This window comes from Enterobacter sp. JBIWA008 (assembly GCF_019968765.1).
Taxonomy (GTDB): domain Bacteria; phylum Pseudomonadota; class Gammaproteobacteria; order Enterobacterales; family Enterobacteriaceae; genus Enterobacter.
Window position 1 is genome coordinate 3,431,528 of record NZ_CP074149.1, and the last position, 115,343, is coordinate 3,546,870.

Annotated in this window: 98 protein-coding genes and 4 tRNA genes (2 of these 102 running past the window's edge); 40 read left to right on the forward strand and 62 right to left on the reverse strand. The window is 57.6% G+C overall.

What is annotated here, in order from left to right; translation table 11 throughout:
- A protein-coding gene (gltX, locus tag KGP24_RS16445; protein WP_223561151.1) for a glutamate--tRNA ligase crosses the window boundary here: on the reverse strand, nucleotides 1-230 show its beginning. The gene continues 1,186 nt to the left of window position 1, outside the view; the window shows 230 of its 1,416 coding nt (coding positions 1-230); the start codon lies at nucleotides 228-230; the stop codon falls past the left edge of the window.
- A 257-nt stretch (nucleotides 231-487) separates the two neighbouring features.
- On the opposite strand from gltX, the gene KGP24_RS16450 reads away from it, so the two are divergent.
- The 4 genes from KGP24_RS16450 (at nucleotide 488) to KGP24_RS16465 (ending at nucleotide 865) form a co-directional block, all read left to right on the forward strand.
- Nucleotides 488-563: transfer RNA gene (locus KGP24_RS16450), tRNA-Val, on the forward strand.
- A gap of 41 nt (nucleotides 564-604) precedes the next feature.
- Nucleotides 605-680, forward strand: a tRNA-Val gene (locus KGP24_RS16455).
- A 29-nt stretch (nucleotides 681-709) separates the two neighbouring features.
- A tRNA-Val gene (locus KGP24_RS16460) sits at nucleotides 710-785 on the forward strand.
- A 4-nt stretch (nucleotides 786-789) separates the two neighbouring features.
- Nucleotides 790-865: transfer RNA gene (locus KGP24_RS16465), tRNA-Lys, on the forward strand.
- A gap of 47 nt (nucleotides 866-912) precedes the next feature.
- On the opposite strand, the gene KGP24_RS16470 is transcribed toward KGP24_RS16465, so the two are convergent.
- The 3 genes from KGP24_RS16470 to xapA form a co-directional block, all read right to left on the reverse strand.
- Nucleotides 913-1,803 (reverse strand): LysR family transcriptional regulator, encoded by an 891-nt coding sequence (locus KGP24_RS16470; RefSeq protein ID WP_223561152.1) that lies wholly within the window; start codon nucleotides 1,801-1,803, stop codon nucleotides 913-915.
- A gap of 67 nt (nucleotides 1,804-1,870) precedes the next feature.
- Nucleotides 1,871-3,127 (reverse strand): nucleoside permease, encoded by a 1,257-nt coding sequence (locus KGP24_RS16475; RefSeq protein WP_223561153.1) that lies wholly within the window; start codon nucleotides 3,125-3,127, stop codon nucleotides 1,871-1,873.
- A 51-nt stretch (nucleotides 3,128-3,178) separates the two neighbouring features.
- Nucleotides 3,179-4,003, reverse strand: coding sequence for a xanthosine phosphorylase (xapA, locus tag KGP24_RS16480; RefSeq protein WP_223561154.1), 825 nt, complete (start codon nucleotides 4,001-4,003; stop codon nucleotides 3,179-3,181).
- A 207-nt stretch (nucleotides 4,004-4,210) separates the two neighbouring features.
- Between xapA and KGP24_RS16485 the strand changes: the two genes are divergently transcribed.
- Nucleotides 4,211-4,549: a FlxA-like family protein gene (locus tag KGP24_RS16485; protein ID WP_223561155.1), complete on the forward strand. Its 339-nt coding sequence runs from the start codon at nucleotides 4,211-4,213 to the stop codon at nucleotides 4,547-4,549.
- On the opposite strand, the gene KGP24_RS16490 is transcribed toward KGP24_RS16485, so the two are convergent.
- Entirely contained in the window at nucleotides 4,540-5,481 is a 942-nt protein-coding gene (locus KGP24_RS16490; protein WP_223561156.1) for a LysR family transcriptional regulator, read from the reverse strand. The two genes, KGP24_RS16485 and KGP24_RS16490, sit on opposite strands and share 10 nt — an antisense overlap.
- 89 nt (nucleotides 5,482-5,570) lie before the next feature.
- Between KGP24_RS16490 and KGP24_RS16495 the strand changes: the two genes are divergently transcribed.
- A complete protein-coding gene (locus tag KGP24_RS16495) occupies nucleotides 5,571-6,566 on the forward strand; it encodes a bile acid:sodium symporter family protein (protein ID WP_111965206.1) in 996 nt (331 codons plus the stop codon).
- Here KGP24_RS16495 and KGP24_RS16500 read toward each other — a convergent pair.
- The 3 genes from KGP24_RS16500 to zipA all read right to left on the reverse strand — a co-directional run bounded on the left by KGP24_RS16500 (nucleotide 6,563) and on the right by zipA (nucleotide 9,842).
- Nucleotides 6,563-6,778, reverse strand: a complete 216-nt coding sequence (locus tag KGP24_RS16500; protein WP_003861328.1) for a DUF3820 family protein — start codon at nucleotides 6,776-6,778, stop codon at nucleotides 6,563-6,565. The two genes, KGP24_RS16495 and KGP24_RS16500, sit on opposite strands and share 4 nt — an antisense overlap.
- A gap of 1 nt (nucleotide 6,779) precedes the next feature.
- Nucleotides 6,780-8,795 carry an NAD-dependent DNA ligase LigA gene (gene ligA / locus KGP24_RS16505; protein ID WP_223561157.1) on the reverse strand — a complete coding sequence of 672 codons (2,016 nt, stop codon included), beginning with the start codon at nucleotides 8,793-8,795 and terminating at the stop codon, nucleotides 6,780-6,782.
- A 69-nt stretch (nucleotides 8,796-8,864) separates the two neighbouring features.
- A complete protein-coding gene (zipA, locus tag KGP24_RS16510; protein WP_223561158.1) occupies nucleotides 8,865-9,842 on the reverse strand; it encodes a cell division protein ZipA in 978 nt (325 codons plus the stop codon).
- Nucleotides 9,843-10,072: 230 nt separating this feature from the next.
- On the opposite strand from zipA, the gene cysZ reads away from it, so the two are divergent.
- The 5 genes from cysZ (at nucleotide 10,073) to crr (ending at nucleotide 14,866) form a co-directional block, all read left to right on the forward strand.
- Entirely contained in the window at nucleotides 10,073-10,834 is a 762-nt protein-coding gene (cysZ, locus tag KGP24_RS16515; protein ID WP_223561159.1) for a sulfate transporter CysZ, read from the forward strand.
- 163 nt (nucleotides 10,835-10,997) lie between these two features.
- On the forward strand, nucleotides 10,998-11,969 hold the full coding sequence (cysK, locus tag KGP24_RS16520; RefSeq protein ID WP_014884739.1) for a cysteine synthase A: 972 nt from the start codon (nucleotides 10,998-11,000) through the stop codon (nucleotides 11,967-11,969).
- Between the two features lie 317 nt (nucleotides 11,970-12,286).
- Nucleotides 12,287-12,544 (forward strand): phosphocarrier protein Hpr, encoded by a 258-nt coding sequence (gene ptsH, locus KGP24_RS16525; RefSeq protein ID WP_000487600.1) that lies wholly within the window; start codon nucleotides 12,287-12,289, stop codon nucleotides 12,542-12,544.
- A gap of 44 nt (nucleotides 12,545-12,588) precedes the next feature.
- Complete coding sequence (gene ptsI / locus KGP24_RS16530) at nucleotides 12,589-14,316, forward strand: phosphoenolpyruvate-protein phosphotransferase PtsI (protein WP_223561160.1); 1,728 nt, start codon at nucleotides 12,589-12,591, stop codon at nucleotides 14,314-14,316.
- A 40-nt stretch (nucleotides 14,317-14,356) separates the two neighbouring features.
- Nucleotides 14,357-14,866: a PTS glucose transporter subunit IIA gene (gene crr / locus KGP24_RS16535; RefSeq protein ID WP_003861316.1), complete on the forward strand. Its 510-nt coding sequence runs from the start codon at nucleotides 14,357-14,359 to the stop codon at nucleotides 14,864-14,866.
- 44 nt (nucleotides 14,867-14,910) lie between these two features.
- On the opposite strand, the gene pdxK is transcribed toward crr, so the two are convergent.
- The 10 genes from pdxK to KGP24_RS16585 all read right to left on the reverse strand — a co-directional run bounded on the left by pdxK (nucleotide 14,911) and on the right by KGP24_RS16585 (nucleotide 23,243).
- Nucleotides 14,911-15,747, reverse strand: a complete 837-nt coding sequence (gene pdxK / locus KGP24_RS16540) for a pyridoxine/pyridoxal/pyridoxamine kinase (RefSeq protein ID WP_223561161.1) — start codon at nucleotides 15,745-15,747, stop codon at nucleotides 14,911-14,913.
- Between the two features lie 5 nt (nucleotides 15,748-15,752).
- Nucleotides 15,753-16,664, reverse strand: a complete 912-nt coding sequence (cysM, locus tag KGP24_RS16545; protein WP_223561162.1) for a cysteine synthase CysM — start codon at nucleotides 16,662-16,664, stop codon at nucleotides 15,753-15,755.
- 118 nt (nucleotides 16,665-16,782) lie between these two features.
- The gene (gene cysA / locus KGP24_RS16550; RefSeq protein ID WP_223561163.1) at nucleotides 16,783-17,877 is read right to left on the reverse strand and encodes a sulfate/thiosulfate ABC transporter ATP-binding protein CysA; all 1,095 of its coding nucleotides are present in this window, start codon (nucleotides 17,875-17,877) and stop codon (nucleotides 16,783-16,785) included.
- The gene (cysW, locus tag KGP24_RS16555) at nucleotides 17,867-18,742 is read right to left on the reverse strand and encodes a sulfate/thiosulfate ABC transporter permease CysW (RefSeq protein WP_028016163.1); all 876 of its coding nucleotides are present in this window, start codon (nucleotides 18,740-18,742) and stop codon (nucleotides 17,867-17,869) included. The genes cysA and cysW overlap by 11 nt, the downstream gene beginning before the upstream one ends.
- On the reverse strand, nucleotides 18,742-19,575 hold the full coding sequence (gene cysT, locus KGP24_RS16560; protein ID WP_223561164.1) for a sulfate/thiosulfate ABC transporter permease CysT: 834 nt from the start codon (nucleotides 19,573-19,575) through the stop codon (nucleotides 18,742-18,744). Before cysT ends, cysW begins: the two co-directional genes overlap by 1 nt.
- Nucleotides 19,575-20,588, reverse strand: a complete 1,014-nt coding sequence (locus KGP24_RS16565; protein WP_223561165.1) for a sulfate ABC transporter substrate-binding protein — start codon at nucleotides 20,586-20,588, stop codon at nucleotides 19,575-19,577. Before KGP24_RS16565 ends, cysT begins: the two co-directional genes overlap by 1 nt.
- A gap of 162 nt (nucleotides 20,589-20,750) precedes the next feature.
- Nucleotides 20,751-21,650, reverse strand: a complete 900-nt coding sequence (locus KGP24_RS16570) for a Dyp-type peroxidase (RefSeq protein WP_045355354.1) — start codon at nucleotides 21,648-21,650, stop codon at nucleotides 20,751-20,753.
- Between the two features lie 92 nt (nucleotides 21,651-21,742).
- Nucleotides 21,743-22,318 carry an RpoE-regulated lipoprotein gene (locus KGP24_RS16575; RefSeq protein ID WP_223561166.1) on the reverse strand — a complete coding sequence of 192 codons (576 nt, stop codon included), beginning with the start codon at nucleotides 22,316-22,318 and terminating at the stop codon, nucleotides 21,743-21,745.
- A gap of 63 nt (nucleotides 22,319-22,381) precedes the next feature.
- Nucleotides 22,382-22,831: a DUF2919 domain-containing protein gene (locus KGP24_RS16580; RefSeq protein WP_223561167.1), complete on the reverse strand. Its 450-nt coding sequence runs from the start codon at nucleotides 22,829-22,831 to the stop codon at nucleotides 22,382-22,384.
- A complete protein-coding gene (locus KGP24_RS16585) occupies nucleotides 22,818-23,243 on the reverse strand; it encodes a GNAT family acetyltransferase (RefSeq protein ID WP_014884750.1) in 426 nt (141 codons plus the stop codon). The genes KGP24_RS16580 and KGP24_RS16585 overlap by 14 nt, the downstream gene beginning before the upstream one ends.
- A gap of 212 nt (nucleotides 23,244-23,455) precedes the next feature.
- Here KGP24_RS16585 and amiA point away from each other — a divergent pair, with 212 nt between their 5' ends.
- Together amiA and hemF are read left to right on the forward strand one after the other, a co-directional pair.
- A complete protein-coding gene (gene amiA, locus KGP24_RS16590) occupies nucleotides 23,456-24,331 on the forward strand; it encodes an N-acetylmuramoyl-L-alanine amidase AmiA (protein ID WP_023308739.1) in 876 nt (291 codons plus the stop codon).
- Entirely contained in the window at nucleotides 24,331-25,230 is a 900-nt protein-coding gene (gene hemF / locus KGP24_RS16595) for an oxygen-dependent coproporphyrinogen oxidase (RefSeq protein ID WP_223561168.1), read from the forward strand. Before amiA ends, hemF begins: the two co-directional genes overlap by 1 nt.
- A gap of 58 nt (nucleotides 25,231-25,288) precedes the next feature.
- On the opposite strand, the gene maeB is transcribed toward hemF, so the two are convergent.
- A complete protein-coding gene (maeB, locus tag KGP24_RS16600) occupies nucleotides 25,289-27,568 on the reverse strand; it encodes an NADP-dependent oxaloacetate-decarboxylating malate dehydrogenase (protein ID WP_223561169.1) in 2,280 nt (759 codons plus the stop codon).
- 289 nt (nucleotides 27,569-27,857) lie between these two features.
- Between maeB and tal the strand changes: the two genes are divergently transcribed.
- Both tal and tkt read left to right on the forward strand, forming a co-directional pair.
- Nucleotides 27,858-28,808, forward strand: a complete 951-nt coding sequence (gene tal, locus KGP24_RS16605; RefSeq protein WP_223561170.1) for a transaldolase — start codon at nucleotides 27,858-27,860, stop codon at nucleotides 28,806-28,808.
- 19 nt (nucleotides 28,809-28,827) lie between these two features.
- Nucleotides 28,828-30,816, forward strand: coding sequence for a transketolase (gene tkt, locus KGP24_RS16610; protein ID WP_223561171.1), 1,989 nt, complete (start codon nucleotides 28,828-28,830; stop codon nucleotides 30,814-30,816).
- 40 nt (nucleotides 30,817-30,856) lie between these two features.
- Here tkt and KGP24_RS16615 read toward each other — a convergent pair whose 3' ends face one another.
- From KGP24_RS16615 to aegA, 3 genes are all read right to left on the reverse strand, one after another.
- Nucleotides 30,857-31,903 carry a DUF1176 domain-containing protein gene (locus tag KGP24_RS16615; RefSeq protein ID WP_223561172.1) on the reverse strand — a complete coding sequence of 349 codons (1,047 nt, stop codon included), beginning with the start codon at nucleotides 31,901-31,903 and terminating at the stop codon, nucleotides 30,857-30,859.
- Nucleotides 31,904-32,004: 101 nt separating this feature from the next.
- Nucleotides 32,005-32,598, reverse strand: coding sequence for a GDP-mannose pyrophosphatase NudK (nudK, locus tag KGP24_RS16620; RefSeq protein ID WP_223561173.1), 594 nt, complete (start codon nucleotides 32,596-32,598; stop codon nucleotides 32,005-32,007).
- A 66-nt stretch (nucleotides 32,599-32,664) separates the two neighbouring features.
- The gene (aegA, locus tag KGP24_RS16625; RefSeq protein ID WP_223561174.1) at nucleotides 32,665-34,641 is read right to left on the reverse strand and encodes a formate-dependent uric acid utilization protein AegA; all 1,977 of its coding nucleotides are present in this window, start codon (nucleotides 34,639-34,641) and stop codon (nucleotides 32,665-32,667) included.
- A gap of 152 nt (nucleotides 34,642-34,793) precedes the next feature.
- Here aegA and narQ point away from each other — a divergent pair, with 152 nt between their 5' ends.
- Together narQ and acrD are read left to right on the forward strand one after the other, a co-directional pair.
- Nucleotides 34,794-36,488, forward strand: coding sequence for a nitrate/nitrite two-component system sensor histidine kinase NarQ (gene narQ / locus KGP24_RS16630; protein ID WP_223561175.1), 1,695 nt, complete (start codon nucleotides 34,794-34,796; stop codon nucleotides 36,486-36,488).
- Between the two features lie 142 nt (nucleotides 36,489-36,630).
- Complete coding sequence (gene acrD, locus KGP24_RS16635; protein WP_223561176.1) at nucleotides 36,631-39,744, forward strand: multidrug efflux RND transporter permease AcrD; 3,114 nt, start codon at nucleotides 36,631-36,633, stop codon at nucleotides 39,742-39,744.
- Nucleotides 39,745-39,853: 109 nt separating this feature from the next.
- Here the strand turns inward: acrD and ypfM are convergent, their stop codons facing one another.
- Nucleotides 39,854-39,913 (reverse strand): protein YpfM, encoded by a 60-nt coding sequence (gene ypfM / locus KGP24_RS16640; RefSeq protein ID WP_015572204.1) that lies wholly within the window; start codon nucleotides 39,911-39,913, stop codon nucleotides 39,854-39,856.
- A gap of 387 nt (nucleotides 39,914-40,300) precedes the next feature.
- Here ypfM and KGP24_RS16645 point away from each other — a divergent pair, with 387 nt between their 5' ends.
- The 3 genes from KGP24_RS16645 to KGP24_RS16655 are packed head-to-tail and all read left to right on the forward strand — an operon-like array spanning nucleotide 40,301 to nucleotide 42,011.
- Nucleotides 40,301-40,651 carry an ArsC family reductase gene (locus KGP24_RS16645; protein WP_223561177.1) on the forward strand — a complete coding sequence of 117 codons (351 nt, stop codon included), beginning with the start codon at nucleotides 40,301-40,303 and terminating at the stop codon, nucleotides 40,649-40,651.
- Nucleotides 40,652-40,661: 10 nt separating this feature from the next.
- Complete coding sequence (gene dapE, locus KGP24_RS16650; RefSeq protein ID WP_047060712.1) at nucleotides 40,662-41,789, forward strand: succinyl-diaminopimelate desuccinylase; 1,128 nt, start codon at nucleotides 40,662-40,664, stop codon at nucleotides 41,787-41,789.
- Between the two features lie 24 nt (nucleotides 41,790-41,813).
- Nucleotides 41,814-42,011: a YpfN family protein gene (locus KGP24_RS16655; protein ID WP_014171111.1), complete on the forward strand. Its 198-nt coding sequence runs from the start codon at nucleotides 41,814-41,816 to the stop codon at nucleotides 42,009-42,011.
- A 38-nt stretch (nucleotides 42,012-42,049) separates the two neighbouring features.
- Here the strand turns inward: KGP24_RS16655 and ypfH are convergent, their stop codons facing one another.
- From ypfH to dapA, 6 genes are all read right to left on the reverse strand, one after another.
- Entirely contained in the window at nucleotides 42,050-42,745 is a 696-nt protein-coding gene (ypfH, locus tag KGP24_RS16660) for an esterase (protein ID WP_223561178.1), read from the reverse strand.
- A gap of 73 nt (nucleotides 42,746-42,818) precedes the next feature.
- A complete protein-coding gene (locus tag KGP24_RS16665) occupies nucleotides 42,819-44,765 on the reverse strand; it encodes a GNAT family N-acetyltransferase (protein ID WP_223561179.1) in 1,947 nt (648 codons plus the stop codon).
- Entirely contained in the window at nucleotides 44,765-45,634 is an 870-nt protein-coding gene (locus tag KGP24_RS16670; RefSeq protein ID WP_008501630.1) for a neutral zinc metallopeptidase, read from the reverse strand. Before KGP24_RS16670 ends, KGP24_RS16665 begins: the two co-directional genes overlap by 1 nt.
- Nucleotides 45,635-45,754: 120 nt before the next feature.
- A complete protein-coding gene (purC, locus tag KGP24_RS16675) occupies nucleotides 45,755-46,468 on the reverse strand; it encodes a phosphoribosylaminoimidazolesuccinocarboxamide synthase (RefSeq protein WP_032659350.1) in 714 nt (237 codons plus the stop codon).
- Between the two features lie 109 nt (nucleotides 46,469-46,577).
- The gene (bamC, locus tag KGP24_RS16680) at nucleotides 46,578-47,612 is read right to left on the reverse strand and encodes an outer membrane protein assembly factor BamC (protein WP_223561180.1); all 1,035 of its coding nucleotides are present in this window, start codon (nucleotides 47,610-47,612) and stop codon (nucleotides 46,578-46,580) included.
- Between the two features lie 16 nt (nucleotides 47,613-47,628).
- Nucleotides 47,629-48,507 (reverse strand): 4-hydroxy-tetrahydrodipicolinate synthase, encoded by an 879-nt coding sequence (dapA, locus tag KGP24_RS16685; protein WP_223561181.1) that lies wholly within the window; start codon nucleotides 48,505-48,507, stop codon nucleotides 47,629-47,631.
- A gap of 145 nt (nucleotides 48,508-48,652) precedes the next feature.
- On the opposite strand from dapA, the gene KGP24_RS16690 reads away from it, so the two are divergent.
- A complete protein-coding gene (locus tag KGP24_RS16690) occupies nucleotides 48,653-49,222 on the forward strand; it encodes a glycine cleavage system transcriptional repressor (RefSeq protein WP_023308758.1) in 570 nt (189 codons plus the stop codon).
- On the forward strand, nucleotides 49,222-49,692 hold the full coding sequence (gene bcp / locus KGP24_RS16695; RefSeq protein ID WP_032659360.1) for a thioredoxin-dependent thiol peroxidase: 471 nt from the start codon (nucleotides 49,222-49,224) through the stop codon (nucleotides 49,690-49,692). Before KGP24_RS16690 ends, bcp begins: the two co-directional genes overlap by 1 nt.
- Before the next feature lie 99 nt (nucleotides 49,693-49,791).
- Here bcp and KGP24_RS16700 read toward each other — a convergent pair whose 3' ends face one another.
- Nucleotides 49,792-50,856 (reverse strand): AI-2E family transporter, encoded by a 1,065-nt coding sequence (locus tag KGP24_RS16700; RefSeq protein WP_223561182.1) that lies wholly within the window; start codon nucleotides 50,854-50,856, stop codon nucleotides 49,792-49,794.
- A gap of 221 nt (nucleotides 50,857-51,077) precedes the next feature.
- On the opposite strand from KGP24_RS16700, the gene bepA reads away from it, so the two are divergent.
- Nucleotides 51,078-52,541: a beta-barrel assembly-enhancing protease gene (gene bepA, locus KGP24_RS16705; protein ID WP_223561183.1), complete on the forward strand. Its 1,464-nt coding sequence runs from the start codon at nucleotides 51,078-51,080 to the stop codon at nucleotides 52,539-52,541.
- 18 nt (nucleotides 52,542-52,559) lie between these two features.
- A complete protein-coding gene (arsC, locus tag KGP24_RS16710) occupies nucleotides 52,560-52,916 on the forward strand; it encodes an arsenate reductase (glutaredoxin) (protein WP_223561184.1) in 357 nt (118 codons plus the stop codon).
- Nucleotides 52,917-52,981: 65 nt separating this feature from the next.
- On the opposite strand, the gene KGP24_RS16715 is transcribed toward arsC, so the two are convergent.
- The 4 genes from KGP24_RS16715 to KGP24_RS16730 all read right to left on the reverse strand — a co-directional run bounded on the left by KGP24_RS16715 (nucleotide 52,982) and on the right by KGP24_RS16730 (nucleotide 57,436).
- Nucleotides 52,982-53,683 (reverse strand): DnaA inactivator Hda, encoded by a 702-nt coding sequence (locus tag KGP24_RS16715; protein ID WP_211438414.1) that lies wholly within the window; start codon nucleotides 53,681-53,683, stop codon nucleotides 52,982-52,984.
- A gap of 94 nt (nucleotides 53,684-53,777) precedes the next feature.
- Nucleotides 53,778-55,067 carry a uracil permease gene (gene uraA / locus KGP24_RS16720; RefSeq protein ID WP_223561185.1) on the reverse strand — a complete coding sequence of 430 codons (1,290 nt, stop codon included), beginning with the start codon at nucleotides 55,065-55,067 and terminating at the stop codon, nucleotides 53,778-53,780.
- An 86-nt stretch (nucleotides 55,068-55,153) separates the two neighbouring features.
- Entirely contained in the window at nucleotides 55,154-55,780 is a 627-nt protein-coding gene (gene upp, locus KGP24_RS16725) for a uracil phosphoribosyltransferase (protein ID WP_023308769.1), read from the reverse strand.
- 225 nt (nucleotides 55,781-56,005) lie between these two features.
- Nucleotides 56,006-57,436, reverse strand: a complete 1,431-nt coding sequence (locus KGP24_RS16730) for a 6-phospho-beta-glucosidase (protein WP_223561186.1) — start codon at nucleotides 57,434-57,436, stop codon at nucleotides 56,006-56,008.
- 266 nt (nucleotides 57,437-57,702) lie between these two features.
- Between KGP24_RS16730 and purM the strand changes: the two genes are divergently transcribed.
- From purM to ppx, 4 genes are all read left to right on the forward strand, one after another.
- Complete coding sequence (purM, locus tag KGP24_RS16735; RefSeq protein ID WP_032643593.1) at nucleotides 57,703-58,740, forward strand: phosphoribosylformylglycinamidine cyclo-ligase; 1,038 nt, start codon at nucleotides 57,703-57,705, stop codon at nucleotides 58,738-58,740.
- Nucleotides 58,737-59,378 (forward strand): phosphoribosylglycinamide formyltransferase, encoded by a 642-nt coding sequence (purN, locus tag KGP24_RS16740; RefSeq protein WP_223561187.1) that lies wholly within the window; start codon nucleotides 58,737-58,739, stop codon nucleotides 59,376-59,378. The genes purM and purN overlap by 4 nt, the downstream gene beginning before the upstream one ends.
- 207 nt (nucleotides 59,379-59,585) lie before the next feature.
- The gene (gene ppk1 / locus KGP24_RS16745) at nucleotides 59,586-61,646 is read left to right on the forward strand and encodes a polyphosphate kinase 1 (protein WP_033146179.1); all 2,061 of its coding nucleotides are present in this window, start codon (nucleotides 59,586-59,588) and stop codon (nucleotides 61,644-61,646) included.
- A gap of 3 nt (nucleotides 61,647-61,649) precedes the next feature.
- On the forward strand, nucleotides 61,650-63,188 hold the full coding sequence (gene ppx / locus KGP24_RS16750) for an exopolyphosphatase (protein ID WP_223561188.1): 1,539 nt from the start codon (nucleotides 61,650-61,652) through the stop codon (nucleotides 63,186-63,188).
- A 4-nt stretch (nucleotides 63,189-63,192) separates the two neighbouring features.
- On the opposite strand, the gene KGP24_RS16755 is transcribed toward ppx, so the two are convergent.
- Nucleotides 63,193-65,433, reverse strand: a complete 2,241-nt coding sequence (locus tag KGP24_RS16755) for an EAL domain-containing protein (RefSeq protein ID WP_223561189.1) — start codon at nucleotides 65,431-65,433, stop codon at nucleotides 63,193-63,195.
- 352 nt (nucleotides 65,434-65,785) lie between these two features.
- On the opposite strand from KGP24_RS16755, the gene KGP24_RS16760 reads away from it, so the two are divergent.
- Nucleotides 65,786-65,974, forward strand: coding sequence for a YfgG family protein (locus tag KGP24_RS16760; RefSeq protein ID WP_021241815.1), 189 nt, complete (start codon nucleotides 65,786-65,788; stop codon nucleotides 65,972-65,974).
- Here KGP24_RS16760 and KGP24_RS16765 read toward each other — a convergent pair.
- Nucleotides 65,971-66,861, reverse strand: coding sequence for a LysR family transcriptional regulator (locus KGP24_RS16765; RefSeq protein ID WP_223561190.1), 891 nt, complete (start codon nucleotides 66,859-66,861; stop codon nucleotides 65,971-65,973). The genes KGP24_RS16760 and KGP24_RS16765 overlap by 4 nt on opposite strands.
- Before the next feature lie 97 nt (nucleotides 66,862-66,958).
- Between KGP24_RS16765 and KGP24_RS16770 the strand changes: the two genes are divergently transcribed.
- The 3 genes from KGP24_RS16770 to KGP24_RS16780 are packed head-to-tail and all read left to right on the forward strand — an operon-like array spanning nucleotide 66,959 to nucleotide 69,462.
- A complete protein-coding gene (locus tag KGP24_RS16770; protein ID WP_223561191.1) occupies nucleotides 66,959-68,188 on the forward strand; it encodes an MFS transporter in 1,230 nt (409 codons plus the stop codon).
- Nucleotides 68,189-68,239: 51 nt separating this feature from the next.
- Nucleotides 68,240-68,707, forward strand: a complete 468-nt coding sequence (locus KGP24_RS16775; RefSeq protein ID WP_223561192.1) for a DUF6130 family protein — start codon at nucleotides 68,240-68,242, stop codon at nucleotides 68,705-68,707.
- Nucleotides 68,708-68,718: 11 nt separating this feature from the next.
- Entirely contained in the window at nucleotides 68,719-69,462 is a 744-nt protein-coding gene (locus tag KGP24_RS16780) for an alpha/beta hydrolase (RefSeq protein WP_223561193.1), read from the forward strand.
- 54 nt (nucleotides 69,463-69,516) lie between these two features.
- On the opposite strand, the gene iolB is transcribed toward KGP24_RS16780, so the two are convergent.
- The 10 genes from iolB to KGP24_RS16830 form a co-directional block, all read right to left on the reverse strand.
- On the reverse strand, nucleotides 69,517-70,341 hold the full coding sequence (gene iolB / locus KGP24_RS16785) for a 5-deoxy-glucuronate isomerase (protein ID WP_223561194.1): 825 nt from the start codon (nucleotides 70,339-70,341) through the stop codon (nucleotides 69,517-69,519).
- A 9-nt stretch (nucleotides 70,342-70,350) separates the two neighbouring features.
- On the reverse strand, nucleotides 70,351-71,241 hold the full coding sequence (iolE, locus tag KGP24_RS16790; RefSeq protein WP_223561195.1) for a myo-inosose-2 dehydratase: 891 nt from the start codon (nucleotides 71,239-71,241) through the stop codon (nucleotides 70,351-70,353).
- Between the two features lie 11 nt (nucleotides 71,242-71,252).
- On the reverse strand, nucleotides 71,253-73,157 hold the full coding sequence (gene iolC / locus KGP24_RS16795) for a 5-dehydro-2-deoxygluconokinase (protein ID WP_223561196.1): 1,905 nt from the start codon (nucleotides 73,155-73,157) through the stop codon (nucleotides 71,253-71,255).
- A gap of 12 nt (nucleotides 73,158-73,169) precedes the next feature.
- Nucleotides 73,170-74,303 carry a Gfo/Idh/MocA family oxidoreductase gene (locus KGP24_RS16800; protein WP_223561197.1) on the reverse strand — a complete coding sequence of 378 codons (1,134 nt, stop codon included), beginning with the start codon at nucleotides 74,301-74,303 and terminating at the stop codon, nucleotides 73,170-73,172.
- An 8-nt stretch (nucleotides 74,304-74,311) separates the two neighbouring features.
- Complete coding sequence (locus KGP24_RS16805; RefSeq protein WP_008502116.1) at nucleotides 74,312-75,340, reverse strand: ABC transporter permease; 1,029 nt, start codon at nucleotides 75,338-75,340, stop codon at nucleotides 74,312-74,314.
- 11 nt (nucleotides 75,341-75,351) lie between these two features.
- Entirely contained in the window at nucleotides 75,352-76,899 is a 1,548-nt protein-coding gene (locus KGP24_RS16810) for a sugar ABC transporter ATP-binding protein (RefSeq protein WP_223561198.1), read from the reverse strand.
- Nucleotides 76,900-76,947: 48 nt separating this feature from the next.
- Nucleotides 76,948-77,877: a substrate-binding domain-containing protein gene (locus tag KGP24_RS16815; RefSeq protein ID WP_223561199.1), complete on the reverse strand. Its 930-nt coding sequence runs from the start codon at nucleotides 77,875-77,877 to the stop codon at nucleotides 76,948-76,950.
- 31 nt (nucleotides 77,878-77,908) lie between these two features.
- A complete protein-coding gene (gene iolG / locus KGP24_RS16820) occupies nucleotides 77,909-78,895 on the reverse strand; it encodes an inositol 2-dehydrogenase (protein ID WP_223561200.1) in 987 nt (328 codons plus the stop codon).
- Between the two features lie 289 nt (nucleotides 78,896-79,184).
- Complete coding sequence (gene iolD, locus KGP24_RS16825) at nucleotides 79,185-81,110, reverse strand: 3D-(3,5/4)-trihydroxycyclohexane-1,2-dione acylhydrolase (decyclizing) (protein WP_223561201.1); 1,926 nt, start codon at nucleotides 81,108-81,110, stop codon at nucleotides 79,185-79,187.
- 11 nt (nucleotides 81,111-81,121) lie between these two features.
- Complete coding sequence (locus KGP24_RS16830; RefSeq protein WP_223561202.1) at nucleotides 81,122-82,627, reverse strand: CoA-acylating methylmalonate-semialdehyde dehydrogenase; 1,506 nt, start codon at nucleotides 82,625-82,627, stop codon at nucleotides 81,122-81,124.
- A gap of 292 nt (nucleotides 82,628-82,919) precedes the next feature.
- On the opposite strand from KGP24_RS16830, the gene KGP24_RS16835 reads away from it, so the two are divergent.
- Nucleotides 82,920-83,750, forward strand: coding sequence for a MurR/RpiR family transcriptional regulator (locus KGP24_RS16835; RefSeq protein WP_008502123.1), 831 nt, complete (start codon nucleotides 82,920-82,922; stop codon nucleotides 83,748-83,750).
- Between the two features lie 57 nt (nucleotides 83,751-83,807).
- Here KGP24_RS16835 and guaA read toward each other — a convergent pair whose 3' ends face one another.
- The gene (gene guaA, locus KGP24_RS16840; RefSeq protein WP_006811514.1) at nucleotides 83,808-85,385 is read right to left on the reverse strand and encodes a glutamine-hydrolyzing GMP synthase; all 1,578 of its coding nucleotides are present in this window, start codon (nucleotides 85,383-85,385) and stop codon (nucleotides 83,808-83,810) included.
- A gap of 67 nt (nucleotides 85,386-85,452) precedes the next feature.
- Nucleotides 85,453-86,919 (reverse strand): IMP dehydrogenase, encoded by a 1,467-nt coding sequence (guaB, locus tag KGP24_RS16845; protein WP_023333022.1) that lies wholly within the window; start codon nucleotides 86,917-86,919, stop codon nucleotides 85,453-85,455.
- 158 nt (nucleotides 86,920-87,077) lie between these two features.
- Between guaB and xseA the strand changes: the two genes are divergently transcribed.
- From xseA to KGP24_RS16860, 3 genes are read left to right on the forward strand one after another with little or no spacing between them, the layout of a single operon-like run.
- The gene (gene xseA, locus KGP24_RS16850) at nucleotides 87,078-88,451 is read left to right on the forward strand and encodes an exodeoxyribonuclease VII large subunit (protein ID WP_223561203.1); all 1,374 of its coding nucleotides are present in this window, start codon (nucleotides 87,078-87,080) and stop codon (nucleotides 88,449-88,451) included.
- 58 nt (nucleotides 88,452-88,509) lie between these two features.
- A complete protein-coding gene (locus KGP24_RS16855; RefSeq protein WP_223561204.1) occupies nucleotides 88,510-89,529 on the forward strand; it encodes a M4 family metallopeptidase in 1,020 nt (339 codons plus the stop codon).
- Entirely contained in the window at nucleotides 89,530-89,880 is a 351-nt protein-coding gene (locus KGP24_RS16860; protein ID WP_223561205.1) for a protealysin inhibitor emfourin, read from the forward strand.
- On the opposite strand, the gene KGP24_RS16865 is transcribed toward KGP24_RS16860, so the two are convergent.
- The 12 genes from KGP24_RS16865 to KGP24_RS16920 all read right to left on the reverse strand — a co-directional run bounded on the left by KGP24_RS16865 (nucleotide 89,877) and on the right by KGP24_RS16920 (nucleotide 108,419).
- Nucleotides 89,877-90,098 carry a zinc ribbon domain-containing protein gene (locus tag KGP24_RS16865; RefSeq protein ID WP_223561206.1) on the reverse strand — a complete coding sequence of 74 codons (222 nt, stop codon included), beginning with the start codon at nucleotides 90,096-90,098 and terminating at the stop codon, nucleotides 89,877-89,879. The genes KGP24_RS16860 and KGP24_RS16865 overlap by 4 nt on opposite strands.
- Before the next feature lie 58 nt (nucleotides 90,099-90,156).
- On the reverse strand, nucleotides 90,157-91,698 hold the full coding sequence (locus KGP24_RS16870) for a peptide MFS transporter (protein ID WP_223561207.1): 1,542 nt from the start codon (nucleotides 91,696-91,698) through the stop codon (nucleotides 90,157-90,159).
- A 298-nt stretch (nucleotides 91,699-91,996) separates the two neighbouring features.
- Nucleotides 91,997-93,469 carry a ribosome biogenesis GTPase Der gene (gene der, locus KGP24_RS16875; protein WP_126329988.1) on the reverse strand — a complete coding sequence of 491 codons (1,473 nt, stop codon included), beginning with the start codon at nucleotides 93,467-93,469 and terminating at the stop codon, nucleotides 91,997-91,999.
- A 112-nt stretch (nucleotides 93,470-93,581) separates the two neighbouring features.
- Nucleotides 93,582-94,760, reverse strand: coding sequence for an outer membrane protein assembly factor BamB (gene bamB, locus KGP24_RS16880; protein ID WP_223561208.1), 1,179 nt, complete (start codon nucleotides 94,758-94,760; stop codon nucleotides 93,582-93,584).
- Nucleotides 94,761-94,770: 10 nt separating this feature from the next.
- Entirely contained in the window at nucleotides 94,771-95,391 is a 621-nt protein-coding gene (locus tag KGP24_RS16885) for a YfgM family protein (RefSeq protein ID WP_112779903.1), read from the reverse strand.
- Nucleotides 95,392-95,404: 13 nt separating this feature from the next.
- Nucleotides 95,405-96,679: a histidine--tRNA ligase gene (gene hisS / locus KGP24_RS16890; RefSeq protein WP_032622984.1), complete on the reverse strand. Its 1,275-nt coding sequence runs from the start codon at nucleotides 96,677-96,679 to the stop codon at nucleotides 95,405-95,407.
- An 80-nt stretch (nucleotides 96,680-96,759) separates the two neighbouring features.
- Nucleotides 96,760-97,878 carry a flavodoxin-dependent (E)-4-hydroxy-3-methylbut-2-enyl-diphosphate synthase gene (gene ispG / locus KGP24_RS16895; protein ID WP_023337626.1) on the reverse strand — a complete coding sequence of 373 codons (1,119 nt, stop codon included), beginning with the start codon at nucleotides 97,876-97,878 and terminating at the stop codon, nucleotides 96,760-96,762.
- A 26-nt stretch (nucleotides 97,879-97,904) separates the two neighbouring features.
- Nucleotides 97,905-98,924: a cytoskeleton protein RodZ gene (gene rodZ / locus KGP24_RS16900; protein WP_223561209.1), complete on the reverse strand. Its 1,020-nt coding sequence runs from the start codon at nucleotides 98,922-98,924 to the stop codon at nucleotides 97,905-97,907.
- A gap of 292 nt (nucleotides 98,925-99,216) precedes the next feature.
- Nucleotides 99,217-100,383: a bifunctional tRNA (adenosine(37)-C2)-methyltransferase TrmG/ribosomal RNA large subunit methyltransferase RlmN gene (locus KGP24_RS16905; RefSeq protein ID WP_014171168.1), complete on the reverse strand. Its 1,167-nt coding sequence runs from the start codon at nucleotides 100,381-100,383 to the stop codon at nucleotides 99,217-99,219.
- A gap of 169 nt (nucleotides 100,384-100,552) precedes the next feature.
- On the reverse strand, nucleotides 100,553-100,984 hold the full coding sequence (gene ndk, locus KGP24_RS16910; RefSeq protein WP_223561210.1) for a nucleoside-diphosphate kinase: 432 nt from the start codon (nucleotides 100,982-100,984) through the stop codon (nucleotides 100,553-100,555).
- A 156-nt stretch (nucleotides 100,985-101,140) separates the two neighbouring features.
- On the reverse strand, nucleotides 101,141-103,465 hold the full coding sequence (gene pbpC, locus KGP24_RS16915; RefSeq protein WP_223561211.1) for a peptidoglycan glycosyltransferase PbpC: 2,325 nt from the start codon (nucleotides 103,463-103,465) through the stop codon (nucleotides 101,141-101,143).
- A 1-nt stretch (nucleotide 103,466) separates the two neighbouring features.
- Nucleotides 103,467-108,419: an alpha-2-macroglobulin gene (locus tag KGP24_RS16920; protein ID WP_223561212.1), complete on the reverse strand. Its 4,953-nt coding sequence runs from the start codon at nucleotides 108,417-108,419 to the stop codon at nucleotides 103,467-103,469.
- A 286-nt stretch (nucleotides 108,420-108,705) separates the two neighbouring features.
- Here KGP24_RS16920 and KGP24_RS16925 point away from each other — a divergent pair, with 286 nt between their 5' ends.
- The 4 genes from KGP24_RS16925 to KGP24_RS16940 all read left to right on the forward strand — a co-directional run bounded on the left by KGP24_RS16925 (nucleotide 108,706) and on the right by KGP24_RS16940 (nucleotide 113,336).
- Nucleotides 108,706-110,250, forward strand: a complete 1,545-nt coding sequence (locus KGP24_RS16925) for a PTS transporter subunit EIIC (RefSeq protein WP_223561213.1) — start codon at nucleotides 108,706-108,708, stop codon at nucleotides 110,248-110,250.
- 12 nt (nucleotides 110,251-110,262) lie between these two features.
- Nucleotides 110,263-111,630 carry a 6-phospho-alpha-glucosidase gene (locus KGP24_RS16930; RefSeq protein WP_223561214.1) on the forward strand — a complete coding sequence of 456 codons (1,368 nt, stop codon included), beginning with the start codon at nucleotides 110,263-110,265 and terminating at the stop codon, nucleotides 111,628-111,630.
- Nucleotides 111,631-111,720: 90 nt separating this feature from the next.
- On the forward strand, nucleotides 111,721-112,566 hold the full coding sequence (sseA, locus tag KGP24_RS16935; RefSeq protein ID WP_223561215.1) for a 3-mercaptopyruvate sulfurtransferase: 846 nt from the start codon (nucleotides 111,721-111,723) through the stop codon (nucleotides 112,564-112,566).
- The gene (locus KGP24_RS16940; RefSeq protein WP_223561216.1) at nucleotides 112,566-113,336 is read left to right on the forward strand and encodes a MurR/RpiR family transcriptional regulator; all 771 of its coding nucleotides are present in this window, start codon (nucleotides 112,566-112,568) and stop codon (nucleotides 113,334-113,336) included. The genes sseA and KGP24_RS16940 overlap by 1 nt, the downstream gene beginning before the upstream one ends.
- Nucleotides 113,337-113,353: 17 nt before the next feature.
- Here KGP24_RS16940 and sseB read toward each other — a convergent pair whose 3' ends face one another.
- Nucleotides 113,354-114,130, reverse strand: coding sequence for an enhanced serine sensitivity protein SseB (sseB, locus tag KGP24_RS16945; protein ID WP_223561217.1), 777 nt, complete (start codon nucleotides 114,128-114,130; stop codon nucleotides 113,354-113,356).
- 77 nt (nucleotides 114,131-114,207) lie between these two features.
- Nucleotides 114,208-115,343 carry the 3' portion of an aminopeptidase PepB gene (gene pepB / locus KGP24_RS16950; RefSeq protein ID WP_223561218.1) on the reverse strand. 151 nt of this gene lie beyond the right edge of the window, so the window shows 1,136 of its 1,287 coding nt (coding positions 152-1,287); its start codon lies beyond the right edge, outside the window; it ends in the stop codon at nucleotides 114,208-114,210.

Genomic DNA, 115,343 nt, shown 5'->3' on the forward strand with positions numbered 1-115,343 from the left:
TTGGTCTGGAAGTAAGGACCTTCATCCCATTCCAGATTCAGCCAGTTCATCCCATCCATAATGGCTTCAATTGCTTCTGGCGTGGAGCGCTCAAGATCGGTGTCTTCAATACGCAGCACGAACTCACCTTTGTTGTGGCGTGCGAAAAGCCAGGAATAGAGAGCGGTACGTGCACCACCGACGTGCAGATAGCCTGTCGGGCTCGGCGCGAAGCGAGTTTTGATTTTCATGAAATGGCCTTACGTTATAAAGATGCCGGCAATCGGCAAATCCTGGGAAAAAACGATGGGCAATATTCTATCACTGTGGGGGGATTCCTCAATGTTGATCCCTTTATCGTGGCCGAGTTTGCGATTTTTGTTTAGAAATCATGCGTCATTGCCCGTTTCGCGATCGTTTTGTTTAATTTTACGACGAACGAATAAAAACTTTAGAAAATGCGTTGACTCATTTTCAACTCTCCCTATAATGCGACTCCACACAGCGGGGGTGATTAGCTCAGTTGGTAGAGCATCTCCTTTACACGGAGGGGGTCGGCGGTTCGAGCCCGTCATCACCCACCATCTACTTTGGTAGACCCGCAGTGCAGATAAGAATTGAGATTGGGCGATTAGCTCAGTTGGTAGAGCATCTCCTTTACACGGAGGGGGTCGGCGGTTCGAGCCCGTCATCGCCCACCATTCTCACCTTATCGTAGCAGTTCCGAAATGGGCGATTAGCTCAGTTGGTAGAGCATCTCCTTTACACGGAGGGGGTCGGCGGTTCGAGCCCGTCATCGCCCACCATTTCGGGTCGTTAGCTCAGTTGGTAGAGCAGTTGACTTTTAATCAATTGGTCGCAGGTTCGAATCCTGCACGACCCACCAATGTAAAAAAGCGCCCTAAAGGCGCTTTTTTACTATCTGCAGTTTGTCTACTTCCTTGCCGTCAACGTTGCAATCAACGTCTTCACCGCTGGAGTCGCCTGCTTCTCGTCATACACCACATACAAATCTGCCGGTATACGCTCTTTCAGCGGACGGAAAACCACGCCCGGCCACTGCATTTGCGCGTAGCTGTCTGCGGCGAGCGTAATCCCCATCCCCATGCTGATCATCGCCAACACCGTTTGCGGTTCAACGGCTTCGCGCACAATCATCGGCGATAAACCGGCCTGCTGGCAGACGCGATGTAAAAATGCCCAGTCAGAATGGGCCGACGGCATCGTGACAAAATACTCGTCCTGCAATTCTGCGAGCGAAATGGAAGATTCCCTGACCAGCCGATGATCTTCCGGCATCGCCACCAGAAAAGCCGCTTCACGCAACCGCAGGCTGGTAAACCCCGCTGTAGGTTCCGTGGCCATTCGCCAGATCCCGACATCCAGTTCCCGGCGCTCAAGCAGCGCCATCTGCATTACCGGTGATTTTTCGCGAAAAACGACATCAACATTCGGATGCTCTTTCAAAAAAATGCGCATGACCGTGCGCACTTCACTCCACATGGCGGTGCCCACAATCCCCAGCTCAATGCGCCCTGCCTCACCCCGGCCAATTTGCTCGACGCGAGCCAGAGCCTGGTTTGCACTGGCAAGCAGCCGGCGGGATTCTTCCATCAGCACTTTACCGGCATGCGTCAACGCGACGCTCCGCGAGTGACGAATAAACAGTAACGTGCCCAGCTGACTTTCCAGCTCTTTAATATGCAGGCTTAACGGCGGCTGAGACATATTGAGACGGGTCGCAGCCCGTCCAAAATGCAGTTCCTCCGCCACGGCCAGAAAATAGCGCAGCAGCTTGAGATCGGTCCGATAGACGCGTTCCATCAAAACATATCCTGGCGATAACACTTATGCGCTTACCTTAAAGCCTTTCAGCGTCCGAGGGGGAAATTTAGTGCGCAACTGTGCGCATCTCGCTGTTTTTACTGGTGTGGTGGTAGTTAAAGCTGAAGTAAAAGACTACCGCGAGCACCAGGGCATAGGCCGCAAACACCAGCCAGATCGTCTGCCAGTCTTTCATTCCGTCGACCGAGAAATAATCGACTGCCATACCGCTCAATACCGAACCGAAATACGCGCCGATACCATTAACGGTCGTCATAAACAACCCTTGTGCGCTGGCACGGATATCGGTGCTGACTTTCTGTTCAACAAATACCGAGCCCGAAATGTTGAAGAAGTCGAACGCGCAGCCGTAGACAATCATTGAGAACATGAGCAGCACAAATCCCGTCGCGGACGGATCGCCAAAGGCAAATAGCCCAAATCGTAGCATCCAGGCCACCATGCTCATCAGCATGACGGCTTTAATGCCAAATCGTCCGAGAAAGTACGGAATGGTCAGAATGAAGAACACCTCAGACATTTGCGAAACGGAGAGCAGAATGGACGGATATTTGACGATAAAGCTATCTGCATACGCCGGATTACGCGCAAAATCATGCAGGAAGGGGCTGCCAAATGTGTTGGTTATCTGCAGCACCGCGCCCAGCAGCATCGCGAATAAAAAGAATACCGCCATCCGGGGCTGTTTAAACAGAATAAACGCATTGAGGCCCAGCTTGCTTGCCAGAGACGGAGACGTTTTTGTCTTCGCAACCGGAATTGCCGGCAACGTCAGAGAATAGAGCGACAGCAGCAGGGAGGCGGCAGCCGCAATATAGAGCTGCACGTTGCTCAGCTCCGCCCCCATCAGGCTTATGGCCCACATCGCGGCAATAAAGCCCACGGTGCCATACACCCGCACTCGCGGAAAATGGCTCACCGTATCCAGCCCTGCCTGTTCAAGGCAGGAGTAGGAAATGGTGTTCGACAGCGCAATCGTGGGCATAAAGGCCATCGCATTCACCAGCATAACCCAGAACATCAGCCCGGGCTCATTGACCTGCGCGGCATAGCAGAGCGCGACGGCGCAGACGAGGTGGCAAATCACGTAGGCGCGGTCGGCCCGCAGCCACTTGTCGGCAATAATCCCCACCAGCGAAGGCATAACGATCGCGGCAAGTCCTTTGGAGCTGAACACCATGCCCACGTCGGAGCCGGTAAAGTGTAGGGTGTTAATCATGTAAGCGCCGAGGGTAACCAGCCAGCACCCCCAGATAAAATATTGCATAAAGGACATCAGCTTTAAGCGAGTCGTGATGTTCATAACCCATTCCTTATAGCAGCGTGGCCCTCACGGGCCACTTTATTGTTCTACTCAGGCAATATGGCGAAGAAAACCGCAGATAAGATTGATAAAGTTCTGGCGGGAAAGCTCAGCGGCAGCGAGGGTTTGTTCATGCGAGAGTTTGACATCGCCCAGACCTTCCGCGAGATTGGTGATTGCAGAAACGGCCACGACCTTCAGGCCGCAGTGACGCGCGGTAATCACTTCCGGCACCACGGACATCCCCACCACATCGCCGCCTATAATCTGCATCATGCGGATCTCGGCCGCCGTCTCGAAGTTCGGGCCGGGATAAGAGACAAAAACCCCTTCATGCAGCGGGAAGCCTTCTTTCGTTGCCACGGTTTGCAGAACGGCACGGTAATCCGCGTCGTAAGCATTGGCCAGAGAGAAGAAACGATCGCCAAAGCGCTCATCGTTCAGCCCCACCATCGGCGTGCCCGGCATGGTGTTGATATGGTCGCTCAGGGCAACCAGGCTTCCTGGCTGAACATCCGGACGCAGTGAGCCCGCCGCATTGGTGCTAAACAGCAGCTCGCACCCCAGCAGCTTAAAGGTGCGGATCGCATCGGTCATAATGGTCATCCCGCGCCCTTCATAGAAGTGGCCGCGCCCTTTCATACAGGCCACGGGAACACCAGCAAGATGACCCAACACCAGCTCACCAGCATGCCCGTGCACGGTGCTTACCGGAAAACCCGGCAGCTTTTCATAGCTGAGAGAGATAGCATCCTCAATTTGGTCGGCAAGTGCACCAAGGCCAGAACCGAGAATGAACGCAACGCGGGGAGTGAAATTGGGTTTGAACGCACGGATAATATCGGCACAGTATACTGGGTTATTCGAGACGGACATAAAGGCTCCTTGAGAACAAAGATTGCGATATCACAGATCGCATGACCTTAGTCTTATATCCGGTGCCTGCGGGTTATCACCAATACACTTTCACCACGCCAGCAATACTGATTTCATATCAATGTAACCCCCTGCCGGACATAGCAGTTTTCCTCAAGCTCCTACCGTTGGTGCCGATACCACTGTTTTATGGTAAGAGGAAAATCTATGTCGACGATTCAGGTAACAACCCCCTCAGTCCAAACCAGCAATAGCGGCAGTCACTCCGGCGGCAACGATATTGCTGCGCAAATCAGCCGCATTACGGAGCAGATCGCTAAGCTGACTCAGCAGCTAAAAGAGCTGCCAGAGAGTGCCGGTAGTCCAGAGGAGAAGAAAAAACAACAGGAGCTCATTCAGACGCAGCTTAAAGTACTGCAGACACAGCTTGCGCAGTTATTGCGCCAGCAAGCTGAAGAAGCCCAGAAGAAACAAGACCAGAAGCAGGGCAAAGTAGAAGGGGTGAACAACCCGTCAGATGAAAATCAGATCGATATCTACATCTGATAGTCTGTTGCGCTAAACAGTGGGTCGCGTATACGGGCTTCGGTTAATCTTTGCGCCTGGATACGCACCACTTCCCAGATAGCCTGTGCCGCACCCGAGAGTGAACGATTTTTTCGCCGCACCAGCATCAGCTTTCGCTCGACAACGGGCATCAATCGCTTAACGACCAGTCGATTTCCCTGCGGCAGGGGAAGCGCCAGGGCGGGCAACACGCTGATGCCAATGCCGGCTTCCACCATGGGAAACAGCGTCGCCGGGTGACCAATCTCCTGCACGATTGTTGCCTTTACGCCCTGATTCACCAGCGCGGAATCAATCAGCGGACGGCTGCCCGAGGCATAATCCTGTAAAACAAGGTTCGCGCCCTGCAGGGACTGCCAGCTGACCTCCGGCAACGTGGCTAGCGGATCGTCGTCACGACAGAGCAGCAAAAACGGCTCAGAAAGTACGCTTTCGCACGCCAGATCGCTCGCCTGGCCGGGATCGATAACAATACCAAAATCGACATCCCCCTGGCGGATGCTCTCCAGCACCCACTGTTGCGGCCTGTCATGCAGCACAAAATCAATGTCCGGGTAGAGATGGCTTCCCTCGGCAATACACTGAGGGATAAGGTGTGCGGATATCGTCTGGCTGGCCGCGACCCGCACGGTACCCGAAAGCTGCTGACCCAGCCTACCCACGTCTCTGAGCGTGCTGTTGAGCTCATCCAGCAACCGTTCAAGGCGCATAGCCAGCTGTTGTCCCGCTTCGGTCAGCACTACTTCACGCGTGGTGCGGTCAAGTAACCGGACGCCAGTCTGATTTTCCAGCTCTTTCACGCTGTGGCTGACCGCCGACTGGCTCAGGCCAATCATCTCTCCTGCCCGGCTAAAGCTGCGAGCCTGCGCGACAGTGACAAAAACACGAAGCTGACGTAATGAATAATTCATCTTTTTAATTCATGAATGGATGCAATAAATCAATTTTATTTCTCAAACGGAAAAAAGCACAATAGCGACATCTGTTTTCAGGAGTCATTATGAAACTATTTCGTATTGTTGATCCGTTTACGCTCACCCTGGTAGTTACCGTTTTACTGGCCTCTTTCTTCCCCGCTCGCGGCGGTTTCGTACCGTTTTTTGAAGGGCTGACGACGGCCGCTATCGCACTGCTGTTCTTTATGCACGGCGCAAAGCTCTCCCGTGAAGCCATTATCGCGGGCGGAAGCCACTGGCGACTGCACCTCTGGGTGATGTGCAGCACGTTCATTCTTTTCCCGATCCTCGGGGTGCTGTTTGCCTGGTGGGCACCGGTTAACGTCGACCCGGCCCTCTACACCGGTTTCCTGTATCTCTGTATTCTTCCGGCTACCGTACAGTCCGCCATTGCCTTTACCTCACTTGCGGGAGGAAACGTCGCAGCCGCGGTCTGCTCGGCATCGGCATCCAGCCTGCTGGGAATTTTCGTTTCCCCGCTGCTGGTGGGCCTGCTGATGAACATGCACGGCGCGGAAGGTAACCTTGAGCAGGTGGGCAAAATCTGTCTGCAGCTGCTGCTGCCGTTTGTGCTGGGGCATCTTTCCCGACCGTGGACCGGCGCGTTTGTGGCGAAGCATAAAAAATGGATTTCAAAAACCGACCAGACCTCGATTCTGCTGGTGGTTTACTCCGCCTTCAGTGAAGCAGTGGTAAATGGCATCTGGCACAAGGTGGGCGCAGGCTCGCTGCTGTTTATCGTGGTAGTCAGCATTGTCCTGCTGGCGATTGTAATAGCGGTAAACGTCTTTGTGGCACGCAAATGCGGCTTCAACAAAGCGGATGAAATTACGATTGTCTTCTGCGGTTCGAAGAAGAGCCTGGCGAACGGCATCCCGATGGCCAACATTCTGTTCCCGACCTCGGTGATTGGGATGATGGTGCTGCCGCTGATGATTTTCCATCAGATCCAGCTGATGGTCTGCGCAGTGCTGGCGCGTCGCTACAAGCGCCAGACCGAAAAGCTGGCGCAGGAAGAAACCCGCGCCGCGAAGGCTTAAGGACGTTTCAGGGGCTGCACCAGCTGGGTCAGCCCCTCGGTTTTGATCAGTAACGTGATAGCCATCAGCTCGCCCAGCCGCCCGGCCGGGAATTCATCCTTGCGGGCAAACCACAGCAGATACTCCTCCGGCAAATCAATCAGCCTGCGGCCCTTGTATTTACCGAACGGCATCTCCGTATTGGCGATCTCAACGAGCTGCTCTTTCTCCACGTTACTCTCCTAACAGGCGCATCATTTCCGCTTCGTCGATAACCGCAATGCCGAGCTCCTGGGCTTTTGCCAGCTTCGAACCCGCCGCTTCCCCGGCGATAACCAGGTCGGTTTTCTTCGACACGCTGCCCGCCACTTTTGCCCCCAGCGCCACCAGACGCGCTTTAGCATCGTCGCGTGAAAGCTGGCTCAGGCTACCGGTCAGGACTACCGTTTTACCGGCGAACGGGCTGTCGATCTCTTCGGCGTTAACCACCACCGGCGCGGACCACCTGATGCCCTCTTCCAGCAGCTTGCCAATGACTTCACGGTTGCTCTCTTCGGCGAAGAAGTTAAAGACGTGCGTGGCGACGACAATGCCGACATCCGGGACTTTCTGCAGTTCGTCGATGCTTGCCTTTTCCAGCGCCTCCAGCGTACCAAAATACGCCGCCAGGCCCGCGGCCGTCGCCTCACCCACTTCACGAATGCCCAGGGCGTAGAGGAAGCGGGCGAAGGTGGTCTCTTTGGCGGCTTCCAGCGCGTTAACCACATTCTGGGCCGACTTTGGCCCCATGCGATCCAGGCCGGTCAGTTTACCTGCCGTCAGCCTGAAGAGATCCGCTGGCGTGTGGACATACTCTTTCTCAACCAGCTGATCGATAATCTTGTCGCCCATGCCGTCGACGTCCATCGCCCGACGGGAGACGAAGTGCTTCAGCGACTCTTTGCGCTGCGCGCCACAGATTAAGCCCCCCGTACAGCGGGCCACCGCTTCACCTTCCACACGCTCAACGTCAGAGCCGCACACCGGGCAGTGGGTCGGGAAGACGATCTCGCACGTATCGGCAGGACGTTCTGACTCTACGACGTTAACCACCTGCGGAATAACGTCGCCCGCGCGGCGAATCACCACTTTGTCACCAATGCGCAGGCCCAGGCGTTCGATTTCATCGGCGTTATGCAGCGTGGCGTTACTCACCAGGACGCCCGCAACCTGCACTGGCTCCAGACGGGCGACCGGGGTGATAGCCCCCGTTCGCCCGACCTGGAACTCGACGTCGCGAACGAAGGTCATCTGCTCCTGAGCAGGGAACTTAAACGCCACTGCCCAGCGCGGCGCGCGCGCCACAAAGCCCAGTTGCTCCTGCAGCGCCAGTGAATTCACCTTGATGACGACGCCATCAATATCAAACCCGAGCGTTGGACGGTCCTCTTCCACCTTGTGGTAGAACGCCAGCACCGCTTCCGGCGAGTCGCAGAGCTGAACGCGGTTGCTCACCGGCAGGCCCCACGCTTTAAACTGCAGCAGACGCCCGAGGTGCGTGTCCGGCAGCTCGCCGCCCTCAAGAATACCGACACCGTAGCAGAAGAAAGTCAGCGGTCGCTTCGCGGTGATACGCGGATCAAGCTGGCGCAGAGAGCCTGCCGCCGCATTACGCGGGTTAGCAAATACCTTCCCGCCGGTGCGACGCGCCTCTTCGTTGATTTTCTCGAAGCCCGCCTGAGGCAGGAACACCTCGCCGCGCACTTCCAGACGCGCGGGAATGTTGTCACCCTGCAACTTCAGCGGGATCGCGCGGATGGTACGCACGTTGGTGGTGATGTCTTCTCCCGTCGTACCGTCGCCACGCGTCGCGGCACGCACCAGCACGCCATTTTCGTAGAGAAGACTGACCGCCAGGCCATCCAGCTTGAGCTCGCAGCACCAGGTGAGGGAGTCGCTGCTTTTCAGGCGATCCTGCACGCGCTTGTTAAACGCAAGAAAGCTCTCTTCATCGAAGACGTTATCCAGCGACAGCATCGGCACCTCATGGCGCACCTGGCTGAAAGCCCCCAAAGGCTCAGCGCCGACGCGCTGGGTAGGGGAATCCGGCGTGATGAGCTCCGGATGCTGCGCCTCTATTTCGCGCAGCTCGCGCATCAGGCGGTCATATTCCGCATCCGGTACTTCCGGCGCGTCCATAACATGATAGAGGTATTCATGATGGCGAAGCGTGGTTCGCAGTTCAGTGAGTTGTTGTTCGATTGAGTCCATATCACACCATCAATGAGAAAAAACCCCCGACAGGCGGGGGTTGAGGAGGAGTCGAAGTAAACGCGAGGATTACGCGTTCGCTTCCTTAACTTCGCGGATGCGGTCCTGATACTCACGCAGCTTCTGCGGGGTCATCATTCGACGCTGATCGTCGAGCACCACGCCACCGACTTCGTCAGCGATGTGCTGAGCGGACTGCAGCATCAGCTTAAAGTTTTGCAGTTCGTCGCCATAGGACGGCACCTGCATAAAGATAGTCACGCCTGGGGTCACGAAATCACCGGTCATTTCCGGATCAAAGGTGCCAGGATTAACCATGTTGGCCAGGCTGAACAACGCCGGACCGCTACCGTCAGGGCTCAGGTGGCGATGGAAGATGTTCATATCGCCAAACTTGAAGCCTGCCTGTTGAATACTGTTAAGCAGTACGTCACCGTTGAGATGGCTACCGTGATGCGCGGCCACGTTCATGATGATCACCGCTTCTTTGCGCTGCGGTTTTTCAACAACCGGCTCTGGCTCTACAACGGGCTCAGGCTCAACGTGCGGTGCCGGAGCGGGCTGAGGCGCAGGCTGCACGTGAACAGGCTGCTGCGGCTGTTGTACCGGCTGAGCAGGCTGTTGTTGCACGGGCTGCTGCACCGGTTGCTGTTGAACCGGCTGGGCAGGCTGCTGATAGACAGGCTGTTGCGGCGGCTGGCGCACCGGCTCTTCCACAGGCTGCGGCGCTGGCTGGCGCGGCTGTGCAGAAGCATACGGCGGTTGATACTGGTGCTGCGAAGGACGAGGCGCTTCATGCTCCCCATGGCCTGCGCCGGGCGCAGTATTGACCCGATGAACACGAACTTCACCCACGCCGTCGTCGTCGCTGCCGTCGATGTCAACTTCACCGTCATCGTCGTCACGACTGGACTTCATGCGCTTCAGTGGGCGATCGCGGAACATCGAGGAACGCTCTTTACGGCTGGTCCAAAAACCATGTACCAGTAAAGCGATTATGGCGATCGCGCCAACAATGATTAATATCAGACGCAAATCCTGCATCATTATATTCTCTGTTGTTCTAACACCTTGCCACCACGGCAAACATTTACTCACTAAGAGTATTTGCCGTTTACGTCAAGTGCAAGTGTGTGCAGAGCATTCACAGCATAAAGATGAAGGAAATCGTGCTTTTTGCTGGTTTTTCGAACATTTCCGAACTGGTCATTGCTACGTAAGTGGATAATATAGGCGGGCAATTCCACTGGTTGTGTAAAAAGGAGTACAGCCTGGCTATGGTTTCAACATCTTCTTCTCCCTCGCGTAGCGGCGTCTGGTATTTTTCACAGGGCTGGAAACTGGTCTCCCTGCCGGGGATTCGACGCTTCGTGATTCTGCCGCTGTTGATCAACATTATTCTGATGGGTGGCGCGTTCTGGTGGCTGTTCACAAAGCTGGAGAGCTGGATACCGTCGCTGATGAGCTACGTGCCGGACTGGCTGCAGTGGCTTAACTACCTGCTCTGGCCGTTGGCGGTGATCTCCGTACTGCTGGTGTTTGGGTATTTCTTTTCGACGATTGCCAACTGGATAGCCGCACCGTTTAACGGCCTGCTGGCGGAACAGCTGGAAGCGCGACTTACCGGCGCAACACCGCCCGACACGGGAGTGCTGGGGATCATGAAAGACCTGCCACGCATCATGAAGCGGGAGTGGCAGAAGTTTGCCTGGTACCTGCCCCGCGCGATTGTGCTGCTTATCCTCTATTTTGTGCCAGGCATTGGCCAGACGGTGGCACCTGTGCTGTGGTTCCTGTTCAGCGCCTGGATGCTGGCCATCCAGTACTGCGATTACCCGTTCGATAACCACAAGGTGCCGTTTAAAGAGATGCGTACGGCCCTGCGCAGCCAGAAGGTCGCCAATATGCAGTTTGGCGCGCTGACCAGCCTGTTCACCATGATTCCCTTCCTGAATCTGTTCATCATGCCCGTCGCCGTCTGCGGCGCGACGGCAATGTGGGTCGACTGCTACCGTGCTAAGCACGCGTTATGGAAATAATGCAAAAATGTGTAAAGCAGGGGTGGCTTATGCTGCCCCTTATTCCATACTGATCCCCATTATTTCCTTGCAGTATATAGATATGCGAATTCCTTACTTCCCCCTACCTGCTCAACAGGTATGCTGGGTCGGTATCCCAATTTCATACAGTTAAGGACAGGCCATGAGTAAGATTTATGAAGACAACTCGCTGACTATCGGTCATACGCCCCTGGTTCGACTGAACCGTATCGGTAATGGACGCATTCTGGCGAAGGTCGAATCACGTAACCCGAGCTTCAGCGTAAAATGCCGCATCGGTGCAAACATGATTTGGGATGCTGAAAAACGTGGCGTACTGAAGCCTGGCGTTGAGCTGGTGGAACCGACCAGCGGTAACACCGGTATCGCTCTGGCCTATGTTGCCGCCGCGCGTGGCTACAAGCTGACGCTGACTATGCCAGAAACCATGAGCATCGAGCGTCGTAAGCTGCTCAAAGCGCTGGGCGCAAACCTGGTGCTGACCGAAGGCGCGAAGGGCATGAAGGGTGCCATTCAGAAAGCCGAAGAGATTGTGGCCAGCGATCCGGCGAAATATCTGCTGCTGCAGCAGTTCAGCAACCCTGCTAACCCGGAAATTCACGAGAAGACCACCGGTCCGGAAATCTGGGAAGATACCGACGGCCAGGTTGACGTCTTCATCTCCGGCGTGGGTACCGGCGGTACGCTGACCGGCGTGTCACGCTATATTAAAGGCACAAAGGGTAAAAAAGACCTGATCACCGTTGCCGTTGAGCCGACTGACTCACCGGTTATCACCCAGGCACTGGCGGGTGAAGAGCTCAAACCAGGCCCGCATAAAATCCAGGGGATTGGTGCAGGCTTCATTCCGGGCAACCTGGATCTGAAGCTGATCGATAAAGTGGTGACCATCACTAACGAAGAAGCCATATCTACCGCGCGTCGCCTGATGGATGAAGAAGGCATTCTGGCGGGTATCTCTTCCGGTGCGGCCGTTGCGGCAGCACTCAAGCTTCAGGAAGATGAAGCCTTTACCAATAAGAACATTGTGGTTATCCTCCCTTCCTCGGGCGAGCGTTACTTGAGCACCGCACTGTTTGCCGATCTGTTTACCGAAAAAGAGCTGCAACAGTAGTGCCAGCATGTTAATAACGCGTAAAAAAGCACCTTTTCAGGTGCTTTTTTGTGGCCTGCTTCAAACTTTTGCCCCTCCTGGCATTGCTTCACCCCGTTGGGTCTGGTATTTAAACCAGCAATTATTTTGATGCGTGAAATTAATCGGTGAATGAAATAGCCTTGCTGAATCGATTTTATGATTTGGTTCAAGTCTTGCTTTCACTGCATAATGTTTAATGACGATCGAAACGTCAGCGCTAACAATACAGGCTAAAGTTCAGTCGCCAGGCTAGACTTTAGTTCCACAACACTAAACCTATAAGTTGGGGAAATACAATGTTCCAGCAAGAAGTTACCATTACCGCTCCGAACGGTCTGCACACCCGCCCTGCTGCTCAGTTTGTTAAAGAAGCAAAAGGCTTCACTTCTGAAATCACTGTGACTTCCAACGGCAAAAGCGCGAGCGCAAAAAGCCTGTTCAAACTGCAGACTCTGGGCCTGACTCAGGGCACCGTTGTCACCATCTCTGCAGAAGGTGAAGACGAGCAGAAAGCAGTTGAGCATCTGGTAAAACTGATGGCTGAGCTCGAGTAAGTTTCCGGGTTCTTTTAAATATCAGTCACAAGTAAGGTAGGGTTATGATTTCAGGCATTTTAGCATCCCCGGGTATCGCTTTCGGCAAAGCACTGCTGCTGAAAGAAGACGAGATCGTCATCGACCGGAAAAAAATTTCTGCCGACAAGGTTGATCAGGAAGTTGAACGTTTTCTGAGCGGTCGTGCCAAGGCATCTGCGCAACTGGAAGCAATCAAAACTAAAGCTGGCGAAACTTTCGGTGAAGAAAAAGAAGCCATCTTCGAAGGGCACATCATGCTGCTCGAAGATGAGGAGCTGGAGCAGGAAATCATAGCCCTGATTAAAGATAAAGGCATGACGGCCGACGCGGCTGCGCATGAAGTTATCGAAGGTCAGGCAACTGCCCTGGAAGAACTGGATGATGAATACCTGAAAGAGCGTGCGGCTGACGTACGTGACATCGGTAAGCGCCTGCTGCGCAACATCCTGGGTCTGGCCATCATCGACCTGAGCGCGATTCAGGATGAAGTCATCCTGGTTGCCGCTGACCTCACCCCGTCTGAAACCGCACAGCTGAACCTGAAAAAGGTCCTCGGTTTCATCACCGACGCGGGTGGCCGTACCTCCCACACCTCTATCATGGCGCGTTCTCTGGAACTGCCTGCCATCGTGGGTACCGGTAGCATCACCTCTCAGGTGAAAAACGGCGACTATCTGATTCTGGATGCCGTAAACAATCTGGTTTACGTCAACCCAACCAATGAAGAGATCGATAAACTGCGCGCGGTTCAGGAGCAGGTTGCGACTGAAAAAGCGGAACTCGCTAAGCTGAAAGACCTGCCAGCCATTACCCTGGACGGCCATCAGGTAGAAGTGTGCGCAAACATCGGTACCGTCCGCGACGTTGATGGCGCTGAGCGCAACGGTGCAGAAGGCGTAGGTCTCTATCGTACAGAATTCCTGTTCATGGACCGCGACGCGCTGCCAACGGAAGAAGAGCAGTTTGCTGCTTATAAAGCCGTGGCTGAAGCGTGTGGATCACAGGCGGTTATCGTCCGTACCATGGACATCGGTGGTGACAAAGAGCTGCCGTACATGAACTTCCCGAAAGAAGAGAACCCGTTCCTGGGCTGGCGTGCAATCCGTATCGCGATGGATCGTAAAGAGATCCTGCGCGATCAGGTTCGCGCGATCCTGCGTGCGTCTGCTTTCGGTAAACTGCGCATTATGTTCCCGATGATCATCTCTGTTGAAGAAGTGCGTGCACTGAAGAAAGAGATCGAAATCTACAAACAGGAACTTAGGCTCGAAGGTAAAGCGTTTGACGAGTCAATCGAGATCGGCGTAATGGTGGAAACGCCGGCGGCCGCGACCATTGCGCGTCATTTAGCCAAAGAAGTTGATTTCTTTAGTATCGGTACCAATGATTTAACGCAGTACACCCTGGCAGTTGACCGTGGTAATGATATGATTTCACATCTCTACCAGCCAATGTCACCGTCCGTACTGAACTTGATCAAGCAAGTTATTGATGCTTCTCATGCAGAAGGTAAATGGACTGGCATGTGTGGTGAGCTTGCAGGCGACGAACGTGCTACACTTCTGTTGCTGGGTATGGGTCTGGACGAATTCTCTATGAGCGCCATTTCCATCCCGCGCATTAAGAAGATTATCCGTAACACGAACTTCGAAGATGCGAAGGTGTTAGCAGAGCAGGCTCTTGCTCAACCGACAACGGACGAGTTAATGACGCTGGTTAACAAGTTCATTGAAGAAAAAACAATCTGCTAATCCACGAGATGCGGCCCAAATTACTGCTTAGGAGAAGATCATGGGTTTGTTCGATAAACTGAAATCTCTGGTTTCTGATGATAAGAAAGACTCCGGAACTATTGAGATTGTTGCTCCGCTCTCCGGCGAGATCGTCAACATCGAAGACGTGCCGGATGTAGTGTTTGCTGAGAAAATCGTTGGTGATGGCATTGCTATCAAACCAACTGGCAACAAAATGGTTGCTCCAGTTGACGGCACCATCGGTAAAATTTTTGAAACCAACCATGCGTTCTCTATCGAATCTGATAGCGGTATCGAACTGTTCGTTCACTTCGGTATCGACACCGTTGAACTGAAAGGTGAAGGCTTCAAACGTATCGCGGAAGAAGGCCAGCGTGTTAAAGTTGGCGACCCGGTGATTGAATTCGATCTGCCACTGCTGGAAGAAAAAGCCAAGTCTACTCTGACGCCGGTTGTTATCTCCAACATGGACGAAATCAAAGAACTGATCAAACTGTCTGGCAGCGTCACCGTGGGTGAAACCCCGGTTATCCGCATCAAGAAGTAATTCTTGCCGCACAGAAAAATGGCGCCTTCGGGCGCCATTTTTGTTTATGCGGGGAGGATAAGCTCGTCGTAGCCTTTCGACTGGGTGTAGAGCATTACGTCAGTCACACGATCGCCCGCCATGCGAATGGCATCGGAAACGGTTTTCCCCTCAACAATTCCGCTCACCAGTTCTGAACAAAACAGGTCACCCGTCCCTTTCAGATCGGTTTCAACGCGCGGATGCGCGCTGACGGACACGCCCTCATTCGTCACCAGCACCACGTGGATGTTTTCCGGGCCGTCAGCGACCGGCGCGCTGGTGATCGCCACCCATTTCAGGCTGTCGGAGAGCAGTCCCTGCGCCGCCGCGATGGCGCTTTCCGGCGTGCGGCACGGTTTGCCGCTCAACACTTCCAGCTCATAGACGTTTGGCGTGATCCCCTGCGCCAGCGGCAGCAGATGCTCCCGATACGCTTGTGGAATATCGGGCTTCACGTACATCCCGCTGTCAATATCGCCGATTACCGGGTCGACCAGCACCAGCAGGTCAGGATGCTGCGCTTTGACCGCCTTCAGCCATTGAGCCAGCAGGACGATCTGACTGGCGCTGCCCATATAGCCGGTGGTGACCGCTTTAAGCTCGCGCAGGATCTCGCGCTCTTCCAGTGCCTTAAGATAGCCGCTGAACCACTCGTCGGGGATCACCCCACCATAAAACGTGTCGTAATGCGGCGTGTTGCTGAACAGTACCGTCGGCACGGCGGTAACGTTCAGCCTGTGGGTACGAATATTCGGTACCGCAATGCTGTTCCCTACGCTGCCGTACACCACCTGCGACTGCACCGCGACAATGTCGGTTTGCTGCGCCCGGGTATTATCCCGGAATAGAATCATCTCCATGACGCTTAAATCCCCGCCCCCTGCGAATAACTCTCTTCACCAAAGACGCCGGTAGACAGATAGCGATCGCCGCGATCGCAAATAATCGCTACCACCACAGCGCCCGGGTTTGCCTGCGCCACCCGAATCGCACCCGCAACCGCGCCGCCCGAGCTGACGCCGCAGAAGATACCTTCGCGCACGGCAAGCTCACGCATGGTATTTTCCGCCTCGCGCTGGTGAAGATCCAGTACCTGGTCCACAAGCTGCGCATTAAAGATGCCGGGCATATACTCCACCGGCCAGCGGCGAATGCCCGGAATGCTGCTCCCCTCTTCCGGCTGCAGGCCCACAATGGTGACGGCTTTATCCTGCTCGCGCAAAAAACGCGACACGCCGGTAATGGTGCCGGTGGTGCCCATGCTGGAGACAAAATGGGTGATACGCCCGTCGGTTTGCTGCCAGATTTCCGGGCCGGTGGTGGTGTAGTGCGCGTAGGGGTTGTCCGGATTGTTAAACTGATCCAGCAGCTTGCCTTCACCGCGCCCGGCCATTTCTAACGCCAGGTCGCGCGCGCCTTCCATCCCCTGCTCTTTGGTCACCAGAATCAGTTCGGCCCCGTAGGCACGCATCGCGGCGCGGCGCTCCTGGCTCATGTTATCCGGCATCAGCAGCTTCATGCGGTAGCCTTTCAGCGCTGCAATCATCGCCAGCGCGATACCGGTGTTGCCGCTGGTGGCCTCAATCAGCACGTCGCCCGGCTTTATTTCACCGCGTTTTTCGGCCTGGACAATCATCGACAGCGCCGCACGGTCCTTCACCGAACCCGCCGGGTTATTGCCTTCGAGTTTGACCCAGATTTCGCTGCCGTTATCAGGCTCCATGCGCTGAAGCTTGACCAGAGGAGTGTTGCCGATGGTGTGTTCGAGTGTATTCACGATTTTTACTCAATAAAAAAGCCGGGGCGCGCGCAGCGATCCCGGCCTACAAGACGCAGTGATAACTGTAGGCCCGGTCAGCGCAGCGCCACCGGGCGATAAACATCCTAATAACCTATCAGGCTGACTCCGCCAGAGCAATATCCTCGCGCGTCTCGATGCGCTCCTTCCCGTGATAAATCCGGGCATGCTGCAAACCAACAAACAGGCGCTCACCCCGGTGCGGCGGCACGTCGTCGCGCATGACCACGGTCAGCGGCTCGGTGTACCAGCCCAGCGGCTGTACCACCAATTGGGTGTAGTGACCTTTAGGACTAGCTTCCAGCACCTGCACCGGCAGCGGTGAATCCAGGCTGGTTCGGCGGCTCACGTCCACTTCCCACGGACGCAGGAACAGATCGACCGGCCCCTGATGCGCGGAGGTATAGCCCAGCGGCCAGCGGTGCGCGCCAACGTGGAACTGTCCGCCGCGAATGGTGCCCTGCAAACGGTTTACCTCGCCCATAAACTCCAGCACGAAGCGGGTCGCCGGTTCACGCCAGAGCTGCTCCGGTTCGTCAACCTGCTCAATGTTGCCCTGACTCATGACCACCACGCGGTCCGCGACTTCCATCGCCTCTTCCTGATCGTGGGTCACGAAGACGCTGGTGAATTTCAGCTCTTCATGGAGCTGACGCAGCCAGCGGCGCAGCTCTTTACGCACCTGTGCATCCAGCGCGCCGAAGGGTTCATCCAGCAGCAGAATTTGCGGCTCAACGGCCAGCGCGCGCGCCAGCGCCACGCGCTGTTTCTGCCCGCCGGACAGCTGGGCCGGGAAACGATCCGCCAGATGAGCCAGCTGCACCATCTCCAGCAGTTTTGTCACCTTCGCCTTAATGGTTACCGCATCCGGGCGCTCGCGACGCGGCAGCACGGTGAGGCCAAACGCGATGTTGTCGAACACGGTCATGTGGCGGAACAGCGCGTAATGCTGGAACACAAAACCCACTTTACGATCGCGGGCGTGCAGGCGGCTCACGTCGGTGCCGTGAAAGCGGATGTGCCCGCTGGTCTGATGCTCAAGCCCGGCGATAATACGCAGCAGCGTGGTTTTACCCGAACCAGACGGCCCCAGCAGCGCCACCATTTGTCCGGAAGGGATATCCAGCGAGATATCATTCAGCACCTGGGTGCGACCAAAAGACTTCTTAATATTGGCAATCTCAATGCTCATGATTTCCCTCCTGATGCTGACGTTTTTCCTGATTTTCTAAACGCCACTGCACCACACTCTTCAAAAACAGGGTCAAGATGGCCATCAGCGTCAGCAACGCTGCGGCAGTAAACGAGCCGATGGTGTTGTAGTCCTGCTGCAGCAATTCAATCTGTAGCGGCAGCGACAGGGTTTCACCGCGAATCGACCCAGAAACAACGGAAACGGCACCGAACTCACCAATCGCGCGGGCGTTGGTCAGCACCACGCCGTAAAGCAACGCCCAGCGGATGTTCGGCAGCGTCACGCGGCGGAACATCTGCCAGCCTGACGCGCCCAGCAGCACCGCCGCTTCGTCTTCGTTGCTGCCCTGGCTTAGCATCACGGGTACCAGCTCGCGCACCACGAACGGACAGGTCACGAAGATAGTGACCAGCACCATGCCCGGCCAGGCGAACATGATCTGCAGGTTATGCTCATCCAGCCAGCCGCCCAATGGGCCGTTGGAGCCGTAAAAGAGCAGGTACACCAGACCCGCCACCACCGGCGATACGGCGAAAGGAATGTCCAGCAGGGTCAGCAGCAGCTGACGTCCCGGGAAGTTAAAGCGCGTCACCAGCCACGCCAAAAGGGTACCGAACACCAGATTCACCGGCACGGTGATCAATGCAATCAGCACGGTCAGCCAGATTGCATGGAGCATATCCGGGTTCGCCAGGTTTTCCAGCGCTGGCATCAGCCCCTTGCTAAATGCCTGAACGAAGATATAAATCGTCGGCACGACGAGAATGAGGGCGGAAACCAGCACGCCCGCCCCAATCAGAAACCATTTACCCCAGTTGATGCGGGGTGCATCGTATCGCTTCAATTGCGTAACTTCCGCCATCAGTGACCTACCACGCGTCGACCAAAGCGACTTTGCAGAGTGTTAATCGAGTACAGCAGCAGCAGCGAGGCCGCGAGGATCACCGACGCAATCGCGCTCGCCGCCGGATAATCAAACTCCTGCAGGCGAATGAAAATCATCAGCGAGGTCACTTCCGTTTTCCAGGCGATGTTCCCGGCGATAAATATCACCGCGCCGAACTCTCCGAGGCTGCGGGTAAACGACAGCGCAACGCCCGCCATCAGCGCCGGAGACAGCTCCGGCAGAACCACCTTGCGGAAGCTCTGCCAGCGCGTGGCGCCCAGCGTTTCCGCCGCTTCTTCGTATTCAGGACCCAACTCTTCCAGCACCGGCTGCACCGTACGCACGACGAACGGGATGCTGGTAAAGGCCATCGCCACCGCGATACCGAGCCATGTGTAGGTCACTTTGATGTCAAATTTCGCCAGCCACTCACCGTACAGCCCGTTCACGGAGAAGAGCGACGCGAGGGTTAAGCCCGCCACAGCAGTCGGTAGCGCAAACGGCAGATCCATCAGGGCGTCAAGCAGCGTGCGGCCCGGGAAGCGATAGCGGGTTAAGATCCACGCCATCAGCAGGCCAAACACGCCGTTAAAAATGGAGGCGACAAATGCCGAAAGCAGCGTCACCTTATAGGCCGCCACCACCTGCGGGTTGGTGACCACGTCCCAGTACTGCGACCAGCTCATCTGAGCAAGCTGCATCACCAGCGCGCTGAGCGGCAACAGCAGGATCAGGCAGACGAACAGCAGGCTGGTACCGAGGCTTAAGGTAAAGCCCGGCAGCACGCGTTTTGTCGAGACTGCAAACATTACTTGTGCCCCGCCGCCAGCAGTTTGTCTAACTCACCGCCGCTGGCAAAATGCGTTTTCATCACATCAGGCCAGGAGCCGAAATGATCTTCCACGCGGAACAGCGCGGTCTGCGGGAATTTATCTTTCAGTTTGTTCATCACGTCCGGGTTATTCACGCGGTAGTAGTAATCGGTAATGATGGTCTGCGCCTGCGGCCTGTACAGGTAGTTGAGATAGGCTTTTGCCGCTTTCTCGGTACCGTTTGCCTGCACGTTTTTATCCACCCACGCCACCGGGAATTCGGCCAGAATGTTGGTTTTCGGGATAACGACCTCGAAGCCCTGCGCTTCGTACTGCTTGCGGATGTTATTCACTTCCGATTCAAAGCTGATCAGCACATCGCCGAGACCGCGCTCCGCGAAGGTCGTGGTCGCCCCGCGGCCGCCGGTATCAAACACTTCGACGTTTTTCAGAAACTGGGTCATGAACTGCTCGGTTTTGGCTTTATCGTTACCGTCAGCCTTGTCCGCCGCGCCCCACGCGGCTAAATAGGTATAACGCGCATTACCTGAAGTTTTTGGGTTCGGGAAAATCAGCTTCACGTCGGAACGCACCAGGTCGCTCCAGTCGTGGATATTCTTCGGGTTGCCCTTACGCACCAGGAAGCCCATGGTGGAATAGAAAGGGGAGCTATTGTTCGGCAGTCGGCTCTGCCAGTCCGCCGGGATCAGCTTGCCTTTGTCGTGCAGGATCTGCACGTCAGTCACCTGATTGTAGGTCACTACGTCCGCCTTCAGCCCCTGAAGAATGGCAAGCGCCTGCCTGGACGACCCGGCGTGGGACTGCTTAATAGTCAGCTTGTCGCCGTTATTGTCTTTCGCCCACTGCTGTTCGAACGGTGGATTAAGGGCGGCAAACAGCTCGCGGGAAACGTCATACGAACTGTTCAACAGTTCAGTCGCCTGCGCCTGTGCCACCAGCAGTAAACCTGCCAGCGCCAGAGTTCCTTTTTTCAGTACAGTAACGGCCATTGCGCACCCTTATAAATGTGATGACTATCTTATAGTCATAATATTTATAACGGGGATGAAAGGAGTAACGGTTTTATATACCGTTTGGTGATTTAGAAGCAGAAAAGGGAATAAGGCATTAATCCCCTCTCCCCTTTGGGGAAAGGGGCAGGGTGAGGGTCATTACAGCGCCAGCAAACGCTCCACGGACGGCGCGAAGTAGTAGCCGCCGGTCACCGGTTTGGTGAAGCGCAGCATGGCGTCACGCTTGCCGTCGGTATCGCCAAACATGCTCAGCAGCTGCTGCTCAATGTTATACAGGCGCGCGCAGTAAGCGCAGAAGTAAAGGCCGTGCGTGCCGCTTGCCGTACCGTAAGGCAGGCTCTGGCGAACAATCTTCAGCCCTTTGCCGTCTTCCTTGAGGTCAACGCGGGTCAGGTGAGAGGTCACAGGGCGGTCGTCGCCGTCGATCTCTTCGTTGGCTTCTTTAGTACGACCAATCATCATCTCCTGGTCGTGCACGCTCATGCGGTTAAGCTGCTTGAGGTTGTGCTCCCAGCGCTGAACGAACACGTAGCTGCCGCCCGCGTCCACGCCGTCTTTAATCACCGCCACGTCGCGACGCGTCTCTTCCCCTGCCGGGTTTTCCGTTCCGTCGACGAAGCCGCTCAGATCGCGCTCTTCCACCCAGCGGAAGCCGTGTACCTCTTCCTGCACCTCAATGCTGTCGCCAAAGGCCGCCACCGCCGCCTGCGCAACCGAGAAGTTAACGTCGTGACGCAGAGAGAGGATGTGGATCAGCACGTCGTATTGGGTCGCCGGCGCCAGACCCTTGCCGTAGGGGATAAAGTCCTTCAGCTCTTCCGCCCCTTCGCCGCCGCTCAGCTGACGCCAGACGTTATTGCCAAAGGCAACAACGGCGCCGAGGTGGGCTTCCGGGAATTTGGCCTGGAAGGTGGCCAGCTTATCAACAAACGCTTTACTGGCCGCACGCAGGGCATCCACGTCCCCTTTAACATTGGCTTCAATCCAAATCGCCGCGCGGCAATGTTCTGGCAAAATGCCACTCTGAACCTGAGACATCGCTCCTCCTGAAATAAAGATGCCACGTCAGCGTGGCATTGATGGCCGGTATTATACCCGGATTTCAGCGAGGCGGTTTGTTCAGGCGCAAATTACTGCTTCCAGAGTATTTTGCTCACCTTCCAGCTCTTGAGCGTGTCGTCAGACGGCATCAGTCCTTCCGGGCCACTCCAGGTTCCGGTGAAAACATAGCTGATGTGCTGGCTGCCTTCAGCCTTACATTCCACCGCGACCTTGTCGTCAGACGGCACGCTGGCGCAGTTGCCAAAAGCCTGCTTATAAAGTTCGCTAAACGGCGTACCCACCTTCACACCGCTCGCCGTCGGAATATCTTCATCCATCACGGCAATTCGGTTTACCGTGCCTTTGTCACCGTTGATCACCAGCGCCAGCTTATCGCCCTTCAGCGCTTCGTAATAGCGAACAATATTGCCATTCTCCGTTTTCATGCCGTTGCGCAGGCGGTAATCGCTGCTGAGCGCATCCTGAATGGCGTCCTGATCCAGCGCCGTCGCGGCGGTAATTTTCCCCACGCCCTGCTCGGTCACTTCCGTTGATGAGCCAAACCAGTTCCACGGATAGGCGGCGGACCAGTTAATGGAGGAGAGCGTCGAACAGCCGGTCAACGCCAGCGGGAGAGCGCATAAAAGTAAACGCAGCGATTTCATTGAAACGTCCTTTCTTGTTAAATCAACGCTTGTTGGAGTGCGACTTCGGCAAAAAGTGCCGGATTAATCATCCTGATGCGCAAAACAGGCGCGAAGACGCGGGTTGGTCAGCAGCCACATCAGCGCCACAATATCGGCAATCACCAGCGCAATGCCGATCCCCGACAGTGGTTCACCGTACCACCAGAGTACCGGCTGCCAGAAGAGCAGCGCAATCTGGGCGAGGATCAGCAGCCAGCGAAGCGCGCGCCACAAACGCGGGATCGCATGTCGACGGCCGCTGCACATGAAAGCCACCACCGCCGGTACGCCCGGTAATAAGCCAAGCCAGAAGGCATCGCGATCGGGATAAAAGAGATTCAGCAGCGTGTCGCCCTGCCCGCGCGACGCGGCGGCCATCACAAAGAGCACCCAGGTTCGGGCCTGGAGCAGAAGGACGCACCAGAATAAAAAGGGCAGCCTGACGCGCCCCTGTTCGTCATAGTCTGCCGGATGGATCTCAGTACTCTTCATCTTCGATCAGACGCTTTCCCAGATTCAGCACGTCTGAATGCTCGTAGCCCAGACGCTCATACATGCCCAGCACCACGTCGTTATCTTCCCGCACCATGATCTGGATTTTCGGGCAGCCGCGGGCGATCAGCTTCTTCTCGAGCCGGTTAAGCAGCGCATTGGCAATGCCGCGGCCACGGTATTCGGGGTGGACGCCCAGATAATAGGCCGAGCCGCGGTGGCCGTCATAACCGCCCATGACCGTCCCCACAACCTCGCCATTGACTTCCGCGACCAGAAACAGACTGACGTCGTGATTCACCTTACGTTCGATATCCATTTCCGGATCGTTCCACGGACGCAGCAGATCGCAGCGCTCCCAAAGGGTGATCACCTCTTCGAAATCTTCCTGGCGAAAAACGCGTATCTCCATGGTATTAACCGCCTTTTCGGGTTTAAAAACAGTGATTATGGCGCGAAGCTCGCCTTTCGCCAATAACCGGGGAAAATCTCGCCAAAATTTGGCATAATGTCACTTTGTCACGTATTGAAATGAAAAGTAAAACAATTCTCAATATGGACTGTCGTAACGGGAAACACGATACGATATAACACCAGGACCCCATTTTTTAGTATTCAGGCCGCATGAGCACATTCAAACCATTAAAAGCACTCACATCGCGTCGTCAGGTTCTCAAAGCGGGGCTGGCGGCCTTAACGTTAACGGGCATCGCAAAGCAGGCTCAGGCCAAAGACGAGAGCACGCTCAAAACCAGTAACGGACACAGCAAACCGAAAACCAAAAAGCCGGGCGCGAAGCGTCTGGTGATGCTCGACCCGGGTCACGGCGGTATTGATACCGGCGCCATCGGCAAAAACGGGTCGAAAGAAAAACACGTCGTGCTGGCGATTGCAAAAAATGTGCGGGCGATTTTACGCAGTAACGGCATTGACGCCCGTCTGACGCGCTCTGGCGATACCTTTATTCCGCTGTATGACCGCGTAGAGATCGCCCACCAGCACGGTGCGGATCTGTTTATGTCGATTCACGCAGACGGCTTTACCAACCCATCTGCCGCCGGTGCATCGGTGTTTGCGCTTTCTAACCGCGGCGCCAGTAGCGCCATGGCGAAATACCTCTCCGACCGCGAAAACCGGGCGGATGAAGTCGCCGGGAAAAAAGCCACCGACAAAGACCACCTGCTACAGCAGGTGCTGTTCGACCTCGTGCAGACGGATACGATCAAAAACAGCCTGACGCTCGGCTCGCATATTCTGAAGAAGATTAAGCCGGTGCACCGTCTGCACAGCAAAGGCACCGAGCAGGCGGCGTTCGTGGTGCTGAAGTCACCGTCCATCCCGTCCGTGCTGGTGGAAACGTCATTTATTACCAACCCGGAAGAAGAGCGGCTCCTCGGCACCACGGCGTTTCGTCAGAAGATCGCCAACGCCATCGCCTCCGGCATTATCAGTTATTTCAACTGGTTCGATAACCAAAAAGCGCACTCCAGGAAACGTTGATGAAACCCGATGCTCAACTGGTCAAAACCTTCCTGCTGCAGCTGCAGGATGAGATCTGCCAGAAACTGGCTGCCGCAGACGGCGGTGAATTTCAGGAAGATAGCTGGCAGCGCGAGGCCGGGGGCGGCGGGCGAAGCCGCGTGCTGCGAAACGGCAGCATCTTCGAACAGGCCGGGGTGAATTTTTCTCACGTTCACGGAGACGCAATGCCCGCGTCTGCGACGGCACATCGTCCTGAGCTGGCGGGCCGCAGCTTCGAGGCGATGGGCGTCTCTCTGGTGGTGCATCCGCACAACCCGTTTGTGCCGACCAGCCACGCCAACGTGCGCTTTTTCATTGCGGAAAAGCCGGGCGCCGATCCGGTCTGGTGGTTTGGCGGCGGTTTCGACTTAACGCCCTACTACGGCTTCGAAGAGGATGCCGTGCACTGGCACACCACCGCGCGGGATCTTTGTCTGCCGTTTGGTGAAGACGTCTACCCGAAATTTAAAAAGTGGTGCGATGACTACTTTTACCTGAAGCACCGCGACGAGCAGCGCGGCATCGGCGGGCTGTTCTTTGACGATCTCAACACGCCAGATTTTGATACCGCGTTCAGCTTTATGCGCGCGGTGGGCGAAGGGTATACCGATGCCTATCTGCCCATCGTCGAGCGCCGTAAAAACACCGACTATGGCGTACGCGAGCGTGAGTTCCAGCTTTACCGCCGCGGACGCTACGTGGAGTTCAACCTGGTGTGGGATCGCGGGACGCTGTTCGGCCTGCAGACCGGCGGGCGCACGGAGTCGATTCTGATGTCGATGCCGCCGCTGGTTCGCTGGGAGTACTGCTACGAGCCAAAAGAAGGCAGCCCGGAGGCTGCCTTAAAAGCGTTTATTCAGGTTCGGGAGTGGGTATAACTCTTATTCCTCACCCCGGCCCTCTCCCAAAGGGAGAGGGTTAGGGTGAGAGTAAAAATTACAGCGGCTGCGTCTGCGCCTCAACCACCGCCAGCGCCACCATATTCACGATACGGCGCACAGAGGCAATCGGCGTTAACACATGCACCGGTTTCGCCACGCCCATCAGCACCGGTCCTACGGTCACCCCTTCAGAGCTGGAGACGCGCAGCAGGTTATAGCTGATACGCGCCGCTTCCACGTTCGGCATAATAAGTATGTTGGCCGATCCCTTCAGCGGGCTGTCCGGCATACGTTCGTTACGGATGCTCTCCACCAGCGCGGCATCGCCGTGCATTTCCCCGTCAATCATCAGCTCCGGTGCACGCTCGCGCACCAGCTCCAGCGTCTGACGCATTTTGCAGGCGGCCGCGGATTTAGACGAACCAAAGTTAGAGTGCGACAGCAGCGCCACCTTCGGCTCGATACCAAAGCGGCGCACGGTCTCGGCGGCCATCACGGTGATCTCCGCCAGCTCATCAGGGGTCGGATCGTCGTTAACGTAGGTATCCGCAATAAAGGTGTTGCCGCTTGGCAGCAGCAGGGCGTTCATCGCCCCGGCGGTGTGGACGCCGTCGCGATAGCCGAAGATCTCCTGCACCACGCTAAAGTGCTCGTGGTAATCGCCGATGGTGCCGCAGATCAGCGCATCCGCCTCGCCGCGATGAACCATGATCGCGCCGATCACCGTCGTGTTGCTGATCACGGCTTTCTGCGCCTGCTCCTGGGTGATCCCCCGGCGCTTCATGATCGCGTAGTATTCGCTCCAGTACTCTTTGAAACGCGGATCGGATTCGTTGTTGACGATCTCGAAGTCGACGCCCGGCTTAATCTGCAGGCCCAGCTTCTGGATACGCATCTCAATCACGCTCGGACGACCAATCAGGATCGGTTTCGCCAGGCCTAAGGTGATCAGCTCCTGGGTGGCGTGTAGCACGCGCGCCTCTTCCCCTTCCGCCAGCACCACGCGCTTCGCGTCGGCGCGCGCCTGAGAGAAGATCGGCTTCATAAACAGGTTAGTTTTGTAGACAAACTCGGTGAGCTTATCGACGTACGCGTCGAAGTCGTGAATCGGACGCGTCGCTACGCCGGAGTCCATCGCCGCTTTGGCCACCGCTGGCGCAATTTTGACAATCAGACGCGGGTCGAACGGTTTTGGAATAATGTAGTCCGGGCCGAAGCTCAGATCCTGATCGCCGTACGCAGACGCAACCACTTCGCTCTGCTCGGCGTGCGCCAGCTCCGCGATGGCGTGAACGGCGGCAAGCTTCATCTCTTCGTTGATCGCCGTTGCGCCGACGTCCAGCGCACCGCGGAAGATGAACGGGAAGCAGAGCACGTTGTTGACCTGGTTCGGGTAGTCCGAACGACCGGTACAGATAATGGCGTCTTCACGCACCGCTTTCGCCAGCGGCGGCAGGATTTCCGGCTCAGGGTTCGCCAGGGCCAGGATCATTGGCGCCCGCGCCATCTTCTTCACCATCTCCTGGGTCAACACTTTCGGACCCGAGCAGCCGAGGAAGATATCCGCGCCGTCGATCACCTCGTCGAGGGTGCGTTTACCGTCGTCTTCCACCGCATACGCCGCTTTGGTTTCCGCCATGTTCGGCTCGCGGTCTTTATAGATAACGCCTTTGGAATCGCAGACCACAATGTTGTGTTTCTGCATACCCAGCGCCACTAGCAGGTTCATACAGGCGATGGCCGCGGCACCTGCGCCAGAGACCACCATGCGCACGTCGGAGAGATTTTTCTCTACCACGCGCAGGCCGTTGAGAATCGCGGCGGTGCTGATAATCGCGGTCCCGTGCTGGTCATCATGGAACACGGGAATGTTCATACGCTCGCGCAGCTTCTGCTCGATATAGAAACATTCCGGCGCTTTGATGTCTTCCAGGTTGATCCCGCCGAAGGTCGGCTCCAGCGCGGCCACCACGTTGATGAATTTGTCAGGATCGAGTTCATCCACCTCGATATCGAACACATCGATACCGGCGAATTTTTTGAACAGCACCCCCTTCCCTTCCATCACCGGCTTACCGGCCAGCGCGCCGATATTGCCAAGCCCCAGCACCGCCGTGCCGTTAGAGATCACGGCGACAAGATTGCCGCGCGCGGTATATTTGTAGGCCGCCAGCGGGTCTTTTTCGATTTCCAGACAAGGTGCAGCCACGCCCGGCGAATAGGCCAGCGCCAGATCGCGCTGGGTTGCCAGCGGCTTGGTTGGGGAGACCTGGATTTTGCCCGGGACAGGGAACTCGTGAAAATCGAGGGCACTCTGTTTCAACTGCTCATCCATCTTATTTTTCCTTTCACGTATCGGTCAAAAGGGTGACGTAAGCGATCCTGATGCACACCCTGGTGTGCCGTCTAGTATCGCCTCAGGCCGCTTCCTAAACTTTGAAGGCAGCCAAACTCTCACCATCACACATTAAAAATTGTTATCAATTTATAACAGCCATGTTACCCGTCTCAAAAGCAATGCCTCCCCCGTCTGCTATGCTTTTTTGTTAAGTCCATCATGATTTTTCCAGAAGTGTGAACTAACGCACTCATCTAACTCTTTTATTTCCAAGGAGTAATGATTTATGAACCAGCTAGACGGCATCAAACAATTCACCACCGTGGTTGCGGACAGCGGCGATATCGAGTCGATTCGCCACTATCAGCCGGAGGACGCGACCACCAACCCTTCCCTGCTTCTGAAAGCGGCAGGGCTTGCCCATTTTAGTCATCTGATTGATGACGCCATTGGCTACGGTAAACAGCGCGGAAAAACGCAGGAGCAGCAGGTCGCCGAAGCCAGCGACAAGCTGGCGGTTAATTTTGGTGCGGAAATTCTTAAAAGCATCCCGGGACGCGTCTCAACCGAGGTCGACGCCCGCCTCTCGTTCGATACAGAAAAGAGCATTAATAAGGCGCGTCGTCTGGTGGAACTCTACCAGGAACAGGGAATCGATAAATCACGCATTCTGATCAAACTCGCCTCTACCTGGGAAGGCATCCGCGCGGCTGAGGTGCTGGAAAAAGAGGGCATCCACTGCAACCTGACGCTGCTGTTCTCGTTTGCCCAGGCTCGCGCCTGCGCTGAAGCGGGCGTGTTCCTCGTCTCGCCGTTTGTCGGACGCATCTACGACTGGTATCAGGCGAAACAGCCGATGGATCCGTACGTAGTGGATGAGGATCCGGGCGTGAAATCGGTCCGTAATATCTACGACTACTACAAACAGCACCGCTACGAAACCATCGTGATGGGGGCCAGCTTCCGCCGTACCGAGCAGATCCTCGCCCTGGCAGGCTGCGACCGTCTGACCATATCCCCTAACCTGCTCCAGGAGCTACAGGACAAAGAAGAAACGGTGATCCGCAAGCTGGTGCCGACCTCTACCGTTCTGCCAAAACCAAAAGCCATGACCGAAGCGGAATTCCGCTGGGAGCACAATCAGGACGCCATGGCCGTGGAAAAACTGGCGGAAGGTATCCGCCTGTTCGCCGTCGACCAGCGCAAACTTGAAGATCTTCTCGCCGCCAAACTTTAACCCTGCCACGGAGTGAACTATGTCCCGTAAAGAGCTAGCCAATGCCATTCGCGCCCTCAGCATGGATGCCGTGCAAAAAGCCAATTCCGGCCACCCCGGCGCGCCGATGGGCATGGCTGATATTGCCGAAGTGCTGTGGAACGACTTTCTGAAGCACAACCCCAACGACCCCACCTGGTACGATCGCGACCGCTTTATTCTCTCCAACGGTCACGCCTCAATGCTGCTCTATAGCCTGCTGCACCTTTCCGGCTACGATCTGCCGCTTGAGGAGCTGAAAAACTTCCGCCAGCTGCACTCCAAAACGCCGGGTCACCCGGAGATTGGCTATACGCCAGGGGTGGAGACCACCACCGGGCCGCTCGGTCAGGGGCTGGCCAATGCGGTTGGGCTGGCGATTGCCGAGCGTACGCTGGCGGCGCAGTTCAACCAGCCGGACCACGAGATTGTCGACCACTACACCTATGTATTTATGGGTGACGGCTGTCTGATGGAGGGGATCTCCCACGAGGTCTGCTCCCTGGCGGGCACCCTGGGGCTGGGCAAGCTGATTGGCTTCTACGACCACAACGGCATCTCCATCGACGGGGAGACCGAAGGCTGGTTTACCGACGACACGGCAAAACGCTTCGAGGCCTACCACTGGCACGTGGTCCATGAGATCGACGGTCACGACCCTGAGGCGGTGAAAAAAGCGATTCAGGAAGCGCAAAGCGTGAAGGACAAACCGTCGCTGATTATCTGCCGCACGGTCATCGGCTTCGGCTCGCCGAACAAGGCGGGCAAAGAAGAGGCGCACGGCGCAGCGCTGGGTGACGAAGAAGTAGCGCTGACCCGGCAAAAGCTGGGGTGGAAACATCCGCCGTTTGAGATCCCGAAAGAGATCTACAGAGCCTGGGATGCCCGTGAAGAGGGTGAGAAAGCGCAGCACGCCTGGAACGATAAATTTGCCGCCTACAAAAAAGCGCACCCGGAGCTGGCCGCCGAGTTTTCACGCCGCATGAGCGGCGGTCTGCCGGAAGACTGGGACGATAAAACCCAGGCGCTGATTGAAAACCTGCAGTCCAACCCGGCGAAAATCGCCACCCGTAAGGCGTCGCAAAATACCCTGAACGCAATCGGCCCTATTCTCCCCGAACTGCTCGGCGGCTCGGCGGATCTGGCCCCGAGTAACCTGACGATCTGGTCCGGTTCCAAATCGCTCAAAGAGGACATTGCCGGGAACTATATCCACTACGGCGTGCGCGAGTTCGGGATGACGGCCATTGCCAACGGTATCGCCCATCACGGCGGGTTTGTGCCGTACACCGCCACCTTCCTGATGTTTGTCGAGTACGCCCGTAACGCGGCGCGCATGGCGGCGCTGATGAAGGCGCGGCAAATCATGGTTTATACCCATGACTCCATCGGGCTCGGGGAAGACGGGCCTACGCACCAGGCGGTTGAACAGCTGGCGAGCCTGCGCCTGACGCCCAACTTCAGCACCTGGCGTCCGTGCGATCAGGTCGAAGCGGCGGTGGGCTGGAAGCTGGCGGTGGAACGCCACAATGGCCCAACGGCATTAATTCTGTCACGCCAGAATCTGGCACAGATTGAGCGTACCCCGGAGCAGGTGAAAAACATCGCCCGCGGCGGCTACATCCTGAAGGACAGCGGCGGCAAGCCGGACGTGATCCTGATTGCGACAGGGTCCGAGGTGGAAATCACGGTGAAAGCGGCGGAGAAACTGACTGCCGAAGGTCACGCGGTGCGCGTGGTGTCCCTGCCTTCTACGGATATTTTCGACGCCCAGGACGAGGCGTACCGGGAATCGGTCCTGCCGTCCAGCGTCGCGGCTCGCGTGGCGGTGGAGGCCGGTATTGCCGACTACTGGTACAAGTATGTCGGGCTCAAAGGGGCGATTGTCGGGATGCGGGGCTACGGTGAGTCCGCCCCTGCCGATAAGCTGTTCCCGTACTTCGGCTTTACCGTTGAGAACGTGGTAGAGAAGGCGCTGAGCGTGCTGTAGTGCTTTTGCCGGGTAAGCGACAGCGCCACCCGGCAAAAAGCTACCGCGTGATCCACAGCGTGGGCCAGGCATCTGGCCCGTTCCAGTTGTCGCAGCTGGGCTCCTCGGCGTAGCGCACCAGGCGGAAACGCTGGCCGTCAAAACGCCAGCGCGTCTGGATCCCGCAATCGCCCAAACCGCGCCCCAGCGCGAGCGTTGTCAGCTCGCGCGTCTTCTCATCGAAGCTGGCGTTCATCAACTCCATTTCGCTCCCGTCGCCTGACGGCGGCGTAAACGGCAGACGCAGCCTGACGCTGCGGGTGGTGAACGGTTTTTTACGTGATACCAGCCACGCCAGATCGACCGTGTTATAGGCCCCCGCCTCGCAGCTGACGATCAGCAGCGCTTTGTCATCGGTTAACGCTGTGACGCGCACTTCCCGGCGGTTAGGATCCAGCGAGCACTGGCTGCTGTTCATCCGTCCGGTACCATAGTCCAGCAGGTCGTTCAGTTCGGCGTGGGAGAGCGGCGTCGGGGTCGGATTGACGACCGCTACCTTCTTTAAGGCGGGTGCAGGCGGAACGCTTAACGGCGGATCGTCACCTTTCTTGATCCACGCGGTTTCGCTGCCGACGCGCTTTTGCTGCGCATCAATGAACAGCAGCGCAGCTTTAAGACCGCTCAGCGAAATAACCTGCTTACCGCCGCGAAGGGTCAGGGCCTTCCCTTCCTGGATATTTTTCAGAAAGGCGGTGATGGTGGCCGCATCGTCCGTTTTCAGATGCCAGGGCGTGAGCTGCCAGCGCTGTTTGTCCAGCTTCAGGGGAACGTTATCCAGCAGCAGCCGGGGAGCAATCTCTGGCTCTTTGACGGTGGGCGTATCAAGACCGCCAAGATCGATACGCAGCGTGGCGTCCGTTTTCGCCCCGGCGCTTCGGGTGAGCGTCATGACCAGACCGCGGTGTTCACCCGTATTGCGCGCAAGGCAAAAGTTCTGATTATTGCAGGTTACCTGCCAGTCAGAGAAGGCTTGCTGGGCAGGTGCAGCCCGCACCAGCGGCGCGAGGAGCACACAAAACAGGTAAAATAAAAAGACGCTGTAGCGCATGAATGGCACAATCCCGGAACGAAAACGCTTAACTGGGCAGTATCTTCGTGTTCCCGCCGGGGTTGCTCAATCGGATTTATCAGATATACCCGAAAAACACGCTACATCCGTTCGAAAGCAGCGTTCATTAGCCCGGTTGTTTGTAAATACTGCAGTAATATCACGGCTTTACCATCCCTGATTTCCCCTGAACGCATCATCTCCAGCGCACGAGAAAAAGGAAGCTCCAGCACTTCGATATCTTCATCCTCAACGCCACCGCCCCGGTGAGTGCGCTGCGCGTCGCTGTATTCCGCAATGAAGAAATGGACGAGCTCAGTCACGCCGCCCGGTGACATAAATAGCTCAAAGACCTTTTTGACCTCGCCCACTTCGAAGCCGGTTTCTTCTACGGCCTCTTTGCGGATACAAACTTCCGGCTCATCATCATCGAGCAGGCCCGCGCAGGTTTCAATCAGACGACCGTCAGGGTTGCCATTAACCCATGTCGCCACCCTGAACTGACGGATCAGCACCACGCTCTGCTTTTCACGGTTATAGAGCAAAATGGTTGCTCCGTTGCCACGGTCGTAGACCTCGCGTTTGTGGCGGATCACTTCACCGTTGTTACGTGTAAGATCATAGGTGATGTTACGTAGGACAAAGTAGTTTTCAGAGAGAATTTTGTCTTTGATAACGTCAATTTTCAGGGTCATACGGGCTCCACGACACAATGAGTCGTCCTATACTACGCCGTGAATCCCGCTTTGTCGCCCGCCGGTTTAATGGTGTGTTGGCGCATTGACTCCCAGCCAGTCGAGTATCCCTTGCGCCGCATGTCGCCCTTCCGCCATTGCGGTCACCACCAGATCCGCACCGCGTACCGCATCGCCCCCGGCGAAGATCTGTGGGTTGGTCGTCTGGTAACGGTAACGGCTCTCGACGGAGGCAACGATCCGCCCCCACTCATCCGTTTCGACACCCTGCGCCTGCAGCCACGGCATCGCGTGCGGGTTAAAACCAAACGCCATGATGACCGCATCCGCGGCCATCACAAACTCACTGCCCGCCACGGGAACGGGCCGACGCCGTCCCTGCGCATCCGGCTCTCCGAGCTCGGTACGCAGCATCCGGATACCGTTGACCTTACCGTTCGGATCCAGCGTCAGCTCAACCGGCTGGACGTTAAATTCAAACGCCGCGCCCTCTTCTCTGGCGTTCTTCACCTCTTTCTTCGAGCCCGGCATGTTGGCCTCATCCCGACGATAGGCGCAGGTCACCTTCGCCGCACCGTGGCGTAACGCGGTGCGTACGCAGTCCATCGCGGTATCGCCCCCGCCAAGCACCACCACGTTTAAACCCTGGGTGTCGATGAACGGTTCGCTGGCCGTCGCAGTCAGCCCCATAACATGGCGCGTGTTGCCCACCAGGAAAGGCAGCGCGTCATAGACCCCTGGCGCGTCTTCATGCGGGATACCTGCCTTCATCGAGCGATAGGTTCCCACGCCAATAAACAGGGCGTCGTAATCGTTCTTTAGCTGCGACATCGACACGTCCTGGCCTACCTCGCAGTTCAGCTCGAAGCGGATCCCCATCGCGGTAAATATCTCTCTGCGCCGCGCAAGCAGCGATTTGTCGAGCTTAAATGCCGGGATGCCAAAGGTCAGCAATCCGCCAATTTCCGGATGTCGGTCATAGACCGTCACGCTCACGCCGCTGCGCACCAGCACGTCGGCGCACGCCAGCCCGGCGGGCCCCGCGCCGACGATCGCGACACGTTTACCCGACGGCGTGACGGCGGACATATCCGGCCGCCAGCCCATCGTCAGCGCCCGATCGGAGATATAGCGCTCGATGTTACCAATGGTCACGGATCCCGCCTCTTCACGTATTGTGCAGGCACCTTCGCATAATCGGTCCTGCGGGCAGACGCGGCCGGTAATTTCAGGTAAACAGTTGGTCTGATGAGAAAGCTCGACTGCGCCGGTGATATCCCCCGCGTTGAGGCGCTCAATCCACTGTGGGATGTGGTTATGCAGCGGACAGGTCCATTCGCAAATGCTGTGCTCGCCGCATTTCAGGCAGCGCGACGCCTCGCGGGCGGCCTGCACGTCCCGGAACGGCAGGTAAATTTCGTTAAAATGGCCCACGCGCTCTGCGGCAGCGAGTTTGTCAGGCTCGCCGCGTGGCGCCGTCGCCTGCATCTGCTGCAGCCTGGTGCGCGGAGCATCCTCCCTGACATCTTCCGCATGCCAGGGCTGCGCCTCCAGGCAAGCCGTGCGCTGGCGGCGCGATTTCGTCAGATTATCAAGGACAGCAGGCGTCGCCAGTGAGAGAACATCTGCCGGGCAGTTTTCGATACAGGCCGGGCCCTGTGGCCGCGCCAGGCAGAGATCGCATTTATTCGCCGAGGCCTTCACGCTGCCGTTGTCGAGCGGGGTGACGATAATCTCCATCGTGCCAAACGGGCAGGCCACCATGCAGGCCTTACAGCCGATGCATTTTTGTTGATTCACCTGTACGCTGTCATCGCATTTGCTGATGGCGCCGTTCGGGCAGCTTTGCGCACAGGGTGCATTTTCACAGTGATGACAGGTGACGGGGCGTCGCTTCTCGCCGGATCTCAGGACCGTAATACGAGGATGAAAATAGCGTTCGCTCAGGACGTGCTGCTCATCGTTGTGTGCCATCACGCAGGCCACTTCGCAGGCGCGACACCCGATGCACTGCTGGCTGTTAGCCATAATAAAACGATTCATAACCACACCTGTTTTTGGTTCAATAACCTTATTCTTTGTATGAATATGGTATTTACGCATCACGGCGCGATCGGGCAATGTTCAAATGCCCGGAACGCCGAATTATTTACAGTGAACCTGTGACAGATCAATTTTATTCAGAGAGCCGTTCTGTGACCGTTAAGCGACCCGTTTCCGGAAGCCTTGCCTGGGCTTTCTTTTCGATAATTGCCTTATCCGTGCTGACCAGCACCGTCGCGCTGCTGACGCTGGCCAGCAGCCAGCGTGACGCAGAAGCCATTAATATCGCGGGCTCGCTGCGCATGCAGAGCTATCGTCTGGGCTACGAGATGCAGCGCAACAGCCCTTCCCTTGCCGCGCATCGCGAAAGCTGGCAACAGACGCTCGGCGCGCCTGCCCTGCAGAAGCTGAACCGCTGGTACGTCCCGGACAACGTTAAAGCGCGCTACCAGCAGCTGCACGTGGCCTGGCTGGAGATGGATGCGCACATCGCCCGCGGCGACAGCGCATGGTATCAAACCCATATAGAGGATTTTGTCGGCCGCATTGATGCCTTTGTGCTCGCCCTCCAGCACTACACCGAACATAAAATTCAGACGGTGACCCTGCTCTCGCTGGCGGGCGCTCTCGGGATCCTGCTGCTGACGCTGTTTACCCTGCGACGCATCCGTCGCCAGGTGGTGCTGCCGCTTAACAATCTGGTGGCGGCCAGCGAACGGGTTGAGCGTGGGGAATTTGCCACCCCTGCGCCGGATACCGCCCTGCCGAACGAGCTGGGCCAACTATCCCGCGCCTTCAACCACATGTCCGCCGAGCTGGACACGCTCTACCGTTCGCTCGAAGCCTCGGTCGCGGAAAAAACGCGGCATCTGCATGAAGCCCACCAGCAGCTCGACATGCTGTTCAAGTGCTCTCAGGCGCTCAATACCGGCCAGATAGACAGCCACTGCTTCCGGCATATCCTGCAGATTGTCCATGACTATACGCAGATGACTTATCTGGAATTACGCACCAGCGACGACTGGAGGCTGTGTGAAGGGACGGAGTCATATGGTACGCCTCTGCAAAACCTGCCGGTCCTGATGCAGGACACCCTTTACGGCGAGCTGCGCTGGCAAAGCGAGACGGACAGCGTTCCCCTCCCGCTGATGAGAAGCGTGGCGACCATGCTCGGGCGCGGGCTGTACTTTAACCAGGCGCAAAAGCACTACCAGCAGCTGCTGCTGATGGAAGAGCGCGCCACCATCGCTCGCGAGCTGCACGATTCGCTGGCGCAGGTGCTGTCGTATCTGCGCATTCAGCTGGCACTGCTCAAACGCGCCGTGCCGGAGGATAATGCTCCGGCGCAGACTATCATCTCCGACTTCTCCCGTGAGCTGAACAACGCCTGGCAGCAGTTGCGCGAGCTGCTCACCACCTTTCGCCTGACGCTGAACCACGCGAATTTACCCGCGGCTCTGCAGGAGTCGCTCGACGTCCTGCAGAGCCAGACGCAGGCGAAGCTTCATCTCGACTGCCGCCTCTCCTCGCTGGCGCTGGACGCGCAAAAGCAGGTGCATTTATTGCAGATCGTGCGTGAGGCCGTGCTGAATGCAATTAAGCACGCGCAGGCCAGCGAGATCACCGTAAGCTGCGTGACCTCAGCGGACGGTACGCACAGCGTCAACATTCGTGACAACGGCATCGGGATTGGCGAAGCCAGCGAGCCGCCGGGACATTACGGGCTGAACATTATGCGCGAACGCGCGCAACGGCTCGGAGGAATGCTGCACTTTTCGCAGCCGCAAAACGGCGGCACGCTGGTCAGCGTGACGTTCCCGGTGCCCACGCCGTTAACGGGTAAATAACGGTAAAGAGGGAAGCGCAGGGGAAAGCGCATGATAATTTACATTATCTCCTTTATTTCTCCACGTTTGACCTGGCCCTTACCGCTAAAGTTATGCGGGCAATAAACAATAATGACGTGCAGCAAAACGAGGTCACTTTTTCATGGCGAATTTTTTCATCGATCGCCCCATTTTTGCCTGGGTGCTTGCCATCCTGTTGTGCCTGACAGGTGTCCTGGCGATTACTTCACTTCCCGTTGAGCAATATCCCGATCTGGCACCGCCCAACGTGCGCGTAACAGCAAACTACCCCGGCGCTTCCGCACAAACGCTGGAAAACACCGTCACGCAGGTTATCGAGCAGAACATGACGGGTCTGGATAACCTGATGTACATGTCCTCGCAAAGCAGCGCCACAGGCCAGGCGACGGTTACCCTGAGCTTCAAGGCAGGTACCGATCCAGACGAAGCCGTACAGCAGGTACAAAACCAGCTGCAGTCGGCCATGCGCAAGCTGCCCCAGGCGGTGCAGAATCAGGGCGTAACCGTGCGTAAAACCGGTGACACCAACATTTTGACCATCGCGTTTGTCTCGACAGATGGCTCAATGGATAAGCAGGACATTGCCGACTACGTCGCCAGTAATATTCAGGATCCCATCAGCCGTATTAACGGCGTCGGCGACATCGACGCTTACGGCTCACAATACTCCATGCGCATCTGGCTCGATCCCAACAAGCTGAACAGCGTCCAGATGACGGCAACGGACGTGACGAATGCCATCAAAGCCCAGAACGCCCAGATTGCGGTGGGGCAACTGGGGGGAACGCCGTCCGTCGATAAACAAGCCCTGAACGCCACCATCAATTCACAATCCCTGCTGCAGACGCCGGACCAGTTCCGCAACATCACCCTGCGTGTGAATCAGGATGGGTCGGAAGTGCGTCTGGGTGATGTCGCCACGGTGGAAATGGGAGCGGAAAAATACGACTACCTGAGCCGCTTTAACGGCAATCAGGCCTCCGGTCTGGGAATTAAGCTGGCCTCCGGCGCAAACGAAATGGCCACGGCGAAACTGGTGTTAGACCGTCTGGACGAGCTGTCGCAGTATTTCCCGCACGGGCTGGAGTACAAAGTCGCCTATGAAACCACCTCCTTTGTTAAAGCCTCCATTGAGGACGTGGTAAAGACCCTGCTGGAAGCCATCGCGCTGGTGTTCCTGGTCATGTACCTGTTCCTGCAAAACTTCCGCGCCACGCTGATCCCAACCATTGCCGTCCCCGTGGTGCTGCTGGGGACCTTTACGGTGCTGTATGCGTTCGGGTACAGCATTAATACCCTGACGATGTTTGCGATGGTGCTGGCGATTGGCCTTCTGGTGGATGATGCCATCGTGGTGGTCGAAAACGTCGAGCGTATTATGAGCGAAGAAGGGCTCTCTCCGCGCCAGGCAACGCGCAAGTCCATGGGGCAAATTCAGGGGGCGCTAGTCGGTATTGCGATGGTGCTGTCGGCGGTCTTTATCCCGATGGCCTTCTTTGGCGGTACCACCGGGGCGATTTACCGCCAGTTCTCGATCACCATCGTCTCGGCGATGGTGCTCTCCGTGCTGGTCGCGCTGATCCTCACCCCAGCGCTGTGCGCCACCATTCTGAAACCGCTGCACAAAGGGGAGCAACACGGGCAAAAAGGCTTCTTCGGCTGGTTTAACCGCATGTTCAACCGCAATGCCGCGCGGTATGAATCTGCCGTCGGTGGCGTGCTCCATCGCAGCCTGCGCTGGATGATGATTTACGTTGTGCTGCTGGGCGGCATGGTCTGGCTGTTTATGCATCTTCCCACCTCGTTCCTGCCGATGGAAGACCGGGGAATGTTCACCACCTCGGTGCAGCTCCCGAGCGGCGCAACGCAGCAGCAGACGCTGAAAGTGGTTCAGAAAGTGGAACAGTACTTCTTCACCAAAGAGAAAGATAACGTTGTGTCGGTCTTCTCCACCGTGGGCTCTGGACCGGGCGGAAACGGGCAGAACGTCGCCCGTATGTTCGTCCGACTGAAGGACTGGGACGAACGTGATACCAGAACGGGAACGTCATTTGCCATCATTGAACGCGCGACCAAAGCCTTTGCGCACATCAAAGAGGCGCGCGTCTTTGCCAGCAGCCCGCCGGCGATAAGCGGCCTGGGCAGTTCCGCCGGCTTTGATATGGAACTGCAGGATCACGCCGGGGCGGGCCACACGGCGCTGATGGCGGCACGCGATAAGCTGTTAGCGCTGGCAGGCAACGATCCGGGCCTGACCCGCGTTCGCCATAACGGCCTGGACGACAGTCCGCAGCTGCAGGTGGATATCGATCAGCGTAAGGCGCAGGCGCTGGGCGTTTCGATCAACGATATCAATGACACCCTGCAAACGGCGTGGGGCTCGAGCTATGTGAATGACTTTATGGATCGCGGCCGCGTGAAAAAAGTGTATGTCCAGTCAGCCGCGCCGTTCCGCATGCTGCCGGATGATATTAACCGCTGGTTTGTCAGGAATAATGTCGGCGGCATGGTGCCGTTCTCCGCCTTTGCCAACTCGCACTGGGAAACCGGATCGCCGCGTCTGGAGCGCTATAACGGCTATTCCGCGGTTGAAATCGTGGGGGAAGCCGCGCCGGGCGTCAGTACAGGTACCGCCATGGATACCATGGAAAAACTGGTGCAGCAGCTGCCCGCCGGTTTTGGTCTGGAGTGGACGGCCATGTCCTACCAGGAGCGTCTCTCCGGAGCACAGGCTCCCGCACTTTACGCGCTCTCTCTGCTGGTGGTCTTCCTCTGCCTTGCCGCACTGTATGAAAGCTGGTCAGTCCCGTTCTCCGTCATGCTGGTCGTGCCTCTTGGCGTCATCGGTGCCCTGCTGGCAACCTGGATGCGCGGCCTGGAGAACGATGTTTACTTCCAGGTGGGTCTGCTCACCGTGATTGGGCTGTCGGCGAAAAACGCCATTTTGATCGTTGAGTTTGCCAACGAGATGAATGCCAAAGGCCACGAGCTGATGGCCGCCACGCTGCACGCCTGCCGTCAGCGCCTGCGTCCGATCCTGATGACGTCGCTGGCATTTGTCTTTGGCGTACTGCCGATGGCAACCAGTACGGGGGCAGGTTCCAGCAGCCAGCATGCCGTCGGGACGGGGGTCATGGGCGGCATGATTTCAGCCACCATCCTGGCCATTTACTTCGTGCCGTTATTCTTTGTGCTGGTGCGTCGTCGCTTCCCGTTAAAGGAACGTGCTGAGTAAGTGATTGAAATAAAAAAAGGCGGCTTTATCGGCCGCCTTTTTATTGTGTGATTAATTCACACTATGGTTATTTTACTTATTTTAGTGCTCTTGCAATTCTTACTGAATGTCATTTACGAAGCATACCTTCGATAAAATCTTTCCAGTTCCCCAGTTCACGTTCAATCATAACAACCTCTCTTATTATTATGCGCATTCTACAAAAACGGACCATCATTGTGAAGACTATTTAACCAATTGCTGTGATTGTACCCCACGTCCTGCGGGGATTTATGATAAATATGAACGGAGAGGCCTCAATTTTTTGTGACGGCTGGCAATATTTTGAAATAACCCTGCAGACGGGTGAGTTTTATTTTACCCGCTGAGTTTATTCGAAATTTAAACCTTATGGACATCTATGCTTAAATGATGAAAGAATATTCAGCGTACAGATGTGAGTTGAATTAAGTTGAAGTGTAAATCCAGACGATTCCTGAATGTGTTATATTCCACTTAAGGATATATCTTCGAATTTACTGAACATTTAATCATCATTAGGTCAAAAGGATTCACCATGGTTGTGATGTACGGCATTAAAAATTGCGACACCATCAAAAAAGCCCGCCGCTGGCTGGAAGCAAACGGCGTGGAGTACCGCTTCCACGATTACCGTGCAGACGGGCTTGATGCAGAATTTCTGCATAGCGCGATCGGCGAGCTGGGGTGGGAAGCCCTGCTGAACACCCGCGGCACCACCTGGCGTAAACTCGACGAATCTCTGCGCGCCAGCATCAACAACGCCGACAGCGCGGTAAAACTGATGCTCGAGATGCCGGCAATTATCAAACGCCCATTGCTCTGCGCGCCAGGGCAGCCTATGCTGCTGGGTTTCAGTGAAACCCTTTATTCCGACTTTTTTCGTTGAGGTGTAGTTTATGTCATGCCCGGTCATTGAGCTGACTCAGCAGCTTATTCGCCGTCCTTCCCTGAGCCCGGACGACGCAGGTTGTCAGGCACTTATGATTGAGCGCCTGCGTGCCATCGGTTTTACCGTTGAACGCATGGATTTTGGCGATACCCAGAACTTCTGGGCGTGGCGCGGCCAGGGTGAAACGCTGGCCTTTGCCGGGCATACTGACGTCGTTCCCGCCGGTGATGCGGATCGCTGGATTAACCCGCCGTTTGAACCAACAATCCGCGATGGCATGCTATTTGGCCGCGGCGCGGCAGATATGAAAGGCTCTCTGGCGGCGATGGTCGTGGCGGCAGAGCGCTTTGTTGCGCAGCATCCGAACCACAAAAACCGTCTCGCGTTTTTGATCACCTCCGACGAAGAAGCCAGCGCCCATAACGGTACCGTGAAGGTCGTTGAAGCGCTGATGGCGCGTAACGAGCGTCTCGACTACTGCCTGGTCGGGGAGCCGTCCAGTACCGAAGTGGTGGGCGATGTCGTCAAAAACGGGCGCCGTGGCTCGCTGACCTGTAATCTGACCATTCACGGCGTTCAGGGGCACGTTGCTTATCCGCATCTGGCCGATAACCCGGTTCATCGCGCTGCGCCGATGCTGAGCGAACTGGTGGGCATCGAGTGGGATAAAGGCAACGAATTCTTCCCGCCGACCAGCATGCAGATTGCGAACGTCAAGGCCGGGACCGGCAGCAATAACGTGATCCCGGGTGATTACTTCGTCCAGTTTAACTTCCGCTTCAGCACCGAACTGACCGATGAGATGATCAAGGCTCGCGTCGTCGCCCTGCTGGAAAAATATCACCTGCGCTACACCGTGGAGTGGTGGCTTTCCGGCCAGCCGTTCCTGACGCAGCGCGGTAAACTGGTGGATGCGGTGGTGAACGCCATCGAGCACTATAATGAAATTAAGCCACAGCTGCTGACAACGGGTGGCACCTCAGACGGACGCTTTATTGCCCGTATGGGCGCCCAGGTTGTCGAACTGGGTCCAGTGAACGCAACCATTCATAAAATCAATGAATGTGTCAATGCGGCAGATTTGCAACTGCTGGCCCGTATGTATCAACGTATTATGGAGCAACTCGTCGCCTGACGAACGCTCAGAGAGGAATAGCGAATGGATTGGCTTTCAAAGTACTGGTGGATTCTGGTGTTAGTGTTTCTGGTAGGCGTATTGCTTAACGTGATTAAAGATCTTAAGCGCGTTGACCATAAAAAATTTCTCGCCAACAAACCGGATCTTCCCCCGCACCGTGATTTTAACGACAAGTGGGACGATGATGACGACTGGCCGAAGAAGGACCAGAAGAAGTAATCGTTACGTTTCCCCTCTCCCCGGGAGAGGGGGAAACCTCACATAAACTCTACAATATCATCGTTATCCGGCTTGCCGCCGCTGAGCGCTTCATCAAAGTAGTGCTTCGGTACGGTATAGCGCAAACGATCGAGCGCGAACTGCATGCTACGGTCGTCAATCGCGTGCCCCAGATCGTCAACGATATCCAGCGTCACATCTCCACCTTCGCGAATCAGCGCTTCCTGAGCGGCAACCGCATGCGAGAGTTCAATTACCCGGTCTTCGCCACCGTGGATCAGGTGGATCGTGGTCTGCGTGGTCGCGCTTGTCGGTAACGTCGCAAAACGACCGTTAAACGCGATGACGCGTGACACCAGACCCGGCTGTGCTTTTACGCTTTCCAGCGACATGATTGACCCCTGCGAGAAGCCAATCAGCGCGGTTGCATCAGCACCCACGCCGCTCTGCTGCTGCCAGTAGCGGACGATATCGGTAAAGGTGGGCATGATGGCGTCGATGCGAGCCTGACGATTCTCTTCCGTCACGCCCTGAACAGAGAACCACTGGCGTCCGTTCGGACCACATGGCTCTACGCCACCGATGCTGACAATCAATGCCTCAGGAAAAACGGGCGCAAACCAGCTGCCAATCTGACCCATATTGACGGCATTATCGCCAACGCCATGAAACAGAAGCAGTAACTGTTTAGCCGGTTTGTCAGGGCTTTGAACAACAAAATGGTCGTGTTTCATGGTGGTCTCCTTAATAGATGACCTGGATTCTACGCCTCCCGACGTGAATGACCATGCCACTTTACTGAAGAAGTCATTGAAAAAATTGCCATTGCAAAATGTCTTCCTTCAACTGCTGGCAGCGGGGATAATCAAGGCTTTCAAGCGCTAGCGCGGTTTCACTGCGCAGCTTTGCCAGCAACGCTTTTCGCCCGATGTCTTCCATTTTTCCTTCAATTTTCCCACTCAGGGCCGGAAGCGGAATGTCCACGGCTAACAACAGCCGCGTCAGTGCAGCAACCGAGGTTGAAAACGCCCGGTGCGCAAAGGCGAATCCGGCCAGCTCAAGCCAGTCGTCATTATTAAGGGTAGCTTCCCATCGGTCTTCCACGGGGATCTTTTCACCGTTCCAGGCCGATAGTACCCGCGCATCGCGCTCCAGACGCTGTTGCGCCTGCTCACACAGCCGACGCCCTGCCTCACTCTGCGGCAGCAAGGCCATCGCGGTGTAGCAGCCGCTGCTGGCTTCACGATGGCTGCCCATCCGCACCAGCACAAACCCGCACTGCTGCCAGAAGCGCCAAAGTTCATCGGTATAACCAAAGCTCACCGACAGATAATCTTCGCCGCTGGCGCTGCGAATAAGCGCCTGGCCAATCCCTTCCCGCTGACGGTGTGGATGTACGGCAATGCGGGTCACCCGTCGTCCTCTAAGCGTCGCCGCCAGGGGAGAGCCGCCGTGCGCCGCCAGAGACTGCGCCACCAGGTTACCGCGCGGACGCCGGTACCCCGCCCAGACGGCGCGGCTAAGCTCAGGGGACAGCCCGCCCTCCTCCACCAGCCAGAGCGCCCCGGCGATAACCGGGTTCGTTTCGGCAACGACAAACTGCTGCCCGGGCGCGTCCATCATGCGGCGTAAATCGAGCGGCGAGGTGCGATAATGCGCCGCACAGAGGAGCTCGTATACGCTCGCGGCAAGCGCCGGGCGGCTTTCCCATGCCGTCGGCGTCAGGGACGTTAGACGCACCTCTCCATCCGGGCGGCGGTCGATCAGCGTATCGTCAAACAGCAGCGCGCTGGCGACAACCCGCTCCAGCGGGCAGCCCGCAGCCCAGCGTACCGGTGTAGATAAGCTGTAGCGCTGCAGCCCGGCAAACCGACCGCAGAATTTAAGCAAGAATCCCCGGCCCGTCCCTTCATATCCCTGCACCGTGGTGGTCAACAGCACGCGTGGGAAACGGACAACTAGCTTTTCCAGCATCGGACCGGGGATCGCAGCTGCTTCATCGACAATCAGCAAGTCAGCCCGGTGTGGAGAGGCAAGCAGCGCGTCCGGGGCCATAAAATGAAAACGCTCTCCGGCAAAGCGGGCGATGATATCCGTCGCCCCCTTCGACGGCGCGGTAACCACGGCGCTGCCCGCAATGCGGTTCAGCAACATTCCTGCCAGGGCTGATTTTCCGCGCCCGCGCGCGGCGGTGACGGCCACGATCCCCTCCGGCATACCCAGCAGCACATCCAGGATCTCAGCCTGCTCGCGCTGCGGTGCGCCGCTGGCAGGCTGCCAGTCTGGCTCGTCGGGTAAAGGCGGAAGGGATAACGCACTTTCCTGATGCCAGACAATCGCGTCGGGATCGGCGGCAATCGTCCGGCAGAAATGGTGTACAAAATGCGGAGTGGCTATCGCTTCGGCGCCGTCGCTCCAGCGCAGTGAATCACTGTCTGGCAACTCAGCCCACGCGTCGAGCGGCGGAACCCGCAGCACCAGAAGGCTGCCGGCGCTCAGCGTTCCGCTCAGGGCGGCAAACGCGGCAACATCAAACCCGGCGCTGGCGTCAAAAACGGCATGCCGGAACTCGCGTCCCAGCAGGCCGCTGATGGCTTTTGAAGGGTGTTCGTTCAGCCAGACCCAGTCTCCGGGCAAGGCGTCACGCAAGGCAACCGCCTGGCTTAACGTCCACTGCGCCTCACCGCTGAGCACCACCAGCCGACGATGGCCGGTGCGCTCAAGCTCGCGTATCAGCTGTTCAAACTGCAGCATTACATCGCTTTGCCGAAGGTATTACACTGCGCCGGATCGCCGCTGTCGAAGCCGCGTTTAAACCAGCTATAGCGCTGTTGAGAAGTACCGTGAGTGAAGCTGTCCGGCACGACGCGCCCCTGACTCTGCTGCTGAAGGCGGTCGTCACCGATAGCCTGAGCGGCATTTAACGCCTCTTCAAGATCGCCGGATTCCAGCACGCCCTGCTGCTGCATGCTGTGGCCCCAGACGCCCGCGAAGCAGTCTGCCTGCAGTTCCATTTTAACGGAAAGGCGATTCACGTCAGCCTGAGACGCATTTTGCTGGAGCTGGCGCACTTTTGGCTCAATCCCCAGCAGCTTTTGCACGTGATGGCCGACTTCATGCGCGATCACGTAGCCCTGGGCAAAATCACCGTCAGCGCCAAGCTTGCGTTTCATGTCATCGTAAAAAGAGAGATCGATATAGACGGTGCCGTCTGCCGGGCAGTAGAACGGCCCCATCACAGATTGCCCGGTACCGCATCCGGTGCGGGTTGCCCCCCGGTACATCACCAGCTTCGGCTGCTGGTAGGTACGCCCCATCTTCTCGAACAGCTGACCCCAGGTGTCTTCCGTTGTGGCGAGAATAACGGAGGTAAATTTGGCCGCTTCATCTTCATTCGGGCTGATAGAGCGCTGAGAATGCTGCTGCTGTTGCAGCGGTTGACCGGTCATTAAACCGGTGAGATCGACGCCGTAATACCCCGCAACCAGCACTACAATCAGCAGGATGATACCGCCCTTGCCGCTGGGTAACCGGAAGCCGGGTCCTCCCATTGAAGGACCGCCGCCGCCATCACTGCGTCTGTCTTCTACATTGTCACTTTCACGACGCCCTTGCCAGCGCATAACCACCTCGAACTATTCCATTTATAATAGCTATGATCGTAGGCGGTTAACGGCAAGATTACCATAGGAAACAAAGGTAAGACGCCAAAGGATCAGAACATCCTTTGGCAAGTGAGGAAGTTAGTCGAGCTTAACGCCTAAACGGTGAGCAACCGCTTCGTACGCTTCAATCAGGCCACCCAGGCTCTGACGGAAACGGTCTTTGTCCATTTTATCCAGGGTTTCTTTATCCCACAGGCGGCTACCGTCCGGTGAGAACTCATCGCCCAGCACCACTTCGCCTTTGAACAGACCAAACTCCAGCTTGAAATCGACGAGGATCAGGCCCGCGTCATCAAACAGCTTTTTCAGCACGTCGTTGGCTTTATAGGTCAGCTCTTTCATGCGCGCCAGGTTCTCCTGGTTCACCCAGCCGAAGGTTTCGCAGTAGGATTCGTTGACCATCGGATCGTGCATAGCATCGTTTTTCAGGAACAGGTCGAACAGGGGTGGATTCAGTTCTATACCTTCTTCAATGCCGAGACGCTTCACCAGGGAGCCCGCCGCGCGGTTACGAATAACGCACTCAACCGGAACCATATCCAGTTTTTTCACCAGACATTCCGTATCGGACAGCAACGCTTCCATCTGGGTCGGGATACCCGCTTCGGCCAGTTTGGTCATAATGAAGTGGTTGAACTTGTTGTTCACCATGCCCTTACGATCGAACTGCTCAATGCGTGCGCCATCCCCTGCTGACGTATCATTGCGGAACTCGAGCACCAACAGATCCGGGTTTTCCGTGCTGTATACGGTCTTCGCTTTGCCACGATACAACTCAGCTTGCTTCTGCATCTTCATTACTCCTGGTGTGATGATTTGTGTTCAAAACTGGGGATATTATGCCACGCACACGTTTGCGTGGCACTAAAATAAAAAGGGCTGGATTCACCAGCCCTCATATTTATTTGCTGAATGCTGCCTGGAAGACAGCGACCAGCGCATCATTCTGAGACTGGGTAAGCGTGTGACCTTTTGGATCGATAAACTGCAGACTGCTGCGGTTATCAAGGTCGCCTACCTGAATCTTGTAGTCACCGGAGGCAAGCTGAGGATCTTTCGCGCCCAGTTCCTGCCATGCGCTGTCGGAGAGCGGCTTATACGTTGCCGTCATGCTGCCAGTTGAACGCGTGCTGTCGGTCACTTTCATGCCCACTTTTTCCAGCGTCGCTGGCAGACGCTGCCAGGTCTGGTTAAACGGTGCACGCACCACCAGCATTGGCAGGCCGGTATCATCCGCACCGCTTTGCACATCGAAGGTCGCGCCGTTGCGGCTCTGCGCGGCGTTGGCGGCATCGGTAGCGGTCTTATCCAGACCCGCGGCAATCACGTTCAGCATTTCAGTGCTGTAACGCTGCAGGGACGCGGCATCCGCAACCGGTTTACCCGCCTGCTCCAGGTTCAACAGCTTAACGTTAACCGCCTGCTGATAACCCTGCGGTTTTACGGAGACTTGATAACGACCGCGGTACTGCTGGTCTTCATCCAGACGGTTCCATTCGATCCAGTCGGTGGTTAACGTCTGGCTGGCGTCATCGCGTTTATCGATGGTGTAGTTCTTCGACTGAATGACGCTGACAACCTGCGGCCACAGCGTGCTACCGCGCGCGCTCTCAACCATCAGAGACGCCGTATTACCGGTGAACTGGGTACGCGCCCCGTTGACCAGCGCCAGAGGCTGTGCTGGCGGACGAATATCAAGCGCTTTACCGACCGGGCCGCTGCCGTTGGTCACGGGAATATTATAATCGCCGTTCTGAATCGGCAGGATCATACCAGCCGGTGCGTGAAGTTCAGCAAGCGGGGTCGCATCCAGATAGGATTCATCACCGCTCACCTGGCGCTTGTAGCGCGAATCTGAACTACAGGCAGCGAGCAGCATAACAAGCGAAACACTCGCAACCTTCACCAGGCGCGACTTCTGTACTGAATAAGCCATCAAATCTCCCTAAACTCTACAGCAAACCGGCATGCTTCAGCGCCGCCCTGACGATGTCACGACCGTGGTCGGTAATCGGTGTCATTGGCAGACGCAGCGTATCGGTTGCTACAAGCCCCAACGCCTTACATGCCCATTTCACTGGGATCGGATTGGGTTCGACAAATAATTTATTGTGCAGCGGCATCAGACGCTGATTAATGACACGCGCTTCATCAAAGTGACCGGCTGCGGCCAGTTTGCACATTTCAGCCATATCGCGCGCCGCAACGTTTGCCGTTACGGAGATCACGCCATGACCACCGAGCTGCATAAAGTCCAGCGCGGTCGCATCATCACCACTCAACAGGATAAAGTCGTCTGAAACCAGCTCTTTGATCTGATGAACGCGGCTTAAGTTCCCTGTCGCCTCTTTAATACCGATAATATTTTTTACTTCCGAGAGACGGCCAACGGTTTCCGGCAGCATATCGCAACCGGTACGGGACGGCACATTATACAGAATTTGTGGCAAGTCAGTATGTTCGGCGATGGCTTTGAAGTGCTGGAACAAACCTTCCTGAGTAGGACGGTTGTAATAAGGTGTCACCGTCAGACAGCCAACGATGCCGCTGTCGTTAAAACGTTTGGTCAGGCTGATAGCTTCTGCGGTTGCATTAGCCCCTGTCCCCGCGATAACCGGAATACGTCCGTCAGCCAGTTCCAGGGTCAGCATCACCACATCGCCGTGCTCGTCGTGGCTCAGCGTTGCGGATTCACCGGTAGTCCCTACCGAAACGATCGCCGAGGTTCCATTGGCGACATGGTAATCAATGAGCTTCTTCATGCTTGACCGGCAGACATTACCTTTTTCATCCATCGGTGTAACAAGCGCGACAATACTTCCCGTGAACATGAGCCATCCTCTGTGCGAACAAGAGTCTCAATGGTACGTTTGGAACTGTAATAAAAGCAAGCGACCTGAGGCCCTCAGGCGGTTGTATGCATGTTTTTTTTATGCTTTCCTTAGGAAGACTTAACCATGCAAAGGAAGAACAGGTTTGACAACCTCATCACAACATTACCTTGTTATCACTGCGCTGGGTGCCGACAGGCCGGGTATCGTGAACACCATCACCCGCCACGTAAGCAGCTGCGGCTGTAATATCGAAGACAGCCGTCTGGCCATGCTTGGCGAAGAGTTCACATTTATTATGTTGCTTTCCGGGACATGGAACGCCATTACGTTGATTGAATCGACCCTGCCGCTGAAGGGAGCCGAACTGGATCTGCTGATTGTCATGAAGCGCACCACTGCGCGTCCACGTCCGGCACTGCCTTCTACCGTCTGGGTACAGGTTGAAGTACCTGATTCTCCGCATCTGATTGAGCGTTTCACGGCGCTTTTTGATAGCCATCAGATGAATATTGCCGAACTGGTTTCCCGTACGCAGACAAGCGATGACCACGGTCTTCCGGTGCTGTTTATTCAAATTACCGCGCACAGCCCTGCCTCACAGGATGCGTCAAATATCGAGCAAGCGTTTAAAGCCCTCTGTACAGAATTAAACGCGCAGGGCAGTATAAGCGTCGTCAATTATTCGCAGCACGAACAGGATGGAGTTGAGTAATGAACCCACTGAAAGCCGGTGACATCGCACCGAAATTTAGCTTACCGGATCAAGACGGCGAGCAAGTAAATTTGACCGACTTCCAGGGACAGCGTGTTCTGGTCTATTTCTACCCGAAAGCCATGACCCCCGGCTGCACCGTACAGGCCTGCGGCTTACGCGACAACATGGACGAGTTGAAAAAAGTCGGCGTGGAAGTGCTGGGTATCAGCACGGATAAACCAGAAAAGCTGTCACGATTTGCTGAAAAAGAGCTGCTGAACTTCACGCTGCTTTCTGATGAAGATCATCAGGTGTGCGAGCAGTTCGGCGTCTGGGGCGAGAAGACGTTTATGGGTAAAACCTACGACGGCATTCACCGCATCAGCTTCCTGATTGACGCTGACGGTAAAGTTGAACATGTGTTTGACGACTTCAAAACCAGCAACCACCACGACGTGGTGTTGAACTGGCTGAAAGCAAGCGCCTGATAAACAGCAAAACGGCAACCCAGGTTGCCGTTTTTCGTGTTTTCCCCTCTCCCCGTGGGGGTGTAAGACCCGGGGTGAGGGCATCAGGACGAACAAAAACTACTTCTCTGCCACCGCCGGCACATCCGGCCATGCGTGGACCACGGCTTTAATCAGCGTCGCCAGTGGAATCGCAAAGAATACGCCCCAGAATCCCCACAGCCCGCCGAAAATGACAACGGATAAGATAATCACCAGCGGATGCAGGTTCACCGCTTCGGAAAACAGCACCGGCACCAGCAGGTTACCGTCCAGCCCCTGAATAATCAGGTACACCGCGAAGCAGCTCCAGAACTCTGTCCCCAGCCCAAACTGGAACAACGCGACCCCAACAACCGGAATGGTCACCACAAACGCGCCGATGTACGGAATCAGGACCGACAGCCCCACCAGCACCGCCAGCAGCAGCGAGTAGTTCAGGCCGAAAATCAGGAAGCCAATCCAGGTGGCTACCCCCACGACAATCATCTCCAGCACCTTGCCGCGAATGTAGTTTGTGATCTGCTGGTTCATCTCTTCCCAAACCTGCCCTGCCAGCCCGCGGTTGCGTGGCAGAATACGGCGCACGGCGTTGAGCATCTGATCTTTATCTTTCACCAGGAAGAAGACCATCAGCGGCACGAGCACAAGGTAAACCGCCAGCGTCAGCAGTCCGACCAGCGAGGCCAGAGAGTACTTCACCACCGAATCTCCCATCGTCATGATGCGGGCGCGCATATTTTCGGCCATCGCGTCGATAATCCCGGCATCCATCAGGGCCGGGTAACGGCGCGGCAGCGTGGCGGCAAAATCAGAAAGCTTGTTCAGCATGCCGGGCATATCGCGAATAAGGTAGATCCCCTGCTGCCAGGCCACCGGCATCACCACAAAGGCCATTAACAGCAGGATGCCGACAAACAGCACCAGGACGATGCTGGTCGCCCAGCGACGGGAACAGCCGATATGTTCCAGGCGCGCCGTTGGCCACTCCAGCAGGTACGCCAGCACAATCGCCACCAGCAGGGGGGCGAGCAGGCCGCTGAAGAAGAACAGAATACCGAACCCGGCAACCAGAATAACCAATAAAGCAATGGCTTCCGGGTCGCTGAACCGACGCCGGTACCACTGCATTAACATTTCGAGCATACAACCCTTCCCTGAATCGAATGGCGGGAGTGAGACGGTGAATTGTATCTAACTGTCACAAAAAAGACTTTCGCTTTTTGTATCCCAATCGCAATCCGCAAAAGCCTGATGAATGGGATTTTCTTCATGCTATAACACGGCTACACTCGCAGAGCAGCAGAGATGAACGTTATGCCGGTTCATCGGTCAAATTAGCACATCCAACATACAGGACAGTGGTTATGTTCAGGCAGTTGAGAAAAACACTGGTTGCAACACTGATTGCCGCGGTGACGGTCGGTCAGGTGTTGCCCGCTTTTGCTGACTCGTCCGATTCATTGCCGGACATGGGCACCACAGCAGGAAGCACGCTCTCTATTGGGCAAGAGATGCAAATGGGGGATTACTATGTTCGCCAGCTGCGCGGCAGCGCCCCGCTCATTAACGACCCTTTGCTGGTACAGTACATTAACGGGCTGGGGATGCGTCTGGTTTCGCACGCCGACTCGGTAAAAACGCCCTTCCACTTCTATTTAATCAATAATGACGAAATCAACGCCTTCGCCTTCTTTGGCGGTAACGTGGTGCTGCATTCGGCGTTATTCCGTTATTCCGACAACGAAAGCCAGCTGGCCTCGGTAATGGCGCACGAAATTTCGCACGTCACCCAGCGCCACCTGGCGCGCGCCATGGAAGACCAGAAACGTAACGCTCCCCTCACCTGGGTGGGCGCGCTGGGCTCGATTCTGCTGGCGATGGCCAGCCCGCAGGCCGGGATGGCGGCCCTGACCGGTACGCTGGCGGGAACGCGCCAGGGGATGATCAGCTTTACCCAACAAAACGAACAAGAAGCAGACCGCATCGGGATTCAGGTGCTGCAGCGTTCGGGCTTTGACCCGCAGGCCATGCCGAGTTTTCTGGAAAAACTGCTCGATCAGGCGCGTTACTCTTCCCGTCCGCCGGAAATTCTGCTGACCCACCCGCTGCCGGAAAGCCGTCTGTCGGACGCGCGTAACCGTGCCAACCAGATGCGTCCGGTCGTGGTCCAGTCTTCGCAGGATTTCTACATGGCAAAAGTGAGAACGCTTGGGATGTACAATTCCGGACGTAACCAGCTCACCAGTGACCTGCTGGATACCCTGGCGAAAGGCAACGTGCGCGAGAAAAACGCCGCGCAGTATGGTCAGGCGCTCCAGGCGATGGAAGCCAGCAAATACGACGAGGCGCGTAAAGCGCTGCAGCCGCTTCTGGCGGCCGACCCGAATAACCCGTGGTACCTCGATCTGTCGACGGATATCGATTTGGGGCAGAAGAAAACGGCCGATGCGATTAACCGCCTGAAAGGGGCGAAAGACGTCCGTACCAATCCGGTGCTGCAGCTTAACCTGGCGAATGCTTACTTACAGGGTGGTCAGCCCGGCGAAGCGGCAACCATTCTGAACCGCTACACCTTTAACAATAAAGACGATCAAAACGGCTGGGACCTGCTCGCTCAGGCGGAAGCCCAGCTCGGCAACCGCGATCAGGAACTGGCGGCGCGTGCCGAAGGTTTTGCCCTGGTGGGCCGCCTCGATCAGGCGATTTCCATGCTCAGCAGCGCCAGCGCGCAGGTCAAGCTCGGCAGCCTCCAGCAGGCCCGTTACGACGCGCGTATCGATCAGCTGCGCGGCCTGCAGCAGCGCTTTAAGCCGTACGAGAAGATGTAATAAAGGAGAATTCACGTCATGACAGACGCCGTAAAAATCTATCACAACCCTCGCTGCTCCAAGAGCCGCGATACCCTGAGCCTGCTGAAGTCTAACGGCGTTGAGCCGGAGGTGGTGCTGTACCTTGACCCCCCACCTGACGCGCAAACCCTCCGCCAGCTGCTGCACATGCTGGGAATGGGCAGTGCAAGAGAGCTGATGCGCCAGAAAGAAGATCTGTATAAGTCGCTTAACCTGGATGACAGCCGTCTCACCGAGGCTGAACTGGTCCAGGCGATGGTTGAAAATCCAAAGCTGATTGAGCGCCCGATTGTGGTGGCCAACGGCCAGGCGCGCATTGGACGTCCGCCGGAAGACGTGCTCGAGATCCTCTGATTGTTTCGCCCGGTGGCGCTATGCTTGCCGGGCCTGCAAAACCCGCAAGCCCCCCGGCAAAAAACTCAAAGCTTGAGAATATCTTTCACAAACGGAATGGTCAGCTTGCGCTGGGCGGTAATGGAGGCGCGATCGAGCTGATCCAGCGTGTCGAACAGCGTGCGCATTTCGCGGTCCAGCCGCTTCAGCAGGAAACGGCCCACGTCTTCCGGCAGCTCAAATCCGCGCTGCTTTGCGCGCAGCTGTAGCGCCTGAAGCTTATCTTCATCCGACAGCGGCTGGAGCTTGTAAATTTGGCCCCAGTCCAGACGAGACGCCAGATCCGGCAGGCCCAGATTCAGCTGGCGAGGTGGACGATCGCCGGTGATCAGCAGCCGGGTTTTGCCCGATTCCAGAATGCGGTTATAGAGGTTAAAGATCGCCATTTCCCACGGCTCATCCCCCGCCACGCATTCGATGTTATCGATGCAGACCAGGGAGAGATGTTCCATTCCCTCAAGCACCTCAGGCACGAACCAGGTACGTTTATCCAGCGGCACGTAGCCTACCGCATCTCCGCGCGCCGAAAGCTCCGCGCAGGCGGCATGCAGAAGGTGGCTGCGCCCCGCGCCTTCGCGTGACCAGATATAGATGTATCCGCTGTGATCCTGGCGCAGCACGTTTTGCAGTGCAGCCAGTAAAGAGGGGTTATCACCCGGCCAGAAACTCGCGAAAGTTTCGTCGTCAGGGAGATAGAGTGGCAGAGAGAGCTGTGCCGGTCCGTTCAGAAGTACCTCAACCAGATCTTACATAAAATCGGAACGGAGTTTAGCACGGAACCTGCAAGGAGAGAACCGGGCGATCCCTCGCCCGTTAATACGATCAATCTGACGCTTTTTGGCTGTCGTCCGCGTCCAGAATTTCTTCTTCCGGGCGGATGACCGAGATCAGCTTGAAGATCAGGCTCAGGCCCACGCCGACGATGGTCGCCAGCGCCATGCCTTTCAGCTCCGCCGCACCAATGTGTACCTTCGCACCGCTCACGCCGATGATCAGGATAACGGAAGTCAGGATCAGGTTTTGCGCCTTGCTGTAATCCACTTTGGATTCAATCAGCACGCGAATACCGGAGGCACCGATCACGCCGTACAGCAGCAGAGAAACGCCGCCCATCACCGGCACAGGAATGATCTGAATCGCTGCCGCCAGCTTGCCGACGCAGGAGAGCAGAATGGCGATGATCGCCGCACCGCCGATAACCCAGGTACTGTAGACGCGGGTAATCGCCATCACGCCGATGTTCTCACCGTAGGTGGTGTTTGGCGTGGAGCCAAAGAATCCGGAGATGATGGTGGAGAAGCCGTTCGCAAACATGGAACGGTGCAGCCCCGGGTCGCGGATTAAATCGCGCTTAACGATGTTCGCCGTCACCACCAGGTGGCCGACGTGCTCCGCAATCACCACCAGCGCCGCAGGCAGAATGGTGAAGATCGCAAACCATTCGAAGCGAGGGGTGTAGAAGGTTGGCAGCGCAAACCAGTGAGCCTGAGCAATCGGGGTGGTGTCCACCACGCCCATCGCGAAGGAGAGCGCATAGCCCGCCAGCACGCCGATCAGAATCGGGATAATCGCCATAAAGCCGCGGAACAGCACGGAGCCAAACACCGTTACGCCCAGCGTTACCAGCGAAATGATAATGGTTTTGGAATCCGGTGACTGGCCGTCAGCGGGCAGCAGACCAGCCATATTCGCCGCGACGCCCGCCAGCTCAAGACCGATGACGGCAACGATTGCGCCCATCGCCGCAGGGGGGAACATCACGTCCAGCCAGCCGGTACCGGCTTTCTTCACAATGAAGGACACCACGCAGAACAGGACGCCACACATGATAAAGCCGCCCAGCGCGACTTCATAACCCAGCGGCAGCAGCAGTAACACCGGCGAGATAAAGGCGAAACTCGACCCGAGATACGCCGGGATTTTTCCTTTACAGATAAAGAGGTACAGCAGCGTACCAATGCCGTTGAACAGCAGCACGGTAGCCGGGTTAATGTGGAACAGGATTGGCACCAGCACGGTTGCGCCAAACATGGCGAACAGGTGCTGCAAACTAAGCGGGATAGTCTGTAAAAGCGGCGGTCTTTCACTCACCCCGATAGCACGGCGCGTCATAGTGTTTTCCTCTGAGTAGTATTGTTGTTGGTGTTTTATTCAAAAAAAAGCCGACTATCAAAGTCGGCTTATTTATCGTTATTCGATTATTTCGTACCAAAGATCTTATCGCCGGCATCGCCGAGCCCCGGGATGATGTACCCGTGCTCGTTCAGGCCCTGGTCGATGGAGGCGGTATACAGCTCAACGTCCGGGTGCGCTTTTTCCAGCGCCGCGATCCCTTCCGGAGCAGCAACCAGTACCAGCACCTTAATGCTGTTACAGCCCGCGTTTTTCAGCAGGTCGATGGTAGCGATCATAGAGCCACCGGTCGCGAGCATTGGGTCAACTACCAGCGCCATACGCTCGTCGATGTTAGACACCAGCTTCTGGAAGTAAGGTACCGGCTCAAGGGTTTCTTCGTTACGGTAGATTCCAACCACGCTGATACGCGCGCTTGGCACGTGCTCCAGCACGCCTTCCATCATGCCGAGACCGGCACGCAGGATTGGCACCACGGTAATTTTCTTACCTTTGATCTGCTCAACCTGCACCGGGCCGTTCCAGCCTTCGATGGTGACTTTTTCTGTTTCCAGATCAGAGGTCGCTTCGTAGGTCAGCAGGCTGCCGACTTCAGATGCCAGTTCGCGAAAACGCTTCGTGCTGATGTCATGCTCACGCATCAGGCCCAACTTGTGTTTAACGAGTGGGTGTTTCACTTCCACAATCTTCATTCTCTTTCTCCTCTGAGGTGGCGTCCGCAAAAAAATCGCGGGATTATACCGCTTTTTTCGGATTAGGCCATACCCATGTTGCTTGACGTATATCAAGCAAAGTGATTTAGAGACAAAAAACCGGAGGCGAGACTCCGGCTTGGGTGCGGGTTCTGCCCGGTGGCGCTGCGCTTACGCGGGCCTACGTGTAGTGTAGGTCGGGTAAGCGTTAGCGCCACCCGACAATTACAGGTTATCGCCGTTGCTCGCAATCACCTGCTTATACCAGTCGAACGATTTCTTCTTACTGCGGTTCAGCGTGCCGTTCCCTTCATTGTCTTTATCCACAAAGATAAAGCCGTAGCGTTTTTTCATTTCGCCCGTACCGGCAGACACCAGGTCGATACAGCCCCACGGGGTATACCCCATAAGGTCTACGCCGTCTTCCACCACCGCTTTTTTCATCTCGCGAATGTGGGCGGCCAGGTAGTCAATGCGGTACTGGTCGTTCACCGTGCCGTCGCTCTCCTGCACGTCGATCGCGCCAAAGCCGTTCTCAACGATAAACAGCGGCAGCTGGTAGTGATCCCAGAACCAGTTGAGGGAGTAGCGAAGCCCCACCGGGTCAATCTGCCAGCCCCAGTCGGATTTCTGCACGTACGGGTTAGAGACCAGGCTCTTGCTCTCGTCGTAATCCAGCTGCGGGTTGTCCGCCGTCGCTTTGGTGGCAAAGGACATGTAGTAGCTGAAACCGATATAGTCCACGCAGCCCTGCGTCAGCGCCGCTTTATCTTCTTCGGTAATATCCAGGGCGAAGCCGCGACGCTCGAAGTAGTTGAGCAGATGCTGCGGGTACCTGCCGCGCACGTGCACATCGGTGAACCAGTAGCGGCGGTGCATGGCATTCATCGCCATCATCATATCGTCCGGCGCGCAGGTCAGCGGATAGATAGGACACATGGCAATCATGCAGCCAATCTGCAGCGACGGGTTAATCTCGCGCCCCGCCTTCACCGCCAGGGCACTGGCCACCAGCTCATAGTGCGCCGCCTGGAACATCACCGGCTCACGGTCTTCACCCGGCGCGTACTTCAACCCGGAGTTCGTGAATGGCGCAAAGTCTTCGTGGAAGTTAGCCTGGTTGTTGATCTCGTTGAAGGTCATCCAGTACTTCACTTTATGCTGATAGCGCTGGAACACCACTTTTGCAAAACGAACGAAGAAGTCGATCAGCTTACGGTTGCGCCAGCCGCCGTATTCCGTGACCAGATGGAAAGGCATCTCGAAGTGAGACAGGGTGATAACCGGTTCGATGCCGTACTTCAGGCACTCGTCGAACAGATCGTCATAGAATTTCAGGCCAGCCTCGTTAGGCTCAAGCTCATCGCCTTTCGGGAAGATCCGTGTCCAGGCGATAGAGGTGCGGAAGCATTTGAAGCCCATATCGGCAAAGAGCTTGATGTCTTCTTTATAGCGATGGTAGAAATCGATGGCTTCATGGTTAGGGTAATTTTTCCCTTCCAGCACGCCGTTAGTGATTTCACGCGGCACGCCGTGCGCGCCCGCGGTCATGACATCGGCCACGCTCACGCCCTTGCCGCCCTCTTTCCACCCGCCTTCCAGCTGATGCGCCGCAACGGCCCCACCCCACAGAAAATCTGCTTTAAATCCTGACATTCGCTTTCCCTCATTCTGCGTTATTTTCTGCAAAAACAATTACAGAAACCGGTTTCAGTTCGATGATGTGCAAAGGGAATAGCTGTTGCAAGCAGTTCTCAGAAACCGGTTTCATTTTCGTGAACAGAGTCAAGTTTGGCTGCATTCACGGGGTACACAGAAAAAAAGATCCCCACGTCCAGAATAGGCTCGCAAACGTTTGCCTGGACTGTTAGAATTGCGCCGATTTTTCTTACTAGCTATGCAATCGCGTGGGGATTTAAGCCGTGACCAACAAAACTTCTCTCAGCTACAAAGATGCCGGTGTTGATATTGACGCAGGTAATGCGCTGGTTGACCGAATCAAAGGTGTGGTTAAAAAAACCCGCCGCCCGGAAGTGATGGGTGGTCTGGGTGGATTCGGCGCACTGTGCGCGCTGCCGCAAAAATATCGTGAACCTGTTCTGGTCTCGGGAACTGACGGTGTAGGCACTAAACTGCGTCTGGCGATGGATTTAAAACGTCACGACACGATCGGTATCGATCTGGTCGCGATGTGTGTGAATGACCTGGTGGTACAGGGCGCAGAGCCGCTGTTCTTCCTCGATTACTACGCGACCGGAAAACTGGACGTGGATACCGCAGCCAGCGTTATTAGCGGCATCGCCGAAGGCTGTCTGCAGTCCGGCTGCGCGCTGGTCGGTGGTGAAACCGCAGAAATGCCTGGCATGTATCACGGCGAAGATTATGACGTCGCGGGCTTCTGCGTCGGCGTAGTAGAAAAATCAGAAATTATCGACGGCAGCAAAGTGGCCGATGGCGATGTGCTGATCGCGCTGGCCTCCAGCGGCCCGCACTCTAACGGCTATTCCCTGGTGCGTAAAATCCTCGAAGTGAGCGGCTGTGACCCGCTAACTACCGAACTTGACGGTAAACCTCTGGCTGACCATCTGCTGGCGCCGACCCGCATCTACGTGAAAAACGTGCTTGAGCTTATCGAGAACGTCGACGTTCACGCCATCGCTCACCTGACCGGCGGCGGCTTCTGGGAAAACATTCCGCGCGTCCTGCCGGATAACACCCAGGCGGTGATCGACGAATCATCATGGCAGTGGCCAGCAGTGTTCAACTGGCTGCAGACCGCAGGCAACGTGAGCTCTCACGAAATGTACCGCACCTTTAACTGCGGCGTGGGCATGGTTATCGCCCTGCCGGCAAGCGAAGCGGATAAAGCGGTTAAGCTGCTGACTGAAAAAGGTGAAAACGCGTGGAAAATCGGTACGATTAAAGCTTCCGATTCCGAACAGCGTGTGGTCATTGAATGAAAAACATCGTGGTGCTCATTTCCGGCAACGGAAGCAATTTGCAGGCAATCATAGACGCCTGCAAACAGAAGAAAATCAATGGCACCATTCGGGCAGTTTTCAGCAACAAGGCCGACGCGTTCGGCCTTGAGCGTGCGCGGGAAGCGAACATTCCTGCGCACGCGCTGGAAGCCAGCCAGTTCGCCGGGCGTGAAGCCTTTGACCGCGAGCTGGTGCATGAGATTGATGCCTACGCACCGGACGTGGTCGTGCTGGCGGGCTATATGCGTATTCTGAGCACGGCCTTCGTCGAACACTTCGCTGGTCGTCTGCTGAATATCCACCCTTCCCTGCTGCCAAAATATCCCGGCCTGCACACCCATCGCCAGGTTCTGGAAAACGGCGATGAAGAGCACGGCACCTCCGTGCATTTCGTTACCGACGAGCTGGACGGTGGCCCGGTTATCCTGCAGGCCAAAGTCCCGGTCTTTGACGGCGACAGCGAAGAGGACGTGACCGAACGCGTGCAGACCCAGGAACACGCCATTTACCCGCTGGTGGTCAGCTGGTTTGTCGACGGGCGTCTCGAGATGCGCGACGGCGCAGCCTGGCTGGACGGCGTGAAGTTACCTCCGCAGGGTTATGCGGCCGAAGAGTAGTTGGTTATGTCGGGTGGCGCTGCTGCGCTTACCCGACCTGTACATTGCATTACCCGATATTCCCTTCTCCAACCTTCTAAAATCCCCAACAAAAAAAATAACTGTCATACTTTTCTGGCACTGTTGGACATATCGTGGAAATGCTCGCCATAATAAGGACGAGACGGATTTACCACGTCCTGTGATTGAACTGGAGTGTGAGCTGTAATGGGTCAGGAAAAGTTATATATCGAGAAAGAGCTAAGCTGGTTAGCATTCAACGAACGTGTACTCCAGGAAGCGGCAGACAAAAGTAACCCGCTGATCGAGCGCATGCGTTTTTTGGGCATTTATTCCAACAACCTGGATGAGTTCTACAAGGTTCGCTTTGCCGAGCTGAAAAGACGCATCATCATCAGCGAAGAACAGGGCTTAAACTCGCACTCGCGGCATCTGCTGGGCAAAATCCAGTCCCGCGTGCTGAAAGCCGATCAGGAATTTGACGGCCTGTATAACGAACTGCTGCTGGAGATGGCGCGCAATCAAATCTTCCTGATTAACGAACGTCAGCTTTCCGTTAACCAACAAAACTGGCTGCGCCACTACTTCAAACACTATCTGCGCCAGCACATTACCCCGATTCTGATCAACCGCGAAACCGATCTGGTACAGTTCCTGAAGGATGATTACACCTACCTGGCGGTGGAAATTATTCGCGGTGAATCCATCCGTTACGCACTGCTGGAGATCCCGTCCGACAAGGTGCCGCGCTTTGTGAACCTGCCGCCGGAAACCCCGCGCAGACGCAAGCCGATGATCCTGCTGGACAACATCCTGCGCTACTGTCTGGACGACATCTTCAAAGGCTTTTTCGATTACGATGCGTTAAACGCCTACTCGATGAAGATGACCCGTGACGCCGAATATGACCTGGTGCACGAGATGGAAGCCAGCCTGATGGAGCTGATGTCCTCCAGCCTGAAACAGCGCCTGACGGCCGAGCCGGTGCGCTTTGTCTATCAGCGCGATATGCCGGACGCCATGGTGGAGATGCTGCGCGAGAAACTGACCATTTCGCGCTATGACTCCATCGTTCCGGGTGGCCGTTACCACAACTTTAAAGACTTTATTGGCTTCCCTAATGTCGGCAAAGCCAATCTGGTGAACAAGCCGCTGCCGCGCCTGCGCCATCTGTGGTTCGATAAATTCCGCAACGGATTCGACGCCATCCGCGAACGCGACGTCCTGCTCTACTATCCGTATCATACGTTTGAGCACGTGCTGGAACTGCTGCGTCAGGCCTCGTTCGATCCGAGCGTGCTGGCGATCAAAATCAACATCTACCGCGTGGCAAAAGATTCTCGCATCATCGACGCGATGATCCATGCGGCGCACAACGCCAAAAAAGTCACCGTGGTGGTTGAGCTGCAGGCGCGCTTCGACGAAGAGGCCAACATTCACTGGGCGCGCCGTCTGACGGAAGCCGGTGTGCACGTCATCTTCTCCGCGCCGGGGCTGAAAATTCACGCCAAGCTGTTCCTCATCTCCCGTAAAGAGGGTGACGATGTGGTGCGTTATGCCCACATCGGTACCGGGAACTTTAACGAGAAAACCGCGCGAATTTATACCGACTACTCGCTCTTAACCGCCGACGCCCGCATCACTAACGAAGTGCGCCGTGTCTTTAACTTTATCGAAAACCCGTACCGTCCGGTGAGCTTCGACTATCTGCTGGTCTCGCCGCAGAACTCGCGCCGCCTGCTGTACGATATGATCGATAAAGAGATCGCCAATGCCCAGAAAGGACTGTCGTCCGGCATCACGCTGAAGTTAAACAACCTTGTTGATAAAGGACTGGTGGACAGGCTGTATGCGGCGTCCAGCTCCGGCGTACCGGTTAACCTGCTGATCCGCGGCATGTGCTCGCTGATCCCGGAACTGGAAGGCATCAGCGACAATATTCGCGTGATCAGCATCGTTGACCGTTACCTGGAACACGATCGGATCTATATTTTTGATAATGCGGGTGACAAACAGGTCTATCTCTCTTCGGCAGACTGGATGACGCGCAATATTGACTACCGTATTGAAGTCGCGGCGCCGCTGCTGGATCCGCGTCTGAAGCAGCAGATCCTCGACATCATCGAGATTCTGTTCAGCGATACCGTGAAAGCACGCTATATCGACAAAGAACTCAGTAACCGCTATGTACCGCGTGGCAACCGCCGCAAAGTGCGGTCACAACTGGCGATTTATGACTATATCAAATCACTCGAGCAACCCGATTAACCTATGCCGATAAATGATAAGACCCCACGCCCGCAGGAATTCGCCGCGGTCGACCTTGGCTCTAACAGTTTCCACATGGTCATCGCCCGTGAGGTGGATGGCGCGCTGCAGATCATCGGTCGTCTGAAGCAGCGCGTACACCTGGCGGATGGTCTTGATGAACGTAGCATGCTCAGCGAAGAAGCGATGGAGCGTGGGTTAAACTGCCTGTCGCTGTTTGCTGAACGCCTGCAGGGCTTCTCGCCCTCCAGCGTGTGCATCGTGGGCACCCACACCCTGCGCCAGGCGCTGAACGCGCCGGAGTTCCTCAAGCGGGCCGAAAAAGTGATCCCCTACCCGATTGAGATCATCTCCGGCAACGAGGAAGCGCGTCTGATCTTCATGGGCGTCGAGCACACCCAGCCGGAAAAAGGGCGCAAGCTGGTTGTCGATATCGGCGGCGGCTCTACGGAGCTGGTGATCGGCGAAGATTTTGAGCCACGCCTGGTGGAAAGCCGCCGTATGGGCTGCGTCAGCTTCGCGCAGATGTATTTCCCGGGCGGCACCATCACCCGCGAGAACTTCCAGCGTGCGCGTATGGCGGCCGTTCAGAAGCTGGAAAACCTGGCCTGGCAGTACCGTATTCAGGGCTGGAACGTGGCGCTGGGCGCATCCGGCTCGATTAAAGCCGCGCATGAAGTGCTGCTGGCGATGGGTGAAAAAGACGGGATTATTACCCCTGAACGCCTGGCTCTGCTCACCGAAGAAGTGCTGAAGCATAAAAGCTTCGACGCCCTGAGCCTGCCGGGCCTGTCCGATGAGCGGAAATCAGTTTTCGTTCCGGGGCTTGCGATCCTGTGCGGCGTGTTTGATGCGCTGGCGATTAAGGAGCTGCGCCTTTCCGACGGCGCGCTGCGTGAAGGCGTACTGTATGAGATGGAAGGCCGCTTCCGCCATCAGGATATCCGCAGCCGCACCGCGCAAAGCCTGGCCAACCAGTACAACATCGATCGCGAACAGGCGAAGCGCGTGCTGGAAACCACGGTGCAGATGTACGAACAGTGGGAGGAGCAGAATCCTAAGCTCGCGCACCCGCAGCTTGCCGCGCTGTTGAAATGGGCCGCGATGCTGCACGAGGTGGGGCTGAACATCAACCACAGCGGGATGCACCGCCATTCGGCCTACATTCTGCAAAACAGCGATCTGCCTGGCTTCAACCAGGAGCAGCAAACCATGATGGCGACCCTGGTGCGTTATCACCGTAAAGCCATCAAGCTCGACGATCTGCCGCGCTTCACGCTGTTCAAGAAAAAACAGTTCCTGCCGCTTATTCAGCTGCTGCGTCTGGGCGTGCTGCTCAATAATCAGCGCCAGGCCACCACCACGCCGCCCACGCTGAAGCTTAAAACCGACGACCATCACTGGACGCTGAGCTTCCCGCACGACTGGTTCAGCCAGAACGCGCTGGTCCTGCTGGACCTGGAAAAAGAGCAACAGTACTGGGAAGCCGTCACCGGCTGGCTGCTCAAAATTGAAGAAGAGAGCGCCGACGTCGCAGCCTAACGGCTCAGGCGTCCGCGGAGGACGCCTCTGCTTCCGGCAGTGACTCAAGCGGTGCAGGTCTGCCAATCAGATAACCCTGCACATAATCGATGCCTAGCGCGTGAACCGCGCTACGTATCTCTTCGGTTTCGACATACTCAGCCACCACCAGCATCTTTTTCATGCGTGCCAGATGGCAGATAGACGCCACAATCTGATAATCCAGGCTGTTGTTGACGATGTTGCGAATAAAGCTGCCGTCGATCTTGAGAATATCCGCATCCACGCTTTTCAGCCGCGCATAGCTCGCATAGCCGGTGCCAAAATCATCAATCGCAATACGTACCCCCATTTTCTGCAGCTGACGGAGAATATGTAGCGCCTGCTCCGCATTGCAAAAGGTGCTGCACTCCGTCACTTCAAAGATCAGCTGCCATGGCTCAATGGCGTATTTCGCCAGCAGGCGACTCACCTCAAGCGGAAACTGCACCCGACACACGGTCGGCGGTGCCAGATTAATGGCAAAGCGCTGGCCGGGCAGCCTTTCGCGATGCGCGGCCAGGAAGCGCAGGGTATGCTCCAGCACCCACAAATCCACCCGCGAGGAGAGGCCAAACTCCTGCGCGACGGGCAGGAATTGGTCGGGGGAGATCAATAGCCCGTTGACATCCGGTATCCGGAGCAGGACCTCATGATAGCAATCGCCACGCAGGCCGCGAACGGGTTGAACCAGCAGGGTGAATTCGTCGTTATCGAGTGCCTTTTGCAGGCGGCTCATCATCGCAACTTTATCCTTCAGGCTGCGCTGCAAATGGACTGCCCCACGCTGCTGAAGATTTTCCGGATGATTGGAGGAGAGCGACAGGTCGGCAACCACGCCCAGTTCACCCAGCACCAGATAAAGATGGTTAACCGGGGAGCGGACATAGCAATAACTCACGCCCACCTGCGGCTGTAGCGGCATACCGTCCCAGACAAAGCGGAACTGTTTGATATGCTCGTCCAGGGTTTCAATCCGCTGCTGGTGCGATTCCGCGTTGAGCCGAACCGCCATGTCGTACCCGGTCAGTTGATACACCAGCTCATTGGGCTGGAGCGTGCCGTTCACCCACTGCGCCAGCTGCTGTTTGTACTGAATGCGCAGAAACACGCCGTAATTTCGGCCCAGAATTTCCAGTTCAGGAATGCGCAGCAGGCAGAGCGCCGACCACGGGTTTTTCGCCAGATCTCGCGACAGCGCCCGCAGGTTAGGCATATGGACAACCGGGTCGAGCAGCGCCAGCCTGCGGGAGCGTTTGTTCACCGCGCGCTGCCGGGTCGCCAGCATCGACATATAAATCACCACGAACGAGAAGACCAGGTAACTGGAAGAGGTGATCGCCAGCTGAATGTCATACCCCGGGTTCACCGGGATATAGCGGTAGAAATAGTGAATAGTCACCAGCAGTATCGGCGTCCAGATAAGCGAAATCAGCTTATAGCCAAAACGCATCGCGCCCCAGAGCATCACCGGCATCAGCAGCGACAGGGTGTAGTTTGTGGTGAAAATGGAGCTGTTTTCATTCATCGGGAGCAGCAGCAGTGATAGCAGACCGCCAAGCGCGATAGCCCACATCAGAAACTCAATGACCGTCACCTTTTTGTCTATCTGGGAACGGATCTGCGAGATAAGGCTTTTGAGATAGCGCGGATGACGAATCAGGCGGATCAGCAGATAGCTCAGCGGCACGCCCGTCAGCCCGCTGACCAGCAGCGTCTGATAGTTGATGAGCGTGCGAATATTAAGGGGGGTTACTCCCGCAAGGCTCTGCCGGCTTTCATACACGCCCAAATACACCGCAAACTGAAACAGCACCAGAAACAGCGTCGCGGGGCAGAAGACCTGCCAGAAGATCCGCTGCGCCATCAGCCGGATGTCGCCGTACGCGGTCATATTTCGTCTGGGCGCAAACACCCGGTAGCCGCCCCAGCTGAGCACTAAAGGGACGACAAAATGGAGCACGACGGCGACCGTTTCGAACATGCCGACCGAGGGGTAATAGCGGATAAACAGCGACAATACGATCCCGGGCAGCGCTTCCAGCCCAAAGAACATTATCAGCGAAAGCAAAAATGAGAGGGGTAAATAATAGAGTGCCGCAATGCCGTCGCCCAGCTGCGTGAACGTATTCGCAATGCTCATCGCGGGAAGCAAAACCACCGGTAAAATAAGCGGCAATGCCCACCAGCGGTTTTCATTTTTTTTCAGGAAAGCGAGAATGTTCATAGATGCCCGGTTAAATCCCTTACGCTCCAGAGGGAAAATAAAGACAGGCATCCAACCTGACGTACGCGCCGCCCGGCGGCATGCGGGGCGAACTGTATGGAGGAAGGATTTTAGATATCAGAGCCGGGAAGCAGTTGACTTAAATCAAGTTACTTTGCGCAAATAACTTTTTGCGGCGATTTTTTGAAATTATTTTCTTCATATTATCAATATGGTAAATGCATCGATTAATTTAAATAACTTTAATCAATGTAAGCATTGACGGTTATTTACACACTGCAGAATTGACCCCATCTTCCCGCTGTGCCTTAATATCCTTGTCGCCCAAAAGGGCTTATCCAGGAAAAATAGAGTGAGTCAGGTCACGCGTATGCGCAAACGACATCGATTTAACACCCGAATGACCCGCATCATACTGCTCATCAGCTTCCTGTTTTTCTTTGGCCGCTTCGTTTACTCATCAATTGGCGCCTGGTACCACCATCAGGATAAAACCCAGTCGCAGCAATCCAGCCTGACCGTCGACACCGCCGATCGCTAGGCCGCCGGAGGGGTTTGTATCATCCGAATAATGCCTGCTATCCCTTTGCTGAGGATTTTATCCTGTCGCATCACCACCGCCAGCTGCCGCTGCAGCATGGGCATCAGCGACATCACGCATAGCCCTTCTCGATCGACTTCCTGTTCTACCGCCATTCGCGGCACGATGCTGTAGCCCAGCCCCGCGCGAACCATACGTTTGATCGCCTCGATGCTGCCAAGCTGCATCACCGGTGCGATCGCTAATCCATTAGCCGCAAACCAGCCATCGATCAGCGCCCGGGTACCGCTACCTGATTCAAAGGCAATCAGCGGCTGAGCGTGCAGCGCCTCCGGGGTGAACGCCCTGAAAACATCCTGTAGCTCCCGCGAGGCGATAAAGACAAACTCTTCATCCATCACCGGCATGACGTCCAGCGCCTTGCCACTCACCGGCAGCGTGACCAGCCCCATATCGAGACGGTTCTCTTCGATGGCCCTGACGATATCGAGGGTGTTGCCCGTCGTCACCCCCACTTTCAGGAGCGGATAGTCGCGGCGTAGCTGCTCCAGCAGCGGCGGCAGAAAATGGATGCAGGCCGTTGCCCCCGTGCCAAGCGTAACGGTACCGCTCACGTCGTGGCTAAACGCATTCACGGACCGGATAGCGTCATCCACCACCTGCTGAATACGCTCCCCATGCGCCAGCAATGCCTCTCCGGCAGCCGTCGCCCTAATCCCCCGTCCGGTACGCTCCACCAGCCGCGCTTGCAGAAACTGCTCCAGCTGGCGTATTTGCAGGCTGACGGCGGGCTGGGAGATACCCAGCAGATCCGCTGCCGCTGAAAAGCTACCGCGCTGGATCGCCAGACGGAAGGTGGCGAGATAGCCCAGATTAAGCGTCGTCATTCAAAGTTTCTCTTATACCGCGCATAAGGTTGCTGCCCTGCCAGCACAATACCGCGCCCGTTATGCTCAGGACAACTGCATAGCGGAATGAAAAACAATGGAAACACCTGCCCTGCCACGCCGCCTCGCCCTCACGGCCGGGTGTAATCAACTCATCAACTGGGGGATCTCGTTTTATATGCCCGGCACCTTTGCGCTGGCCATTTCAGCCGACCGCGGATGGTCGTCACCGCAGATTTACCTCGGCCTGACGCTGGCGATGCTGGTGATGGCGGCGCTATCCCCTTTTGTCGCCCGCCTGCTGGCACGCTTTGGCGGTCAGACGGTGGTGATGAGCGGAACGTTGCTGATCGCCGCAAGCTGCGCAGGCATGGCGTATACCCAGACGCTTTTTGGCTGGTACTGTGCCTGGCTGGTCAGCGGCGTAGGGATGCGCCTGTCGCTGTACGACGCGCTGTTCGCCGCGCTGGTGAACCTCTACGGGCAGCAGGCGCGAAGAACAATCTCGCGCGTCACGCTGGCGGGCGGGCTGGCATCCGCCGTCTTCTGGCCGCTGGGCGATGCCCTGCTTCAGGTTATGAGCTGGCAGGAGGCGCTGCGCGTCTATGCTCTCTTCGGCCTGCTGAGTGCGGGCCTGATAAGAACGCTTCCCCGGCAGCGGCTGACGGTAACGACAAAGGTCACCGCGCCGCCTCTGGAAAACGAGCGGCGTAACGGCTGGCTTTATGCCGCCTTCATTGCCCTCATCACCTTTGTCTCGAACGGCACGTCCACCCATCTGCCGGAGTTTATTGCCCACTTCGGCCTGCCTGTCGCCATCGGCATGCTGTGGGGGATCGGCCAGACGGGTGCTCGCTCGCTGGAAGTGCTGGCGGGCGCCCGCTTAACCCCATTCAAACTCACGCTTTTTACCGCCCTCGCCATGCCGCTCTGCTTTCTTCTGGGGATGAGCAGCGCCCTGTTTGCGTGGTGTGCGGCCGGGTTTGTGCTGGGCTATGGCGCCATCAACGGGCTGGTCACCATTGTGAAAGCCACGCTGCCGCTGGAACTGTTTAGCACCGAAAGCTATGCCCGCCGCACGGGCATGCTGCTTATCCCCGGCCAGCTGATGGCGGCAGCCTCGCCGTTTGCCTACGCGTGGCTGAACAAAACGCTGGGGATCGCCGGCGCAATGTGGGTGTCGACGGGTCTGACGCTGGTGATCGCCGGGCTGGCGATAGCGATTGTGCGCCGTCCACGCAGGCAAACTGTATCGCACTGTATCCAGAGCGCCACGCTGACAAACGGGTACAAAACGCCGCCTCCGGCAAATATCCCCGATACATAAAAATGGTTTTCTTTCCCTGTCGTCATTCAGAACCGATGAGGAGAGAGACCGATGATCCTTCGTTATGCACTTATCCCCTTGCTTGTCCTGGCATCCGTAGCATATGTCCGGGCCACACCGCTGGACAATCTGAGCGCCGCGGACGTTAACGGCCCCGCCGCCGTTGCGCCGCTGGCACAGCCGCAGCCGCCTGCAAAGCTGATAGTCGACCCGCCGCTGGCCGGGCCGTTGAGCAAAGGCGCGGTGTTTATCCAGTACCGTGCCGAAAACCTTCGCATCGAGCCGGTATTCGGCCCCGAAGCGCTAAAGGTTACCCCGCGCATCGGGCACATTCACGTGGTGGTGGATAACGCGCCCTGGCACTGGGCTGACGCCAGCGGAGAGCCGGTGATCCTTGTGGGGCTGCCCGCCGGTAAACACAAGGTGACCATTATTCTGGCTGACCCGACGCATAGGCCGCTCGACCACAAAACCGTTGAATTCACCGTCCCGCCCCATGCGGCGGTCCATCACTTTTAAGGAGTATGAAGATGAGAGCACTGTCTGTAGTGACCGCTGGCCTGCTGGCGCTTTCCGCCAGCACCTTTGCGCAGAGTAAAACCAGCGTCGTGCTGGTGCACGGCGCGTTTGCCGACGGCAGCAGCTGGAATAAGGTGATTACCCTTTTGCAGAAACAACACGCAGAGGTCATTGCCGTCCAGCTCCCGCTTACGTCGCTCAAAGATGACGTTGCGGCCACAAAGCGGGCCATCGCCCGTGCGCAGGGTGACGTGGTGCTGGTGGGCCACTCCTGGGGTGGCACCGTGATTAGCGAGGCGGGAAACGATGCGCGGGTAAAATCGCTGGTGTATGTGGCGGCGTTCGCGCCGGACTCCGGCCAGTCGACGGCGGACCTGGCAGGAAGCTACCCTGCCCCGCCGGGCAGCGCGGGCATTGCCAAAACGGCGGACGGCTATTTATACCTGCCAACAGGAGCCGTCAGAAGGGACTTCGCGCCTGACGTGAAGCCAGCCATCCAGAATACGTTTGCATCCACGCAGGGGCCGATTAAGGCCGAGGCGTTTGGTGAAAAGATCGCCCACGCGGCGTGGCATGACAAACCGAGCTGGTATGTGGTCAGCAAGAATGACCGAATGATCAACCCCGACCTTGAACGGGCGATGGCGAAGACTATCCACGCAAAAACCGCCGAGGTGGCGGCAAGCCACGTGTCGATGGTGAGCCAGCCGGTTGCCGTCGCCCGGACGATTGAGCAGGCGATTGACGCAAAGTAATATTTTGCGGATTCCAGGCCGGGTAAGCGCAGCGCCACCCGGCAAAAAACAGCCTCAGCGCCCGCCATCCTCGGGATAATCCCGATTAATCCACGCGTGGTCCTCCTCCCAGGTGAACATCCATTTGCGCACCGGCCCCGCCATGACGTTGAGGTAATAGCTGTCATACCCGGCCATCGTCGCCACCGGATGGTAGCCCTTCGGCACCATGACCACGTCGCGGTTGTAGACCGCCATGCACTCATCCAGCGCTCTGTCGTCGGTGTAAACGCGCTGCATGCAGAACCCCTGCTCCGGGTTGAGGCGATGGTAGTAGGTCTCCTCCAGGTACGTCTCCTGCGGCGGGTTATCAGTGTCGTGCTTATGGCTCGGGTACGAGCTGGTGCAGCCCTCGTTGGTCCAGACCTCCACCACCAGCAGGCTGTCGGCGGGCTTGTCTTCCGGCAGAATGTTGTGCACGAAGCGCTGGTTGCGCCCCTTGCCGCGCGCCTCAGCGTCGATATCCTGCGGAGCTATCAGCCGCGTCGGGTACGTGCCTTTGCCGGGGGCGGCGCAGACCGCCAGCTCCAGCTTCGTCAGCGCCTTCACCTGCACCGCCTCCTGCGGGGTAACGTAAACCGCCCACGGCTTGATGCGCTCGAACGGGCTCATCCGTTCGCCAATATCGTTAAACTGCGCGGAGGACGTGCTGATGGAGGCGCGTCCGGCCACCAGCACCAGACAGCGCTCTTCGCTGACGGCGGGCAGCGCCAGGGTCTGCCCCTCCAGCAGCTCATATGCCTCAAACCCAACGTACCCCCACCCTGCGCTTTCCGGCGTGACGGACTGGGTCCGCCCCTCCGCGTTCGGCTGTTGCCAGCGTGATAACAGACGTGACATGTCCCCTCCTCAAATCAGTCCGGCGTCGCGCGCCAGGCGGCTCAGGTTGTTATACCCCAGACGGGCGTAGGTCAGCGGATGGGCTATCGCCGGATCCTGCTCTGCCTCGACCACCAGCCAGCCGTGATAATCCTGCGCCTTCAGCAGCCGCATAATCGGCGGGTAATCGACGCAGCCGTCGCCCGGCACGGTAAATACGCCGCTCAGCACCGCATCGAGGAAGCTGGTTTTGCGGTTTTTCACGTCCGCCAGCACGTCGGCGCGCACGTCTTTGCAGTGAACGTGGTTGATGCGCGACGCCCAGCGCTGCGCCACCGCCAGCGGATCGGCCCCGGCAAAGGTCAGATGGCCGGTATCCAGCAGCAATCCAACCGCTTCACCGGTGTAGGTCATCAGGTTGTCCACGTCTTCGGCGGACTCAATCACCGTGCCCATATGGTGATGGTAGGCAATCTGCACGCCCTGCTGCTGCGTATAGCGAGCAAATTCGGTGAGCTTCTCGCCGTACTCCTTCCAGCGCGCCTGCGGGAAGCGCGGGCGCAGGTGAACCGGGGTCTGCTGCTCGCCGTGAATGCAGCCGCTCACTTCCGCAAAGACCAGCACCTTCGCCCCAAGCTCGCGCAGCAGCGTCAGGTGGGGCTGCACGGCGGCGATCTCTTCCTCCACGCTGCGCTCCAGCAGGCGGCCGGAGTACCAGCCGGAGACCAGCTGCAGGTCGTGGCGCTGCAGGATGGGGCCGAGCAGGCGCGCTTCGCGCGGGAATTTATTGCCCAGCTCGAAGCCAGCGAAACCGGCCTCTTTACCTTCGCTCAGACAGGTCTCCAGCGACGTCTCCGCGCCGAGAGAAGGCAGATCGTCGTTCGTCCACGTCAGCGGGTTAATGCCTAATTGCACACTCATTGTCGTCTCCATTATGCGTGTCCGCGCTCGCGCCACCAGGCGATAAGCTGCAGGTAGTTGTCCCGGATGCGCGCCACCAGCTGCGCATCGTCAATATCGTGTTTCAGCCACGCGCGGGAGGCATCGCCAAACAGCGTGCGCCCCACGGCGAAGCCTTTTACTACCGTCTGCCCCGCTGCGGCTTTGAAGTCGGCGCGCAGCTGTTCCGCCGGGGCGTCCAGGCCGAGGATCACCACACCGCGGCAGTGCGGGTCCCGGCGTTCGATAATCTCGCTCAGCGCCGTCCAGCCGTCAGCCGAGAGCGGCGGCAGCTTCCACCAGTCCGGATAAATACCCAGGTTGTAGAAGCGGGAGATGGCGCGCAGGTAGAGCTCGTCGCTACGCGGCATGGTCGCGGGCAGGATCACCTCCAGCAGCAGCTCGTGCCCGGACCGACAGCAGGCGTGATACACCTCGGCAATTTTCTGCTCCTGCTCCAGGCGCAGGCCGTGAGCGTCTTCAGGATGGAAGAAGACCAGGCACTTCACCACATGCTCCTGCGGCCAGCTGATAAGCTGGGTGCCGATATTGCCGTGCTCCATCTCCAGCGGCCGGGAGCCCGGCAGCTCAATGGGACGGCCAATCCACCACCCTTCCCCGGTGATCGCGTTCAGCGCGTCCTGACCGAAGGTTCCGTCGCACAGCAGACCGGCTTTGCCCTCCAGCCCGGCGCGGTTCGCGGCCTCGCGGCTGGCCTGCAGGATCAGCTGCTTCAGCGCCGGAATGCGCCCGATCGACGCGCCGCACTGCATCGCCATATCCTCAAGCTGGCTGCGGTGGTCGAAGGCCATCACGCACAGCTCCGGCCACTCGCGGCGGCGGGTGGTAACGCGGTGGAGATGGTTAAGACGCGGGTCGAGATCCGGACGCGGCACATTCGCGGCGCGGGAGAGATAGTCATCCAGCTCGATTTTGCTCGGCATCGCCGGGGCGCAGCCGTGGCGCGACACCACCAGCGCGCCGCAGGCGTTGGCGTAGCGGCACGCCTGCTCCCAGCCCTCGTCGTTCAGGTAGCCGCGCAGCAGGCCGGACATAAACGCGTCCCCCGCCCCGAGGACGTTCAGTACCTCCACGCGCACGCCGGTCACCGTCAGGCCGTCGTCCAGCCGGGGCGGAATGGCGCCGGTATAGACCGAGCAGCCGAGCGACCCGCGTTTGCAGACCAGCGCTGCTTCACTGACGGCGCGCACCTGCCCCAGCGCCTGCAGGGTATCCGTGCTGCCGCCCGCAATGTGGAACTCCTCTTCGGTGCCAACAATGACGTCGAAGAGGTGCAGTACCTCCTGCAGCTCGCGGGTGACCCTTTCGGCGGCGATGAAGCGCGTTTCGCCGTCGCCTAAGGCGGTCAGCCCCCACAGCACCGGACGGTAGTCGATGTCCAGTACCGTGCGCACGCCGTGGCGGCGGGCATAGCCCAGCGCCGTCAGCACCGCCTCGCGGGTTTGCGGATGAGAAAGATGAGTCCCGGTGATGGCAAGACAACGTGCGGAGGCAATGTAGCTTTCGTCCACATCGCTGGCCGTAATGGCCATATCCGCGCAGTTATCGCGATAAAAAATCAGTGGAAAGGTGTCCCGGTCTTTAATGCCGAGCAGCACCAGCGCCGTAAGGCGTTGTTTATCGGTAATCAGATGGCTGGTATCGCAGCCCACCTGGTTGAGCTCTTCCCGAAGGAAGCGGCCCATATGTTCATCGCCGACGCGCGCCAGCATCGACGAACGTAAACCCTGACGCGCGGTGCCGTACGCCACGTTGCCGGACGACCCGCCGAGATATTTGGCGAAGCTCGACGCATCTTCCAGACGGGCACCAATCTGCTGGCTGTAGAGGTCTACCGCCACGCGGCCCATGCATATCACATCAAACTGCTTTTCCACGTTGATACCTCATCAGACAATGTCGTTCACGTTCAGCCAGCGGCCTTCCCGGTGCGAGAGCGCGATCGCGTCCAGCACGCGCGACACCTTCCAGCCCTCTTCGAAGTCCGGCCACATCGGCGCGTCGGCGGCAATCCCGTCCACCAGGTCGCGCACCTCCACCGTTTTTTGATCGTTAAAGCCAATCCCGTGGCCCGCGCCCATGCAGAACGCGGCGTAGTCCGGGTGTGACGGGCCGACGAGCAGCGTGCGGAACCCCTGACGGTTCACTGGATCGTCATGCAGATAGAGCTTCAGTTCCGCCATGCGCTCCTGCGTGAAGCTGATGGCGCCTTTCGTCCCGGTGATGACGAACGACAGCCCCATCTTGCGGCCGCAGGCAACGCGGGAGGTTTCAATCACGCCCTGCGCCCCGCCCGCGAAGCGCACCATCGCGTGGGCCTGGTCCTCATTTTCGACGAGGATCATCTCCGACGAACCGGCCTTTGCCGGACGTTCCGGGACCACGATCTTCAGATCGCCGCAGACCTGCTCAATATCCCCCACCAGGTACTGGGCCATATTGACGATGTGCGCCGCGAGGTCGCCCAGCGCGCCCAGCCCGGCGGTCTCTTTAAAGCAGTGCCAGTGAATGGGCGAGCGCGGGTCGGCCATATAGTCTTCGTTGTGGGTGCCGTAGAAGTGGATCACCTCGCCAATCTCGCCGCGGGCGATAATCTCCTTCGCCAGCTGCGCGGTCGGGTTCTTCATGTAGTTGAACCCCACCAGCGTTTTCACCCCGGCCCGCTTCGCGGCGTCGACCATCTCGCGCGCGTCGTGGGCGTTCAGCGCCAGCGGCTTCTCCGAGTAGACGTGCTTGCCGTGGCGGATCGCCTCCAGCGCCATCTCTTTATGCAAATGGTTGGGTGAGCAAATATCCACCACGTCAATAGCCGGGTCGGCCACCAGCGCCCGCCAGTCGCCGGTGGAGCGGTTGAAGCCAAACGCCTGCGCGCGCGCTGCCGCGAGCTCCGGCGTGACTTCCGCCACCATCTCGCGCACCAGCCTGCCGCGCAGGTTGAACACCGTCGGGGCCTGGGCATAGGCGATAGCGTGGGCCTTGCCGATATACCCGGTGCCAATTAATCCAATACGAACCTCTTTCATCGTGATCCTCACAGTGCGCCGCGACGGCTTTTGGCGTAGGTATCAAACGCCACCGCCAGAACGATAATTAATCCGGTGATAATCTGCTGGTAGTAGGCCGAGACGTTCATCAGCACCAGGCCGTTAATCAGAATCCCCATGATGATGGAGCCGATAATGGTGCCGCCGATGCGCCCGTAGCCGCCCATCAGCGAGGTGCCGCCAATCACCACCGAGGCGATGACGCGCAGCTCAAATGAGATCCCGGCCACCGCCTCGGCGCTCCCCAGACGCGCGCTCAGGATGAAGCCCGCCAGCCCCGCCAGGCAGCCGATCAGCACGTAGACGCTGACCAGCACGCGCTTGACGTTTACCCCCGCCAGGCGCGCCGCCTCCGGGTTGCCGCCGATGGCGTAGACGAAGCGGCCCCAGCGGGTTTTATGCAGCGCCAGATAGCCGCCGAGGGCGACGATGGCGAAGATCCAGATCGGGATGGAGATACCGAGCAGCTCCCCGCGCCCCCACCAGCGGTAGCCCTGATCGAAACCAGCAATCGGCGCGCCGTCGTTAATCACCAGCGTCAGGCCGCGCCAGATGGTCATCCCCCCGAGGGTGACGATGAACGGCGGCAGGCGCAGGCGGGTGACGCCCAGACCGTGCAGGAAGCCAATCGCCGTGCCCATGGCCAGACAAATCCCCAGCCCGATCAGCCAGCTCATGCCGCCCCAGGCGTTCGGGTCAACGGTGGTGAAGTTGTCGCCTTTGATCACGTACGCCGCGGTCATGGCGCACACCGCCAGAATGGAGCCCACGGAGAGATCGATCCCGGCGGTCAGGATGACGAAGGTCATCCCCACGGCCATGATCCCGTAGATGGAGACTTCGGTCAGGATGTTGAAAATATTGCGTTCAGAGAAAAAATTGCTGTTCTGCGACTGGAAGAAGATCAGCAGCAGGATCATGAAAATCAGCACCCCGAAGCGCTCGAAGAAGGCGATAGGATCGATGCGTCCGGCGCGTTTGACCGGGGCCTGCGTTTTAGAAATCATCTGCGTCATGTGAAACTCCGTTATGCCGCGTTCAGGGCGTTGTGGTTGATGGCCATCATCGTCATCAGCCGTTCTTCGTTAGCGTCGTCGCCGTGGATCTCGCCGGTCACCCGGCCTTCGCTGAGGGTGATGATCCGGTCAGACACCGCCATCACTTCAGGCAGATCGGAGGAGATCACAATCACCGCCACGCCCTTTTTCGCCATCTCAAACAGCACCTGGTGCACTTCCGATTTGGTCCCCACGTCGATGCCGCGCGTCGGTTCATCGACGATCAGCACCCGCGGGTTGAGGGCCATGCAGCGCGCGAGGATCACTTTTTGCTGGTTTCCGCCGGAGAGCTTGCGCACCTCCTGCGCGCTGTTGACCATTTTGATCTGCAGCGCCTTGCGGTAGGACTCAATCAGATCGTCCTCTTTGCGGGTGTTCACGAACCAGCGCCACTGCAGCAGCGAGGAAAGGCAGGAGAGCGACAGGTTGTCGCGAATCGACAGCCCCAGCACCGCCCCCTCTTTTTTGCGATCTTCCGGTACCAAAGCCACGCCCTGGTCGAGGGCGTAGAGCGGGTCGCGCGGCTGGTACGGCACGCCGTCCAGCTCAAAGCTGCCCGAGGTAAAGGCGTCTGCGCCAAACAGGCAGCGCGCCACTTCGGTACGCCCCGCGCCCACCAGGCCAGCAATCCCTAACACTTCCCCGGCGTGGACGTGGAAGCTGATGTCGTGCAGGGCGATGCCGTGGGGATCGAGCGGCGGCTTCTCGCGGCTCAGACCCTTCACCGCCAGGCGGACGGGTTTGTCTTCATGATGGGTCTCGCTGGCGGGACGGCGGTTAAAGGCCACGTCGCGCCCGACCATCAGGCGAATCAGCTGTTCGACGTTGGTCTCCGCCACCGCGCCGGTGCCGGTGAAGCGGCCGTCCTGGAAAACGGTAAAACGGTCGCAGAGCTGGAAAACTTCGTGCAGGCGATGGGTAACGTAAATAATGCTTACGCCGCGGTTTTTAAGCTCCCGCACCACGCGGTGCAGGCTTTCCACCTCGCTGTCGCTCAGCGCGGCGGAAGGTTCATCCATAATAATCAGCCTGGCGTTGAGGGTCAGCGCCCGGGCGATCTCCACCATCTGCTGCTGGGCGACGCTCAGACGGGCCACCGGCGTGGTCGGGGCAACGTTCAGCTGCAGGTAATCAAGAATGACCTGCGCCTCCTGGTTAACCGCTTTTTCGTCGACGATCAGGTTACGCCTGCGCGGCTCGCGCCCGAGAAACATGTTTTCCGCGACGGTCATGTTGGGCAGCAGGTTGAATTCCTGATAGATGGTAATAATGCCCTTGTTCTGCCGCTCAACGGGGGAATCATCTACCGGCAGCGTTTCGCCGTTAAACCAGATATCCCCCCGGGTTTGCGGCTGCGCCCCCGCGAGCGCCTTCAGCAGCGTGGATTTACCCGCCCCGTTTTCCCCCAGCAGGGCGTGGATTTCTCCTGGCCCGACGGTCAGCTGAGCGCTGCTCAGCGCCCAGACGCCGGAAAAGCTTTTCGCCAGCTCGGTCACTTTCAGTAAGGGTTGCGACATCGGTCTGCTCCTCCTCATGATGAGCCGCCAGAGGCGGCTCGGGACATATTAGTTACCGGCCTCACCGATTCGCTCAGCCTGCTGCAGGTTCTCTTTGGTGATAAGCGTCGGCGGGTAGTCGGCCCCGGTGATGGCTTTCTTCTCGCGCACGTTGGCCACCAGCTGGCTCATCGCCGTCTGCACCGCAAAGCCCGGACGCTGATCCGCGGTCACCGCCAGCCAGCCGTCGCGCACGCGGGCCAGCGCTTCCGGCACCGCATCAAAGCCGGTGACCAGAATTTCTCCCGGCTTCACGCCCTGGCTCTGCAGCGCTTCAATCGCGCCCAGCGCCATATCGTCGTTGGCGGAGAGGATCACCTGCGGACGTTTCGGCAGCGAAGGCAGAACGCTTTCCACAATGCGCATCCCTTCAGAACGCATCCAGTTACCGGTCTGATCGGCGACGATCTTGTACTTATCCCCGCCCGCCTTCAGGCTGTCGCGGATCCCTTTGGTGCGTTCAATATTGGAGGAGGAGCCCGGCTGGCCGGTGAGGAGAATGATGTCCGCGCCGTTAGGGAATTTGGTTTTGACGAAGTCGCCAACCGCCTGGCCACCCTTGTAGTTGTTGGCGCCGAAGTGCGGCACTTTCTTCTGGCTGTCGACGGATCGGTCAAGGGTCACCACCGGCAGCTTCGCATCCTGAATTTCATCTACCGCACTGGAGACTGCGTTTACGTCATTCGGGGAGACGATAAAGCCCTGCGCCCCAAGGGTGATGGCATTTTCCAGGTCAGCCACCTGTTTCGGCGAGCTGCCCTGGCCGTCCAGCACCTGAAGCTTCACGCCCATCTCTTTTGCGGCTTTCACCGCCGTGCGCTGCATGTGAACTTCAAACGGCATGGCCAGGTTTGGCGTACTGAAAACGATTTGCTCGTTTTCGGCGAGGGCGGCCCCGGACGTCATGGCGATGAGGGCGGCTACGATCAGTTTTTTCATTATTATGTCTCTCTGTGTAGGGTTGTTGCGTTTAGAGGACGATCTCGCGCTGGCTACGCAGTGATTCCAGCGCTTTATCCGCAAGGTACAGCGCACGTTCACCATCATCGCCGCTGCAGTCAGGCACCGCTTCGCCGCGCAGGACCGCAACAAAGTGTTCCCATTCCGCGGCGTAAGCGGATTTGTAGCGCTGCAGGAAGAAATGTTCCGGCAGCGCGCTGGTGCAGCCCTGTTTGCCGTAGTGCTGCACCTGGTTTTCCAGAATGTTGCCCGCGCACAGCAGCCCTTCTGAGCCGTGCAGCTCCAGGCGCTGGTCATAGCCATAGGAAGAGCGGCGGCTGTTGACGATGGTCGCCATCGCGCCGGAGGCGTACTTCAGAACGATAAACGCGGTATCGATATCCCCCGCCTCGCCAATTGCCGGATCCACCAGGTTGCTGCCCTGGGCATAGACCGACACCGGCTCTTCGCCCATGATGAAGCGCGCCATGTCAAAGTCGTGAATGGTCATATCGCGGAACATGCCGCCGGAGACGCGCACGTACTCAGCAGGCGGCGGAGACGGGTCGCGGGAGATGATCAGCAGCGATTCCGGTTTGCCGATGCGCCCGGCCTGCGCGTCGGTTTTCACGCGGCGGAACTGCGGGTCAAAGCGGCGGTTAAAGCCGATAAAGAGCGGCACGTCGTACTCTTTGACCACCTTCAGGCAGTCGCGCACGCGGGCGAGGTCAAGGTGTACCGGCTTTTCACAGAAGATGGCCTTACCGTGGCGGGCGGCCATTTCAATCAGATCCGCGTGGGTATCGGTGGCGGAGGCGATCAGCACGGCGTGAACGTTAGGGTCGGTCATCGCCTCAATCAGGCTCTGCTGGCGTGCCTGATACTGCGCGGCGAGACGGGTGGCAAATTCCTGATTCGGGTCAACCACGGACCAGAGCGTGGTCGCACCGTGGCTGGCGATGTTAGCTGCATGTACCTGGCCAATTCGGCCAGCGCCCAGTAAAGCAATGTTAAACATAACGGCTCCCGGTGTTGGTGAATGCTGTGAACTAACGACCCTATAAATAAAACATTTATTTCATTTTTATAAATAGTGAAAATTATGTTTTTGAGTGTGGGTTAACACTTTTGAGATGAATGAGATAAATTTTGTTATCAATCTCACAACATGGCGGGAGGGATTCCCCTCCATTACAGAGGGGCGAGGGAGAAAAAACCGCACCGATCCGTCCCCTCTCCGTGAGGGAGAGGGTTAGGGTGAGGGGAAAAAGAAAAATGAAATGAAAATTTCGTTACGGCGGAAAAACTTAATACTGACGGGCTTTTTTCACCTGCGCCTGCGTTTGCTCAGCGGCCTCACGCACGGCAGACGATTCCGCCACCTGCGCATCACCGGTTCGCCACCAGGAGGCGTAGTCGTGGGTCATGGTCTTCGGCAGTACCTTGATGTCCAGCAGCGTCGGGCCCGGATGCGCCCGTGACGCCTCCAGCGCCGCCAGCAGGCTTTGCTCATCGTTCACCCGCCACGCGCGGCAGCCGTAGCTTTCCGCGTTTTGCGCAAAATCGACCTTCACCAGCGGCCCGTCAAGCCGCCCGGTTTCCGGGTTGCGGTGGCGGTTTTCGGTGCCAAAGCTGCCCATGCCGTGCCCCATCTGCAGGTTATTAATGCAGCCGAAGCTGGCGTTATCAAACAGCAGAACGGTGACCTTGATGCCCTCCTGAACGGCGGTTTGCAGCTCGGAGTGCAGCATCATGTAGGAGCCATCCCCGACCATGGCGTACACCGGCAGTTCGGGCCTGGCGAGCCTTGCGCCGAGGGCCGCCGCAATCTCGTAGCCCATGCAGGAGTAGCCGTACTCCAGGTGATAGCTGTCCGGCGTTTTGACCTGCCAGAGACGCTGTAAATCGCCCGGCAGCGAACCGGCCGCGCCGACCACGATGGCGTTATCTTCAATATGCTGGTTGATCAGCCCCAGCACCCGCGTCTGGGTCAGGCGGGTGTTGAGCGTCTCGCCGTATTCAGCCAGCTGCGCATCCAGGTGCCCCGCCACTTCGGGCGCATCGTCAGGGCGCCACTGGCGATCCCACAGGCGGCGGCACTCGTCGCGCCAGGCGGACTTCGCCTCGGCGATCGCCTCTCCCCAGCCGCTGCGGTAATCCCCGAGCGCGTGGGTCAATGCCTGGAGCCCGGTTTGAGCGTCGGCAATCAGCGCGGTAGCGTCCAGCTTCAGGGCGTCAAACTCGGCCACGTTCAGCAGGAGAAATTCGACGTCCGGGTGCGAGAAGAGCGCCTTGGAGCCGGTGGTGAAGTCGGTCAGGCGCGTGCCGATGCCAATCACTAAATCGGCCTGCGGCGCGAGCCGGTTGGCGGCCATTCCGCCCGTCACCCCTACGCCACCCAGGTTAAGTGGGTGGTCACTTACCAGCGCCCCCTTTCCGGCCTGGGTTTCGGCAAACGGCAGCCGCAGCGTCTCGACGAATTCGCGAAACGCCTCATGCGCGCCGGAGTAGCGCACGCCGCCGCCGCACACCACCAGCGGACGACGCTTGCGGGCGATCAGCGCCCGCGCCTGCGCCAGACGCTGCGGATCGGGTGGACGGCGCTCAATGTGGTGCACCCGACGCGCGAAGAAGCTCAGCGGGTAGTCCCAGGCTTCCCCCTGCACGTCCTGCGGCAGGCAAATCGTCACCGCACCGGTATCTGCCGGGTCAGTAAGCGTTCGCATCGCGTTGAGCATGGCGCTCATGAGCTGCTCTGGGCGGTTAATGCGGTCCCAGTAGCGGGAGACAGGACGGAAGCAGTCGTTAGTGCTGATGCTGAGATCGTGATACTGCTCGATCTGCTGCAGCACCGGGTCCGGCTGGCGGCTGGCGTAGATATCGCCCGGCAGCAGCAGCAGCGGGATGCGGTTCGCCGTGGCGGTGGCCGCCGCGGTAACCATATTAGCGGCGCCCGGCCCGACGGAGGAGGTGACGGCAAAAATGCGCTGACGGCGGTGCTGTTTGGCGAATCCCGTCGCCATATGGGCAATGCCCTGTTCGTTGCACCCCTGCATCACCTGCAGATGGCCGGGGTCCTGCTCCAGCGCCTGGCCGATACCCAGCACGTTGCCGTGCCCAAAGATGGTGGCCACGCCCTCCACGAAGGGCGTTTCGTCGCCGTCCACGCTGACGTACTGTTGATTAAGGAACCGGACCAGCGCCTGGGCCATGGTCATACGTTCGGTTTGCATAACGCCTCCTGTCAGCCCAGCGTCGGCATGGAGAACGCAGCGCCTGTCTCCTGCTGCATTTCCGGCCAGCGCGCGGTGATGGTTTTCATTCGGGTATAGAAACGCACGCCGTCGCTGCCGTGGACGTTGAGCACACCAAAGATAGAACGCTTCCAGCCGCCGAAGCTGTGGAATGCCATCGGCACCGGGATCGGCACGTTAACGCCCACCATCCCCGCCTGCACCTCTTCGCAGAAGCGGCGCGCGCAGCCGCCGTCACGGGTGAAGATTGCCGAGCCATTACCATATTCATGGCGGTTAATCAGGTCCACCGCGCTGGCGTAATCTGCTACGCGCACCACAGAAAGCACCGGACCAAAAATCTCTTCTTTATAGATGGTCATCTCCGGGGTGACGTTATCGAACAGCGTCGGCCCGACGAAGTAGCCCTGCTCGTGGCCCTTAACGCTAAAGCCGCGACCGTCCACGCGAAGCGTCGCCCCCTGCGCTTCCCCGCTGTCGATGTAGCCCAGCACCTTGCTGCGGTGCGCGGAGGAGATGAGCGGCCCCATTTCGTTTTCCGGCGACTGGTCCAGGCCCGGCCCGACGCGCAGCGCGGCAATCTGTTTCTCCAGCCGGGCGCAGAGGTCATCGGCGGTATTATCCCCCACCGCCAGCACCACCGAGAGCGCCATGCAGCGTTCCCCCGCCGCGCCGTAGGCCGCGCCCATTATGGCGTTGGTCGCCATTTCCATGTCAGCATCCGGCATCAGAATGCAGTGGTTTTTCGCCCCGCCCAGCGCCTGACAGCGCTTCCCGTGGGCGGACGCGGTCTGATAAATGTATTCCGCAATCGGCGTGGAGCCGACAAAGCTCACCGCCTGCACGCGCGGGTCGGTCAGGAGCACGTCAACTGACTCTTTATCACCCTGCACCACGTTGAACACGCCGTCCGGCAGGCCGGCCTCTTTCAGCAATTGCGCCAGCGCGAGCGCCAGAGAAGGATCTTTCTCCGACGGTTTCAGCACGAAGGTGTTCCCGGTCGCCAGCGCAATCGGGAACATCCACATCGGCACCATCGCCGGGAAGTTAAACGGCGTGATCCCGGCGCAGACCCCGAGCGGCTGCATCAGCGAGTGGCTGTCGACGCCGGTACCGACGTTCGCCGAGTGTTCGCCCTTTTGCAGATGCGGGATGCCGCAGGCAAATTCCACCACTTCCAGGCCGCGGGTCAGTTCGCCCACCGCGTCGGAGAAGACCTTGCCGTGCTCTTCGCTGATGATGCGGGCCAGGCGCTCCATGTTCTTTTCCAGCAGCGCCTTAAAGCGGAACATCACGCGCGCGCGCTTAAGCGGAGCATGGTGCGCCCACGCCGGAAACGCCTGCTGCGCGGCGGCAATTGCCTGCTCCGTTTCCTGCGCCGTACTCATCACCACCTGGCGGACCTGCTCGCCAGTGGCCGGGTTGAAGATCGCCTGAACGCGCTGGCCCGAACCGGTGACACATTCGCCGTGAATAAAATTCGCTACCGTCTCCATCCTTAACCTCTCGCTGTTGATACGTGACCGTTACCTGAACACTGTGTACTGGACACTATATATGAAATAAATATTCCATTTTAAGCTGAAATAAAATAAATGATGATTATTGTGATCAAGGATGGATTTTTATGTTAACAGCCAACAACACTGACGCAGCGTGCGCTATTAAGGAATTTCGGGCGAGGAAATGACTGAAGTTTCTGTTTCATTTTTGCTGCCAGATGGATGGCCGACATTTAAAAGACGCGGTTTTGCGTTTAGAATCATAAGACTGTATTTGGGGGATAAGATGACGACAGCAACCAGCCTGAACGAACTGCAGCAGCAAATCCGCGATCGCTACGATAGCCTGAGCAAGAGGCTGCAGCAGGTCTCCCGCTACGTGCTGGATAACACCAACAGCGTGGCCTTTGATACGGTTGCCGTTATTGCCGAGCGCGCCGACGTGCCGCCCTCGACGCTGATCCGCTTTGCCAACGCCTTTGACTTCACCGGCTTCAACGAAATGAAACAGCTGTTTCGCATGAACCTGGTGGAGGAGACCGCCAGCTACAGCGACCGCGCCCGGCTGTTCCGCGAGATGGAGAGCGAGGCCGTGCCGGAAACGCCGCTCGATATCCTGCAGGAATTCGCCCGCTCTAACGCGCAGGCGCTACAGCAGCTGGCCGCCCGCGCCGAGCCGGAAATGCTGGAGCGCGCGGTGCAGCTATTGGCCGACGCCGACACCATCTACATCGCCGGACTGCGCCGCTCCTTCAGCGTTGCGGCCTACCTCACCTACGCCCTGAGCCACCTGGAGTGCCGCCCTATCCTGCTCGACGGCATGGGCGGGATGCTGCGCGAGCAGATCAGCCGCATTAAGGCGCGCGACATCGTGGTGTCAATCAGCTTCTCGCCGTACGCGGAAGAGACGGTGATGGTCAGCGAAACCGCCGCCAGCGTCGGCGCACGGCAGATCGTGATTACGGACAGCCAGATAAGCCCCCTGGCGACGTTCAGCGATCTCTGCTTTGTGGTGAAAGAGGCGCAGGTGGATGCGTTCCGGTCACAGTCGGCGACGCTGTGCCTGGTGCAGTCGCTGGTGGTGGCGCTGGCGTATCGGCTGGGAGAGGGGAAGTAAGGCAATAAAAAAACCCCCTGCACAGGCAGAGGGTTTTGGTTTTAATTCAGAGGGGGATTATTCCCACTCAATCGTCGCCGGTGGCTTACCGCTGATGTCATACACCACGCGGGAAATACCGTTCACTTCGTTGATGATGCGGTTAGACACGCGGCCTAAGAAGTCATACGGCAGGTGCGCCCAGTGCGCGGTCATGAAGTCGATGGTTTCCACCGCACGCAGGGAAACAACCCAGTCGTACTTACGGCCATCGCCCATTACGCCGACGGAACGAACCGGCAGGAACACGGTGAACGCCTGGCTCACTTTGTTGTACAGGTCAGCTTTGTGCAGCTCTTCGATGAAGATCGCGTCCGCACGACGCAGCAGGTCGCAGTACTCTTTCTTCACTTCGCCCAGCACGCGTACGCCGAGACCCGGGCCCGGGAACGGGTGACGGTAGAGCATGTCGTACGGCAGCCCCAGTTCCAGACCAATCTTACGCACTTCGTCTTTGAACAGCTCGCGCAGCGGTTCAACCAGGCCCATCTTCATCTCTTTCGGCAGGCCGCCCACGTTGTGGTGAGATTTGATGACGTGTGCTTTACCGGTGGCGGAGGCCGCGGACTCGATCACGTCCGGGTAGATGGTGCCCTGCGCCAGCCACTTCACGTCTTCCAGCTTCAGCGCTTCTTCGTCGAACACTTCCACGAACACGCGGCCGATGATCTTACGTTTCGCTTCCGGATCGTTCTCGCCTTTCAGCGCGTCCAGGAAGCGCTGCTCACCTTCCACGTGAACGATGTTCAGGCCGAAGTGGTCGCCAAACATGTCCATAACCTGCTGGGCTTCGTTCAGACGCAGCAGACCGTTGTCCACGAAGACGCAGGTCAGGTTTTTACCGATGGCGCGGTGCAGCAGCATCGCGGTCACGGAGGAGTCCACGCCGCCGGAGAGACCGAGGATCACTTTGTCATCACCAACCTGCTGGCGGATACGCTCCACGGCGTCGTCGATGATTTTTGCCGGGGTCCACAGGGCTTCACACTGGCAGATGTCGCGCACGAAGCGCTCCAGCATGCGCATACCCTGACGGGTGTGGGTTACTTCCGGGTGGAACTGCACGCCGTAGAAGCGTTTTTCTTCGTTCGCCATGATGGCGAACGGGCAGCTTTCGGTGCTGGCAACGGTCACGAAGTCAGACGGGATGGCGGTAACTTTGTCGCCATGGCTCATCCACACGTCCAGCAGCGGTTTGCCGTCTGCGGTCAGGGAGTCTTCGATGCCGCGCACCAGCGCGCTGTCGGTGACGACTTCTACCTGTGCGTAGCCAAACTCACGCTCGTTGGAGCCTTCTACGTGGCCACCCAGCTGCATTGCCATGGTCTGCATACCGTAGCAAACGCCGAATACCGGCACGCCAGCTTCGAACACGTACTGCGGCGCGCGCGGGCTGTTCTCTTCGGTGGTGCTTTCCGGGCCGCCGGACAGGATGATGCCGCTTGGATTGAATTCGCGAATCTGTGCTTCCGTGACATCCCACGCCCACAGCTCACAGTAAACGCCCAGTTCACGTACGCGACGCGCCACCAGCTGAGTGTACTGAGAACCGAAGTCCAGGATGAGAATGCGATGTTTATGAATGTTTTCCGTCATTGACGCTAATTCCGAGGCAAGTGAAACAAAAACAGAGCGCCCGGCAGAAGCCGGGCGCGGAAACTTATCAGGAGCCCAGACGGTAGTTCGGGGACTCTTTGGTGATCGTCACGTCGTGAACGTGGCTCTCCTGGATACCCGCACCGCTGATGCGTACGAATTCCGCTTTGGTACGCAGCAGGTCAATGGTACCACAGCCGGTCAGACCCATACAGGAGCGCAGGCCGCCCATCTGCTGGTGGATGATCTCTTTCAGACGGCCTTTATAGGCAACGCGACCTTCGATACCTTCCGGCACCAGTTTGTCAGCGGCGTTATCGGTCTGGAAGTAACGGTCAGAGGATCCTTTGGACATCGCGCCCAGGGAGCCCATGCCGCGGTAAGATTTGTAAGAACGGCCCTGGTAGAGTTCGATTTCACCCGGGGATTCTTCGGTACCGGCCAGCATGGAGCCTACCATTACGGCAGCTGCACCCGCGGCGATCGCTTTGGCGATATCGCCAGAGAAGCGGATACCGCCGTCAGCGATAACCGGAATACCGGTGCCTTCCAGCGCTTCAACCGCGTCAGACACGGCGGTGATCTGCGGAACGCCCACGCCGGTGACGATACGGGTAGTACAGATAGAGCCAGGACCGATACCCACTTTCACCGCGCTGCAGCCAGCGTCAGCCAGAGCGCGAGCGCCTGCGCCAGTTGCCACGTTACCGCCGATGATCTGCAGGTCAGGGTATTTGGCACGGGTATCACGAATACGTTGCAGAACGCCTTCGGAGTGGCCGTGAGAGGAGTCAATCAGCAGGACGTCAACGCCCGCAGCAACCAGCGCGTCAACGCGCTCTTCGTTACCGGCACCAGCGCCGACCGCAGCGCCGACGCGCAGACGGCCATGCTCGTCTTTACAAGCGTTAGGTTTACGTTCTGCTTTCTGGAAATCTTTAACGGTGATCATGCCGCGCAGGTGGAAGCTGCTGTCAACAACCAGCGCTTTTTCAACGCGTTTTTCGTGCATTTTTGCCAGCACCACGTCGCGGGTTTCACCTTCGCGAACGGTGACCAGACGCTCTTTTGGCGTCATGTACACGCTGACAGGCTGGTTCAGGTCAGTCACGAAACGCACGTCACGACCGGTAATAATACCGACCAGTTCGTTCTCTTCAGTCACAACCGGGTAACCGGCGAAGCCGTTACGTTCGGTCAGGGCCTTCACTTCGTGCAGCGTGGTGGTTGGCAGAACGGTCTGTGGGTCAGACACGATGCCGGATTCATGTTTCTTCACGCGACGAACTTCTTCCGCCTGACGTTCGATAGACATGTTTTTGTGAATAAAGCCAATGCCACCTTCCTGTGCCAGGGCGATAGCCAGGCGCGCTTCAGTCACGGTGTCCATTGCCGCAGAGAGCATAGGAATGTTCAGGCGAATGGTTTTCGTCAACTGCGTGCTGAGATCGGCAGTATTCGGCAGAACAGTGGAGTGAGCGGGAACGAGGAGGACGTCGTCAAACGTCAGTGCTTCTTTAGCGATACGTAGCATGGGCAATATCTCTGACCTGGGGGGTTAAATATTGCCGTGGCATTATACAGAGCGTAACCGATTGCATCTACACTTTTTTTAAAAAATGCTTGCGATCGCCTCTCAGCAGGTTACTATCGACTGAATAACTTGCTGATTTAGAATTTGATCCCGCTCACATGTTATCCTCTCAATCTCCCTCAATTTATACCGTAAGCCGCCTGAATCAGACGGTGCGTTTGCTGCTTGAGCAGGAAATGGGGCAGGTCTGGATCAGCGGTGAAATCTCTAACTTCACGCAGCCCTCTTCCGGTCACTGGTACTTTACGCTAAAAGACGATACCGCCCAGGTGCGCTGCGCGATGTTCCGCAACAGCAACCGTCGCGTCACGTTTCGTCCTCAGCACGGCCAGCAGGTTCTGGTGCGCGCCAATATCACCCTGTACGAGCCGCGCGGTGATTATCAAATTATCGTCGAAAGCATGCAGCCTGCGGGCGAAGGTCTGCTGCAGCAGAAGTATGAACAGCTAAAAGCCAGGCTCTCTGCCGAAGGGCTGTTCGACCAGCAGTACAAAAAGACGCTGCCCTCCCCTGCCCACTGCGTTGGGGTCATCACCTCGAAAACCGGTGCGGCACTGCACGATATTTTGCACGTGCTGAAGCGTCGCGACCCTTCCCTGCCCGTCATCATCTACCCGACCGCCGTTCAGGGTGACGATGCCCCGGGCCAGATAGTTCGCGCCATTGAGCTGGCGAACGCCCGTCAGGAGTGCGACGTATTGATTGTTGGGCGCGGCGGCGGCTCGCTGGAAGACCTGTGGAGCTTTAACGACGAGCGCGTGGCGCGGGCAATCTTTGCAAGCCTTATCCCCGTGGTGAGCGCCGTCGGGCATGAAACCGACGTAACGATAGCCGATTTTGTGGCGGATCTGCGCGCGCCTACGCCGTCTGCGGCGGCGGAAGTGGTGAGCCGCAACCAGCTGGAGCTGCTGCGTCAGATTCAGAACGGCCAGCAGCGCATGGAGATGGCGATGGACTATTTCCTCGCCAACCGTACCCGCCGCTTTACCCAGCTTCATCATCGTCTTCAGCAGCAGCATCCGCAGCTGCGCCTGGCGCGTCAGCAGACCGTACTTGAGCGTCTGCGCCAGCGCATGAGCGTTGCGGTGGACGCGCAGCTTAAGCGCTCGGTATCGCGCCAGCAGCGCGTGACGCAGCGCCTGAATCAGCAGAACCCGCAGCCGAAAATCTATCGCGCGCAAACGCGCATCCAGCAGCTGGAGTATCGTCTTGCGGAGACTGTCCGGGCGCGCCTGAGCACCACCCGCGAACGTTTTGGCAATGCGGTGACCCATCTTGAAGCGGTCAGCCCCCTCTCCACGCTGGCGCGCGGCTATAGCGTGACGACGGCGACGGACGGCAAAGTGCTGAAGCAGACCAAACAGGTAAATACCGGCGATGTGCTGACGACGCGTCTTTCAGACGGCTGGGTAGAAAGCGAAGTGAAATCAATTAAACCGGTGAAAAAGACGCGTCAGCGTAAAACCGGATAATTCTTCGCCGGTTACTTACTATACTGCTGCTATTCCCTTTTTTAATAAGGAGAGCAGCATGCCCCATCTTCATAGCGTTATTCCCCCTTATATTCTTCGTCGTATTATCGAAAGCGGTTCCGAGCCGCAGCAGCGCTGTGCCCGTCAGACCCTAACCCACGTCCAGACGCTGATGGCCCACATGCCCGGCAAACCCGCCGCGCCGCACGTGAATAAAGCCGGACAGCTGGAGCGCGATATTTACGACGCGAAGCAGACCCAGGAGCTGCCGGGTACGCAGGTGCGTTACGAAGGCCAGCCGTCGAACGGCGATGTGGCGGTGGATGAAGCCTATAACTATTTAGGTATCACCCATGATTTCTTCTGGAAAGAATATCAGCGTGATTCGCTCGATAATAAAGGGCTTATTTTGACCGGCACCGTGCATTACGGCCGGGAATATCAGAACGCCTTCTGGAACGGTCAGCAGATGGTATTCGGCGACGGCGACGGGGATATATTTAACCGTTTTACCATCGCCATCGACGTGGTGGCACACGAGCTGAGCCACGGCGTGACCGAGACCGAAGCCGGACTTATCTATTTTGAACAGTCGGGCGCGCTGAACGAATCTCTGTCGGACGTGTTTGGCTCGCTGGTCAAACAGTATCATCTAAAGCAAACCGCCGATAAAGCTGACTGGCTCATTGGTGAGGGGCTGCTGGCGAAAGGGATCAACGGCAAAGGGCTGCGCTCGATGTCTGAACCCGGCACCGCCTATGACGATCCTCTCCTCGGCAAAGACCCACAGCCTGCCCACATGAACGATTTCATTAAAACGCGCGAGGATAACGGCGGCGTACACCTGAACTCCGGCATTCCCAACCGGGCATTTTATCTGGCCGCGACGGCGATCGGCGGCTACGCCTGGGAAAAAGCGGGTTATGCCTGGTACGACACGGTTTGCGATCGCAAACTGGCGCAGGATGCGGATTTTGAGGCCTTCGCAAAACTGACGATCGCGCACGGAGAGAAACGCTCCGGCAGTGACGTTGGTGCAGCCATTAAACAAGCCTGGGAACAGGTGGGAGTGTTGTAAATGCAGGTTCCGGAACTGACGGATGACGCCGTGGTTGAGCTGGCTCGGGAAGGCGGCGTCGCTTTTATTCCCAAGCTGAGCGGTCAGCGCACCATTGCGCTCTCCTCGCTCAATGAGGTTCAGCGCCAGCGCCTGGTGAGCATCCTGGAGCAGGCGTTTCCACGCGGCCAGCCGCCCGGGCAAGCCACGTCACCCGGCAGCGGTGACCAGCGCTATTTCCGCATCCAGATTATCTGGACCGGGCAAAATCAGGCGCACTACGCCGATATCATCGTGCTGGTGCCCGAGCAGGAAGCGCCCGAGTCGCTGGTCGAGCTGTGGCAGAAAGGCGAAGGCTGCGTGTGCGATTAACGTTCTGCCGGAACAAACGCCACGCGCTTTTTAGAGATTAAGCCGTGGCCGCTCTGGCAGAAATAATCCACCGCGCCACAGGCTTTTAAAACCTGGAGCGGCTGATGACACTCAGGGCAGCGGGCTTCAAGCGCAATATCCTTATTACAGCTGTCGCAGTGCGCTATCCCATTCTGAGGCTCCAGCGGTGTCTGGCATTCCGGGCAGGTAATCGACATATTCTCTCCTGTTGGGTTTTACCGGGGCAGGATAACTGCCCCGGTAGGCTGAACATTATCAGGCTTCAGCAGCCGGTTTAGTCTGCGCATTTTCCAGCATGCGGCGTACCGGCACAATGAGAACGATCAGTACCGCAGCACAGATCAGCAGCGCGACGGAGCAGCGCGCGAAGAGATCCGGCAGCATATCCAGCTGGTCGGCCTTCACGTGGCCGCCAATCAGGCCCGCCGCCAGGTTACCCAGCGCGCTCGCACAGAACCACAGCCCCATCATCTGGCCGCGCATTCTTTCCGGCGCCAGCAGCGTCATGGTCGCCAGGCCAATCGGGCTCAGGCACAGTTCGCCGAGCGTCAGCATCAGGATGCTGCCCACCAGCCAGAACGGCGACACGCCCGCCCCACCGCTGCTCAGCACGTTCTGTGCCGCCAGCATCATCAGGCCAAAGCCCGCTGCGGCACACAGAATCCCGATAACAAACTTGGTGATGCTGCTCGGGCGGATGTTCATGTCCGCGAGCTTTGGCCACGCCCAGCTGAACACCGGTGCCAGCAAAATGATGAACAGGGCGTTGATTGACTGGAACCATACCGCCGGGATTTCGAAATCACCGATCATGCGGTTAGTGTAGTCGTTAGCAAACAGGTTGAACGAGGTTGGCTTCTGCTCAAACGCGGACCAGAAGAACGCCGCGGAGATCAGCAGAATAAAGCAGACCAGCAGCCTCGCGCGTTCTTTACGGTTCAGCCCCGCAAAAACAAACAGATAAATAAAGTAGAGCGCAACGGACGCCGCAATCACGTAGACCAGCACGCTGGCTACCGCGACCGGGTTAATCACAATCACGCCCTGCGCTATCAGCGTCACGATCGTTGCCACGCCTGCCGCCAGCGCCAGCAGCCAAACGCCCACGCCGTTACGCTTCACCACCGGGCTGTTCCAGGTAGAGTCGAGGCCGACTTCACCGTCATAGCGTTTCATCGCCGGAACGGCAAACACGCGGAAGATAATCAGCGCAACCAGCATCCCGATGCCGCCAATACCAAAGCCCCAGTGCCAGCCGTGGGTTTTGATCAGCCAGCCGGAAATCAGGGGCGCGATGAACGAGCCCATGTTGATGCCCATATAGAACAGCGAGAAACCGCCGTCACGACGCGCGTCGCCTTTTTTATACAGGGTGCCGACCATCACCGAGATACAGGTCTTGAACAGCCCGGAGCCAAGCACGATGAACATCAGGCCGATAAAGAACAGGTTATTCCCCATCACCGCAGAGAGCGCGATCGACAGGTGGCCGAGCGCAATCAGGATCGAACCGTACCAGACGGCTCTCTGCTGACCGAGCCAGTTATCGGCCAGCCACCCACCCGGCAGCGCCGCCAGATACATGGTACCGGCAAAGATGCCGACAATCGCCGAGGCGTTTTCACGCGCCAGGCCCATCCCGCCGTCATAGACAGTGGCGGCCATAAACAGGATCAGTAACGGACGAATGCCGTAAAACGAGAAACGCTCCCACATCTCGGTGAAGAACAGGGAACCGAGCGGATACGGGTGGCCGAAGAACGTTCGGCTCTCTTTTTGATTAACTGTGGATTGCATAATTCTCCCGAAAGGTATGTGTCGTGCTTGTAAACACCAGCAGGTACGCCGGCCAGTTACGTATCTGGCCGATTTTTTACATGCGGCGAAAAATTAGTTAACCATTTGATAACCAGGCGCTAGTTTTGTCTAGTACCGGACCCTGGACTTTAAGATGAAAATTCGATGATTGTCTACTTTCTTAGATTTAAACATGGTTAAAAGTGAATAGTGATTGACTTCACACAGAGAAAACCGGCGGTATGATTAGGCAAAAAAAAACCCGCGATAAACGCGGGCTTTCGTGAAGCAGGCAAAATTATTTGCTTTTCTTAATGTGCTTAATCAAACGCTTACGCTTACGCATCTGGTTTGGCGTCAGTGTGTTGCGCTTGTTGGCGAACGGGTTTTCCCCTTCCTTGAACTGGATACGGATAGGCGTGCCCATCACGTCCAGCGATTTACGGAAGTAGTTCATCAGGTAGCGCTTGTAGGAATCCGGCAGGTCTTTCACCTGGTTACCGTGAATCACCACGATTGGCGGGTTATAACCACCGGCGTGGGCATATTTCAGCTTCACGCGACGACCGCGCACCAGCGGCGGCTGATGGTCTTCCGCTGCCATATTCATGATACGGGTCAGCATAGCGGTGCTCTGGCGACGGGTGGAGCTGTCATACGCTTCGCGCACGGATTCGAACAGGTTACCCACACCGCTGCCGTGCAGCGCCGAGATAAAGTGCACGCGGGCGAAGTCGATAAAGCCCAGACGGAAGTCGAGGGTCTCTTTCACCTGCTCGCGCACTTCATTGCTCAGGCCATCCCACTTGTTGACCACGATAACCAGTGAGCGCCCACTATTGAGGATAAAGCCGAGCAGAGAGAGGTCCTGATCGGAGATCCCTTCGCGCGCGTCGATGACCAGCAGCACCACGTTGGCATCTTCGATCGCCTGCAGGGTTTTGATAACGGAGAATTTTTCCACCACATCGGTGATTTTCCCGCGCTTACGCACACCGGCGGTGTCGATGAGGACATACTCACGCTCATCGCGCTGCATAGGGATGTAGATGCTGTCGCGGGTGGTGCCAGGCATGTCGTAAACGACCACGCGCTCTTCACCCAGAATACGGTTAGTAAGCGTAGACTTACCTACGTTTGGACGACCCACGATGGCCAGCTTGATCGGCAGATCCTGCGGGTTGAAGTCGTCTTCAGGCTCTTCTTCACCCTCTTCTGCGTCTTCGAACTGCGCCCAGTATTCAGCGTCTTCGTCCACCTCTTCCGGTGGGTTCACTTCGTCAACCCACGGCAGCAGAACGGTTTCCAGCAGGCTGGTGACGCCACGGCCATGCGATGCCGCGATTGGGTAGATTTCACCCAGGCCCAGAGACCAGAAATCCGCGACGGCCTGATCGGCATCGATACCGTCAGTTTTGTTCGCCACCAGGAAAGTTGGCTTTTCACGTGAGCGCAGGTGTTTAGCGATAGCGGAGTCCGCCGGCATCAGGCCAGCGCGCGCATCCACCATAAACAGCACCACATCCGCTTCTTCAATCGCCAGCAGCGACTGTTCCGCCATGCGGGTTTCAACGCCGTCTTCTGTGCCGTCAATACCACCGGTATCAATACAGATGAACTCGCGTCCTTCCACCTCTGCACGACCGTACTTACGGTCACGCGTCAGCCCCGGGAAATCCGCAACCAGCGCATCACGGGTGCGTGTTAAACGGTTAAAAAGAGTGGATTTTCCAACGTTAGGGCGCCCGACAAGCGCGACCACAGGTACCATGTTTGAAGCCTCATAAAATTCAAAATAACGTCGATTTCGCGGCGTTTTTAAAAATGTCAAAACGGCTCCTGAGTGAACAGGAGCCGTTTAGTATACTACAACCGCCGGGTAATTAACGCGTGATCGCGTACAGCGTGCCGTCTTTTGCCTGAATCAGCAGTTTGCCGTCGGCCACAACCGGGTCGGTAAGGAAACCGGAGCTGTCGACTTTTTGCTGTGCAACAAAGCGGCCGTTATCCGGATCGATCCAGTGCATATACCCTTCGCTGTCACCGACCACCAGGCTACCGTTGTACAGCGCCGGTGCGGTCAGCAGGCGGTGCAGCAGATCGCTTTGCGTCCACAGCGTCACGCCGCCTTCGGTGCTCAGCGCCAGCAGACGGTCGTTCTGATCGACCATATAGATGCGGTTACCCTCAACGATGAAATCGTTCACAGAGCCCAGCTCACGTTTCCACATGATCTGGCCGCTGCGCAGATCCAGCGCGGTCAGGTTGCCGTTATAAGCCAGCGCGTAAACCACACCGTTAACGATGACCGGCGTTGTGTCTACGTCGCTCAGACGATCAATTTCCGTTGAGCCAGTGGCCTGAGAGATACGCTGCTGCCAGATCATCTGGCCCTGCTGCATCAGCACTGCACTCACGCGACCGTTGTCACCGCCCACAATGGCAGCCCCAAATGCGGTTGCCGGCGCGGATTCGCCGCGCAGAGAGAGTGCAGGCATATCCAGGTTAACGGTCCATTTCACCTGACCGTCCGCTTCGTTCAGCGCCTGCAGCTGGCCGTTGCTGGTATGAATCAGCACCAGGCCGTCGCTCACCACCGGACGCGACAGGGATTCACCCGCCACGGTTGTTTGCCAGGCAATGGAACCGTCGCTGCTGTTCAGCGCATAAACCTGCGCTTTTTCGCTGCCCACGTAGACATGACCACCGGCGACGGTCAGACCGCCAGACAGCAGTGCTGGCTTACGGGAGAACCAGCCGTCTTTTTCCGCCAGGTTAACAGACCACACTTCTTTTCCGTCATCGGCGTTCACCGCTTTCACGGTACCTTTGCGGTCAGCAGCATAGACAACGCTGTCTGCATACGCAGGATGAAGGTTGGAATAGAAATCACCAATCCCATTGCCCACGGAGACATCCCACGCGGTGGATGGGGTAAACTGGTTTTCAACCGTCGGCAGTGGGGACATTTTCACAACGTCTTCTTCGCCACTGAACAGTGAACAACCACTCAATAACGTAACAGAAAGCAGTCCTGGCAGAAGTAATTTACGCAATTGCATCGGGTCCCTCTCAGACGGACAAATTATTTATTTTCATCTGCATCATTTCGCTCAGCGCAGGTGAAGCATTGCTATCTACGCCAGCTTGCCACGCTTTACGCGCGCCCGCTTTGTCACCTTTGCTCAGCAGTGCTTCACCGCGCAGATCGGCAACGATGGCAGCAAAACCTTCGCCTTTGATGGTATCGAGCGTTTTCAGCGCATCGTCAGCTTTTTTCTGCTGAACCTGAATACGTGCCAGGCGCAGATTGATCACCGCTTTCAGGTTCTCATCGCTGGCCGCAGCAAGGCTCTGAGAGAGCTGAGCGGCGGCTTTATCCAGCTCGTTCTTATCAACGTACTGCTGAGCCACTTCCAGCGCAGCCAGTGCACCGTAGGTATTTTTGTTGTCAGCCGCAAATTTTTCTGCCGCCGTCAGCGTTTGCGGCTGATCGGCACGAATTGCGCTCACGGTATTTTCATAGGACAGGGACGCGCCGCGCGCGGAATCTGCCTGATGATTGTTCCAGTAACGCCAGCCCACCAGCGCACCAACACCTAAAATAACCCCAACAACTAGCGCTTTGCCGTTTTCAACAAAGAAGCGCTTAATCGCGTCGACCTGATCGTGTTCGTTCTCGTAAATTTCCACGCAGTCCTTCTCCTTAGCCCAATAGAGTGCGCAAGTGCGCCGCAACGCCGTCCTGCGTTACCGTTGTCTGCTCACCAGAGCGCAGGTCCTTCACCACCACTTCGCCGTTAGCCACTTCGGACTCACCCAGCACCAGTGCAATACTTGCGCCCCACTTATCGGCACGAGCAAACTGTTTTTTGAAGTTGCCGCCGCCATGGTTGGTCATCAGCTTAACGCCCGGCAGCGCATCGCGCACGCGTTCGGCAAGCTGCATCGCCGCAGACTGCGTTTCCGCGCCTGAGGCCACCAGGTATATATCGACAACGGAATCTGCTTTAAATTCCGGATTAACTGCCTGAACCAGCAAAACAAGTCGCTCAAGCCCCATAGCGAAGCCAACGGCAGGGGCTGCGCGACCACCAAGCTGCTCAACCAGACCGTCATAACGGCCGCCCGCACACACGGTACCCTGAGAGCCGAGGCTGGTGGTCACCCACTCAAACACGGTACGGTTGTAGTAGTCCAGACCGCGCACCAGGCGCTGGTTCACGGTATAGGCGATGCCTGCTGCTTCAAGCAGCTTGCACAGGCCCGCGAAGTGTTCGCGAGATTCTTCATCCAGGTAGTCACCCAGCGCAGGCGCATCGTTAAGCAGTGCCTGAACATCCGCGTTTTTGGAATCCAGAACGCGCAGCGGGTTACTGTACATGCGACGTTTGCAGTCTTCGTCCAGTTTCTCTTTATGCTGTTCCAGGAACGCCACCAGCGCATCGCGGTAGTTAGCGCGTGCTTCCAGAGAACCGATAGAGTTCAGCTCAAGAGATACGTGGTCGGCGATACCCAAAGCGCGCCACCAGCGGGCGGTCAGCATAATCAGTTCGGCGTCGATGTCCGGGCCCTGCAGACCAAAGACTTCCACACCCAGCTGATTGAACTGGCGATAACGACCTTTCTGAGGACGTTCGTGGCGGAACATCGGGCCGATATACCACAGGCGCTGCTCCTGATTGTACAGAAGACCATGTTCGATGCCGGCGCGTACGCAGCCCGCCGTACCTTCCGGGCGCAGGGTCAGGCTGTCGCCGTTGCGGTCCTCAAAGGTGTACATCTCTTTTTCAACCACGTCGGTGACTTCACCAATCGCGCGTTTGAATAACGGGGTCTGCTCTACAATCGGCAAACGGATTTCGCTGTAACCGTAGCTGCCGAGCACCTGCTTAAGTGTGCCTTCAATGCGCTGCCAGATGGCGGTTTCGCCAGGCAGATAATCGTTCATGCCGCGGATGGCTTGAATGTTTTTTGCCACGTTTATTCTCTTTCTATATACAAAAAAAACCCAAAGAATGGGTTCAATCATACATGGGAAGCGGCACGCTTCCCATCACGTTATTTTTCAACCTGCTGAACGCTAATACGCTGTGTTTCGTCCATCATGGCGGCTTTGGCGCGGATGCGGGCTTCAAGCTGGTCGATCATGTCGCTATTATCCAGACGATCTTTACGAACGCCATCTTCATAGAGACCACTTTTCTTGTTACCGCCGGTGACGCCAAGGGTTGACACCAGTGCTTCACCCGGACCGTTTACCACGCAGCCGATGATGGAGACGTCCATCGGGGTGATAATGTCTTCCAGACGTTGCTCCAGGGCATTCACCGTCCCGATCACATCAAACTCCTGGCGTGAGCAGGTTGGGCAGGCAATGAAGTTGATCCCACGCGCGCGAATGCGCAGTGACTTCAGGATATCGAAACCGACTTTGATCTCTTCAACCGGATCGGCCGCCAGCGAGACGCGCAGGGTGTCACCGATCCCTTCTGAGAGCAGCAGCCCCAGACCGATCGCGGATTTTACAGAGCCGCTGCGCAGACCGCCCGCTTCGGTGATCCCGAGATGCAGAGGCTGGTCGATCTGCTTTGCCAGCAGGCGATAAGACTCTACCGCCAGGAACACATCGGACGCTTTTACGCTGACTTTAAACTGATCGAAGTTGAGACGATCGAGGTGATCGACATGACGCATCGCAGATTCGAGCAGCGCCTGTGGCGTAGGCTCGCCGTATTTTTCCTGCAGGTCTTTTTCCAGGGAACCGGCGTTAACGCCGATACGGATAGGAATATTTTTATCGCGGGCGCAGTCCACGACCATGCGAATACGTTCTTCGTTACCGATGTTGCCCGGGTTAATACGCAGGCAGTCGACGCCGTATTCGGCCACTTTCAGTGCGATGCGGTAGTCGAAGTGGATATCCGCGACCAGAGGAACGCTAACCTGCTGTTTGATCAGCTTGAACGCCTCAGCGGCATCCATGGTTGGGACGGAAACGCGAACAATGTCCGCGCCTACACGTTCTAATGCTTTGATTTGATTAACCGTCGCTTCCACATCCGTGGTGCGCGTGTTGGTCATCGACTGAACGGCGATAGGTGCCCCATCGCCGACTGGCACATTCCCAACGTAAATCCGTTTCGATTTTCTACGTTGAATCGGAGCCTGGTTATGCATGAAAAATCTCCCGCGTTGCCCGTCTGTTACTGTGCTGCTGATTGTTCGGCATTAACGGTAAGACGTGCAACCTGGTTAGTTCTGATAAAGCGGCTCAGGTCGACAGGTTTTCCTTGATACTGGATCTGTACCGCTGCCGGAGCGCCGATTTTAAGTTTATAAGGAGCCTGACCGGTTAGGTTCAACGTGCCATCTTTACGCTGCAGGCCGCTGAACAGTTTTTTACCAGTAGCGTCAGTCACTTCCAGCCAGCAGTCGGCGCTGAAGTTCATCACCAGCGCGTTGGGATCGGCTGCTGTTGCAGTACCCGCCGGGCTGGTTGGCAGAGACGCTGCGCTATTGTCTGCAGACTGATTGGCCGCAGGCGCATTCGCCGCAGTGTCAACATTTGCCTGAGAAGGGGAAACCACTGCGTTTTGATCCTGAGGCTGAGCCTGTGGCGCAGCGGTGTTAGCCGTTGCTGCCGGAGCCTGTGCAGCATTGGTAGCCGGCACCTCTGTCGCAGCCGTCTGTGGCTCGCTGGAGGTGGCCGCGCCGTCGGTATTCAGCGGCACGCTCTGGGCGTTATCGCTTCCGGCCTGGTTGAGTTCAGCAGAAGATTGATCGGCCATGGTGGTGATCTCTTCCTGCTGCGCCTTGTGGTTTTGCCACCACCATGCACCGGTCAGACCGATTACCACAAACAGCACCAGCCAGGTAAAGCTCATCAGCCAGCCATCACGTTTTTTACGACGTTTCCCCAGGGAGAAGGTCTGCATCGGCGCAACTTTTGCTGCACGGACCGGCGCCTGCTTCTCCATCATTGGCAGTAATTCGTTTTCGGGGATATGCACCAGTTTTGCGTAAGAGCGGATATAACCGCGCAGGAACGTTGAAGCCAAATCGGCTGGTGCCTTATCTTCTTCAATATCGCGAACCGTGGAAACCTTCAGGCACAAGCGTTCCGCAACGGCTTGCTGGCTGAGTCCGAGTTGTTCACGGGCGTTGCGAAGACGAACGCCAGTGGAGAGTGCTTCATGTTGGTCGTGAGTGGCTTCAGTATTCATTCGCTACAACTACTGGTACGTGAAAAATAAGGGTTCAGGTGCCGGTGAGTCACAATGCTACCCGCACCGCGAAACTTCTGGTCAGTTAACCTTGAACAGAGAGTATAAGACTGTCAGCCCGGAGATGACAGTACAGCCCTGCCCGTACGGCTAAACTGTTGTTACGTCGCTACATACTGCCCGAAAGTCGGATGAAACGCACCGTAATTATTATTCAGTCATCACGAATCTGACTGTTTATTCAGTAAGGTTATGTATCACGGCGCAGATAATGCGCCGTGATACATAATAATCAAACAGCTTTAACCGCGATCGTCTCGCCCTGCATGCGTTTACGCAGGGTACGTTTGGTACGGTCAATAACATCACCAGCCAGCTGTCCGCATGCTGCATCAATGTCATCACCACGGGTTTTACGCACGATGGTGGTGAAACCATACTCCATCAGCACCTTGGAGAAACGGTCGATACGGCTGTTCGAGCTACGGCCATACGGCGCGCCCGGGAACGGGTTCCATGGGATCAGGTTGATCTTACATGGCGTATCTTTCAGCAGCTCCGCAAGCTGATGCGCATGTTCGGTGCCGTCATTGACGTGGTCAAGCATCACGTATTCGATGGTGACACGGCCCTGGTTGGCGTTGGATTTCTCCAGATAGCGACGCACCGCAGCGAGGAAGGTTTCGATATTGTACTTTTTGTTGATCGGCACAATTTCGTCACGAATTTCATCGTTTGGCGCGTGCAGGGAGATCGCCAGCGCAACGTCAATCATATCGCCAAGCTTGTCCAGCGCAGGCACAACGCCTGAGGTAGACAGCGTCACGCGGCGCTTGGACAGACCAAAGCCGAAGTCATCCAGCATGATTTCCATCGCCGGAACGACGTTGGTCAGGTTCAGCAGCGGCTCACCCATCCCCATCATCACCACGTTGGTGATAGGACGCGTACCGGTTACTTTTGCCGCGCCCACGATTTTCGCGGCACGCCAGACCTGGCCGATAATTTCAGACACGCGGAGGTTACGGTTAAACCCTTGCTGCGCGGTTGAGCAGAATTTGCACTCCAGCGCACAGCCTACCTGAGAGGAGACGCACAGCGTCGCGCGGTCTTCTTCCGGGATATAGACGGTTTCAACGCGCTGATCGCCTACCGCAATCGCCCATTTGATGGTGCCATCCGCTGAGCGCTGCTCTTCCACCACTTCCGGTGCGCGGATTTCAGCCACTTCTTTGAGCTTGTTGCGCAGGACCTTGTTGATGTCAGTCATGTCATCAAAATTGTCGCTGCAGTAATGGTACATCCACTTCATGACCTGATCGGCACGAAACGGCTTTTCGCCCATCTCTTTAAAGAACTCGCGCATCTGCTGACGGTTCAGGTCCAGCAGGTTGATTTTTCCATTTTTATTGGGAACCGCAGGAATGGCGACTTCAGAGGTATTCACTAATTCAGACATAATATTTTCCGGCCTCGTTGTTACACGTTATGGCCCATGGAGGGTTGAATAGAAACGCCCCGGAAAGCAGTCTGCTCGTCCGGGGCGTTGCATTGTACAAAGTCTGGCGCAGGGATGCCACGTCTGGACGCGGCATTTACGAAAATAATGTGTAAACGAAACCGTTAAATTAACGGGTGCGTGGACACACTTCGCCTTCTGCGAAGAAGAAAGCGATTTCGCGTGCAGCAGATTCAACAGAGTCAGAACCGTGGGTACCGTTCTCGGTGAAGCTGTCCGCATAGTCAGCGCGCAGAGTACCTGCCAGCGCGTTGTCCGGGTTGGTTGCGCCCAGCAGGTCACGGTGACGCTGTACTGCGTTTTCGCCTTCCAGCACGGATACCACGATTGGACCGGAGGTCATGAACTCAACCAGGCCGTCAAAGAATGGGCGGCCTTCGTGCTCAGCGTAGAAACCGCGAGCCTGCTCAACGGTCAGGTGCAGCATTTTGGTGCCAACAATTTTGAACCCTGCAGATTCAAAGCGAACGAAGATGCTGCCAATAACGTTTTTTGCCACCGCGTTTGGTTTGATGATGGAAAAAGTACGTTCAATAGCCATGATAACCTCTGTCAATGTTCTGTTGTTTTGCATACCTGAGTATGGTGTGGCGCGGATTATAATGAGCAATAGCGCCATTGCCTATGGTTCTGCATAACATTTTTTTAAAATAAGACGAGTTTTAGCAACAGCTCACATCTGAAAGCTGTTTTCAGATCACTGCAGCGTAAAATTCACCGTCGCGACCTGCCCGGTCTCATCCAAAACGAGTAACTGATAATCGCCCGATTTATCAAGCTGTAATGTGTAAACTCTTCCCTTGACATTCAGCGGCTCACCGTTCAAAAACCACCAGCGCTCACCGCTATTGCCGGTCGCCTGAAGCAGCAGCGAAACGCGGGGTTCCCCCGGCAGACGTTTGATGACGGCCCCTTCACGCACGCCTGTCAGGATGAGTGGCGCAGGTGCGTCCTGCGACAGCGGAGGACAGGTGGTTGATGAAGGAGGGACCCGTACCGCGCGACGCTCGGTCGCCGGCAGCCAAGGCTCCAGCGGCAGCGGCCAGACATCAAGGACTTTTTCAGTAGCATCAGGGCAATCTGCCGCCACACGCTTACCCATTTTATCCAGCCAGACCGGGAAACGAATACCGCGAATGCCTTCCTGTTCGGGCAATAGCAGCGTGGGCGGTTCACTCCCTTCCAGAAGCCAGGTCGACAGGCGACGCCGACAGTTTTCACTCCCTTCCGGCAGCGACTGGCCGCCCGGCCAGCAGATCACGCCCCGCCCGACGCTCTCCGGACGCGGGTCGCGCGGCAGGCGGGCCTCATCTACCGTTGAGCGTGACTGAAGCAGGTTATTCACCTGGTTTAACAGCGGAACCGCGCTGGCAAAACCAAACTGCCCCGCCACGGGCGTGCCGTCCGGTCGTCCTGTCCAGATACCTATTACGTAACGGGCATTCAGACCGATGGCCCAGGCATCACGGTAGCCGTAGCTGGTTCCTGTTTTCCACGCCAGCGGCGCGATCTGCGGTAACGCATTATCCGGGAGCGGCTGCGCCTCGTTCGCCAGAATGCGGCGAATAATCCACGCCGAGCCTTGCGACAGCAGCGGACGTTCAATGAGCGGATCGCCCGGCTGTAACCGCAGCCTTCCCGCCTTACCGTGTCGGGCAAACGCGCTGTAGGCCGCTGTGATATCCGCCAGCCGGGCGCCAGCCCCGCCGAGGATCAGGGACAGATTCGGCTGCGCCCCCGCAGGCAGGATCAGCGGCAAGCCTGCGTTGCTCAGCATCCCGGCAAAACGTTTTGGCCCGTAGGCTTCCAGTACCTGTACCGCGGGCAGGTTGAGGGAGCGCACCAGCGCTTCACTCATGCTAACCGGTCCGTGGAACCCACTGTCAAAATTCCCGGGGCGATAATCACCGGTTTTTCTGGGAACGTCCTGGAGCAGCGAGGCGGGATGGATCAGGCCATCATCCAGCGCCATACCGTAGATAAAGGGCTTTAACACCGATCCCGGGGATCGGATCGCATTGACCATATCCACGTGGCTGAAACGCGTGTCATCATTAATATCCACCGACCCGACCCAGCCGCGCACTTTCATATCGGTATGATCCACGACGATCATCGCCAGCGAGCTGCGCGCCGGCAGGCGAGATTTCCAGTTCATCGCCAGCTCTTCCAGCTGCCGCTGCAGTCCGGCATCCAGCGTGGTGACTATTTTAGTGTCGCGGCTTTTGCCGAGCATCATGCGCGCAAAGAGCGGTGCCAGCTGCGGCATCTGTCGGGGGGCCAGCCACACCGATTCTTCCCGTGATTCTTTAACCTGCTTCGCGGACCAGACGCCCTGCGTTACCATGCGGTCGAGCACTTTGTTGCGCGCCGCTTCTGCCCGCTCAGGCCAGCGGTCCGGACGCAAGCGGCTGGGTGCCTGCGGTAGTACCGCCAGCAGCGCCGCTTCGGAATAGCTGAGCTGCAACGGCGGTTTGCCGAGATAGGTCCAGCTTGCCGCCCCGACGCCCTGCAGCGTGCCGCCAAACGGAGCGCGGTTGAGATAGAGCGTGAGAATGTCGCGCTTGGAAAGATGCCACTCCAGCTGCATTGCCCGCCAGAGCTGACGAACTTTGCCGCCAAAGGTGCGCGGATGCGGGTCCAGCAGGCGCGCCACCTGCATGGTGAGCGTGCTTCCGCCAGAGACGACTTTGCCAGAACTGAGATCCTGCCAGGCAGCGCGCAGGACAGAGAGCGGGTTTACGCCAGGGTGATCCCAGAACCAGCGATCTTCGTACTGGATCAGCGCCTCAAGATAACGGGGAGAGACCTCTTCAATCGTAACCGGGTAGCGCCAGATCCCGTCGCTATCGGCAAAACGCCACAGCGGCGTGCCCTTCTCATCCACCACCACCCGGGCGGGATTAACCTCTTTCAGAGGTAACGGCCACAGGCGGTCGGCGGCGACAATCAGCCCCCATAAAACGAGAAGCGCTCCCGCCAGCCATAGCCAGCGGGAGCGTGTCAGACGTGCTATTCGCATATTACGGAACAACAATCAGCGGGCCGCTGGCCGCCCCCGTTGCCCGCCACTGCGGAACGTACATAGACTCCACCATCGGGACAGGCACCTGATAGGTTCCCGGCGTCACGGCACGCGCCAGATAGACCAGCGTGACCGGCTGGCCTTCATTTACCGGCACGGCAGCCACAAAGCGGTCGTCGCGGAACTCCATGTGCTGAATGTCCGCCTGCTGCATCTGGCTGAGCAGGTTCTGGACCTCACTGCCGCTGTCCTGCAGGCTGGCGCTGCTGCTCGCCAGGTTCTGGTTTTCCAGCTCCAGACCCGCAGGGAGCAGATCCACCACCAGCGCATCCGGCACGTTCTGGCTGGCTTTAACTTCCAGCCACACCAGCACCAGCTCACCGCTCTTCAGCGAAGAGAGCGATTTACTGCTGCCGTCGGTTGCCAGGATGTGACGTTCAACCTGCAGCACGTTCGAACTCGGCTGAGGGGCATATTCCGGATAGCCGGTGCTGTCCAGACGAACCCACAGCGGTGTTGTCCCGGTATTGGTAACCTGCAGCGCGCCAAGCTGCTCGCCGCTCACGTTTTGTACCAGTGACTTATCGCCGCCTGATGCGGTCTCAGATAGAGAAGTTTTCGCCTGCCACGTACCAGACAGGGTTTGCAGCGAGCGTCCGGCCAGGAACAGCGCGTTGCTCTCCTGCGTTGACAGCCAGCGCTGGCTGAAAGCCTCTTCAGACAGAGCATTCAGCAGCGTATTTTGCGCATCCGGCAGCAGCTTGTACTCCTCCAGAAGGGAAAGCATCAGCGCGTTATCGCGAAGCGTGCTGCCGTAATCGGCCATCCAGGTTTTGCTGTCGTTACGCGGCGTTTTGAGCGCCAGATCCAGCGCCTGCTGGCTGCGCGGCGCATCGCCCATCAATTTGAGCGCCATGCCCAGCTGCATCAGCGGCAGCCCGGAAGCCGCCTGGGCGTGGCGATCCCAGATTTCACGCAGCGCGCCCAGCGGCGCTTTTTGCTGACGCGCCAGCACCAGCGCGGCATAAGCCTGCACGGCGAACTTGCTGGCCTGAGCATCGTCGCTGTAGCGAATGGACATCATGCCCGGGTCCTGCAGGTAGCGCAGCAGGCGGCTATTGGCGTTATTCACTGCATCGGCAGGTACGCTGTAACCCTGTTCGCCCGCGCGCACCAGGAAGTCGGTCACGTAGGCCGTCAGCCAGTACTCTTCCGGACCGTTTTTATCCCACAGCGCGAACCCGCCGTCTTCACGCTGCATCTGCAGCAGGCGAGAGATGCCAATATCAATCGCTGCACGGCGTTTGTCATCGGTGTCGCCCTTGATGCCAAGTGCAGTAAGCTGCGCCGCGTTGGTATAGAGCGACGGGAACAGGCCACTGGTGGTCTGCTCCAGGCAGCCATACGGATACGCCTGCAGTTCGCGAATATAGCGCGCCAGATTAAGCGGTGGTTTGCCGCTGAGCAGCAGTTGCCCCTGCAGGGTAGCAGGAGAGAAACCGTTGCTGTGCTGCACGGGCGCGGTCCAGGACTCGCCGGGGTTAAGCATGGCACCGGTATTGACCGTCTGCGCCGGGAACGCCGGACGCACGCCGATTTTCCAGCTCTTCTGCTGCGGCGCAAAGGTCTCGCCCGGAAGCTGCAGGCCCATAACCTGCGCGGTCACCTCACCGTCGCCATAACCCTCCAGCGCACGCACCGGAATAAACAGGGTGCTGCGCGCGCCAGGAGACAACTGAACCGGCTGCGGCTGCCCGCCTTCCAGCGACAGTTTGCCTGTCGCGGTCAGGGCGATGTTCAACGTTTGCGGCTTGTCCGTCAGGTTGGTGAGATCCAGCGTCAGCCGTGAGGTGTCCCCGCTTGCCAGGAAGCGCGGCGTATTAAGCTCGGCAATAACCGGCGCGGCCACCACAATCTTGCTTTCGCTGCTGCCGAAATCGTCTTCCGTCCAGGCCTGCGCCATCAGACGCAGCTCGCCGTTGAAATCACCAATCGGCAGCGTAATCGTGCCTTCTCCGTTGGCATCCAGAATAACCGGCTGTGCCTGCTGGGCAATAATAGTGACGTGGTTCACCGGCGGCTTACCGCCGCGCTTCAGCTCATCACCGTCACCACCAAAGCGCAGCGCGGCCAGACGCCCCTGCCCTTCAATGACCTGGCCGTAGATATCGTAGATATCCGCGCCATAGCGCTTCTGGCCGAAGAAAGCCTGCCACGGATCGGGCGTAACGTAATCGGTAATGTTCAGCACGCCGCTGTCCACCGCCGAGACCAGCACGTTCACTTTCTGCGGAACCGCACCCTCTTTCACGCTGGCTTTCACCTTCACAGAGAGCGTCTGGTTTGGACGCATTTTCTGCGGGTTATCGAGAGCAATGTTCAGACGGCGATTTTCATCGCCCATTGGCAAATGCAGCAGGCCGACCGCGCGTTTCGGCGTGGCGGATTTGGATTTATCCCCAGGACGTACCACCAGCGTACTCAGGTAGAGATCGTGACGTTTCCAGGCTTTGTCGACCGGGATAGCGAGATCAAGTCCGTTTGCCGGTACGTCGATCTCCTTCCACCACAGCGGCCCTTCGCTGGACTCGATCATCGCATAGCCCTTGCCTGCTGCCGGCGCTGCAATGTGCAGATTAATGGTATCGCCTGGCTGATAGGCTGGCTTATCCAGTTTCAGCGTCACGCGGTCGGGACGTGCAGCCCCGGTGCCGTCGCTGTTATCCTGCCAGCTGTAGCCTGCCCAGAAGCGCACGCTGCTGACCATCTCATCAGGCGCTTTCACCTCCAGACGGTATGAGCCCCACTCCACCGGGAAGGTGACTTTACCCGTCTCGTCGGCCTTGAGAGTCAGCTCCTGCTCGCCTTCGACCAGGTCTTTCTGATCGAACTGAGACTGCCAGCCTTCGCTCTCTGACCAGTTCCAGAAGTAGTCCCGACGCTCGCGGATCAGGCGAACCTGTAACCCGGAAACGGCCTTTTTCGCTCCGCTGGCATCGGCATACACGATGTCGAAGCTGGCGTTACCGTTCTCGTCAACAATCGGTTGGTTGACGGTGGTATCGGTGCGGTAGTCGTAAACCGCCTTGCTGGCGAACTGAGGACGGATACCCGGCAATTCCGCTGCGGGCCAGATAGCCTGCTCAGCACGACGCGTCACCGGACGACCGCCCGACTCCAGCAGGCTGGCCTGCAGGATCAGCTGTAGCGGAGAGTGCACCTCTTTCCACTGGCTTTCGGTGGAAACCTGCCCACGCCCCAGCTCATCAAGCGTAAGCTGAACTTCATCCAGACTGCGGCTCAGGTTCTCTTCGGCGATATCGCCAAACTGGAAGCCCGGCAGCGCTGCTACCGCGTCACGCATCGGACGCAGGAAAAGCTGGCCCTGCAGAGAATTACCGTTGGCCGGTGCGCCATACAGGTAATAGCCCACCACGTTAAAGTCCACGTTATCCTGCGGTGAAACCGGCGTTTTTTGTCCGCTCAGGTTGAGCGCCATGCGCTCTGGCATGAAGTCTTCGACGTGGAAGTCCCACAGACGCTGCAGGTTATCGCCCGTGTTGGCGCGGATATGCCACATACCGGTCTGCGCCCCGCTGTCCAGCGGATAGTTAAAGCGATAGAGACCGTTCTCTGGCTTGACGACAATCGTACGTGCGATCTGTCCATCCGGACGCAGCACGTCAAGCTTCACGGGCTGATCCGGAAGCGGCTTACCGTCACTGTCGCGCAGCAGGCCGTTGAGGATCACCGTTTCACCCGGGCGGTAGAGATCGCGTGGACCAAACATGAAGAATTGCTTGCTGTAGCCCGGACTCCCTGCGATATCAAACTCCGCCAGATCCAGCGCCGGAAGCTTGAGGTCAAGCAGCGTGGTCTGGCCGTCTTTGCTCGCCAGAATCAGCGCGGCCTCTTTGTCAGTTTCGAGCTTCGCATGACCGTCGGCATCGCTCTTCGCTTCGGCGAGGGTCTGGCCTTTGTCGTTGAGCAGCGTGACGGTCACGCCGGACTGCGCCGCACCGTTTTCCAGGCTCTGGGTAAAGATGTCCAGGCGGTTATGGTAACGGTGAGCGGACAGGCCAATATCGCTTAGGGTAAAGAGCGTTGCGGCGTTGCTGTAGTTGTAATGCCCGGCCTGGTTCATGACCGCGATATAAACGCCAGACTGCTGGAGCGGTTTAATATCCTTCAGGGGCAACAGTAATTTTTCGCGTGTATTGCGCGCCGGATTAAGATCGAATCGACCGGTGTAAACCAGCTCCGCCATCTTCAGCAGGTTATCGGACTCCCAGTTGGTCAGCGAGTTACGGTACTCCCACTGGCTGACAAGAGAGGCCAGCGATTCCGGCTTCACGCGGTAAAAGTTGACATCAACATTGCTGACGTTAAGTGCCATCACCGGCAGACCTTCTACCACCTTGCCCGGCAGCAGCGAGCCGCGGCTGGCAAAGCCAACGGTGGGTTCAATGTCCCGGGTAGTCAGGGCTTTTTCATAATCAATGCCAAACGTAGCCTTGTTCAGCGCCTGCAGGTCACGTTCAACGGTGACGACCAGGTTACGGTTAGGTTCCAGATGGCGCAGGCGAAGCTCTTTCAGGTTAGGCGCAAGTTCCCACGCCCCGTCAACCTTGCCGCTTTTCTTATCCACGACATGCACCGTTTTGGCAAAATCCTGATCGGGATTTAGCGGAACAGAAAAGGTCAGCACCAGCGTGGCGGCACCGTCGAGCTGAACTTCTGAGGTATCCAGCAACGTCAGCGCTTTTCCCTGGCTCTGGGCCGCCAGTTTTGCCAGCTTATCAGCGTCAGGCTTTTCCGCTGCTTTCGGTGTGGATGGAGCAGATGCCGCGGGAGCCGCAGCCTGAGATTTATCGTCGCTGTTATCACAGCCGACAAGCGTAAACGTGGTAAGCAGCGCAAGAGAGAGCGCGGCTAAGCGAAACGGTTTCATCCTTTATCCCTGGCCCATGGAGCCTGTTGGTCGTCGTCCGGATAAGTATTATCCGCAAGTTTCATTAATTCAAAAAGGCCAATTTTAAAATCTGGAAAGCGCCTCGCAGAACGGCATCACGCCGCCAGGCCGTGATGTAACCGCGATCACAGCCTATAACGTCACATGTTACCTTTCACGTCATTTGTTTTTAAAACAAGAAGATAGCTGGATAAGCTCGCCTGAAGGCTGCTAGTTTTATGACCATGACGCACCTCGAGTGCGCGGTTCAAGAAGAGAGAAAGCCATGAAACGAGCCGTGAACGCCCTACAAAATTTCGGAAAATCATTGTACGGACCGGTACTTATTTTACCGATCGTCGGTCTGTTTATCGCCTTTGGTAACGTACTGGGTAACGGTAATCTCGCTGAATACCTGCCGTTTCTGGGCCATCCGCTAATTCAGCATATTGGTCAGCTTATCGCGAAATCTGCCGTGTCGGTGCTGGTCAACCTGGCGCTGGTGTTTGCCGTCGGGATCCCGATTGGTCTGGCGACGCGTGATAAAGGCTATGCCGCGCTGATTGGTCTGGTGACCTTTGTCGTGTTCATCAACGCCATGAACGTTACGCTACAGCTGCAGGGCGCACTGGCGCCAGCTTCTCAGATGAAAGCGGCCGGGCAAACCATGGTACTGGGCGTTCAGGTGCTGGAGATGGGCGTCTTTGCCGGGATCCTGACCGGGGCGCTCTCCGGATATCTGTACAACAAATACTCCGGCGTACAGTTTAACGGCGCGATGGCGATTTACTCCGGCCACTGCTTTGTCGCCATCGTCATGCTCCCCGTCTCCATGCTGCTCGGCGTAATGATGAGTGAACTGTGGCCGTTTGCCCAGCACGGCATTAGCGCTCTGGCGCTGGCTATTAAAGGCTCCGGGCCGATTGGCGTGGCAATCTACGGTTTCCTGGAACGTATTCTGGTCCCCACCGGCCTGCACCATCTGGTTTATACGCCGTTCCTCTATACCGAGCTGGGCGGCACGCAGGAGGTGTGCGGCGCAACCTATCAGGGCGCGCGCAATATCTACTTCGCCGAGATGGCCTGCCCGGATGTGAAGCAGCTCAGCAGCACCGTGGTGTGGGACGCGCGCGGCATCAGCAAGATGTTCGGCCTGCCTGCCGCCGCGCTGGCGATGTATATGACCGCCAGGCCGGAGCGTAAAGCCATTGCGAAAGCCATTCTGATCCCGGCGGCGCTGACCTCGCTGCTGGTCGGCGTGACCGAACCCATTGAGTTCTCCTTCCTGTTCGTCGCCCCGCTGCTGTTCGTGGTGCACGCGGTGCTGACCGGTATCGGCATGATGCTGTTCTCTCTGCTTGGCGTTCACGCCATCGGCGCCAACGGGGTTATCGACTTCATCCTCTACAACCTGCCGCTCGGCACGGAGAAGTCCAACTGGCCGATGTACATCGTGGTCGGGCTGATCATGTTTGCCCTCTACTTCGTGGTGTTCCGCTTCCTGATCCTGCGCTTCAACATGAAAACGCCGGGCCGTGAGGATGACGATCAGGAGACGCGCCTCTACAGCAAGCAGGAGTACCAGGCGAAGGGCAATAACGACGGGCTGGGCGAATCCATCGTGGCGGGTCTGGGCGGCCGGGAAAACATTGAGGTGGTGGACAACTGCTACACCCGCTTACGCGTCACGGTGAAGGATGTCGCCATTATCGACGAGCCGCGGCTCAAGGCGACCGGCGCGAAAGGGATTATCAAACAAGGTAACAACGTTCAGGTGGTCTACGGGCTGCACGTCAAAAAAATGCGAGAAGCCGTTGAGACGTTTCTCTGAAAGGAGCTAAAGATGTTTACACCCCCATTTATTCTGTCGATTGCCGGCGGCGGCAGCACCTACACGCCGGGCATTGTGAAAAGCCTGATGGTGCGCCTGCAGGATTTCCCGCTGGCCGAAATTCGTCTTTATGACATCGATGAGGCGCGCCAGAACACCATTGCGCCCGTCGTCGAAAAGGTCATTCGTGACCACAGCCAGAGCATCAAATTTACCGTCACCAGTGACCCGGAAGTGGCGTTGAGCGGCGCGCATTTCGTCTTCGCCCAGATGCGCGTCGGCCAGTACAAGATGCGCGAGCAGGACGAGAAGATCCCGCTGCGTCACGGCGTGGTCGGCCAGGAAACCTGCGGACCCGGCGGCCTGGCCTACGGGCTGCGCACGATCCTGCCGATGGTGGAACTTATCGATCTGGTGGATCGCTACGCGCACGAAAAAGCCTGGATCGTGAACTACTCCAACCCGGCGGCGATTGTCGCAGAGGGCGTGCGCCGCCTGCGACCAAATGCGCGGGTGCTGAACATCTGCGATATGCCGGTGGCTGCCATGCGTAATATGGGCGCTATTCTGGGTGTCGATCGCCGCAGGCTGGAGGTGGACTACTTCGGCCTGAACCACTTCGGCTGGTTTACCCGCGTGCTGGTGGACGGCGAAGATAAGCTTCCAGAGCTGCGTAAGCATATCGCGAAGTTTGGCCTGCTGACGGAAGACGCGGCCAAAACCGACCCGCAGCATTCCGATCCGTCGTGGGTAAAAACCTGGCGCAACATTAAGCCGATCATGGATAACTTCCCGGAGTATCTGCCGAACCCCTATCTGCAGTACTACCTGATGCCGAACCAGATCGTGGAACATCAGAACCCGGACTATACCCGCGCCAACGAAGTGATGGACGGGCGCGAGAAAAAGCTGTTCGCCGCCGCCGAAGAATATAAGCGCACCGGGATCCTGCCGGATGCCTTCCACGTGGGCGTCCACGGCGAGTTTATCGTCGATGTCGCCTGCTCTCTGGCCTTTAACCTGCGTAGCCGCCATCTGGTAATGGTGGAAAACCGCGGCGCGATCGCCAACCTGCCTTACGATGCCGTGGTGGAAGTGCCCGCTTATATCACCTCCGAAGGCCCGGAACCGATTCGCGTCGGCCAGGTGCCGCTGTTCCATCAGACCCTTTTGCAACAGCAGCTCGCCTCTGAACAGCTGCTGGTGGAAGCGACCATCGAGGGCAGCTATGAGAAAGCCCTGCAGGCGTTTACCCTCAACCGCACCGTGCCGACCATGGAGCATGCGAAAGCGATTCTGGATGAGATGATCGAGGCCAACCGCGACTACTGGCCAGCGCTGCAAAAAGCCTGGCAGGACGGCGAAACGGTGAAAAAATAGGGGCTTGCTCGCGAGTTGAACGTGGTTTGCTTGTCGGTGTCAGAAAAAACACCGACAATCCTTTTTTACGGAAAAGAATGGAGGCAACCCATGTCCACCTCATATTTTGTCGCCGCCGACTGGCTGATTGAGCACGGTGACGATCCGGAAGTCCAGATTATTGACGCGCGTATGGCCCCACCGGGGCAAGAGCATCGCGACGTGCCCGGTGAATACCGTGCCGGACATCTGCCTGGCGCGGTATTTTTTGATATCGAAGCCCTCTCCGATCACAACTCTCCCCTGCCGCACATGCTGCCGCGCCCTGAAGCGTTTTCCGTGGCGATGCGCGAGCTGGGCGTCAGCAAAGATAAACACCTCGTTGTCTATGACGAAGGTAATCTCTTCTCCGCGCCGCGCGCGTGGTGGATGCTGAAGAACTTCGGCGTGGAAAAAGTCTCGATTCTGGCGGGCGGGCTTGCGGGCTGGAAGCGCGACGAGCTGCCCTTTCAGCAGGGCGACGTGACGCTGCCGGAAGGCGAATTCGATGCCACGTTCGACGCACACGTGGTGAAACGCCTGACCGACGTGCTGGTCGTGAGCCATGAAAAAACGGCCCAAATCGTCGATGCGCGTCCTGCTCCGCGCTTCAATGCCGAAGCGGATGAACCGCGTCCGGGGCTGAAGCGCGGACATATTCCGGGCGCACTGAACGTGCCGTGGGGCGATCTGGTGTTTGAGGGCGAGCTGAAAACCACCGACGAGCTGCGCGCCGTTTTTGATCGTGCAGGGGTCGATTTACATCGTCCGATTATTGCCAGCTGCGGCTCCGGCGTAACGGCCTGCGTAGTGATCCTGGCACTCGCCACGCTCGGCGCGAACGACGTCACGCTTTACGACGGCGCCTGGAGCGAATGGGGTGCACGGGACGATCTGCCTGTCGAACCCGCGAAATAATGGATAACCGCCTGGCCACGCTGTTAACGCGCGGGGCATCGCTGACCCGCGCGGAGTATCGCGTCCTTGCCCACCTCACGGAGCACCCGCTGCTGGTGGGCAACATCACGGTGCGAGAGCTGGCGCAGGCGACGTTTGTTTCGACCGCCACTATCATGCGGCTATGTCAGAAGCTGGGGTTCAGCGGCTTTAGCGAGTTTATCTGGCACTGCAAGCAGCTGCTCTCCGACACGCCGCATATTGCCGCTCAGGGAAAATCGCTTCCTGAACTCCCGGCGCTGTTTAATCAGTTTATCGCCAACTATCAGCACACCTTCCAGTGGGTCACGCAGGAGAAGCGCCAGCAGTTTGCCGGGCTGCTGCGCCAGAAAGAGAGCTTCTTTCTCTACGGCGCCGGGTTTTCCTATCTGTTTGCGGAGTATCTGACCAAGAAGCTGCAGGTGCTGGGCAAAACGGCGTTTATCTCCGGACCGGGCGACAGCCGGAACATTTTTCTCAGCAATGCCGCCCGCTATCAGGTGTTCATTGCCGTCTCGCGCAGCGGCGAAACGGAACAGGTGCTGGATAAAGCGCGGATAGCCAAAAACGTCGGCATGACGATCGTCGCGTTTACCCGTGCCTCGGCCAACACGCTGGCTGAGATGGCCGACGTGCACTTTGCCCTCTATGACGAAGCGGTACACTTCGCCGCCGAAGCCGCGGGGGTAACCTCGTTTGAGTCGAATCTGGTGCTGCTGATGGATTTACTGCTGCTGGAAGCAACGGGGTGAAACTCACCCCGCCGTAATCAGATGATGCGGTTGGTTTTGAGATCGCGCAGGAAGCCGCCCCAGCGGCGCTCGTAGAACGGCGTGATGTGCTCGGTGATAAAGTGGCTGATGCCCTTCTCACCGTTCTTCACCTGGCAGATATCGATCGGCTCATCGCCCGGCAGCGTGTCGGTCGCCACGCTTCCCGCCGCCTGAATGATGTCGTCGATATCACCGTCGGCTTCAATACCAATCAGCAGAACCGGATGTTCGTCCGCGCGCTCTTTAATAGAGCAGAGAAACGCGCGCCTGACTGGCTTGAGCGTTTTGAACAGCGTGGTCAGGGAGTCAATCATCTGCGCGGGCGGCTCGGCCACTTCAGACAGTAGCAGCGTTTCGCCCCCTTCCAGCACTTCCTGGGTGCTGAGCGGGTTGCCCTCTTCACCTATCAGATGGCTGATTTCACGCGGGGTAAACTCTTTTCCTGTCGGCAGCTTCGCGTTAAGGAACAGCGTCTGGCCCAGCGTCATTTCGAACAGGGTACGCACCGGCATCACCACGAACGCCTGTTCGTCTTCAACCGCTTCCTGCAGGGCTTCCAGCGAGGTGAAGAACGGGATCACCGACGTGCCGTCGTCTTTCTCCCAGTGCAGCAGATCCAGCGCGCTGTCTTCTACGACCTGCTCCCCTTCCGCCGCGGTGCCCGGCACCCAGACGGTGGATTCCAGCAGCGTGCGGAAAAATGCCGGGCGGTGGGCGGGCTCGGTCGCCGCCTGCTCCAGCAGGGTTTCTAATTCGTTTTTGGTATCGGACATAACAATTCCAGATGATGCATTTCCCCCTCACCCCGACCCTCTCCCCGTGGGAGAGGGTTACGGTAAGGGTAATGAGATTACTCAGCCGTCAGCAGGTTCGCTACGGTACGCACGCCCAGACCGGTCGCGCCCGCGGACCACTGCTCAACCGCCGCTTTACGGTAGGTTGCGGAACAGTCAATGTGCAGCCAGCCTTCGTGATAATTCTCAACGAAATGGGACAGGAAGCCTGCTGCGGTGCTTGCACCCGCCGGGTACGCCGCGCTTGCGGTGTTGTTCAGCTCGGCAAAGTTGGACGGCAGCTGGCTACGGTGGAACTCGGCCAGCGGCAGACGCCAGAACGGCTCGTTTTCGGCAGCGGCGCTTGCCAGCAGGCGAGCGGCCAGCCTGTCGTCGAAGCTGAACAGCGCGTGGTAGTCGTTGCCCAGCGCCGTTTTCGCCGCGCCGGTCAGGGTCGCCATGTCGATAATCAGCTCTGGCTTCTGGGCAGACGCGTCGATCAGGCCATCGGCCAGTACCAGACGGCCTTCGGCGTCGGTGTTCATCACTTCGACGTTTTTGCCGTTGCGATAGCGAATGATGTCACCCAGCTTGAAGGCGTTACCGCTCACCATGTTATCCGCGCAGCAGAGATACAGCTTCACGCGCTTGTTCAGACCGCGGGTGATGGCGAACGCCAGCGCACCGGTAATGGTTGCCGCGCCGCCCATGTCGGACTTCATGGAGTCCATGAACGCGCTCTGCTTCAGGCTGTAGCCGCCGGTGTCGAAGGTGATGCCTTTACCCACCAGGCAGGCAAAGACCGGTGCTGCTTTATCGCCGGTTGGGTTGTAATCCAGCGCCAGCAATACAGGAGGACGTTCAGAACCACGGCCTACGGTATGGATGCCCATGTAGTTCTGCTCGCGCAGGTCTTCACCTTTGGTGATGCGGTAGGACATCTTGTCGCCCGCCACGCCGCACAGCAGGTCAACCGCGCGCTGCGCCAGTTGCTCCGGACCAAGCTCTTCCGCCGGGGCGTTGATGGTATCGCGCACCCAGTCGATGATTTGCAGGCGGCTTTCCAGCTCTTTTTGACCGGCAGCGTCAAGGTTCGCCCACTCAATTTTACGGGTGCCTTTCGGCCCTTTGTAACCCGCCCAGAATGCCCAGCTGAGGTCGGTATCCCAGCCTTCACCTTCCAGGGAGACATGCTTAATGCCCAGGCCGTCAA

Bases quoted from the DNA above. Each gene is read 5' to 3' on its own strand.
- KGP24_RS16470 (WP_223561152.1), bottom strand. From the start codon at position 1,803: ATGGAACGCGTCTATCGGACCGATCTCAAGCTGCTGCGCTATTTTCTG.
- KGP24_RS16475 (WP_223561153.1), bottom strand. From the start codon at position 3,127: ATGAACATCACGACTCGCTTAAAGCTGATGTCCTTTATGCAATATTTT.
- xapA (WP_223561154.1), bottom strand. From the start codon at position 4,003: ATGTCCGTCTCGAATAACCCAGTATACTGTGCCGATATTATCCGTGCG.
- KGP24_RS16485 (WP_223561155.1), top strand. From the start codon at position 4,211: ATGTCGACGATTCAGGTAACAACCCCCTCAGTCCAAACCAGCAATAGC.
- KGP24_RS16490 (WP_223561156.1), bottom strand. From the start codon at position 5,481: ATGAATTATTCATTACGTCAGCTTCGTGTTTTTGTCACTGTCGCGCAG.
- KGP24_RS16495 (WP_111965206.1), top strand. From the start codon at position 5,571: ATGAAACTATTTCGTATTGTTGATCCGTTTACGCTCACCCTGGTAGTT.
- ligA (WP_223561157.1), bottom strand. From the start codon at position 8,795: ATGGACTCAATCGAACAACAACTCACTGAACTGCGAACCACGCTTCGC.
- zipA (WP_223561158.1), bottom strand. From the start codon at position 9,842: ATGATGCAGGATTTGCGTCTGATATTAATCATTGTTGGCGCGATCGCC.
- cysZ (WP_223561159.1), top strand. From the start codon at position 10,073: ATGGTTTCAACATCTTCTTCTCCCTCGCGTAGCGGCGTCTGGTATTTT.
- cysK (WP_014884739.1), top strand. From the start codon at position 10,998: ATGAGTAAGATTTATGAAGACAACTCGCTGACTATCGGTCATACGCCC.
- ptsH (WP_000487600.1), top strand. From the start codon at position 12,287: ATGTTCCAGCAAGAAGTTACCATTACCGCTCCGAACGGTCTGCACACC.
- ptsI (WP_223561160.1), top strand. From the start codon at position 12,589: ATGATTTCAGGCATTTTAGCATCCCCGGGTATCGCTTTCGGCAAAGCA.
- crr (WP_003861316.1), top strand. From the start codon at position 14,357: ATGGGTTTGTTCGATAAACTGAAATCTCTGGTTTCTGATGATAAGAAA.
- pdxK (WP_223561161.1), bottom strand. From the start codon at position 15,747: ATGGAGATGATTCTATTCCGGGATAATACCCGGGCGCAGCAAACCGAC.
- cysA (WP_223561163.1), bottom strand. From the start codon at position 17,877: ATGAGCATTGAGATTGCCAATATTAAGAAGTCTTTTGGTCGCACCCAG.
- cysW (WP_028016163.1), bottom strand. From the start codon at position 18,742: ATGGCGGAAGTTACGCAATTGAAGCGATACGATGCACCCCGCATCAAC.
- cysT (WP_223561164.1), bottom strand. From the start codon at position 19,575: ATGTTTGCAGTCTCGACAAAACGCGTGCTGCCGGGCTTTACCTTAAGC.
- KGP24_RS16565 (WP_223561165.1), bottom strand. From the start codon at position 20,588: ATGGCCGTTACTGTACTGAAAAAAGGAACTCTGGCGCTGGCAGGTTTA.
- KGP24_RS16570 (WP_045355354.1), bottom strand. From the start codon at position 21,650: ATGTCTCAGGTTCAGAGTGGCATTTTGCCAGAACATTGCCGCGCGGCG.
- KGP24_RS16575 (WP_223561166.1), bottom strand. From the start codon at position 22,318: ATGAAATCGCTGCGTTTACTTTTATGCGCTCTCCCGCTGGCGTTGACC.
- KGP24_RS16580 (WP_223561167.1), bottom strand. From the start codon at position 22,831: ATGAAGAGTACTGAGATCCATCCGGCAGACTATGACGAACAGGGGCGC.
- KGP24_RS16585 (WP_014884750.1), bottom strand. From the start codon at position 23,243: ATGGAGATACGCGTTTTTCGCCAGGAAGATTTCGAAGAGGTGATCACC.
- amiA (WP_023308739.1), top strand. From the start codon at position 23,456: ATGAGCACATTCAAACCATTAAAAGCACTCACATCGCGTCGTCAGGTT.
- hemF (WP_223561168.1), top strand. From the start codon at position 24,331: ATGAAACCCGATGCTCAACTGGTCAAAACCTTCCTGCTGCAGCTGCAG.
- maeB (WP_223561169.1), bottom strand. From the start codon at position 27,568: ATGGATGAGCAGTTGAAACAGAGTGCCCTCGATTTTCACGAGTTCCCT.
- tal (WP_223561170.1), top strand. From the start codon at position 27,858: ATGAACCAGCTAGACGGCATCAAACAATTCACCACCGTGGTTGCGGAC.
- tkt (WP_223561171.1), top strand. From the start codon at position 28,828: ATGTCCCGTAAAGAGCTAGCCAATGCCATTCGCGCCCTCAGCATGGAT.
- KGP24_RS16615 (WP_223561172.1), bottom strand. From the start codon at position 31,903: ATGCGCTACAGCGTCTTTTTATTTTACCTGTTTTGTGTGCTCCTCGCG.
- nudK (WP_223561173.1), bottom strand. From the start codon at position 32,598: ATGACCCTGAAAATTGACGTTATCAAAGACAAAATTCTCTCTGAAAAC.
- aegA (WP_223561174.1), bottom strand. From the start codon at position 34,641: ATGAATCGTTTTATTATGGCTAACAGCCAGCAGTGCATCGGGTGTCGC.
- acrD (WP_223561176.1), top strand. From the start codon at position 36,631: ATGGCGAATTTTTTCATCGATCGCCCCATTTTTGCCTGGGTGCTTGCC.
- KGP24_RS16645 (WP_223561177.1), top strand. From the start codon at position 40,301: ATGGTTGTGATGTACGGCATTAAAAATTGCGACACCATCAAAAAAGCC.
- dapE (WP_047060712.1), top strand. From the start codon at position 40,662: ATGTCATGCCCGGTCATTGAGCTGACTCAGCAGCTTATTCGCCGTCCT.
- KGP24_RS16655 (WP_014171111.1), top strand. From the start codon at position 41,814: ATGGATTGGCTTTCAAAGTACTGGTGGATTCTGGTGTTAGTGTTTCTG.
- ypfH (WP_223561178.1), bottom strand. From the start codon at position 42,745: ATGAAACACGACCATTTTGTTGTTCAAAGCCCTGACAAACCGGCTAAA.
- KGP24_RS16665 (WP_223561179.1), bottom strand. From the start codon at position 44,765: ATGCTGCAGTTTGAACAGCTGATACGCGAGCTTGAGCGCACCGGCCAT.
- KGP24_RS16670 (WP_008501630.1), bottom strand. From the start codon at position 45,634: ATGCGCTGGCAAGGGCGTCGTGAAAGTGACAATGTAGAAGACAGACGC.
- purC (WP_032659350.1), bottom strand. From the start codon at position 46,468: ATGCAGAAGCAAGCTGAGTTGTATCGTGGCAAAGCGAAGACCGTATAC.
- bamC (WP_223561180.1), bottom strand. From the start codon at position 47,612: ATGGCTTATTCAGTACAGAAGTCGCGCCTGGTGAAGGTTGCGAGTGTT.
- dapA (WP_223561181.1), bottom strand. From the start codon at position 48,507: ATGTTCACGGGAAGTATTGTCGCGCTTGTTACACCGATGGATGAAAAA.
- bcp (WP_032659360.1), top strand. From the start codon at position 49,222: ATGAACCCACTGAAAGCCGGTGACATCGCACCGAAATTTAGCTTACCG.
- KGP24_RS16700 (WP_223561182.1), bottom strand. From the start codon at position 50,856: ATGCTCGAAATGTTAATGCAGTGGTACCGGCGTCGGTTCAGCGACCCG.
- bepA (WP_223561183.1), top strand. From the start codon at position 51,078: ATGTTCAGGCAGTTGAGAAAAACACTGGTTGCAACACTGATTGCCGCG.
- arsC (WP_223561184.1), top strand. From the start codon at position 52,560: ATGACAGACGCCGTAAAAATCTATCACAACCCTCGCTGCTCCAAGAGC.
- uraA (WP_223561185.1), bottom strand. From the start codon at position 55,067: ATGACGCGCCGTGCTATCGGGGTGAGTGAAAGACCGCCGCTTTTACAG.
- upp (WP_023308769.1), bottom strand. From the start codon at position 55,780: ATGAAGATTGTGGAAGTGAAACACCCACTCGTTAAACACAAGTTGGGC.
- KGP24_RS16730 (WP_223561186.1), bottom strand. From the start codon at position 57,436: ATGTCAGGATTTAAAGCAGATTTTCTGTGGGGTGGGGCCGTTGCGGCG.
- purN (WP_223561187.1), top strand. From the start codon at position 58,737: ATGAAAAACATCGTGGTGCTCATTTCCGGCAACGGAAGCAATTTGCAG.
- ppk1 (WP_033146179.1), top strand. From the start codon at position 59,586: ATGGGTCAGGAAAAGTTATATATCGAGAAAGAGCTAAGCTGGTTAGCA.
- ppx (WP_223561188.1), top strand. From the start codon at position 61,650: ATGCCGATAAATGATAAGACCCCACGCCCGCAGGAATTCGCCGCGGTC.
- KGP24_RS16755 (WP_223561189.1), bottom strand. From the start codon at position 65,433: ATGAACATTCTCGCTTTCCTGAAAAAAAATGAAAACCGCTGGTGGGCA.
- KGP24_RS16765 (WP_223561190.1), bottom strand. From the start codon at position 66,861: ATGACGACGCTTAATCTGGGCTATCTCGCCACCTTCCGTCTGGCGATC.
- KGP24_RS16770 (WP_223561191.1), top strand. From the start codon at position 66,959: ATGGAAACACCTGCCCTGCCACGCCGCCTCGCCCTCACGGCCGGGTGT.
- KGP24_RS16775 (WP_223561192.1), top strand. From the start codon at position 68,240: ATGATCCTTCGTTATGCACTTATCCCCTTGCTTGTCCTGGCATCCGTA.
- KGP24_RS16780 (WP_223561193.1), top strand. From the start codon at position 68,719: ATGAGAGCACTGTCTGTAGTGACCGCTGGCCTGCTGGCGCTTTCCGCC.
- iolB (WP_223561194.1), bottom strand. From the start codon at position 70,341: ATGTCACGTCTGTTATCACGCTGGCAACAGCCGAACGCGGAGGGGCGG.
- iolE (WP_223561195.1), bottom strand. From the start codon at position 71,241: ATGAGTGTGCAATTAGGCATTAACCCGCTGACGTGGACGAACGACGAT.
- KGP24_RS16800 (WP_223561197.1), bottom strand. From the start codon at position 74,303: ATGAAAGAGGTTCGTATTGGATTAATTGGCACCGGGTATATCGGCAAG.
- KGP24_RS16805 (WP_008502116.1), bottom strand. From the start codon at position 75,340: ATGACGCAGATGATTTCTAAAACGCAGGCCCCGGTCAAACGCGCCGGA.
- KGP24_RS16810 (WP_223561198.1), bottom strand. From the start codon at position 76,899: ATGTCGCAACCCTTACTGAAAGTGACCGAGCTGGCGAAAAGCTTTTCC.
- KGP24_RS16815 (WP_223561199.1), bottom strand. From the start codon at position 77,877: ATGAAAAAACTGATCGTAGCCGCCCTCATCGCCATGACGTCCGGGGCC.
- iolG (WP_223561200.1), bottom strand. From the start codon at position 78,895: ATGTTTAACATTGCTTTACTGGGCGCTGGCCGAATTGGCCAGGTACAT.
- iolD (WP_223561201.1), bottom strand. From the start codon at position 81,110: ATGCAAACCGAACGTATGACCATGGCCCAGGCGCTGGTCCGGTTCCTT.
- KGP24_RS16830 (WP_223561202.1), bottom strand. From the start codon at position 82,627: ATGGAGACGGTAGCGAATTTTATTCACGGCGAATGTGTCACCGGTTCG.
- KGP24_RS16835 (WP_008502123.1), top strand. From the start codon at position 82,920: ATGACGACAGCAACCAGCCTGAACGAACTGCAGCAGCAAATCCGCGAT.
- guaA (WP_006811514.1), bottom strand. From the start codon at position 85,385: ATGACGGAAAACATTCATAAACATCGCATTCTCATCCTGGACTTCGGT.
- guaB (WP_023333022.1), bottom strand. From the start codon at position 86,919: ATGCTACGTATCGCTAAAGAAGCACTGACGTTTGACGACGTCCTCCTC.
- xseA (WP_223561203.1), top strand. From the start codon at position 87,078: ATGTTATCCTCTCAATCTCCCTCAATTTATACCGTAAGCCGCCTGAAT.
- KGP24_RS16855 (WP_223561204.1), top strand. From the start codon at position 88,510: ATGCCCCATCTTCATAGCGTTATTCCCCCTTATATTCTTCGTCGTATT.
- KGP24_RS16860 (WP_223561205.1), top strand. From the start codon at position 89,530: ATGCAGGTTCCGGAACTGACGGATGACGCCGTGGTTGAGCTGGCTCGG.
- KGP24_RS16865 (WP_223561206.1), bottom strand. From the start codon at position 90,098: ATGTCGATTACCTGCCCGGAATGCCAGACACCGCTGGAGCCTCAGAAT.
- KGP24_RS16870 (WP_223561207.1), bottom strand. From the start codon at position 91,698: ATGCAATCCACAGTTAATCAAAAAGAGAGCCGAACGTTCTTCGGCCAC.
- der (WP_126329988.1), bottom strand. From the start codon at position 93,469: ATGGTACCTGTGGTCGCGCTTGTCGGGCGCCCTAACGTTGGAAAATCC.
- bamB (WP_223561208.1), bottom strand. From the start codon at position 94,760: ATGCAATTGCGTAAATTACTTCTGCCAGGACTGCTTTCTGTTACGTTA.
- ispG (WP_023337626.1), bottom strand. From the start codon at position 97,878: ATGCATAACCAGGCTCCGATTCAACGTAGAAAATCGAAACGGATTTAC.
- rodZ (WP_223561209.1), bottom strand. From the start codon at position 98,924: ATGAATACTGAAGCCACTCACGACCAACATGAAGCACTCTCCACTGGC.
- KGP24_RS16905 (WP_014171168.1), bottom strand. From the start codon at position 100,383: ATGTCTGAATTAGTGAATACCTCTGAAGTCGCCATTCCTGCGGTTCCC.
- ndk (WP_223561210.1), bottom strand. From the start codon at position 100,984: ATGGCTATTGAACGTACTTTTTCCATCATCAAACCAAACGCGGTGGCA.
- pbpC (WP_223561211.1), bottom strand. From the start codon at position 103,465: ATGCGAATAGCACGTCTGACACGCTCCCGCTGGCTATGGCTGGCGGGA.
- KGP24_RS16920 (WP_223561212.1), bottom strand. From the start codon at position 108,419: ATGAAACCGTTTCGCTTAGCCGCGCTCTCTCTTGCGCTGCTTACCACG.
- KGP24_RS16925 (WP_223561213.1), top strand. From the start codon at position 108,706: ATGAAACGAGCCGTGAACGCCCTACAAAATTTCGGAAAATCATTGTAC.
- KGP24_RS16930 (WP_223561214.1), top strand. From the start codon at position 110,263: ATGTTTACACCCCCATTTATTCTGTCGATTGCCGGCGGCGGCAGCACC.
- sseA (WP_223561215.1), top strand. From the start codon at position 111,721: ATGTCCACCTCATATTTTGTCGCCGCCGACTGGCTGATTGAGCACGGT.
- KGP24_RS16940 (WP_223561216.1), top strand. From the start codon at position 112,566: ATGGATAACCGCCTGGCCACGCTGTTAACGCGCGGGGCATCGCTGACC.
- sseB (WP_223561217.1), bottom strand. From the start codon at position 114,130: ATGTCCGATACCAAAAACGAATTAGAAACCCTGCTGGAGCAGGCGGCG.